Consider the following 100,442-nt stretch of genomic DNA (forward strand, 5'->3'; position numbering starts at 1 on the left):
GAAAATTCACTGCCATTAACTAAGGTTATACAAGTATACAAACCCAAAAATAAAAGAAAGGTGAATTTGAGAACTCTCAAATTCACCTTTCTCACTTTTTGAAGCTAGTTATGTCCCAGCCTCATTTTTTATGTAAATATTACTCATGACAAATAAACACCTAACTAAACATAATTTGTAATTTTCCTTTTCCTATTACAATCGAAATCTCATAAAACAAGTAAAAAATAAAAGAATGGTGTAGGGGAAGACAATTTTCTGACGTCTATAAATTAGAAGAGAGGAGAGAATGATGACATTGTGAATTAAATGGAGTGATTTAGTCTTTTTTAGCTATAACGTAATGAAACGATCTTTAGAAGCTACTTGTGAATGAATAGATAATGCGAATAATTCATAACAGAACCACACAATGCATGATTTTATTAAGGAGGAATTTAAGTTGATTAAGAAAGCCATAGCATCATCGTCGCCAGCTTTACGAGTGATGGTAGCTTTTTCAATCTCATTGTTACTCGTTGCTATGTTGATTGCAAAGTTTAAAGGGAAGGAAGTAAATACTTTTATGATAATGGATACTCGAACAGCACACAACTTTCCTTTTGTTGAAGAGACGATGGAGACGATCGATATTAATGAGACGATAACGTTAAACTTTATTACGGATGAAAGTGGGGGTATTTACTATTATTTGTTCGAGGATAAAGAAATATTAACCTATGGAAGTTATAAGGAAAACAATGAGGGAGAAGAAATTATTTTTGGGGGACTAATAAGTGGAACTTCACTTCAAGGGACAGATTATCATTTCTTTTCGGGTTTAATCGATGATAAAGAGATAAAGGAAGTTTCCTTAAATGATCAAACAAACAGTATTAAGCATTACCATTATAATGGTTATCCATTGTTTTATACTACTGAATTAGTAGAGGAATTTGTTATGATTAAAGGCTTTTCTAGTGAAAATGAGATAGTATACGAAAAAGTATACAATCGTTCTGAATAAGGAAAAATGACTTTCTCGAAAGGCGTTACCAATGGGGGAAAAGTACGATAAGAAGAATTTTTATAGGGAGTCGTGTTGAATGAGTATATTGAATGTGATAGGAGAAGTTGGGTACCATGGAGCTGTGGGAGCTTTTGTTGCCTTTCTAGTGTGTTATAAACAAGTCTCACGAAGAAAAGATATGTGGATTTTAATGTTTTTTGGCTTTCTAGCAGGTCTTATCCCAGATTTGTTAACTGTTCTATTAGGCGGGGATATTTATTTTTGGGCACATTCTCTTTTTGTCGTTCCAAGTTTAACTTTAGGTTTGGCAATGATGTCTCGTATTTTTATCACTGGAATTCGTTTTAGCCGACAATGGATGGCATTATTTTTATCTCTCATTATTGGGCACTTAGTAATGGATACACTCGATAATGGAGCGCCCTGGTTATATCCGATTTTTGAATCGAGGGGAACTGGATTTTATTTATTTTCAGGAAATGATTTATTTCTTGCCATCCCATTTTTGATATTCATTGCACTATTGATTTTTTTCCATCCAAAGCAAAGAAAGCTTCAACTTTCAGTATTGATTTTGGGGTTAACGTTAATGATTTTTACATTAGGCTTTAAAGGGTACTCTAAGATGGAAGTTTATCAAGCGTTAGTGGAGGAATACCCTGATTTCGAAATCGTTGTTGAGCCACTAAATGTTACTCCTTTTCAAACTAAACAGTGGACGTTTGTTGCAGAATCAAAGTTTCTTTCGATTGAAGGAGAGGCATCATTTTCTAAAGTAAAGGAGATAAAGCGAAGTGTCCAAACAAATGAAGGGCTTATGCTTTTGTTAAAAGAAGTAAAAATTGAAAATGAAATTTATTATATCTGTAAACCATATATTTTTGATGAAAATTATTTACCCAATAAAAACATTCCTGAGAGCGAGCTAGTCGTCTTTTTAGTCGATGAATCGTCAAGGCAGTCAGAACTTTTAGATAAAGGGAAAAAAGATGAAATATTGAGTCAATTACCTCAAGTGGAACAAGAATTAATTTTATATGAAGCTTTTTGAGTGGTTTTCTGTCAATATAAGTTTAATAGACTGTGAACATCGTTTTATTGGAATAGCTTGTGTAGGTATAAATGGGAATACAGGTACTAGTGAGTTTTTTTGTTTTGAAAAGGTTACAAACGCCGAATAAGACCTAGATGACTTGCATAGGTTATTGATTTAATGTGAAATAGTTTATATAGATGATAGTAAGGTTTAAAAAGCAATGGTACCATATTTTATTAAAAGTCAAGATATTTATTATAATGTATAATAACACTACATTTCTATTTAATGTCAGACATTATGTATATTTGAAAGAATTCACTATATAAGAGGTTTGTATAGGGAAGTTGTCCAATCACTATTATGAAACTTTCATATACTAATAATGGGACTACTGGAAAGGTCCCACAACTCCTTTCGAAAGCTACGTGGAACGGAATACACGTAGCTTTTTTATATTAAGCTAGTTATTTACACAAGCACACTTTGTCTTTCTACATAAAATAATACGAGGAAAAAATAAAAAAGAAAGGAGTTGATTCTGATGGGACAACCTAACTTTCCAGATATGTTTAATAACTTACCAGATTTAGATAAAAATCAAACCCTCTTATTTCTTCTCGCAACCGTTGGGCAAGAAGAGCTCGCTCTCGCCCACATTATGAACGCTGAAGGCGAAAAAATTCAAGCAGCTGTTGTCGCTTTCGAAGATGATTGTTTAACAATCGAAGATTTGCTCGCGGTGAACGATAACGTGAATGAAACGCTTAAGCATGTAATCAAAAAGGAAATGTTACTTCAATTTAAAGTAGAAAATGTCATTGAGCTTTTTGAAACCGTAGAAGATTGCTAGGAATGAACAGTCAAGACAATATCTAATTAGAAAGGAGGGAGAAAAATGACAATTTTTATTGTACCAGATGACTTTCCTACCGTTCAGGCTGTGATTGATAACGGTGTTCCTCCAATTCTTGTATCGGGAGATTCAATTGTAGTAAGAGCTGGGAATTTTCCTTCATTCGAGCTACCGAATCAAGATCAAAATGGAGACCCACTTGAACGTGTTCGAATCGCTGGTTGTGGAATCGGGAAAACCACCTTTTTTGGCGGATTGGCAATTGGTGTTGAAATTCAGGCATTACAGACCTATTTAAAAGACTTTAGTGTACAAGGATATAGTGATGTGGGTTTAAATATAATAAGTGATAACAACGTCGTCCAAAGGATAGAGGCTATGTTTAATGGTGAAGGTTTTAGAATTGTGGGAAGTGATAACACCTTTAGTGAAAATATCGCTAAATCCAATGTTAGTGAAGGATTTCTTATTTCGGGAAATAACAACTGTCTAGTCGAAAATACAAGCAATGAAAATACCGATGGTTATCGTGTGGTCGATGAGAATAATATCCTTGTCGATAATGTAGCAAAACTTAACACAGGATCTGGATTTTTATTGAATACACAGGATGCACAAATCGGAAATTTAACCACACTCGTTGGCAATACAGCGATTAAAAACAATATAGGGATTAACTGCCAAACAGACGATAATATAATTCAAGAAAACAGATGTTGTAATAATACGTCAATCGGGATTGCTATAGTAGGTCCAGAAGGTAATGAGCCAAATGGAAATCGTGTTGACTGGAATATTGTACGTGGAAATGGGATGATGATGCAACCAGATAATGCGGGAATCTTTGTGATTATTGGTGCTGGTACTGTGGAGCCGAATGCGATTACCTTCAATAAATTAAAGCTAAACGAAAACTTCAGCATATTGGATGAAGCAGGTCCTGCAACGCCGAATATTTACAACGGAAATGTGTGTACAGACAACCCAAGTAGTCCACCTGATGCGTGTGATCCAGGGATTAATTAATGTGGGACAAAAGTAGGGCTGTAATCAGCCTACCGAACTTGTGAACTAGTTAACGCACAAATTTTATGAAGAGAGGAGGGGGAAAGATATGCTACGAATTGTACCAACAGTAGCTTTTCCGACGGTACAGGATGCTATTAATGCATCAAGTCCTGGCGACAGTATTAAAATTTTAGCAGGAAAGTTTGATGGATTTGAAGTAACAGTGGAGAATTTAAAAATCTTTGGTTGTGGGATTGGTCGAACAATCATCGATGGTGAGCCAGCGGATATTTTGGGACGGGGAGTTATAGTGAGTGAGAATCAAACAATATTGCAAAAATTCACGGTTCAAGGATTTCCTCTAGATGGTGTTTTTGTGAATTCTAATAATAATATTCTAAAAGATATTGAGTCAAAACTGAATAATGGTCCAACAGCATCTGACGGTATTCAGGTTGGTGGAGACAATAATTTGCTTATTCAGTGTACGACATTGTTTAATGGCGATGATGGATTTGAAGTAAACGCTGCAGAACACAATTGTTTAATAAATTGCTTAGGTGTTACAAATGCAGACAACGGAGTTAATATTACGGGTGGAAGTGAAAATAATAAATTCTTAAAGGTTACATCTGAGAAAAATTTAGGTGAAGGATTTTTTGTGAATTCAGATTTTAATACGCTTTTGAATAATATAATCAGTCAAAACATTACTAGGGGAATACTGGTTGGAGGCGATAGTAATAATAGTATTATAGATAACCTGGTATGTAATAATACTGGGAGTGGTATGGATATTGAAAATAACTCTAATGATAATATCATTGATTCAAACACTGTTAATAATAATGGTACCCAAGCTATAAATGATGGGATTACTGTTCAAGACGGAGCAATTGGCAATACCATTCGCTTTAACAAAGCGAGAAATAACTTTGAGTTTGACATTCAAGCGCTAGGTAATGCTTTTGCCGACAACACCTATGATGGGAACCAATGTGGGGATAGCGATCCTGCTACGATATGTGGTTCTTAAGAAGTAAACCTCTCCAGATAAAGAGAAGTTTGTATTGGTTGGAGCAGACTTACAACTCCGAATATTTACAATGGAAATGTGTGTACAGACAACCCAAGTAGTCCACCAGAAGCGTGTAATCCAGGAATTAATTATTGTAGGACAAAGGTAGGGCTGTAATTAGCCTACCTACTTTGTGAACTAGTACCAAGGGCTAACCCTCCGCCTAAGCAACAGATACGTTCACCTTTCTTGAAGGGTAAAATAAGCGTTATATCAGCTATGATTACACAATCACTATAACAATAAGCCCTATTATGAATGTCAATTATTCAATAAACAAAATTTATCTCACTCCTATTGATAAATCTTTATTAAGAAGTGAGTGAAATAGTGAATTACTGATGAATCAAACTATCTATAGCACCTGGAACTAGATAAAAGACATTACTCCATTCTTACTAATTTGATTCTTTTCACTTGTATTTTTATCTGAAATTGAATTCATTAACAATATTTTATTTAACCATGTTTCTAGCTGAATCGTTATCAATACCATTATGATCATTGTGGGAAGTAGTTCGAACGCTAGTTATTCCTACTATATAGTAGACTTGTTTTTTTACGTATTATTGTTTGTGCCCTTGAAGATTTGCTAGAAAAAGGGTTTTAAAGACACTTATCGTATTAAATGAAACTTTATGCCTTTTGTAATAAGTGCTGATAAAATGCCGACGCAGCAACAGATAGTGGTAGTTCCTTCATCTTTACTAATCCAATCTTTCTATTCACTATTTTTTCTTCTAGCTTTACTTCAAATAGAGTTTGTTTGTCTAGTTCTTGTGTAACGTACTCCTTTGCGACAAAGGCGATTCCCATGCCAATTTTTGCACATTCAATGATTAAATCAACGCTTCCTACTTCAATATCAGGCTTTACTATGAATCCCTGCTTTTGAAATAAATCGTTAAGAAATCTTCTTGAACTACTTGTTTCAGAAAAAGAAATAATAGGGTATTGAAGTAAATCTTTTAAAATAGCTACTTCTTCACTCAATGCTTTGTATTTTTCCCCTACTACAAAAATATTTCTACTTGAAAGAATTTCTGTTACTTCAATTTGTTGATCATGAATCGGTAAATGAATAAAACCGAAATCAATAATCCCACTAGTTAGTTTCTCAATAATGGTAGGGGTAGATCCATGTTGAAGTTTTATGCGGATATCGGGATACAGGTGTTGAAAAGATTGAATGGAAGGGAGTAAAACGTGTTTGCATATAGAGTCACTGCCTCCAATTGTAACAGATCCAGCTTGTAGTTCTCTCATTTCAGTCACTTTTCTTTCTCCGCTATCAATTAAAGAAAAAGCTTGTTCTATGAAGTGAAATAAAGCTTTGCCCTCGTTTGTCATGCTCACTCCTTTTGGTGTTCTAATAAATAGTTGTAGCTGTAATGCTTCCTCTAACTGTTTAATGGAATGACTCACGCTAGGCTGAGTAACATATAGTTTCATTGCGGCTTTGGAGAAGCTTTTTTCTTGGGCCGTTACATAAAAAACTCGATACAATTCTACACTTATCATATAAATACCACCTATACCTATTATTAAATATATTTATTTTATTTATAACATGACCAAAATTATAATGAAAGAATCATATGTGTAGAAGGAGATTAATCATGAAGAAAAATGAAGGTTCCAACACTCGTTCAATAGGTGAGGCGAATACAGTTATCATTTCTCCGCCTAAAAAACGGATGAATGGAACGATAACTATTCCAGGAAGTAAAAGCTTAACCAACCGTGCATTAATTATAAGTGCTTTGGCTCATGGTCCATCAAGACTCTCAGGAATACTAAACAGTGATGATTCGTATTGGTGCATAGATTCATTAAGAAGATTAGGGATTGTCATTCATCAAGAAGAAGATACCGTTTTAATTGAAGGGAAAGGAGGAGAATGGACCTCAGGGAATTTGTATATAGGGTCTGCTGGAACGATTGCAAGGTTTTTACCTGGTGCTTTAGCTATTTCTACAAAAGGAAAATGGGCTATTGAGGCAAGTGAACAGATGAGTAATAGACCCGTAGCTCCTGTTATAGAGGCTTTAAACCAATTAGGGGCAGAAATAGAATACGTGAAAAAACAAGGACATTACCCATTAGCCCTTAAAGGTAAGGGTTTAAAGGGAGGAGAAGTGTCTCTTTCAGGTAAGGTATCAAGCCAATTTATTAGTGGATTACTTATTGCGGCTCCATATGCAAAAAGTCCGATAACGATAAGAATACCGGACTATATTGTCCAACATTCCTATGTAACCTTAACTCTTCAAATGATGGAACAGTTTGGGGCAGACGTCGACTATGATCACACACTTCAAGAAATCAAAGTAAACCCATCAAGTTATTCACCTCAGCAGGTTACATTAGAAGCGGATGCGTCTACCGCATGTTATTTTCTTGCGCTGGCGGCATTGACCAACGGGAGGATACGTATTGATCGCCTTTCATATGGAACAAAACAGCCAGACATACAGATGGTCGACATTTTAGAAAAGATGGGCTGTAAAATTAGAAAAGGTTCATCATTTATTGAGTTACAAGGAGCTCCTCAGTTGAAGGGAGGGTTTGAACTATCAATGAGAGAGCTGTCTGATCAAACGCTGACTCTTGCCGCCATTGCTCCATTTGCCGATGCGCCAATTACGATAAGAGAGGTTGCTCATATACGTCATCATGAATCAAATCGGATAACAGCCATATGTCAATCGCTAACTAAGCTTGGAATTAAAGTAGAAGAATTTGAGGATGGATTAAAAATTTATCCAGGAAAGCCTACTCCATCTCTTTTAGATTCCTACGATGATCATCGTGTCGCAATGTCTCTTGCGCTAATAGGTTGTAGGGTAGAGGGGATTGAAATCAAAAACCCCGGTTGTGTTTCAAAAACATGTCCGAATTATTTTGAAATGCTGGCAAACTTGGGCGTAAGGGTTAAAAAGTCATAACGACCAGAACTAGAGTGACCCGTCTTGTCAAAGGATAGAATCTTACTTCACATAATACGTATTTGATGGTTCCCAAGCTGTTTCCTTAAATATTTTGCAAAGGAAGCAGCTTGAGGCTGGTCACTATGTAAACAAAAGGTATCTCCACTTAATGCTAACTCTGTGTTATCTTCACACATTACTTTCTCTTCTGTAATGACTAACAATAGTTGCTTTAGTGCTTCTTCTTTTCTTGTAATCATTGCATGTTCCTTCTCTCTAGGAACGAGTGACCCGTCTTTCCTGTAAGTTCGATCAGCAAAAACTTCTTTTTTTATTGTAAGTCCAAATGAATTTCCTATCGTGTGCAACTGTCCATAAGGTGGGCAATAAATGGTTAAATGAGGGTCAAAATTGATAATGCTATGACAAAAGGCTTTGGCTAAGTCAACTTCTTCATTTATCATATGGTACAACGCTCCGTGTGCTTTTATATGATGTAGGTGACCTCCTTCGGCTTTGGTGATAGCGAATAATGCCCCGAATTGAAAGAGCAAAAGGCTATATAAATCTTCAGGAGAGATATTTCTTTTTTTTCTTCCGAAATTTTTACGATCGTCCAGCCCAGGATGCCCACCAATCTTAACAGAGTTTTCAAGCGCTAATTTAACTGTTCTTCTCATTGTTTGGTGATCTCCTGCATGAAACCCACAGGCTATATTGGCTGAGGAGATGTATTTCATTAGTTCTTGATCATAAGGAAACCCCTCGGCTATATCGCAATTAATATCGATGAATGTCAAGATAATCCCCCCTTATTAATGTTCATTACGGCCTCAATTTGCCGCTTTATTCGTTCAAGTTGTTGGTAGATACGTAACGCTTCCTCCAATGTTACTTCCTGAAAAGAAATCGTATCACGACGTTTTTTTTGTGCTAAAATGCGGAGGTCACCCGTAATAACGTGAGCGATTTTCGGGTAGCCACCGGTTGTTTGGGCATCACTCAGCAATATAATGGGATTTCCATTAGGAGGCACTTGAATCGTACCTATGGTGACCCCTTCGGTAGGGTAGTGTTTCTTCATTTGCGTTAGAACAGGTTCTCCGTTTAGACGATAGCCCATACGATTAGCTTTAGCAGAAAGCTGATATGGGGTAGATAAAAAAGCATTTTGAGAACACTTAGTAAAATCGTCAAAATGTCTTCCACGGAGAATTCGAATTGAATCTGCCTCAAGGTATTTGAATAAAGCAGGTGAGATTTTTCGTTTAAACAGTTCCTCATCAATCGGAGTGAAAGGTAGAGTATCCCCATTTTGAATCGGCTTTCCATGAAGACCCCCGAAAGCAGAAGGAACGTATGTACTATAACTGTTTAAAATTGGTGAAAGGGTAAATCCCCCTTTTACAGCAAGGTATGCTCGACAGCCTGATATCACTCTTCCAAATGAAATTGAATCGCCTTTTTTAACTAAGTACGGTTTGCCGTTTTCAATGGGAGTAAGGTTAATTTTTGGAGAAAGGTTCCCTCCGCATACACATATTTGTGTTGGAGCGAGAACGTCTATTACGGGACCCATTAAAGTAATTTCTAAGCACGGACAATCGGTGGAGTTATGTAACATAATATTAGCGAGTCCACATGCCCATTCATCCATGGCTCCGCTTTTTGGGACGCCATATTTTCGATAACCAATTCGGCCTAAATCTTGAATGGTGGTAAATAAGCCTGATTTATTTATATAAAAACTCATGGATGCTACCTGCTATTTATCACAATCGATAAGTTCCCATGCCACACTTTTTCATTGTGCGAATGCGAAGAATCTTTAGTGACTCATAAGATGTTATCCTTCGTTTGAGTCTGTATTCTTCTTCCATAATGAAAATTTGGCTTTTGCTACCTGCTATATTCGTAGATTCAAAACATGAGAAGAAATGAATAAAGGAATGGTGGAATTAAATGATAAGTGTTTCTTGGCCTAAATTTGCTTGAATCATTATGAGCAGTGCAAAAGAATAGGTGAATTTGTTTTAATAGCAGACATTTCCTCCTTTCTATCGTACTTCATATTTATGTGTCGTTTCTTGTTGTTAGGTGGTTCAATTTTAGTTTGTACTCGGTTGAAGAAATGGAAGTGAAAACAACGGTATCTCCAGGGCATAAGTAGGATGGAGGGGATTTGCTAGTAATAAATAATGGGACGGGTGTTCGACCGATAATTTGCCACCCACCTGGACTGTCTTCAGGATAAATCCCTGTTTGCGAGCCAGCAATCCCTACAGATCCTGCTTTGACTTTTAACCTAGGATTTGGTTTACGTGAAGCAGATAGTTGAGGTGGTAAACCTATTAAAAAAGGAAACCCAGGCGTAAATCCAATAAAATGAACCGAATAGACTGGCCTTGTGTGTAGTGAGATAAATTCTTCTTTGGATAAAGCTAGCTGGTGACAAAGCTGTTGTAAATCTGGCGCATATTCCTCGTCGTAACACACAGGAATTATTACCTTTCTAGAGTGAGATAAAGTAGAATGGTTGTTAAGTCGTGGCATTGTTTTTAGAATTTCCTCTAGTTCAGCCATTCTATCATGAGATAAGATAGAAGGGGTATAATGGATAGTAATGGATTGATAGGCGGGGACAACTTCCAAAATGATGCTCCCCAACTGTCGCTCAATGTCTTTGGCGATTAACTGCAATAGGGGAAAGGATTCATCCGCTTTGATTTCGAAATGAATGATAATTGCGCTATCCCCCATAAAATGAATTGAATAGTTCACGTTTAAATCCCTCTATTTTTTAGAATATTCGTTTATAAAAGAATACCATAATGAGTGGGAAAAATCATTCCTTACGTTAAGTATAAAATGATGGTTAAGTAGACACTACAGATGAAGCGAGTGAAAGATGATGAAAAGAATACTAATAGTGGAAGATGAAAAGAATTTGGCTAGATTCCTTGAATTAGAGCTCTCATATGAGGGATATCATGTTCAGATTATAAATGATGGTCGTGAAGGAGTAAACATGGCAGTAGCAGAAGACTGGGATGTTATACTATTGGATTTAATGCTCCCGAATATAAATGGGATTGAAGTATGTAGGAGAATTCGGCAAGTCAAATCAACGCCAATCATTATGATTACGGCGCGAGACGGGGTTATGGATCGGGTTTCTGGTCTTGATAGTGGGGCAGATGACTATATTGTCAAACCATTTGCGATAGAAGAACTTTTAGCAAGAATTCGTGCTCTCTTTCGAAGGTTTGAGGGGAATAAAGAAAAACCCCTCTCGCAATTGAGGAATAGAGATTTAGTTCTTGAAAAAGAGTCGAGAATCGTGAAAAAAGACGGTAAAGAGGTTGAACTGACGAAACGAGAGTATGATTTATTATTATCCTTTATGGAAAATGTCAATATTGTTTTAACAAGGGAGCAATTATTAGAAAAAGTGTGGGGGTATGACACCGAGGTGGAGACAAATGTAGTCGATGTCTATGTAAGGTATTTACGAAATAAATTGCATGGAGATAAAGAAGGGCCGTACATCGAAACCGTTCGTGGTACGGGTTATGTGATGAGAAAATGAAGAAGGTGCTTAAGTGGATTAAATCTTCTTCCTTAACGGTCAAATGGACCATTGCATCAGCTAGTGTCATTTTTATTACGTTTACGGTATTTAGCCTTATTCAATATTTATCAATAAAAGATTGGATGTTAACGGAAGAAAAGGTGAGTGTCACTCAAACGCTTAACGAGCTCTCAGTCTTTTATCAACAAAGAGGACCTGTTATTACAAAAGGAGAAATAGTGGAGAGTGAAACGCTTATTCAGCAAATTATTGATCGTAAACAAGCGGTAGTGATTTTTAATTCAAGAGGACAATTATTTCTAAATATTTCATCAACCTCTATTTCACCATCAGAATTACCGGAAATCCCTCTTTCAAAAGAAAAAAATGTTCAATTAATAGAAGTAAATTCAGACCCCTATTACATTGGAACAGGACCCATCATTTCTAATAATTTTAATGGATATATGGTTCTCATCTCTCCATTAGCAAGATATGAAAAAATGATGGCCAATCTTCTTTGGCTAACCGTTGGTCTAGGGATACTTGCGCTTTTAATTAGTGCCCTTGTTGGGTATTTTTTAGCAAAGAGGTTTAGTCGCCCAGTGAAAGACTTAAAGTATACGATTAAACGAATTGAAAGAAATGGATTGCAAGAACGAGTAGAAACGCTTCCTTCACAAGATGAATTAGGTGAACTGCTCATCCTCTTTAATAGGATGATGGAGAAGGTGGAAAGTAGCTTTGATCAGCAACAACAATTTGTTGAAGACGCATCTCATGAGTTGCGAACTCCTTTACAAATCATTGAAGGACATCTCAGGTTGCTACAAAGGTGGGGGAAAAATGACCCGAAAGTGTTAGAAGAATCCTTATTTTCTTCACTAGAAGAATTGCAGCGACTGAAGGAGCTTGTGGAGGATTTATTAGCCTTAACGAAACAAGACGATAAAAGAGAAGAATATTATGCAACAGATATAGTGGACATTATAAATAGGGTAATGGATGACTTTCATGTGCTTTACCCCTCATTTTCGTTTACGGTAGACAAAGAATCTAAACAATATCTAACAGATATATCACCGCGGCATTTTGAACAACTTTTGATTATTTTACTAGACAATGCTGTTAAATACTCGGAACAACGAAAAGATATTGTGATTACGATAAAACAAAACAGCGGGAAGGTCCTCATTTTGATAAAAGATTTTGGAATGGGTATACCGGCTAATGATATTCCGAAAGTGTTTCATCGGTTTTATCGAACAGATAAATCAAGGAGTCGAGAACGAGGTGGGAATGGTCTAGGGCTAGCTATCGCAAAGAGAATTATTAGTCGCTATAGTGGAGAAATTCACATCTCAAGTGAAGAGAACAAAGGAACAGAGGTTTTAATTAAACTAAATGAGGGAAAAAGCTGAGAAGGATGAGACAAACTTCTCAGTTTTTTGGTTTTATTAAACTAGACCTTATATTGTTTCTAAAAGAAATCCTATGGAAGGTTACTTTCTCCTTATAATATCGATTTCAGTGTACTCAATTTCCTTTAGTTTTAATAATCTAATTTCAAGCATTCCCTCTTTATATTGAGCGTAGGTTCCTTTTTTACGAACGGGTGAAGGGAGGGGAATGGTATGTCTTTCATCTGAGAAACCAGTTGATATGGAAATGGAATGTGACGTGTGAGAAATTTTTGTGTTTTTCACTTCCTCTTCGTCTATCTCCAAGCGAAGAAAGATAAAATCAAAGGTTTCGTATATATTGAGCGGAACACCTTCATTAGCTTGAGTGTCATCCGAGTTCGTATCTGATGTTGTATTTGATTGTCCATGGTTTTGTGCATGTAAAGCAGAATCTATAATATTTTGAACATATTGCTCAATATCGTCTGCTTTGAAGGAAGGAAAACCATTTTTTTGACCATTTTTTAAATTAGGGAATAACATGTTCCATGGAAACATCTTCTTCGTCACATCCTTCGAACATCTGAAAGAAGTTTCTCTTTAATAAAATGTACGGTTTAAAGATTCCCTAACGAAAAATCTATAAACCTTGTCGTAATTTTCTCCGCTATATACCCATGATATGCCCAATTGAAAATGGATGTTCATTTGTAGAGAAGAATAATGGGCAAAATGACCAAAAAAAATTGTAGAAAAATTGTTGAAAACAGAAAAAAATATTTGGTTTTTTTAGACAGTAGTAGTAAGATGGTTAATGAAAATGAATTGATACGTTGCTTACGTTTTTTTGGAAAAGGAAGCGCTTTATTATTTGTTATTTCAGAATAGTCTAGCGGATATTTTAAAACCTTCATTATATGATGGATTTATTGAGTATAATGAGCAAATGAAATAGCCTAATCATCAAAAATTTATGAAATTTACTTTAAAGTCTTTTCCTTCCTACAAACGAGTGATAAAATGGCAATGTAAGCGTTTCATTTCTTCTATTGCTATAATATTTTTATTATTTGAATTGTGAAAAAAAGAGAATAAATGGAACCCATAATGAATAGAGAAAAATGGGGCAATATCGTTGGAGGTTTTACACATGAAAAAGCATTCGAACCAAGTGGATCCATGGAAACAATTTTCTGGACCAAACCTTGGTTACGTCATGGATGTATATGAACAATTTCAACATGATCCTGAAAGTGTTGATGCAGAATTGCAAGAACTATTTAAACAATATGGTTCTCCAATGCAATCAAATGGAATCAGCTCTCTTGAAACAGAGAGAGAGGCAGCTATTTCACCTTCGTCTTTTTCAAAAGTAGTAGCAGCTGTTCAATTAGCGGATAATATTCGTACATATGGTCATTTAGCAGCAGATATTAATCCGTTAAAAACGAGAAAGCTTGATACGAGAAGAATTGAGCTTGATACGTTTAATTTAACCGAAGAAGACTTAAAACATGTACCTGTTCAATATATTTGTCCAGATGCACCATCACACGTCCAAAATGGACTTGATGCGATCAATCATTTAAAAGAAGTTTATACAAATAAAATGGCATTTGAATATAGTCATGTTCATGAACTTGAAGAGAAAAAATGGCTGCGTCAAAAAATTGAGTCTGGTTCAATCAATTTAAACCTTATGAAAGACGAAAAGCTTAACCTATTAAAACGTTTATCAGAGGTAGAAGGCTTTGAGAATTTTGTACATAAAACGTTTGTAGGTCAAAAGCGCTTTTCAATTGAAGGCTTAGATTCAATGATCCCATTATTAGACCAATTAGTTCAACATTCCGTAGAAAAAGGAGCCAAGACCGTAAATATTGGAATGGCTCACCGTGGACGTTTGAATGTGCTTGCTCATGTGATAGGCAAACCGTACGAAATGATTTTCGCAGAGTTTCAGCATTCTCCGAGTAAAGACTTAATCCCTTCAGAAGGTTCCATCGGAATAACGTATGGCTGGACGGGAGATGTGAAATATCATTTAGGTGCAGATAGACAAATCAAAGGTGCTAATACCGCTCGAGCGCGTATTACCCTTGCAAATAATCCGAGTCATTTAGAGGTAATCAGCCCGATTGTTGCAGGCTATACAAGAGCTGCACAAGAAGAGAGGGAAGGGGTTGGCTACCCAACTCAATCATCAGAATCATCTTATGCGATCATGATTCATGGAGATGCTGCTTTTCCTGGACAAGGAATTGTTGCAGAAACGTTTAACTTTAGTGGTTTACGTGGATATTCAACAGGAGGTTCTATCCATCTTATTGCAAACAATATGATTGGATTTACAACTGAGAGTTATGATTCACGTTCAACGAAATACTCATCCGATACTGCGAAAGGATTTGAAGTTCCAATTATCCATGTTAATGGAGATGATCCGGAAGCATGCTTGGCAGCTGCTGTATTAGCATATGAGTATCGAGAAACGTTTAAAAAGGACTTTGTCATTGATTTAATTGGCTATCGTCGTTTTGGTCATAACGAAACGGATGAGCCAATGGTAACAAACCCTTTAATGTATAGCATTATCTCGAATCACCCGACGGCAAAATCACTATATGCTAATAAATTGAAAAACGAAGGAATTGTTACAGACGAAGAAATCGCGAAATTAGAAAAAGAAATTCGAGAAACTCTTCAAAGCGCTTTTGATAAAGTGCCGAAAAAGGAAGATGATCCGGATATCGTAATGAATCCGCCTGAAATTGTATCGAATGGGTTATCGAATGTTGATACGAGTATAGATACAATAGAATTAAAACAAATAAATGAAAAGCTTTTAACATGGCCAGCCAATATCAAAGTCTTTAAGAAACTTGAACGAATACTAAATCGCAGAAAAGAGCCATTTGAAGGTAAAGGGAAAATCAATTGGGCTCATGCTGAAACATTAGCCTTTGCAGGTATTTTAAAGGACGGAACTCCGATTCGTTTATGTGGGCAAGACTCTGAAAGAGGAACATTTGCGCAACGTCACCTTGTTTTACATGATGTAGAAACAGGGGAAGAATATATTCCACTTCATCATATCGATGGTGGTAAGGCATCCTTTGTTGTTCACAACAGTCCATTAACAGAATCAGCCGTTGTTGGATATGAATATGGGTACAACGTATTTGCTCCAGAAACATTAGTATTGTGGGAAGCTCAGTTTGGTGATTTTGCTAACATGGCTCAAGTTATGTTTGATCAATTTATCTCATCTGGTAGAGCGAAATGGGGTCAAAAATCTGGACTCGTTATGCTATTACCACATGGTTATGAAGGGCAAGGGCCTGAGCATTCCTCAGGACGAGTTGAGCGTTTTCTACAATCTGCAGCGGAAAACAACTGGACTGTTGCAAATGTTTCAACGGCAAGCCAATACTTTCATATTTTACGAAGACAAGCGGCCATTCTCCAAAAAGAAGAGGTTAGGCCACTTATCATCATGACACCGAAAAGCTTACTTCGTAATACACTAGCTTCTGCAACACCCGAACAATTATCAACGGGTCGTTTCCAGCCAGTACTGGAGCAAGAAGGATTAGGTGACAATGTAGAGTCAGTGGAAAGAATTGTTTTATGTACAGGTAAAATTGGCATTGAGCTTGAAGAAAAACTAGCATCTGGAGAGGACCGTGATTGGCTACACATCGTAAGAGTTGAAGAAATTTATCCTTTCCCTCAAAAACAGGTATCGGATATTCTTAAGCGCTACCCGAATGTAAACGAGGTTGTTTGGGTACAAGAAGAGCCAAAAAATATGGGTGCATGGACGTTTGTTGAGCCATATTTGAATGAATTAGCTTCTGCTTCAATCGATGTTTCGTATATCGGGCGTCGAAGACGTTCAAGTCCGTCAGAAGGAGAGCCGACGGTACACAAAAAAGAACAAAATAGAATATTACAGGAAGCTTTAAACCGTTAAGTTAGAGGAGGATATGAAAGTGGCAGAAATTAGAGTTCCAGAACTGGCAGAATCAATTACGGAAGGTACGATCGCTCAATGGGTGAAAAAGCCAGGTGATATGGTTGAAAAAGGTGAATATATCGTAGAGCTAGAAACAGATAAAGTAAATATCGAAGTTATTTCTGATGAAGCAGGCGTATTAACAGAATTAAAAGCAGTAGAAGGTGATACTGTAGAGGTGGGCCAAGTCATTGCTTTAGTCGGTGAAGGGTCTCCTGAAGTGGAGAAAGCGGAACCAGTAGTTGTAGAAACTGAAAAACAGGATTCTCCAGCAGTTAGCAGTGAGCCAGAAGTAGAAGTAAACGAAAATGGAAAACGTCCAATTGCATCTCCTGCTGCAAGAAAACTTGCCCGTGAGAAGGGAATTGATTTATCAGAAGTACCAACGGTTGATCCATTAGGGCGCGTTCGTAAACAGGACGTAGATTCATTTGATAAGCAACCAAAAGCGGTTCAAGAGCCACAAAAGCAGGAATCAAGCCCTGCACCTGCTCCAAAACAAGTAGATACAAAACCGGTTGTTCGTGAAAAAATGTCTCGTCGTCGTCAAACGATTGCGAAAAGACTTGTTGAGGTTCAACAAACTGCCGCTATGTTAACGACCTTTAATGAGATTGATATGACGAATGTAATGGAGCTAAGGAAGCGAAAAAAAGATAAATTCTTTGAGGATCATGATGTACGATTAGGATTTATGTCCTTCTTTACAAAAGCAGTTGTAGCAGCGTTAAAACAATACCCTTACGTAAACGCAGAAATTCAAGGCGATGAAATTGTTTTAAAGAAATTTTATGACGTCGGCGTTGCGGTTTCGACAGAAGATGGGCTTGTCGTACCGGTTGTCCGTGATTGTGACCGGAAAAATTTTGCTGAAATTGAAGGTGAGATTGTCGGTCTTGCTACAAAAGCAAGAGATAATAAACTGGCATTAAGTGATCTTCAAGGAGGAAGCTTTACCATTACAAATGGTGGCGTATTCGGTTCATTATTGTCTACACCAATTTTAAATGGACCACAGGTAGGAATACTTGGTATGCATACGATTCAGCTTCGCCCTGTTGCGATTGACAAAGAGCGCATGGAGAACCGTCCAATGATGTATGTGGCCCTATCCTATGACCATCGTATTATCGATGGAAAAGAAGCGGTTGGCTTTTTAGCAAAAGTGAAGTCACTTCTAGAAAACCCTGAAGACCTACTGCTTGAAGGATAATAGGTTATTCGAATTCCTGATGCAATATTCACGTGCAAAGGAAGAAAACACTAGAATTTTTTAATTCTAGTGTTTTTATTTTACTTAAAATAAACGTTTCATATTAGATTGTTGATTAAACTTGAAATATGGAGGGCATTTAAACCTTATGCACGTAAATATTTTTTTATGAGAAGAATCAAGTAAGGATCTGTGCGAGTAGTTATTTAAATTGCGTTAGGGAAACTTTTTTTAGTATCTGCATAAATTATAAGTAACAGTATGTATTAGGAGGGACTCATTTTGTCACCAAAAAATGCTAAAAAAATGTTAATGTACAGTCACATTTTCCATGCGCTAGGCATTTTATCAAATAAAGATATGGAAAAACTAAAAAATAAGAAAGAGCACGTGTAAAGACGCTTGGCATAGCCAAACGTCTCAGTTTTTATTCTTTATCGACTGATTTATACGCTTTTAAATGGTTTTAATCCCCTTTGGCGTAGTTCCTTTTTTAACAATTGTATCCAATCTTTCTCTTGACCATGAGTTTTCGCGTCCCGGTAGGCTGCAACCAGCTGTTCATTACTTAAAATCTTCATCATCAACCTCCTCGGTAATAAAAATATTGAAAAATTCAATATTTTCTATTTATTTTACACTGTATTGTTTACGGTGAAAAGTCCTTATTTATAATTTCTTTTAAACGATTCATTAATTGAAGGGAGAAATAGGAATTTAGCAATAAGGACTGCCTTTATGAATGATAAGAAACATGGTCAGCTATTGTGACTTTTTACTTAATGAATTTCCATATTCTAATGAAACGTACAAGTGCATTTGTTTTCTTTCATTTATTTTTCAATGGTTTTTCAAAAAATGGGTGCTGTTCGTTTTCTGTTGTTATATATACAGCAAATCCAACATAAGATAGTCTTCTGACACATTGAAAAGAATCCTCTCGGTGAACGAATAGTGTATTGCTTTTCTTCAAAGTAAGGTATAACTTTGGACAAATAAACTATTACTGAGATTTTGAGATTACTTGACCGGAACTAGAGTTAGGCACTTAAACATGACTCTCTTATAGTGTAGAAATGAAGCATACTGTAAATAAAAATGAAGTATTTCAGAGGATTTGTGACTTAAAATGACAAAAAAACAAAATATTTTAATAATCGGGTAATTTGATAGTTGATATTATATTAAAAAAATGGGAAAATATGCATTGTACGGATTTAAATTCATGTAGAAGAAAATATTTCTTAACACCATTGAATGAGCGCTTGATCAAAGTGAACAGTAAACTCATTCACTTATAAAAAATTCCTCATTAGATTATACATAAAATATACGAAGGATTATTAGTTCAACAAAATATAAATCTGAAAAAAGATAATAGAAGGGTAGCGGAGGATGACATGGAGATACCAGTTAGCGTAAGACTCGATTATTGGAATGGAAAGGCTGTTACATCTGGATGGGAAAGACTAGATGTTGTTGTTAAGTTCAAGGAAAAGGGAAATTTATTTAGAACAAAACTTTGTAAAACCATTGCAACAAAATTTAATTATGTTCATGCAGGTTTGCTTCAAAATGAAAATAATCGTTATGAAACAGAAGATGAATATTATGAAGAAGTAGAGTACTATTTAAACAGTCAAGAGTCAGTGATAAAGGTAGCGGAGGAAATGATCAATAAGTACTTTGAAGATCACCAAGAGAAAGATGGTCATGGCTACGAAATAAAAGAAATTACGAGAAAGATAAATAAGTTTCCAAAACTGAAAGTCAATGTTAAAGTACAATAAGCCTATTACCGATAGGTAGATGAAAAAGCAAGCTTGATACTTTTCCGTATGTCATAATTAGTCTTCTATCAACAAGCTTTGAAGCAAGGCTAACTATTAAACTAGAAATTATTGGAGATGAATAGATTTCTTTTGTTAAGATTCACCCCTTAGATAATGTAGAAATAAATATTTTTTCATCGATAAAGGGACGGTTTGCTTTATTTATAAGGTATTCGTACAAGCAATCTCTCTTTTCTTACATATAATACAGTGAGAATGTAAGAGAAGAGGGAATTTAAATTGAAGGTTATGACTTTTAACATATTAGCTGATGGCAGTACTTGGAGATATCGTAGAAGTGGGATAATTAGAAAAATCCTTGAAATTAATCCTGATATTATGGGTTTGCAGGAAGCCATGCCGATGCAAAGAAATAACTTGGAAGAAGGTCTTTCGGCCGACTATGAATTAATTGAGTTTTCTATACCTGTCAATTACGGAAACGTAATGTTCATTAAGCGAAACGAATTTACCGTGTTAGACTCAGGGTTCGTTGAGGCTGCGGAATGTGGTAATATGCGTTATATTACATGGCTACTGTTAAGAGAAGAGAGTTCTGGTGGAGAATTTTACATTTATAATAACCATTATTGTGTGAGTCCAATGGTAAGTAAAGAGACTCACTCCATCGAACTAGTTGGCTTAATTGAGCAGCACCAAGATCAAGCTGGGATGAATGAACGTGCTACAATAGTGGTAGGGGATTTTAATTCGACTCGTAATAATCGAATTATGGAATATTTGATTGACCAAGTCCCAATCGGAGGAGCATCAAATCCGTTAAACCTTGTTGACACTTGGGAGGTCATATACCCAACTACGCCAAAACCAGCTACAACAGAACGCGGAGTAGCTATTGATTGGATCCTTACAATGTCTGGTATGACCATAGTAGACGCTTCAATCGGTGATTCGGATGGATATTCAGATCATTATCCTGTAACGGCGGACGTAACGTTATCCTAAACCATTTATGTACAAGACTACTATTGGTTGCCTATCTCGTACAAAGTGTGGGAAAAATGTGTATGTATGGTTCGTAAGAAGCGGTAAAATTGCTTTAAATTTTCCAGTGTAAACAAAATTTAACATTCTAATAAAAAACGTGTGAAGAAGAATAATATCCTTCTTCACACGTTTTTTATTGTGTATAGAGAGGACTATTCGCTTATATAAAGAGTGAGATGATACCATTTGTCGAGTCATAAGTTGTTAATGGTTCTTATTGACGATTATTACTCTAGTTAACAGTATGAACCTATCTCCTGTTACGTTATGTACTAATATTTTCAGTTAGACTCCTGAAAAATAAAAAGCTTCCATTATGAAACGTACCACTAAAGGCTTATAAGAAAAGTATCGTTTACGTATCCTTCTTTAGTCTTGTAGAAACCTAAATGTAAAAAATGGATCAAAGTCCATAATGAGGGAAACAATCAATATTACATATTTTGACATAATTCTCTCTAACCGTATGATAGGATGGCTAGGAAGAGTCTATGCAGGAAGTTGCCCGGACTGCTTTACTATCTTTTACATAGGAGGGATTATACTTGAAAGATTTGTTAAGAACGACAGTAGGTCAACTATTAGAAGAAAAAGCGATAGCTTCTAAAGATGATTTGGCCGTTGTATATTCTGAAGAAAAAATAAAGTGGCGTTACGGAGAGTTTAATGAAATTTGTCGGCAAGTAGCAAAAGGTTTTCAACAGATGAATATTACTCATGGCGATCACCTAGCCGTTTGGGCTACGAATCGACCAGAATGGTTAATCACGCAATTTGCTAGTAGTAAGATAGGGGCCGTACTTGTGACGGCTAATACAAATTATCAAAGGGCTGAAATAGAGTATTTATTGAAGCAGTCTAATTCATCCTCTCTAATCTTAATCGAATCTTTTAAGTCCACCTCGTATATTGATATATTGTATGATATTTGTCCAGAATTAAAAGACTGTCAACCTGGTGAATTAAAAAGTAAGCGTTTACCTAAACTGAAAAATGTCATAATTCTTAGTGAAAAAAGTTATCCAGGGGTATTTAATTGGAATGACATAATGGAAAAAGGAAAAAAAGGCTCAGATGAAGAGCTTGATCAAATTATGTCTAATTGTCATCCAGACGACGTGATTAATATGCAATACACTTCTGGAACGACTGGATTTCCTAAAGGGGTTATGCTCACACACAGCAATATTATTAATAATGCTTATAATATTTCAAAATGTATGAGACTGACAAAGGATGATCGTCTTTGTATTCCCGTTCCATTCTTTCATTGTTTTGGCTGTGTGTTAGGAACCTTAGCCTGTGTGACGGTAGGGGCAACAATGGTTCCTTTGGAGACATTTTCTCCTGAAAAAGTATTAGAAATTGTAGAAAAAGAAAAGTGTACAGCCCTTCATGGTGTCCCGACGATGTTTATCGCTGAACTGAATTCTCCACAATTTGATCAGTTTGATATTAGCTCGCTAAGAACTGGGATTATGGCAGGTGCTAATTGCCCGATTGAAATAATGAAGGGTGTCATAGACAAGATGGGCGCCGAGGAGATTACGATTGCCTATGGACAGACAGAGGCATCTCCCGTCATTACCCAAACAAGGCCGAATGATCCAATCGAACTTCGTGTTGAGTCAGTTGGAAGAGCTTTGCCAAATGTAGAAGTGAAAATTGTCATCCCAGGAACAAGCCAAGAAGTAAAGCAAGGTGAACAAGGAGAGTTGTGTACTAGAGGGTATCATGTCATGAAAGGCTATTATCAAAATGCGGATGCAACGGCAGAAGCGATTGATGAAGAGGGTTGGCTGCATACGGGAGATTTAGCTGTAATGGACCAAAATGGGTATTGTCGAATTACGGGAAGATTAAAGGATATGATTATTCGCGGTGGTGAAAATATTTATCCGCGCGAAATTGAGGAATTTTTATACCAGCATCCAAAGGTATTAGATGTGCAGATCATTGGAGTTCCATCCAACGTATATGGAGAAGAAGTGATGGCATGGGTCGTGTTAAAAGAGGGTGAAACAGCGACGGTAGAAGAAATTCAGACATATTGTAAAGGGAAAATTTCAAAGCATAAAATTCCAAAATTTATTGAATTTGTCGATTCGTACCCGATGACGGCTTCTGGAAAAATCCAAAAGTTTAAACTTAGGGAAATGGCTGAAAAAAAGACACTTACAACGAAATAAAAGAGGGAAAGGAAAAAATGAGAATGCAAATACGTATTCTCATTTTTTCCATGAAAATTACATTCAAGCAATCTACAAAACAAGTTAACTAAATGTTGTCTAGAATAGATTGTTGAATAAAAACAATGTTTAGTAAGAAGTTACTAATACCTTTATATTAGAAAAAATATCGTATAGAAGCCATGCAGATTATTCCCACCAGTACTGTAACAGACAAACTCTTAGTCCACAAAGCGATAATAAGCGTTGGTATTATCGCGAATAAGATACTCCAGTTAATGGATAGGAAGGGTCCGTCTTCGATAATAAAACTACTTATGATAAGGCCAGTAAAAATACAGATAGGGATAAATGAAAGCCACTTAGATACAACGTCAGGAAGGTCTATATTCCTTACAAAAATAAATGGGATCACTCTTGGAATAAAAGTGACAATTGCACAACCTAATATAATGAGAAAAATAGAAAGATTTATACTCATTTGTCTTTTAACACTCCAATCGTTGCAACGGTAACGGTTGAAATTATAATCGCAATATAGGAAGGAACAAACATACATAAAACGAACATTGTTATGGCTACGTATAAAATTAATGATAAATAAAGAGATAATTTACCTCTTTTACTATTCTCTAATTGCAGTACAAGTAATGCCAAAAACATTGCGGTTAAAGCGAAATCTAATCCATATATTTCTGGATTAGCGATCCATTTTCCAAATACTGCCCCCACCAAACAGGATAAAACCCAACATATATAGGCCATTACATTCAATCCATTCATCCAGTCGGCATTGATTTTATCGCCTTTAGCAATTTTATTTGCCGCAACACCAAAGGATTCATCCGTAACAAGAGCCCCAATTCCGATATTTTGCATTAATGAATACTTTTTAAAGTGTGGTGCTAATGTCATACTTAATAAAAAATTTCGTAAGTTCACGATAAATGTTGTGAATAGAATGACAGAAAAAGGACTTCCCGCCACTAACAATGCACAAATAATAAACTGAGAGGCTCCTGCAAATACTAACCCTGATAATAGACCAACTTCAATTATACTTAAGCTTGAAGAAGTTCCAACAATACCTGCGGCAATTCCAATACTAATGTAGCCCATTAAAGTGGGAATACAATCTTTTACACCGTGAATAAATGTATAAGGTTTTTCTTCCACTTTAAAATCACTTAATAATTCATTCATTATGTCCCTTCTTTCTGTTTGTTATACTGTACATTTGTTTAATATATTAGATAATTGTATGGTATAATAAACATAAAAAGGAGTCAAGATATTTATTTATGGATTCAATTCAAAAAGTAATCTCTGACAATCTTGTAAATATAAGAAAAAAACGAGGGTTAAGTTTGGACAAAATGGCTGAATTAACCGGTGTCAGCAAAGCCATGCTTGCTCAAATAGAGAAAGGTAAGACGAACCCAACTGTTTCAACTCTTTGGAAAATTGCAAATGGATTGCAAATATCTTTTTCTGTGTTTATGAAAGAACCGGAAAAGCAAAAAGTGGAAAAGATATCGTTAGATCAAATTGTTCCAATCAATGATGACAATGATAATTATCTTGTTTATCCTATCTATCCTTATCATCCTGAAAAGAAATTCGAAATCTACACAGTGAAGTTAAAACCGGGATATAGCCATTTATCTGAAAAGCATTTAGGTGAAGAGTATGTACTTGTACAAAATGGGGAATTGACACTAGAAGTACAAGGTGAAACATTTGTATTAACTAATCATGACTCTCTAAAATTTATAGCCAATAGTGAACATAGCTATATCAATGATTCAGATGAACTAGTGAGCTTTTATTTAGTAATGTATTATCCTAATCAAGATTAGCCGAATACATACTTTACTCACCCTGAAATTTAAGATACAATTTATGTAAAATGAGGGAACTTAGCGTATTCCACTTAATAAGGTATTCTTTTACAAAAATGATTTATGCTCTCTAGGCATATTACAATAAAAAATGATTAAAACCATTGTGATTTTCAAGTATCGGAATTTACTAGCTATAATTTATTTTAATCACTATATTCCAGTATAATTAACAGGGGGAGTTATGAAAGAACTATATATATTGCTAACGGATACCGGTACTACACTTAATAGAACAATTAAACTAGTCACAAATGCTCCATATAATCATGCATCCATTTCCTTAGACGAAAAATTAAATCATGTATTTAGTTTTGGCCGTAAACAACCAATTAACCCTCTATATGGTGGATTTATACAAGAGGACTTTGTTGATGGGACATTCAGTTGGTACCCAGATACAACCTGTGCCATTTATAAATTATCTGTAAGTGAACGAGAATATGAAAAAGTTTTTCAACTGATTTCTGAGTTTGAAAAGCATAAACACTCGTACCGTTACAATTTCTTTGGGTTATTTGGAGTTCCACTAAATTATCCAATAGAAATACCTTTTTCCTATTTTTGTTCACAGTTTGTAGCAGATTTATTAAAGCAAAGTGGTATCAAGCTCTTTAATAAACGGAGTTCCCTAGTTTCACCAGATGATTTTAGAAAGATTAATAGACTAGAACTTATATATGAAGGTAGAATATATGATTATCCTGCTTTGCAAATAGAGTATAAGCCAAGAGAATACGATCGTTTTCCATTTCGGAAATATATTGTACAACAATTGAAATCTGTCATAGTAGACGAGAATAAAAATGACGAAAGGGAGTACTTTTTTCGAGATGGATTTATTAAGCCGAAAAAAATAATGTTCGACAGAAAAATGAAAACGATTACTACCTTGCTAAGAAAAGTGGATCAATAATAAAGGTTATTCATACAAAAAAGGGGATTCTCAGAGCTGAAATTTTAATTTATGAGTTATCCCCTTTTAGAAGATGGACTGTGAAAAATTAGTACAAGTAGTATGTATATTAAATAAACTAAACCCTCCTAATCTCATCTCGCTCTTTTTCCCTTATTTATCCAAAACCATTTTAATTATATTGTCTTACTCTTCAAGCCTCTCTACAAATTTCATTTCTGAAGGCATTGTCATACTCATCCTCAGTTAAACAGGGCATTCGTATTGCCATCCCTTGTTGATGATGAGAAGGTATGTTAATGTGGTAATACATAATGAAAATTCTGAAAAATCATAAAAGTTTTACAAATTAATAAAAGGAAATTAACGTTTATTTGAGACTATTAAGTAGAGTAACAGCCATATCAATATTTAATGAAGGGAACTGATCATGTGAAGAAACTCTTGTTTATTTTAATTCTACCCGTTTTTATTGTTCTATCATCAAATGAGGCAGTGAATGCTAATGAAAGTTCAAGTGATTTATATCATAATTTAGTGACAGATACCTTCCCTGCAGTAGAAAAAGAGGGATTTACTAATTTTTTTAATGAATATTTTTTATCTACCCATACACCCCATCATAATGGTTATGATCAAATATATAACGCAGAGGATTCTCAAATAATTGAAGGGAAGTTCCAGTATGGGGATATACGAAAAGATTTAGAAGAGGAATGGGTTTCTATCTATTTATGGTCATTTTCGGAAGACACTCCCTCTTGGGAAAAAATTGGCAGACAAAAAACAGACACGGATGGTCGAATATCTTTTCCTATGAATGAAGAGAAGAAATTAGGGAAGGGATTACATTTAATTAGATTGCATGTCGAAGGGGATTCAACGTTTACTAATATGTATATTCAAGTAATCAATCGAAATGAGAGATTTGTTGTGTTTGACATTGATGGAACGTTAACGACGAATGACTTCGAATCTTTTAAAGAATATGCCGATGAGTATTTTTTTGAGGCATACCGAGCAGATATGTATGAAGCTGCAAATAGAGTAGTAGAACATTATGACTCCGAAGGGTACAATATTATCTACTTAACCGCTCGACCTTATTGGCTATCCTCTACATCTCAAAAATGGTTAATTGATCACGATTTTCCATTTGGAAGCTTACATACATATTCAGGGTCTTTTCCAGCAGAAGATGCGGCTACATATAAAGCAGAATACTTATCAAAGGTGATCAATGCAGGAGGAATAATCGACTTTGCTTACGGGAACGCATTGACGGATATTGAAGCATATAAGCGAATTGGCTTGTCTCAAAATCAAGTGTTTATCATTGGTGAAAATGCAGGTGTCAACGGTACGACAACGGTAGATAACTATGTAGACCATGTGGAAGCCCTTAACAACGTTCCTATTAGCTTCTAGAAATTATTTGTATAGAGCTTGTTATAGATGTCTACAAATATTTTTTATCTTTCTATTAAGTCTTAGGACTTCAGCTTAAAGAAAAATAAAGAAAGTACTATAGTTAAGATAAGAAGGGAACTCTTTGACATATGTCTCTGAAGGTTATTACATTATTTCATCTTTAGAAAGACCAGATTATATGGATGAAGAAGTTATTCCAAATTCCATATTTTCAGCTAGTGAATGCATTAGCAATATTCACCCTTCATTTTGGCACGTTTCGCTCCTATCTATGTATTGGGCTGGTACTCAATAAAAATGGTTTTATCCCAACACTTGAAGATGAGAAATTTTAGCGTTTATATAGTAGGGCAATATTTATATATTCCAGTAAAAAAAGCATTGGACTTAGCCAATGCTTTTTTCTTTAATTTATATTGTGATTAGCTATAAGAAATCGTACGTCTATTCCCATCATAGTAATGTTGTTTGTATTCAATATGGAACGGGTTAGATTCTATGTTATAGGAGGATATATTAACTAAACTAATCTGCTTTGTTATGTAATGAAACGCCAACAAACTACAAAGAGTTCGCTAAAACAATTTCACAATAGAATATGAGGTGTTTTATAATGTATGCTAAAATATAATTATACAAAATACTTTTATTCAACAAACGGGCAGCATTAATGGAATAAAAGTATTTTGATGTAACAAGACATACAAATAAATTTGGATATTTTGTAATAGTCCGACAAGGTGGGATTTGCTTTGCAAAAATGCGAGAACTGTAACAGACAATTTAGTTGGGGTAAAATTTATAATTCGGTTTGGTCATCGTATAAACCTATTGAATGTGATAACTGTAATAAAGAGCATAGTATAACAACTTCCGGTAAAGTCATAGCATTATCTTTAACGATTTTACCTTTGTTAATATTTGCCTTTGTCCTTTCACCCTTCAGTAATTCTTTTTTAAATATTAGTGCAGGACTCATTGTATTGTTTATTGGGTCTTTGTTTACACCATATTTAGTAAAATACGAATGGAAGAAGTAAATAAAAACCACCAAAGGTTGTTAACTTCAACAATCGCACAACCCGGTGTATTCGAAACAGAATAGATGTTTGGTTAAAACAAGTATCATCAATACATATTATGTTTGAAAAGGCCATTTCTAGTCGTCTAGTAATAGTTATAAGGAAAGAGGAAAAGGGCGAGAATATATGAGCCTATTGTCCTATCCAGTTCACTCTGACCAATTGGCCAAATCGACATCATCAGTAGAGTGATGGAGAGGCAATCGGTCAATAAAACATAGTTGAAGAATGATATAACGAATGGTGTTCATGTATCTAAAGCAAGGAAGTATTTCAATGTAAAATACATGCCCATTATGAAGCATCAGCCCTTTCACTTATTTACTTTTGACTTCAAGTGGAATACTTCTGTTGGGAAAAAGCGAGCGACAGTTAGATGACAAAAGAGGGAGCTGTCAATTATGATGCTACAAGAAATCAACAATCGTATTGAAGGGGTTCAATGGGATTATGAACCAGAGTATGTGCCGTCATATATTGAGACAATCGAAGAAGAAGAGTTAAACGCTACTAAAAACCCATTGAATCAGCATGAAAATAGCAATAAAGTAGTCAAAATGGTTATTCGTTCTAAACAGGATTGGGAGGAAAAATTCGCTAAAGTAGAAGCCTTTTATGGGTCTATTCCCTTTTCATTATGGCTATATCAGGAATCAAACAACTATTTTGCGCCCTTTTTAAGTGAAAGGGGCTTTAAAAAAACAGATGAGTATGAGGGATTAAGTTACACACTCTGTCCTCAGTCCTATCATTCAAACTTTCAATTAAAAGAGGTGGAGACAGAAGAAGATATTCAGCACCTTGTCGAAGTCACTTCAGTTATTTGGGGTTATAAGAATGATATTAAAGAGAAGGTGTTACAAGAAAGGAAGAATTATCTTTCGCTCCCGTTCAGGAAAGGGGGCTACGTGCTGGCCTATAACAACGAAGGAATTCCTGTTGGTTATGGAGCTTATCGTGTCAGCTCCGATTTACAATCCATCTACTTTACAGGAAGTGGTGTTCACCCTTCTTATCGAAAGCAGGGAGTATACAATAGTTTAGTCTATTACCGACTGAACAAGGCTTTTCATGCTGGAGTTAAATATGCTACTTGCCAAGCAAGAATAGGGCATTCATCGCCAATCTTACAAAAACTAGGATTTAAAAAATATTCACATTATGAAAGATGGATAAAAGGGTAAGAGATTGAAAAGGGAATTTCGGTAATTCGAACGAGTAAGAAAATAACTGAAGAGGGAAATAAGCAATCGTCGTTAGTGGACTGTTCACCATGATATTTCCTCGAAAAAGATAAAATACGCTAATTGCTCAAGGCTAAGAATGCAATTAGCGTATTTCGTCGATAAGGGGGATGTATGCTCCAAATATTCCAAGCACTTTCACAGTAAAGGAAGTACCATCATCTTTTTCATACGTCTTATCAATTGTATGGAAGATTAAGTATCCTTTTTCAATATAGGAGCCTGTTTCAATATATGTTACACTTCGGCTACTCTCACTAGTCTGAGAGCAAGTAAATGATTCGCAGTGAATATCGTGTTGGTCCTCAAGCCACGAATAAAAGTCTGCTTCATTGGGTTGTGTCATAATCATGAAAATAGTGATACTTACTAACAAAACGAATAGAAGGATTCGTTTAATCTGACTCATTCCTCCCGTAGTTAAAATTCTTTTCAATAATACCATAAAGCTTATTATAGTTGTTAAATAATTGTAATGGAATACGAAAATATTCCCTATTTATCGAATTCCGTAACAGTAAGGTTAAAGTTCAACCTCTTTGTAGGTAATGCAGTAGGATTATAAAGTGGAATGGATGGATCACAATCTTCTATTGATTCATGATTTTGAGAGGATTATACTAGACATATCGAATGATAATGGAAAAGGAGTTAATCAAAATGTTACATCTTAATTGGCAAGAAAAATCAACAGTAAAAACAGTTAAATGTGTACATACCAATGCAAAAAAATATATGGTCAACAATATGTTAACGGTTGGGAAAACATATGATGTTAAAAACGAGACCGAGGAGTATTTCTTTGTAATAGATAACGCTGGAAAAGTTTCTGGTTTTTATAAAGATTATTTCCAAGAAGTATAAGAATACAAAAAGAGAAAGGTCAGGCAAAGGATGATTTGCCTGATCTTTTTTATGTAATGGACAATTTTCTCTAAAGGCCGATTAATCTATTAAAACGGATACGAGCCTATGCCACATTTTCACCCTTAATCAGTCAATTATGAAGAAGGAATATAAGCATATGTCTGCGAATAGGTTAAATAGTTGATAAATATATTTCTGTTAAGTCCCAGCTTTTTATGAGTTTGATAATGATAAAGGAGGAAACTTATGAAAGCGGTTATTTGCACAAAATATGGGCCACCAGAAGTCCTTCAGCTTAACGAAGTGGAAAAGCCCGTTCCAAAAGACAATGAAGTTCTAGTAAAAATACACGCAACAGCTGTTACTGCAAGTGATTGTGTAATCAGAGGCTTTAAAATGCCAGGAAATCCTAGTTTCCCTAAAAAACAAATAATGCAACTAATGATGAGATTATTTATAGGTATCTCAAAACCGAGAAATCCTATAATCGGGCTTGTATTTTCTGGAGCTGTTGAAGCAGTAGGCAAGGATATAAAGCAATATAAAAAAGGTGATGAAGTATATGGTTTTACGGGTAATAGCCGTGGAGCCTATGCAGAATACAAATGCGTTTCGGCGAAAGAAATAGCTCAAGGGGAACTGGTCCATAAACCGAGCAATATAAGTTATGAAGAAGCGACTGCGGTTGTTTATGGTGGAGTTCTGGCAATTCACTTTATGAAAGGCAGTAAGATTCAAAGTGGACAAAAAGTACTGATATATGGAGCTTCAGGTGCAATAGGAACAATTGCTATACAACTGGCAAAACATAAAGGGGCTAAGGTCACTGCGATATGTAGTTCCTCCAATGAGGAGTTGGTCCAATCTCTAGGGGCTGATAAAGTGATAGATTACACTAAAGCGGACTCCGTAAACCATTTAGAAATCTATGATTTTATCCTTGATGCTGTTGGAGAAAATAAAAGCTCAGAACTAAAAAAACAATCTAAAAAAGCTCTAAGTCAGACAGGGAAATACGTGTCAGTCGATGATAGCCTTCTAAAGATACATCCTGAATATCTTATTAAACTCAACGATTTAATTGGAGCAGGTCATGTTAAGGCGATCATAGATAGGAATTACCCCTTAGAAGAGATTGTTGAAGCTCATGAATATGTAGACAAGGGACATAAGAAGGGAAATGTTGTTATATCTATATAATTCTAGCCTCCGGATAAAAACGATTTATCTTATTTGGTTGAAATCTGTGCTTCTTAGAGAGAATGATATAGTACAGTGTTATTGAGATAGGAAGGACAAAATGATGGGGGCAGGATGTGGCAATACTTTAGCTTCTGTGATTCCCATGTGTACGGAGTCTTCAAAATTATGGATACTAATCGTCTGTCTCAAAAATGTAGATTGACTGCAATGATATTGTTAAGAGAAACATGGCTATTATATAGGGGTGCTCATTAGTTAGGTGTCTGTGTTAAGGACGCTTGAACATCTACTTAAACGAATCATCTATAATTCAGATGAATCCGCTTGGAGCAAATTAGGTACCAAGTCATTTGAAGTTATATCTGCAATTAACAACTGAAAAACGGAGAAGGAATCAAAGAGTAGTGCAAAAATCAACAACGATTGTTGTTGATTTTTGCACTACTAAACTTTTAATCGTTTATTCCTATTCTGAACAATTTCAAACGGACAAATATCGTATTCTATAAAGGCTAATTTTTAACAAATCTCCTATTTGAAGGATTAAGGAAAAGCTGCAATGAAAAAATAAATAATATTTTAGAAAAACATATACATAAACTTACAATTGAAGTATAATTTGGACATATAAAAGATGGATTTAGCTACAGTTATTGTATACTCCTTCCTCTACAAGCAGTGGTAGAAGGTGTCCGTAGCTCTATTGCTTATGAAAGGGCATCGATTCATCGATGCCCTTTATCCTTTGAGGTGTTATGGATGAAATCTAACAAACATTTTTTACGAATATGGTTATATTCTTTTGTATCTAATTTCTCATTATTATATACACCTATCATTTTTCTTTTCTTTGAAGCAAAAGGTGTTAATATAGCTCAAATAGGTATTTTGTTTGGAATTGGTTCATTGGTTACCATTTTAACAGAAGTTCCTATAGGCGTATTTTCTGATAATTATTCAAGAAAATTAAGTGTCCTATTAGGAGGAATATCAACCATTATAGGGCTAGTAATCTATATAACAGGTTATGGTTTCTTTTCTATGGCGATCGCGATGAGTATGATTTCATTAGGAATAGCTTTTAAATCAGGCGCAACAGAATCTATACTGCTCACTTCAATAGATAATCAAGATAATTTCTTCCAAATTAACAATTATGCTAGATATATTGCTACAGCCTTGAGCGCTACGGTTATAGGCTTACTATATACTATTGATAGTGAGCTTCCATTCTTAATAGCAATCGCATGTGAAGCAATCATTCTTATGTTAGTTTTGACGGTTCCTAATAAGAGAAAGAATCAATCTAGTAGTCACAATACATCGAATGGACAAACTAAAATAACCTTAAATACTGTTACACAATTTATGAAAGTAAACCTATTCATATGCATTGTCCTTTTTACTTCATGTTTTTTTATTCCTCAGTTTATCGTTTTTTTTCCAGAGTATTTAAATGTACAACGGATTCCGATAGAACTTTTTGGAGTAATTTATTTTGTTATGAATATAATCCCTCTTGTTGGCTCCGTCATTTATCAAAAAAAATTGAAGACAATGGACCCAGAGGTTTTGATTATATGGAGTTTATTATTTTTTGCCTGTGGGATGCTGCTTATGGGTATTATTAAAAATGTAATAATTGGATTAGTAATCTATGGATTATTAAGAGTAATAATCGGGTGGTTTTGGTTAATATTTTCCATATACTTCAATGATTTATCTAACGATCATAATAAAGCTACAATTCTTTCAATTAAGGGAATGATTATGAACGTTGCATTTATTTTGAGCGATCCATTGATTGGTATTTTAATATTCCAATTAGACATATTCTATTCTTACCTTTTCACAAGTATTTTTATCTTTATCATTGTTATATCATTATCAGTCAAATTATTACATGAGAAGAGAAGGAGTAAACATAATGTTTACTTTGAAAGATGAATCAGAAAATGGGCAGGTAGGAGATCATCATCATTATGGTGATGATGAATGCCCCAATGACTAAGTAATGTACTAATTCTGCACTGGAATAGTAGCCTTTTCGTTATAATATTCAGATTAACCTTGTGTAAGGTGGAATATCGTTAATGGCTGATGCAGCCTTCAGTGGAAGACAAAAAATACTGTTAAAGTAGCCCGTATGCTTGCCCCATCGTTAGATGAAAAAAGAAAGACACTGCCCTCTATCGTACTTATGTAATCTTTCTATTTATAAGACAGATAAATTGTTAAAGCCGCACCGTTAGAAAATTCTAGTAAAATCATTATCCTTTTCTTTCTTTTTTAGTAAGCTATTTGATACTATATCCCATACTGAAACAGTATAGCAATAACATGTACTGTCATGAACATATTAAAAAAAGGATAGGAATAGGGGGTAATCCACTCCGTGAATAGTGCAGACTCCAGAATCCAGAATCCATCTCCCGATTTTGGCAATTACGTCACTATCATTTATATTCGGTTTTAGGATATTGCCATCAACGACAATAAAAATCAATTGGACAATTAAAAATAACCCTATGGTGATCATCCAACGTTTTGCTAGATTAGTATTAGGTGCTTTTCCTGTGTTTGCCATTTTATCCCTTTCTTTATTAAATTTCATCAATTTCCAGTTGTTTCAATCGCCGTAGGACATTCTCCTAGTATTATTAAATGAGTCTCTCCCCAATGAATTCTAACAAATCAAAATTATTCCGCCCTACTGATACATCACAAAATATTAAAATACCAATTACTTTTGTAATAATGTGATTCAGATATTATTACAAAAGTAATTGGATAATTATAACAATAATAATTACTCTTGATAATTATATAATCTAATTCTTAACAATTCCCACCCCTTTTTATAAAAAATAATCAATATCAACAAAATGCGCTTATCTTAATTAGTCATAATCAATGATATTACTATATTTAATGGAAAGTGATATATTATTGTTTCTTTAAAAACTAACATTAAAGAAATGATCTCGTTTAATAGTATACAATCTTTGCGAAATCAGCCTTTTTCATTGTAAAATGAGGGGACATGTTAAGAGAAAGAAAGGAATGGCATAATGGACCAACTTCGACATCAACTTCCATCTGAAGTTCAACATATGATTAATGAAAGAAAAGAACGTTTCATTGATAGTCAGCAAGAATTAATTGGAAAGGGTGGGTATACTGCAGCAGATTCAGCCATTATTGAAGATTGCTTGATTGCACTTAGCTTAGGGAAAAATGTTCTATTAAAAGGACCAACAGGTGCTGGAAAAACCAAACTTGCTGAGACAATTTCAGCTATATTTCAGCAGCCGATGCATAGTGTCAATTGTTCTGTAGACCTTGATGCAGAAGCACTTCTCGGCTTTAAAACACTGCAACAACAAAATGGGGAAACCGTGATTGGATTTACACCGGGACCAGTCATTCAAGCCATGAAATCTGGTCACCTCCTATATATTGATGAAATAAATATGGCAAAACCGGAAACTTTGCCAATATTAAATGGCGTGCTTGATTACCGAAGAATGATTACCAACCCCTTTACGAGTGAAGTCATTTCTGCTCAACCTAGCTTTGGAGTAGTGGCAGCTATTAACGAAGGGTATGTCGGAACAGTACCACTGAATGAAGCCTTAAAAAATCGATTTGTCGTGATTGAAGTTCCTTATATTCAAGGTGACGTCCTTTTTTCTGTCTTACAGGAACAATCAAAACTTAAAAATGAAGACTTACTTGGTCAATTTGTTCAGCTTTCCTTTGATTTGAATACACAAGTGAAAAATGGACAGGTATCAGAGGAAGCAGCATCAATTCGCGCTTTATTGGATGCAAGCGATTTGGCCGTCTATCTACCTCCTCTTCGTGCCATCCAACGTGGAATCATTGACAAACTTGAAGATGAACGCGAAAGGGCAGCTATTTTTAATATCGCACAAACGATATTTGGATAAGGATGATTTTATGCATCGGTTTATACAATTTAATGATGAAACAATCAATTCTTTTTTAGTAATGGAATTAATCGATTTAGCTAAAACACTTACAAGAAATAAAGAGATGGATGTTCAATATGGGCCACATTCTTATTTAGATGAGAAAAATGATGTTATTTTTGTTAGTCACTTTTGGGATCACCGTCCGTATGAGGAAGAGGTGAATGGATTAAAAAGCGATATCTACCTTCGTAGCCTTGGAAGCTACCAACATAGTGATACATTGGAAGTGGTCAATTATATTAAAAAAATAAGGAAAACGACGATTCCGAGTTTCGCGAAACAACTGTTCATATTAGGAGAAGATATTCGACTTGAACAGCTATGTGTGAAAGAGCGGAAAGGAACAAGGAAGGCATTCAACATTCGTCGAGAGATTTATCGAAAATATTTTGAAACTCAGCTAAACGTTAACCTAGTAAAAAGCGTTCATACGGATGCTCTTTTTAATGCTCTTTTTTTACAGATGAGCGCAGAAACGGTCGTGGACACGCCACCTATCACCGAGGCGATTGACCTTGCGATGCCATTTATTCGCCGGGAGCTTCAAGCATTATACGAAACAGATTCGACAAAATCCGTCATTAAGCATTGCTTAACGATTGTTGATGTATTGGATGAAATAGTTGAAAAGGATATGCTAAATGAGTATTTTCATTTACCAGAGAATGTTTATGCTGCGGAAGATACAAGTTTAACCTTTGATGATTTAAAACGGAAAGATAAACTAAAAAACGATGATCAAATTGACTCAAAGGAAAACAGTAACCTCTTTGAAGAAAAAATGGAAATGTGGCATCGGGAAACGGACGAGGCAGGACAGACTTTTTTACAGTTTGATATTGAGCAAGGTTCTCAAACAAATTTACTAGGCGAAGGAGTTCGCGAGGGCGATGAAGGGGATCAAGCGTTAGGTGCGGTTCAAGGTTCTTCTCAACAAACAAACCAGAACCAATATGATCAGCTAGAGGCTAGGCAGAGTGAGCGGGAAGAAAAGGAAGGAGCCAACTCTTCTGATTATGGGAAAGAAAATAAACATGCTTACCCGATTTTTCTTACAGGAAAATCTGTGTTATACGAACAAATAAAAACGTATCAAGAACAAAAGGCACAGATTACAAGTTATCAAAAAAAATTGCAAAAAATGATTGAAAAAACATTGGAACATAAGATGATTCAGCCAAGATCAGACTTGCATGTCGGTCGCTTAAGCAAACAGCTTCTACCTTATTTTACAGATGAAAACCCTCGTCTTTTTTATAAAAAAAATAACCCTTCAACAGAAATCGATGCTGTGTTTTCGTTACTTGTTGATTGTTCTGCAAGTATGTATGACAAAATGGAGGAAACGAAGCGTGGTATTACTCTATTTCATGAAGCGTTAAAATCCGTCAAGGTTCCTCATGAGATTGTTGGTTTTTGGGAAGATACAAATGCAGCGACAGAAGTAAATCAGCCTAACTACTTTCAAGATGTGATTACGTTTGCTACATCGCTTAAACGTAGTAGTGGTCCAGAAATAATGCAATTAGAGCCTCAGGAAGATAACCGTGATGGCCTGGCGATTCGTGTGATGACAGAAAGACTATTGTCTCGATTTGAAAAACAAAAATTTCTACTTGTTTTTTCGGATGGTGAGCCTGCTGCAATGGGTTATGAGCAAAATGGGATTATCGATACCCATAAAGCGGTGTTAGAAGCACGTAAGCAAGGTATCGAAGTCCTAAATGTGTTTCTAGCAAACGGTGAGATTGATGAAGGACAAAAAATTACAATTCAAAATATCTATGGTCGTTATAGCATTCTTGTGTCAAATGTAGAGGAACTGCCAGATGTATTGTTCCCGCTATTACGAAAACTACTTTATAAAAGCATTTAATACTCAAAATCCAGCTATTTTACAATAGCTGGATTTTTGTTTGGAAAATTTTGATGTTATTACAAAAAAACGGTATTCTAAAGTGGAAGGGAAATTTCCGATTGAAGGGGTGGAAACCATGCATGAACTGGACTTGCATCATATTTTTGAATTAGGACTTATTTTAGTTATGCTTGCCGCAGGAATTACCGCTATTGCAAAAAAAGTTAACCAACCGTACCCGATTGCTCTCGTAATCGTCGGTGCATTAATTGGGTTATTGAATATTCCTGTTTTAGAACCACTGAAGCTGTTTATAACGGAAGGGGAAGTGTTCAATTTTGTCATTATCACTCTATTTCTACCCGCTTTGTTAGGAGAAGCAGCTTTAAAATTACCATTTGCTCATTTGAGAGAAAATAAAGGTCCTATTATTTCGTTAGCATTTGGTGGGACGTTATTATCGTTTTTAATTATTGGATTTTCGAGCTATTATTTATTTGATTTCTCGATTCCTGCAGCTTTTGTTTTTGCTGCGTTAATGAGTGCAACCGACCCTGTTAGTGTGCTGTCCATCTTTAAAAGTGTTGGAGTTCAAAAGCGTTTAGCGGTTGTCATTGAAGGGGAGTCATTGTTTAATGATGGGCTTGCTGTCGTATTGTTTAATATTTCTGCTTTTTACTTGTTATCGTATATGGATGCAGGGTGGATCGGCTTTGGAAGTGGCATGTTCGAATTTCTACGTGTTGTTTCACTTGGACTGATTATCGGTGGTTCGTTAGGGTATGGGTTTTCTATTTTAATAAAGCATTTTGATGATTACCCTCTAGAGATTATCTTTTCAATTCTATTATTTTACGGCTCTTTTTTAATAGCAGAGAGTGTTCATGGTTCAGGTGTCATTGCGGTTGTAGTTGCTGCTTTAATTTTTGGGAATTATGGTGGTAAGGTTGGCATGAGCCCAACAACAAAGCTGAATATTAATAATTTCTGGGATGTAGCGGCCCTATTAGCCAATTCGCTTGTCTTTTTAATGGTAGGTTTGGAAATCACGAGAATTGATGTAACGAGTAAATGGGGGCTGATCTTTGCATCCATTATTTTAGTGCTTATCGCCCGGAGTATTGCTGTATATACGAGTCTTTCATTCATTAAAAATTTTCCGATTAAATGGAAGCATGTTTTAAACTGGGGTGGACTTAAAGGCTCCTTATCGATTGCTTTAGTGTTAAGTTTGCCTAGGGACTTTGAAGGAAGAGAAGATATTTTAATTTTAGCCTTCTCTGTTGTATTATTTTCATTAGTTTTTCAAGGTTTAACAATCAAACCGTTAATTGGGCTATTAAGGATTAAGCATTCAGAGGAAGGAGAAGAGGAGTTTCAATCTCATATTGCTAAATTGCATCGCTATGAAGCAGCAATTCGTGAAATTAAAAAAACGAAAGAAAGATTATACATTGCGGAGCCTGTTGCCCAAGAATTAATCCATCGCTACGAAGCAGAGTTAGATAAGGTGAAGCTTGACCTAGAGGCATTGTATAAGAGGGAGCCTCATTTAAAGGGTTCTCAGTTAGCTGCCTTAAAGAAGGTATCATTATACGCGGAACACGATGTGGTTGACCAGCTATTAAAAGAAGAAATCATCTCCAATACAACAGCAGAAAGGGAGCATAGTTCAATTACAAATGATATCGTCAAGGTAGAAGATCATACGTAAAAGAGGAGCAAAATCGCTCCTCTTTTACAATTAATCAACAGCTTTCTCTGGGTGTTCTTGATAATATTTTTTACTAATAAGTGTTTGAATAATTAAAAACAAACCACCAACCGTCCAATAAAGAGGTAATGCAGAAGGTGCAGTTAAGGAAAAAACAAAAATCAATATAGGTGATAAGTAACTAATGAATTTCATTTGCTTTAATTGCTCTGATGAAATACCAATTAAAGATACTTTTGCCTGTGCGAAGTAAATGATCCCTGCAATAATGGCTATAGGAATATCGGTTTGCCCTAAGTTGAACCAAAGAAACGTATGCGAAGCAATTTCCTCTGATCCAATAATGGCATAATATAGTCCAAGTAATATAGGCATTTGAATAAGAATGGGTAAACAGCCCATATTTAAGGGGTTTACACCATGCTTTTGATACAGTTGCATCATTTCTTGCTGTAATTTCCTTTGCTCTTCCGTATCCTTTGTTGCTTTCAGCTTCTCCTGAATGGCTTTCATTTCAGGTTTTAGTTTTTCCATTTTCACTTTCATCGCTTGTTGATTTTTATACGTTTTGAGCATAAAAGGCATTAATATTAACCGAATCAACAATGTAATAATAATAATTGCTAGACCGAAATTGCCGCCTAAAAACGTACCAATCTCATGAAGCGCCGTGGCGAAAGGTGATACAAAGATTTTGTAAAAGAACCCATCTTGGTTTTGAGCAGCTTGACAACCTGAAAGCAAAAATAAAGATGAAAATGCTATAATGAAATAAGTTAATTGTTTTTTCAATGTAATCCTCCTAGGTTTCTTAATAATGTTAAATGGTTTATATTAAGAAACAAAGAGGACCATCGTCTTTTGACATGGCTTTAAGGCGAATACTTCTCCGAATCCAGCTTGTAGGTGAGTTTGCAACATTTTTATTTGTTGTAGCTTGCAAGATTTTACTATGGTCAAGCTTTGATTCATCGGAAAGTTTAGGAACATCATAATGGCATGGACGAACTTGAAGCAATCCATATGTGATCGAGAGAAATGTTGTAAGCACAATACTCGCATAAAAAGAATAGAGAAGTAAATCAGGTGTTGCTTCTAATAAGTATTGCATAACAAAAGCATTACTCCTTTGAAATGGTTAATAATTCAAGTATAACCATTAACCATATTCAAATCAATAATAAATGAATAAATCATTATAATAATATATTATTAATTAAGAGATTTAGGAGTAGTAAGATGGTCTATATATATCTGTTTTTCGGTGGCGCAATTGGGAGTATAGTAAGATATTATGTAAGTGTTGTAGGGAATGGAGGGGAGTATCCACTTGGCACACTCGCTGTAAATTTACTTGGTTCATTCCTTCTTGGTTATCTTCTTACTATTTTTCCAAAATATAAAAAGATTGACCCGGCGATTATAAAGGGGATATCGACAGGAGCGATTGGCTCGTTTACAACCTTTTCAGCGCTAAGCGTTGAGCTGGCAAATTTGATGCTGGAAAGAGACTATTTAATGCTGTTTTCCTATTTATTCGGATCCATGATAGGTGGAATTGTATTTGCTTATCTTGGCTATAGATTGGCTAGCATAGTAGGGGGAAGGTAAAAATGGACATTTTCTGGATTGGACTTGGTGGTGGGGTAGGTGCTCTTGCTAGGTATATTATTGGAAAAGCCTTTAACTCTTCCTCTATTCCGTGGGGAACATTCATTGTGAATGTTCTTGGATCTTTTCTATTAGGTTTGATGGTGGGAGTGAACATAGATAATCGAAGCTATGCCTTCTTAGGAATTGGTATTCTCGGTGGATTTACCACCTTTTCAACCTTTCATGTCGAGCTTTTAACGATATGGAAGGATCAAAAAAAAAGTGCCATATTCTATTTGTTCTTAACCTATATAACAGGAATTTGTTCGGCAATAGTAGGTCTTTGGATTACGGCTTCGTAATATGATGAAAGAAAGGTGATAGGCTGATGTCAGTGTGGCACGTGTATGAAACTCGAGGAGAATATGAACCGTGGTGGTTTTTTGAAGGATGGGAATCATCAATATCGAAAGAAAGTACGTTTATTAGTAAAGAGAATGCAATGGATTATTTCATTCAGAGGATAGAAGCACTAAAACGTCACAATCCAAACGTTAAAGCGAAATCCTATAGCACTATTGCTTTTTGGAAAAAGGAAGAGAAAATTTTTTGTGAGGCTTGTGATGAAGACTTGCAATTGTATACAGGCCTCATTTTAATGTATGGAGATAAGGTATATAAATGGAATGATGAAGAAGTAAAGCCTGTTCTTTAAGTTTCCTTATATCATGGATTATCTCTCTAACGCTTAAATCAGAGAATTGACAAGAAAAAAGGGACGTACCGTCCCTTTTTTCATACAGATTAATCAATGACACCTGTTCGAATAATTTCGGCTGTAACTTTAACATTAAATTTTGAGTTTCCATACATGTTTCTCCATTCTTCCTTCGTTAAATCACTTTTCGCAAAAGCGCGATAATACCTTCCGAAACCGACAGGATCCGTTTTTAATTCTTGTAAATCCTTTAATGTCCGCTCAACTTCCTTTTTGATTTTTTTCTCAATCGTTTTGGAAAGTGCTTTGATTACTTCAGGCTTCCCAAGGTCCATTGCTTTGGACATCTCAATAATTCGCACGTTCAGATCGATTTCTAAATCAAATTTCGGTTGGGAAGGATTAGTATCTGTTAGCTTTACATCCTTACTTGTTGAGATATTATTGACGGTAATGTAAAAGTTCATCTCGTCTTCTTCGATTGTCGTATCCTCGCGTTGTTCATAAGTGAAATACTTTTCTAGTTTTTCTTTCTCGATTTGTATTTCTAACGATCCTTTTCGGTAATCGGTGTCTAATAAGTTAAAATAAAACAAATCATGCAAAGGTAATTTCCCGACAAGATGATCATCATGAAACACGGCAACAGATCGAATCCCGATATTTCCATCTATTATTTCAAATATAGGGAGAATGGGATCAATTCCTACATCTAACAGCTTCGTCGTAAAGGTGTGAAGGGTAGGGTCGCTTACTAATTCGAGATCGATATTTTGCTGTATTAAATTATATAAATAGGTCCCCATATTACCTTGAATTTCCTCACTTTGAAATTTCAATATTTCAGATGCAGGAGGATCCGTAATCGCTATATATAACATATTTCCGATTGAGGCATCACGAGCCAAGCTATCAACTAAGTGGCTGATGCCACCTTCTGCTAACTCGCTCCCATAAAGAGCAACACGGAGCTGTCCAGACACAAGGCTATTGCTTACTTCTAAGTTTAGTTTCTGTCTCATCCCTTTACTTGTATAAGCTTTTGCTGATATGACTTTTGAAGGGTCTGTCTTTTGAGGGTCAAATTGATTCACGACAAGCGTTCCCTCCATGAAATCATCCTCTGCTACATCATAACCAACAGCCGTAAGTAAACCGATTTTTTCTAAGTAGTTTTTTTGAGTACAACCGTTAAGTATCAGGAGGATGAGAAGGGAAGATAGCCACTTTATCCATTTCTTCTTCATTTTAACTATCACCTCTTCAATAGTTTCTTTTTAACTAGGACAAGCGCAAATAATATGAAAGGGTAGACGGTAATAAGTGCTAGACCAATTTTTCCGGTAATGTCTGAGACGGTATTCAATTCAATTCGACTTGTGATGAGAAAAGTACAACTCCATAAGATAATGCCGAAAATGTAAGAGCCAAGCCTTTGATTAATCTTATAAACACGCTTTAACCCTCTAGTAGCTGCCCAAAAATAGAAGCAAAGATTAGGCAAAATAATGAACATCCAAAAGGAGACAGCGATAAATTCAAAGCGTTCCAAATTTGGGATTCGCACAATTTTAAACATTGATAAGACAGGCCATATCGCTTCACGTAACCCGTTATAAGAGAAAAAGCCAATTGATACAAAGGTGACAATGGTGTAGAGGAATGTCGTAAAGATGACAGCGATAAGTGAATACTTTAAGGTTTTCTTCTTGTCTATTACAAATGGGTACACAAAAAACAGCATCTCAAATCCAATAACAGATAAGCTTGTTTTGATAATTCCTGTTGAAAATTCTTTCATCGAGTGATCCCATATAGGAAAGTAATGTGTCCAAATAATTTCTCTAATAGGAGCATATATGAATGACGTAATCCAGACGGATAAAACAAATGACAAAAAGGCAATCCCTGTTATAACTCTTAAGCCACCCATTACAGCATAGATAGTCAACGTAATTAATAGTCCCATTAACAGCCATGTCGGCATTAACGGAAAGATCCACGCTTGCACCATTTCTGTATAATCCATCGCAATGGTGAAAAAACCTAATAATAGATAACCAATGTAAATGCTATTGAATATGGCCCCAATCCACTTCCCGTAAATATCTCTTTGAATGCCATAAAGGTCAGCTGACTCATATTTTGCTAACGTTAAGTAGATGACTAAAACGGATAGACAGGTGACGAAACCTGAAAGCAAGACAGATATCCAGGCATCTTGCTCCACTTCTAAAAAAATGATTCTAGGTAATCCAACCGCGCCTACACCTGCCTGAACTGTATGAACTATAAACATTACGAGAAATGCGCTAATCATCAGATTCTTTTTTGGATAGACATTAACTTCCATTTAGCAGCACCCTTTATTCATCAATGTCTTTCTTCATTTTTTGTTTCTTTAACGGGATTCGTTGAGAATCACTTGGGTGATTCGTTTCTGGTCTCATAGAGTAGTACTGAGGAGGAGACCGAAATAAACTATATTTCCAATCACGGAGCCTTAGTGGATACACAGGTGACATGTATGGTCTGCCGAGAGTGGTTAAACGGAGTAGGTGAATGAGAATAAAGCAGAAGCAAAACATAATACCAACCCCTCCCCATAGCCCAGCAAGAACAATGATTGGAAAACGTATCAGACGAATGGTTGTCCCCATAATATAACTTGGAGCAGTAAACGACCCAATCGCACTTAAGCCGATAATGATAATTAATATATTACTTGTAAACCCTGCTTGCACAGCTGCTGTTCCAATAACGATACCTCCAACGACTCCGATAGACTGACCGACTTTAATAGGAAGTCTCGCAGCGGCTTCACGTAACATTTCAATGACAAACTCCATAATTAAAGCTTCATACACAGGTGGAAAGGGAACATTGGCTCGTGATTCACCTAATGAATTTAATAAAGCGGAAGGAATTACCTCATAATGGAAGGTAAGAACCGCAACGTAAGCGGGAGTCAGCAATACAGATAAAAAAATGGAAGTAAACCTTAGAAACCTTAAAAATGTTCCCATGTTCCAGCGAACATATATATCTTCAGATGATTCAAAAAAAGAAAGGAATGTAGCAGGCCCAATTATAGCGGTGGGGCTTCGATCGACAAGTAAACCTACTTTCCCATGAATTAAGCTTGTCGTTAAAAGGTCAGGAAGTTCGGTTACTGTAAATTGAGGAAAGATTGATAACGAGTTATCCTCGATTTGTTGGGACAATATTGAGCTATCAATAATCGTATCAACATCCAGTTCTTCAAGACGCTGTTTAAATGTTTTCACATTTTCAATGTCAGCAATATCCGATATATAAACAATATAAACACTTGTTTTCGCTCGTTTTCCGACAATGATCTTCTCCACTTTTAGATTAGGGTCATCGATTCGACCTCTAACCAAATTTAAATTAGCGGATACTTCTTCCGTAAATGAAACCTTCGGTCCGAAAATCGTGGATTCATTTAATGAAATATCGATGGCCCTTGTTGCCCTTTCACCAATTTCAGCTAATATACCAGCCGAATCTCCGTCAACAAAAATATAAACATGACCCCTTACAATATTTTCTGAAATGATCGGGAGTTGGTTAGTAACTGATAATTTAGCAACAGGCAAAGTCTCTCGTAAACATTGGTAAGTTAATTCATCTTGAGAAACACGGTTTAGGTGACGAATAATATGATTATTGAGTGATGAATCTTTGATAAACTCAGAGAGATAGGCCAATAAAACCCTCTTGTTATTTATTTTCATTGTTTTAATAACGAAATCTGAACTATCATGCAAACAGGTCTTTAATTGCTCTATACATTTGTCCATATTAGTAGAATGGGGTTGGGTCTTTTGAGCTGTTTTCTTCTTATTCTTAAAGAACATCATTCCACGCCCTATTTGTATTGGTCTCTTCCTATGTTGTCCTGATTTTTCTTTTTCTACTCAGGATTTATGTTCTGAGAGAAACAAAGAGAGAAGAAAACAGTGTTGTTATTTTGAGCATTGACATTGACTTTCCATCTATATGGTGTATAATGTAATAAAAGCCTATAATTTAGTAGAAATTACCGAAGCAAACCATTCACACATTATAAAGAGTGATCGTTTCTTGAGCGGTACTTTTTATAATATGTGAATTTTTTCATAGATAAAAGGTCGCATATTAATAAATTTCTTTTATTTTTTGGAGGTACACTAATGAAAACAGGTACAGTTAAATGGTTTAACGCAGAAAAAGGTTTCGGTTTCATTGAAGTTGAAGGTGGAAACGACGTATTCGTACATTTCTCTGCTATTACTGGAGACGGTTTCAAAACTTTAGAAGAAGGTCAACAAGTGGAATTCGAAGTTGTTGAAGGAAACCGCGGACCTCAAGCTTCTAACGTTGTGAAGTTATAATTAGCAAACTTTTGAAAGAGGCTACCCATCTATCATATTTGGGTAGCTTTTTGCATAAACACGAATGAAGGGGGCAGTGATCATGGCATTTGGAAAACGTAAAGAAGAAGAAATTATTGAAGAAGAAACAAAAGTTTGGGAGTGTAGTTCAGCGGATTGTAACTGCTGGGTACGTGACAACTTCAAAAGCTCTGACTCACCATCTTGTCCAATTTGTGGAAGTGACATGAAACCTTCCAGCAAAGTGATTCAAGTCGTAGATAATCCTCATCGTAGTTATTAATAAAAAAACGAGAAATCATTTAGATTTCTCGTTTTTTTATGGTTTATATTCTATTGCTCAGATAACAGTGGTGAATGAATCTGAGTTTCATAAAATGCTCTTAATATTTATTTGAGGCTGTTGTTATTTCATACCAATCCAAACACTTTTTACTTCTGTGTAATTGTTGAGTGCGTAGGATCCCATTTCTCGACCGAGCCCGGATTGCTTATACCCTCCGAACGGAGAAGCGGCGTCAAATGCGTTATAGCAATTGACCCAAACGGTACCTGCACGTAATTTCTCAGCAATATAGTGAGCTTTTCGTACATCCTCTGTCCACACTCCAGCAGCTAAACCATACTCTGTCGCATTTGCACGTGTAATGAGCTCATCTAAATCTTCATACGGCATAGCAGAAATAACAGGACCGAATATTTCTTCTTTGGCAATTGTCATGGAATCATTTACATCAGCGAAAATAGTTGGTGATACAAAATAGCCATTTTCAAATGGGTTTTCGCCTCCGGTTAGTAATTCTGCTCCTTCATTTACCCCTTTTTCAATATAGCCAAGCACTCGGTTGTGCTGTTCGGTTGAAACGAGAGGGCCGATTTCGGTATCTCCGTGTAACCCAGCTCCTTGTTTCATCTTTTTCGCATAGGACACCATGTCTGATACAACATTATCGAATTGCTTTTTTTGGATGAAAACACGGGAACCAGCACTACAAACTTGTCCTTGATTAAACATCACACCATTTAATGCCCCTGGGATAGCCCTTTTCAGATCAGCATCAGGTAATACGATATTTGGTGACTTTCCACCCAGTTCTAACGTGATTCGTTTTAATGATTTAGCAGCTCTTTCCATAATCTGTTTTCCGACCTCAGTAGAACCCGTAAAGGCAATTTTATCAACATTTGGATGATCAACTAAAGCTCGTCCAGCTGTTTCACCAAAGCCTGGTACAATATTAATTACACCTGGCGGGAATCCTGCTTCATCAATAAGCTCTGCTAAGTAAAGGGCGGAAAGTGGTGTTTGCTCTGCAGGCTTTAACACGATTGTACATCCCGTGGCTAACGCCGCTCCCATTTTCCACATGGCCATTAGTAGTGGAAAGTTCCAAGGAATGATTTGCCCAACTACACCCACAGCCTCGTGACGAGTATAATTTAAAAACGGTCCATTAACCGGTATCGTTTGACCTGTAATTTTCGTGCACCATCCTGCATAATATCTCATATGCTCAATAGATAGTGGAATATCTGCGTGTGTTGTTTCTCGTATTGGCTTCCCGTTATCAATCGTTTCCAATTGAGCGAGGGCTTCTTTGTTTTCCTCCATCAAATCAGCCAACTTATACATAAGACGACTACGTTTGGCGGCTGACATTTTAGACCAGGCACCTTGATCAAATGCGGCTCTTGCAGCTTTGACGGCAAGATCAATATCTTGTGCATCTGCTTCGAAAACAGTCGCTACGGTTTCGCCAGTAGCGGGATTTGGGGTATCAAATGTTTTTCCACTTTTACTTTCAACAAATTCCCCATTAATGTAAAGCATTTTGCGCCCTTGTAAAAACTTTTCTACTTTTTCATTTACTGAAGTAACAAGATTTGTCATCAAACATCCTCCTTTTATTTAACTGCAAAATAAAAGTATGTACGTTCTCGTTGTAGAATCATTTTCACATGGTTGATAAAAACATGGATGGCACTTACACCATAAAGGCTAACATCCTAAAAGTGTGTATGCAATAAAAACAGCTAGTCAAATACTGATAATATATGACAAAAACCTCCTCCTGGTCTTCTACATTAAAGAAGAAAAATTTGCTTAGTAGAGCAGATAACTACGTATTCTCCTGCTGCGGAAAGTAAAGGGACCAACAGTGGGAGAATTATTTAATCGTTTATAAATATTAGCATTCATTTTTATTGTCCAATAAGCCCAAACGGTTCTCTTGACCTTGAATACAATGTAGTGGGAATAAGTTATGAGGAGAGGGTAGAATGAGTCAGAAAGAAACGGAAGAAGAAGTTGTTGAAACAGAAGAAACAAGGGCTGATTTTTGGGACTTCTTTTGGAGAGGGAGACCAGTTGAACAAGAAGATGTGGTAAAGAATGAACAAGAAGAGGTTGGAGAAGGAGAAGAAGAGGCTCCTAAGCAAGAAAGAAGAGGATTTCGTTGGTTTTAAAGCTTAAGAAAAGGATTCATAAACTATGAATCCTTTTTTATTGTTAGAACGAAAGGTAAATGTAGGCGTTATATAGGGAGTAGGGTTTTTTAAAAGTTAATATGTCTTGTAAAAAATGAAGGGACTTTTATCCGCAAGTGCTGTTCTGGCCATTGTGGCTCGTTTTGTTGGACAAATAATTCGTTATTTTTCACATTTCTACGGTAGAATAATGGGATTTATGATAAGCTTCAAATAAAAGTAGTTTTACAACGACGATACCATAAAACGTTTGCTAGCGTCCGTTTTGCTATGTAGTCGTATAAAAGGACGGGGAAAAATAGCCTCTTTGATTAAATGAAGCTTTCTCCTCTTTAATGAAGTATAAGTACTTGGGAAGGTGTATTCGTTAAAGGGTTTTATGTCTTCTGGATATAGTGGGTGGACTATGGAAGTTTCTATAGCATTCACCTGTTTCGATTTTATCGACTCATTTAAACAAATGGAAAAGCAGCACCAATTTAGCTTAAAATTCTAAGGAAAAGAACGATGGGAACGAAAAAAGGAAATTTACATTATTCGTATTGAGATAACATTGAAAGGAAAAAATATGAATCTTATTAAGGCGAAGGAACAATTAAAACATTATTACGGATATAATACGTTTCGCAATGGTCAAGAGGAGGCAATTGAAAGAGTATTAAAAGGAGAAAAAACGGTCGTTATTATGCCGACAGGCGGAGGGAAATCGATTTGTTATCAGATTCCAGCATTATTGCTTGAGGGGACCACCGTCGTTATTTCACCTTTAATCTCTCTTATGAAGGATCAGGTAGATGCTCTCAATGAAATGGGTATTCGTGCTACATATATTAACAGTACACTTTCTTCAAATGAGGTGACGACAAGAGTTCAGCACTTAATTAATGGAGAATACAAATTAATCTACATTGCTCCTGAACGATTAGAATCCGTTACCTTTTTACAACAATTGAAGCAAGCTAAAATTCCCCTAATAGCAATTGACGAGGCACACTGTATTTCCCAATGGGGACATGATTTTAGACCTAGTTATTTGAAAATCACGTCATTTATAAATGAATTTCAACCGAAACCAAGAGTTATCGCTTTGACGGCGACAGCAACTAGTCAAGTAAGAAATGATATATGTGAACAGTTGCAGATTCCTTCTGACCAAAGTGTGATAACAGGCTTTGAACGACCGAACCTTTCATTTTCTGTTTTGAAGGGAGAAGACAGAGATCGTTTTTTACAAGACTTTATTAAAAAGAATGAAAATGAATCAGGAATCATTTATTGTGCGACAAGAAAGGAAACAGAGAGGATTTACAAAAAGCTAAAGGCGCAAAAAAGGAATTGTGGGATGTATCATGGAGGCATGTCTCATATGGAAAGAAAGGACATGCAGGATCAGTTTTTGAATGATGAAATTCTTGTTATGGTAGCAACGAATGCGTTTGGAATGGGAATTAATAAATCTAATGTTCGTTACGTCATCCATTATCAAATGCCACGAAATATGGAGAGTTATTATCAAGAAGCGGGTAGAGCAGGTCGTGACGGTGAAAATAGTCAATGCTTTTTATTATTTTCAGCACAAGATATTCAAATACAGCGGTTTTTAATTGATTCCTCTGTTAATGAAATGATGAAAGAAGCTGAAACGATAAAGCTTCAACAAATGATTGACTATTGTCATACTGAAGCTTGTTTACATACTTATATTATTAACTATTTTGGAGAAGAAAGTGTTGCCCCCTGTGGCGTTTGTGGCAATTGTCGAGATGAACGAGAGACAATTGATGTTACGAAAGAGGCACAAATGGTCTTATCTTGCATGATTAGAATGGGGGAGAGATTTGGGAATACGATGATTGCTCAAGTACTGACAGGGTCAAAAAACAAAAAAATAACAACCTTTGGCTTTCAAAAGCTGTCAACATACGGCTTGATGAAAGGAGTTGCGCAAAAGGAAGTGAGTGCACTAATCGATACCTTCATTGCGCAAAAGCTTATTGATGTTGAACCAGGCAAACTCCCCATCCTTAAAGTATCAAGTACAGGTAAAGATGTCTTATTAGGAAAAAAGAGGGTCTACCGAAAAGAAGCTCATCAAGCAAGTGAAATTAGCGTTCATGATGAATTATTTGAAACGTTACGTCAACTTCGAAAACAGCTAGCGGATGATGAGGGTGTCCCACCCTTTGTTATCTTTTCTGATAAAACATTGCGTGAGTTAAGTGCCCACCATCCAACGACATTTGAAGCTTTTCTTGAAATTAAAGGAGTTGGAAAGCAGAAACAAGAGAAGTACGGAAAGGTATTTATCGAGAAGATAAAAGGGTATGTGTAGTATTGTAAAGAACATAAATAAAACCTGTTGCATTCGTTGCAGCAGGTTTTTTTATTATTATAACCTCTTGTACAACTTAGGAAGAGTTTGAAATAATAGTCATTGGACTATGATCAAAATTATGGGAAGTGACAGAATGACGACTATATTTCTAGTAAGGCATGGGGAAACAAATTGGAACGCAATCGGTAAACTTCAAGGAAGAACAGATATACCATTAAACAGTGTAGGGGTTCAACAAGCTGAAGAATGTAGTATGTACTTAAAAGCTTTTGAGTGGGACGTAATGATAACAAGCCCGTTGAAAAGAGCTAGGACAACGGCAGAGATCATTAATAAAAAATTAATGGTTCCTCTAATTGAACGAGATGAATTTTTAGAAAGATGCTATGGAGATGCTGAAGGCATGACAATAGAAGAAAGAACAGCTACATTTCCGGATAAAATATATAGAAATCAAGAGGAATGGACTTCTTTAAATCAACGTGTAATGACAGGGATTCAAGAATTACATCAAAGATATAAGGGGCAAAAGATTTTACTTGTCGCACATGGAGCAGTAATAAATGCTATTCTAGCTACTATTTCCAATGGTGAGATTGGCACTGGTAAAACAAAATTAATGAACGCTTGTATAAGTAATATTCATTATCACGAGGAGCAATGGAGAGTATATGATTATAATCAAGTTGCTCATCTTTCTAATTATTGTGGGGTGTGACTAGTAAGACGAATTCTAGGACATTTTGTGGGTGAAAGGTGTTTTAGTATACCATCTTGGGTCCTTATGAGTTAGAACATTCTTCATTATGGGGTGAGTAAAATGAGCGAAAAAATAAATTATAAATTCTGGACGGTTTGTTTAGTACGAGATAATGATAAAGTGCTGTTACTAGATAGACAACATGATCATTTCAAAGGATTTATTCCGCCAGGCGGAAAAGTAGAGTTCCCTGAAAGTTTTGTTGAAGGAGCTATAAGAGAAGTAAAAGAAGAAACAGGACTTGAAGTAAGTAATCTTATTTTCAAAGGAATTTATGAATATGTTAATCCTGAAAAAAACGATAGATATATTATTTTCAATTACATAACCAATGATTTTAAAGGGGAGTTAATCCAAAACTCACCTGAAGGCAAGCCTGTATGGATTAAGATTAATGAAGTCAATCATTTACCAATGCAGAAATCAATAAAAAGGAGGCTTCCTTTGTTTTTTGAGGAGGGGACATTTGAATTCCAAGTGTATTGGGACAATGAAAATGAAACCGAGGGCGAAGTGACTCTTAGAAGAACGTAATAGGCCAAAAAGGACTATAGTAAAGTAATGTTACAAGTTTTCTTGAGATTCAAGCCTTTCCCAGATATAATCAAGTGGCCTCTAATAGGTTAGACAGTTCAAAAAGGTGAATTTGACAGTAAGAATAGGATACATTCATGCAAGAGTGATCGTCAGGATCTTATACATGTGATTCAGCTGCATTATAGTTGAATAAAAGAGGTTTCATTAGTATCACTTATTTCTGTTTACGTGAGTTTGATTATTATTTCATTAATCTTATTGCTATCTACAAGTGACTATCTTTCCCTAGATAGGGTTAAGATCACCTACAAAAAGGTTAAGGGCCATCAGCGAGAGAACAGAAAATGGAGAAATATCTAAGCGGAAAAAGAATCAATTGTCTCAATCGAGCGATGTGTATTTTAATTTAGGAATGTATTATCCAGATAATGAAGACAGCTAATACTTGGGGTGTAGTTTTAAAATAGAGTTTGTTCAAAAATCCTGTTGATAGATTGGCAGGATTTTTTTCTTATTATAGAAAAGGATCATTATCTTGAAGACTAGAATTAAAGGTAATACACAGTTTAATAGTCATAAAAATTTAAATTTTTAAAAAATTAGGAGGAATTACATGATTTTTGTCGAAATGGGATTATATACATAAAGATAGTGATAATATGAAAAAATTCAAAAAAATAGCATTGTTATCTGTAGTTTCTTTTGGGTTAATTGCAGGATTTGGAGGTTCTACTGCATCAGCAGGAACACCAGTTGATCATCCAGATTGCATTAAAGTAACTCATAATCATTGGCTATGCTATTAAATTTAAAGTAAAGGGACTGTATTTCTGAACAGTCCCTTTTTTATAGGTTTTCGGCATGCTCACAATGAACTGCTCACAAATTTTTTGCAAATCACTATACTTAACCAAACTATTAAAACACTGATTTATCAACAGTAAAATAGGTGAAAATCGTAGTAGTTGTCGAATACACATCGTAAACGAGTCTTATTTCACTAGTAGATGACAGTTTTTTATCTCCCTTAATTCCAGCTATTTCTATCTACACCATATGGAGAATAGTTCCCCCATGTAGCTCTACCATCAGGGATTCATTTTAGGCATACAAGCTAAGAACAAAATACAATCTCCCATGAAAGAAACAGGGAGGTAAAGGAAGGTTTTATTAATAATGGGCTACCGGTTATGATTATGTATAAAAGCATGTATTGGTGAGCGAACAAAGTTACATCTATTTTCTATACTGTAATACTTATTGCCCCTAAACCCTCCAAACAAAGAGAAAAATTTGTTATTCCCTGTCGTCGCCTATCCTTACTTGTTGACTAGTAACTGCACCTCTTCTTTAACTGTTTGCCAAGCGGAAGAGGTAGTATTAGATAACATAATGTGCTCTGCATTAGGAAGGTTAACATATTTTACACTATCTCCTGCCCTTTCTGCTTCACGGTGATAGTGATCACTAATCCCAATCGGTACGTGGATATCAAGAGCACCATGAACTAATGTCTGGTTGACACCGATTGGAAGAAGTTCAACAGGAGAAGCCTGTTTGTAGCGATTTGGATACTCCTCAGGTGAACCTCCTATTAATTCAGCTGTTGGATTGTCTGGTTCACGAGTTAGTACATGATCACGATAATGGTGAACACTATACATCATTTCAAGGTCGTTCACACCAGCAAGACTAACCGTACCAAGAATAGAAAGAGGGTCTTCCATGAAAAGCTCGCTATCCTTAGGAATTCGATGACGTGCAGCAATCCAAGTCGCGAGATGACCACCAGCGGAATGACCAATTGTGACAACCTTATTCAGGTCGAGCGGATAAGATTTTGCGAGGGTACGTATGTAGTCACTCGCATTCGCAGCATCAAGTAATGTACCTGGCCAACCTCCACCATCTTGGCCAGTACGACGGTATTCAATGTTCCATGTGGCGACCCCGCTTGCTGTTAAGTCTTTCGCTGCCGCTCTCATCCTCTCAAGCGTGACTCGTTTTCGCCAAAATCCACCGTGAATGACGATAGCGACAGGATGAGGTCCTTCCCCTTCAGGTATAAGTAGTTCCCCAAATTGATTTTCGTTTGTTCCATAAAATATTTTTTCCATTTTTCTTTCACCTCAATGGTTGATGATTGATTCAAATTTATTAAACCATAGATTTGAATTTAAACAAAGTTACTTTTGATTACGCCATTTATCATTAGGAGATATTGGATGGCCATAAATACACCGAGAGAATCTATTAGAATTTACGAATCCACGTACCTTTGTGAGTTAAGATAAAAGTTGTTTAAAACCCGTCTAGAAGAATTTGGAAGGGTTTTAATCGTGATAAAATATACCTTCCTAAAATATGTGCAACTAAGTTCCCGCAAGCATCGTCAACTGCATCATACGAAATACCCGTTTTTAATACTGTTTGCTTTGTTAGCCCTCGTAGGTTTTGTATTATTCGGCGGTGGTAGTGGGATTAATATGCACTTAACGTCGTAAAAATTAATAAGTCCGTTTTATAAAATTGTTTTTCTTCTATATTTAACGAGTAAATTATGGTAATTTAATTGTGAGTTTATTATTTTAGGAGATGGATAATTTGAAAGGGTTTATTTTGGGAATAATTAGTGTTTTTTTAACAGTTATTATCCACGAAGGGGTATTGTCACTTATAGGCTTTAATTATGCTTTGTTTAGTGACGAATTTAATTTTTTATCATTACTGGTTGATTTGGGTCTTTTCGTGGCAATTTTTATGCCAATTTACCTTGTTGCAAAGAAATTTATATTTAGGAAAGCTCATTAGACCTTAACGTTTTTAAGGTCTTTTCTTATCCGATTTTATGCATTCTAACTATTATTTCGTTAGATCTTAGCATACTGAAATCAGTATTTGTTCTACTCTTTTCTCTCTAATTCAAGCCAACGGAACCAATAAAGGAAGTTATTCCTATATTTTGTTGCAACTCCTTGAAATCGAGTTTTCTAACGATTATAAAAGTGATGGGCGTAATGAATGTAAAAGTTCTTTTTTTTACACGATGTTTCTGTCCCTCATTGACTGTTTCGTCCTGTAATCCCATTATATTGGCAAACTTTTTTTAATTTGTTGCTATATTTCTACATAACAAAGCAGACGGGTGAATATACTCACCTATCACAGTATCAATTTCCTCTCTATAACATGACTTGTATCTGATTTTGGAGCAATCTACCATTTCGGACTTGTTCTACAACACCGGCAATTTTAAGTTTAGAAATCCTTCTTTTTTCTTTTTCTCCACGTTTCTTGAGTTTTCTATAGGTGATTTCATTACCTTCCGAAAGAAGGCTTCGTTACTCTCAACGATTAGGAATCATCTGTATTATTTCAATAATCTCTTTGTAGGTGGTCTGAATCTCCATGCAAAAGCAAGAAAAGGTTCCTTTCTATTTATGTGGCTTGTTCATACTATGAGAATAAAATTAAAAGGAGGCGACACAATGCCGTTTCTAAATGTGGAAGACCAAGTCGGTTTGTATTATGAAGACGTGGGTGACGGGACGCCGGTCATTTTCATCCATGGCGTATGGATGAGCAGCAAATTCTTTCAGAAGCAGACCGAATTTTTTAGTAAAAATCACCGGGCTATCCTAGTTGATTTACGAGGTCACGGCCAGTCCTCGAAAGTCCATCATGGACATACTGTTGCAAATTATGCGCGTGACTTGCACTGTTTTATCGAAAAGCTTAACCTGAAAGATGTCGTCCTCGTCGGATGGTCGATGGGTGCTTTCGTTGCATGGGATTATCTCCAGCAGTTTGGTGAGGAAAATGTTAAGGGCACGGTGATAGTCGATGAGCTTCCGTCCGATTTCAAATGGGATGACTTCTCCATGGGTGCTTTCGATTTCCCAACTCTCATCCATCTCATGCGTGAAGTTCAGAACAACCGAACAGGATTTCTCACTGAGTTTATTCCACTCATGTTTAAAAAGGAGCTTTCTCAAGACGCCTTCGATTGGATGCTTAAAGAAACATTGAAACTACCAGAATCCGTCGCAAGCGCAATCCTATTCGATCAAACTGTCGTCGATTATCGTAAGCAATTTCAAAATATCAACGTTCCGACTCTCCTATGCTTTGGAAGAGACGAAAAGCTAATACCAGTCGCAGCAGGAGAATACATCCATAAACGTCTGAATCACTCACAGTTCACCATTTTTGAAAACAGCTGCCATTGTCCATTTTTAGAAGAGCCAGATATGTTTAATAAAACTGTAAGCGGGTATATTTTATCGTTATAGAAAAAGGTGAGAAAATGACTCATATAACGAATTTCTTATATGAGTCATTTTCGTTTCGAGGCAATATAACCCTATTATTTAAATAATAAAAACCGTACTTTGCATTCTATTAACTAGTATAAAGAACATAGATTTATAGCACATTACATACCTAAATTGGAAAAATAGTGAGGTATTAACAATAAGCATACATAATATAGTTAAATAGTAAAGACTTTACAATAATAAATATTATATGTATAATTTATAATGTATTCAGAAAATTGAGTAATTTAAGTAAGAATGGTGGTGATACATATGTCTAACGAGAAAATGAAAACTCAAGTAAACAACCCTAAAGCTGAACGCTCTAAATTCGGACAAGGTGTAACGGGTACACCTGTCAGATTTTCTATTCCAAAACCATCTGTTTGCGCAAGTGGTTGCGGTGCAGCATCTAAAGTGAAGAAATAGTGATTCCAGAAGAGTAATGGTTTTGTACCATTACTCTTCTTTTTTATACTATTAATTAAAATGATAAAAAATGAAATTAGAGTCATCTTCTCTTTGGGTGGTAAATACTCGCTGTCTAATTCTAGGGATTTTCTATTATACTGATCTTGAGCATATAGAATACTAAAACGATAAATTGAGGATTAAAATAAATTTCTAATACAAAAATAAAGAATTTATAGTTTTATACTCTCTGAAAGAGTATAAAGAACCTATATATATTGCACACTAGTAAAGGTTTTATAGTTAAATTACATAATTTACTTATAAAGTAAAGACTTTACAAAAATAGATAATTTTCGTATAATTTACATAGTATTCAGAATATTGAGTACATTAAACAAGAATGGTGGTGATACATATGACTCAAGCAAAAAATAAAACTCAAGTGAACAAGCCTAAAGATGAACGTTCTAAATTCGGGCAAGGTGTAACGGGTACACCTATTAGATTTCGTGATGCAAGACCACCTCTATGTTCAAGTGGTTGTGGTGCAGCAACTAAAGTGAAGAAATAATATTTTAGAAGAGTGATGGTCTTGTACCATTACTCTTTTTTTATATAGTCTCTATTAATAAAATGATGAAAAGAGAAATTAGAGTTATCTTCTGTGGATAGTAAATTCCTGCTGCATAAATTTATTTAATACAAGAAATAAAAAGAATTTTATCTTTCACTCTATTAACTAGTAAAAAGAACCTAAACACATACCACATTACAGAAAAATAGTAAAGTCTTTACATTAGTGGATATTATTTGTATACTCAATATAGTATTCAGAATATTGAATAAGATAAATGAGAATGGTGGTGATACATATGCCTAACGAGAAAGCTAAAACTCAAGTGAAAACTCCTAAAGGTCTACGTTCAAAATTCGGACAAGGTGTAACCGGTACACCTGTAAGATTTTCTGATTCAAGACCACCAGGAATGTGTGGAAGTGGTTGTGGTGCAGCAACTAAAGTGAAGAAATAATATTTTAGAAGAGTGATGGTCTTGTACCATTACTCTTCTTCTTTTTATAATCTCTATTAATCAAAATGATGAAATAAGAAATTAGAACCGTCTTCTCAGAGGGTGGTAAATGCTTGCTATAATAATTTTCTAACATAAAAAAATGTATACTTTTCACTCTATTAACAAGTAGAAAAAACTAGATTTATACCACATTACAGAATTAAGTTAGCAAAATAGGAAAGACTTCATAAAAAATATACATAATATAGTTATATAGTAAAGACTTTACAATAAAAGATATTATAGGTATAATTTACACTGTATTCAGAACATTGAATAAGTTGAGTGAGAATGGTGGTGATACATATGGCTGAAGAGAAAGCTAAAACTCAAGTGAAAAAGCCTACAGGTGAACGTTCAAAATTCGGACAAGGTGTAACAGGTACGCCTGTAAGATTTTCTATTTCAAGACCACCAGGTATGTGTGGAAGTGGTTGTGGTGCAGCAACTAAAGTGAAGAAATAGTGATTCTAGTAGAGTGATGGTCTTGTACCATTACTCTACTTATTTTTAAAGGAGCTATTAAATAAAAATGGTGAATACATATACAATTAACAAGTTCATTTATCATGTATTGTCAAATGGTGAAGGCGTCATCCAAACACAAGCTGGGATTGTTCGTACAGACAATAGAGATATCATGCGCCTTATACAAAATTGGGATGAAACAAATCAAACAATGGCTAATGAGGAAGAATTCAAGTCAATGTTTGCCGAAGATTATATTGAAGCGATAGAATTTTTGGAGTCATACAACATTATAGAAGAAGTTAAGGAAAAGAACTTAGATATTGACCGAGTAACCATCATTTCTAATCATAAAGAAATTGGGACATTATTACGTTCTACAATACAAAACGATTACGGAAAACATGTAGATGTGAACTTATACGATACAGCTTACTATAAGCCTAGTAAAGATAAGGAACTGACTGTTGTGTTCTTGAATCCATACAATAAGGAACTTGGATTGGAATTAAGAAATCGTCAAATGAACGCTCCTACCTCCATTATGTTGATGAGTTACGTTTATGAGAGCAATTTCTACTTGGATAGTTTATATAGTCCTGATTGGAAAACCCCATGTCATCAATGTCACATGGGACATATTGAAACCCAATCATTAGTTGCAGATTCCGATAATTTGACCTATCAGCAATTGGTTTCCTCTCTTTATGCTGTAGATCAGAACTTTAAGATTGAAGTTCCACTAACGGCTACACAACACATGAACATTGTTACACTAATTAGTAACCAATTGAATCGATTTATGAACGATTTCCAAACCTCTAACCTTCATCCTGAAGAGATGACGAATTGCACCTTATTGGATTTGAAAACGCTGAAGTATTATAAAGATACTGCACTTCATTGGGAAATGTGTGACTGCTATGAATAAGACTCAAACAACTTTAGATATTTTCCAGCAGAAACAAGATACCTTTTATGCAGATGCGATGCAAGACAAGATTTTGGATGAAAGAACTATTCATGATATTTCTAAGTTTCATCAATCTACAACGTGGCATTTCCCTTTTCATTTCGGATTAGACGATCGTACACTTGAATGGATGGACCTTGTAGAGAATACGGACGTGTTACCAGAAAATGTCGAGGATGAAATAATATTCGATGATGACGCTAATCATGAACATGACTATAAAAGCACAAGACATTTCAATCTTGATGAAGGGCTGTCTATTCAACAACTAGGTGAGGTACTAAAATGTGCTTTCAGCCGGAACTCATTTAGGGGCTCTAAACCATATCCATCTGCTGGTGCGCTTTACCCTGTCATTCCGCTCCTGTACATATTGAATGATAAAGCAGTTGAAAATGGAGGAGTAGCAGGTTGTTATGTCTTTGATTCTACTAACCATAAACTGATGCTGATTAAGTCATTTAATGAAGAAGATCAAGAAAAAGTGAGACGGAACTTATGTCAAAACGAAGATTTATATTCAAATTTAGCAGTTGGCTATGCCCTTGATATAAAAAGAGCGATCACAAAATATAAAAAGCGGGGCTATAGACACGGCTTAATTGAAGTAGGTTTGATGGCTCAAAGCTTTAGAAATAGTATTAATCGGTTTCAAGACATGGGAGAATGCTGTTGGTCTGGTTTTAATGACAATGCACTGTCTCATCTTTCAGGACTCAATCCTAAATTGGCCCCTCTTATTATGATGCAGTGGTTTGGAAAAACACGATGATTTTTCAAAGGAAAAAAGGAACCATTTTCGGTTATAAGACGAGAAAATTTCAGGCAACCGATCAACTCGTACAAGCCTACTCTAGAATACCGAATTTCATGGATGATGAGGGGTATACCGGGCCAATTGAATGTGGAGGAATAGACAGGATCACTTCTGTTGCCATTAAGAAGGCTTTTTCTGAATCAATAGAACGAAGAGCTGTTACGTTAGGTGCGAAGGGTGTGTCGGAAAGAGATTCTAAATATGAGAATTGGCCAAAACTTCACCTAGGAACGAATGAGAATGGCGGCTATAGCCCATCATTTGATTTAATTAGGCAACAACCAGTTCTAATTCCTAGAGAAGTCACTAGTCTTCGGAATAAGAAGCCTTTTATCGTAGATACAACGGGTACAGCTACCCACCCGATTCCTCAAATGGCAAAATTGAATGCAGTCAAAGAATTATTTGAAAAGAACGCCCTATTTTCATTTTGGTATGGATCGAAAGGAAAAAGGGTTAATCAATTCTCATTCGATATATCCAAGAAATTAGAGAAAATGGGATATGAACTCAACATGTATGTGGTAGACATCTTTGCTCCGCTTCAAGTGGTTATTTTAATCGGTCATAACCCAAATCACTACACCGATTTGAAATATATATTCGGAGTTGGTTCAAGTGTAAATCTAGAGGATGCAATCAAAAAGGCGACTACTGAAGCGTACATGCTCCGCCTCTATTATAATGTGCTCTATTTCCGCGGGGAACATCAGTCGGGCTTATCGTCCTATGACAACGAGATAGTTCAACAACCGATGCGTAAAGATGTTGAATCTCATATAGAAGGTTTTCAAAACCTCCCTACGTATCAAGGGTTTATGACTAGTGATACCAATGAAAATCTCGATGTGATTATCGAAGGCTTACCAAAATGGTTATCACAGTTATACATAACCGTATTGCCACAGTCATTAAATAAGGAAATGATTGTCGTCAAAGCTTTTTCGCCTAACCTTATTAACCACATTCCAAAAAAAGAATTTGTTGAAATCGACATCCCGTTCATTTCGAATTTTTTACAAATAAGTGAGACAGAATTCGATGCATTACCAGACTGTCCAATCATTTAACAGGAGAATAAATATGGATATTGAATTTCAAAACCAATCAAATAGTTCTTCCTCCCTTCTTAGTCATGTTGTACTCAAGAGACCGCTATTTCTAAATGGAATAAAAACGTGTAAAGTTTCCTCAAATTTACACGTTGGTACATCTGGTCAATCAGTAGGATATAGTATTAATAAAGTCGTTAAAGCCTCTTTAGGAGAACATCTTGAAAGGTTAAGTCTTTTTAAATCCAAGTTGAAGCCTGATGATGAAAGAGCGATGTACTTCGATGCCTTCAACATACTTAGTGGAGAGACGATACAAGTTCCGACATCAGACATATTGCTAGAGTATAATTTGCCGTTTTTTAAACACTATAAAAATATGGATTCTCTTTATAGCGATACATGTGGGGTGGCTGCACATATTAATAGTCGAGATGCGATGCTCAGTGGTTTTTTGGAATTCGTCGAACGCCAGTCGCTGATTCACACATGGCTAACGGAACGAATTGGAACCAGCGTCAGACTAGACACAATTAAGGATGAGCATCTCCATAAGACGATCCATCACTTGAAGAGATTTGTTAATGAAATTAGATTGTTTAATATCTCTATTTCTAAGCATGTCTATGTCATTTTAACGTTAGGCTTCCATGATAAATATTTTTCAGTCGGAGTTAGTGCCGATCCGAATCTTGACAAAGCGATTAATGGCTCACTCAATGAATTTGCCATGATTTTAGAAGGAAGTATACTTGCTGAAAAAGAGTCAATGGAGGAACAGCCTTTTCATGATAGCCAGCTTTATTCTGAGATTTTCTACAATCTTTCCGTAGAAGATTTTCGCAATAAATTCAAGTTTTTGCTTCAATCTCCACCGATGGATAGGGAAGTAGAAAGTAAAGAATATACATTTAATCAGCTTATACATAATGTAAGTGAAGAATTAAAAATACCGATCTATTGCACATTTATTCCGAGTTTCATAGAATCAGGACCTGAGAAAATCGTGAAAGTTTTTTCACCTGATGGATATCCGCATATGAATACGGAGCTATTTGATCCGGAAGATTTTAAGATATCCAATTCATTACCTTATAATGGTTTTCCGAATAAAGGAGTACACATTCCTTTTCCGTAATTTTAAAAAACAACATGAGAGGGGTACGAACGTGGTAAAGACTTATGAATTCTTTGTCTTCTTCAATCGAGTCGTTTGGAAAGAGAGTAAATTAGCGATTATCTGGCCGATGATGCTACCCTTGATTACTTTTTTCCTAATCAACTATCGGTGGTTCTATGATAAGCCAGAATTCGACACAATGCTGTCCTATTTTGCTGGATTTTGGGCATTTATCATTGTGACCGTATTTCTGAACGGAGTCGGTTTACGGTTGTCTATTTTCAGAGAAACGGGTTTTTTGAAAAGTTTTACGTATATGACAGGATCTAAGAATCCTATTGTGTTTGGACTACTTATGAATCAAATGGCGCTTGGGTTTGTTTCGTTGATTATTTTCACTGTTATTAACGGAGCTATTTTCAATCTACCCGTCCTTACATTACTGTTTTTGGTAACCTGTATTTATGTGTTAGTCGCATTGCCGATTTTCTTATTAATGATGTGGTTGCCTTCGGTTGCGGTGCGAGCGACGACAATCTATTCCATCAGCAATATGTTAATCTTTCCTGCAACCTTCATTGCTGTTTATCGAGATGTCATCCAATTTCCGTTATTAAACTTTCTTTTTAGTCTGAATCCAGTCGAATATGTGTATCGAATGTCTATTTTATTAAGTAACGCATTTGACTTAACTAACATTGCGACGTATAACAATTGGATTATACTGGCCATTTCTGTCCTTTATTCCATCATTGGCATCGTTTGTTGGAAAAGACTGAAGCTCGTATCAACAATGGTCAGAACATAATGGGAGGGAAGAATGAATGATATCAGTAAAAGATGTAAATTATCGTTATCCAAAAGCGAAAAGTAATGTTTTAAACGATATAACCATGTCGTTTGACCAAGGTAAAGTAAACGTGATAGCTGGATTGAATGGGGCAGGAAAAACGACACTCTTTGATCTAATTACAGGGGTCTATCCGATACAAAATGGTGAATTTCAAAACGTACCAAAAATGGATGATATTCTTTATCAAATCCAAGGAACATTTCTTTCACAGATGATTCTTGGGCGAGATTATGCGAGGCTTGTATATAAAATTTCTGGTAAGAAGTTTCAAAAAGGATCTCCTTCAGCTTTCATTGATTTAGGGGATCAAAGGGAGAATACACTGCTTGAAAGGTTATGGAACCGTGAGCTCGGGCAAATGTCTGTCGGTGAGCGACGATGGCTCTATGTTACTCTGTTGTCTCAATTAGATAGAAAGATGTATTTGTTCGATGAGCCGACGAGTGCGATTGACCCGTCTTCAAGGCTGAAGATTTGCAAGCGGTTGGAAAGACTCGCCAAAGAACCCGGCAAAACCGTCATTATGTCGAGCCATCATCTACATGAATTAGAATTCATTGCCTGCAAACTATTTGTCATGAATAATGGTAGCGTTACATTCCAAGGATCCTATCATGAATTCCTATCAACCTTTGAAACAACGAATCCAGATATCGCTTTTGATCACTGTATTAATCTATAGAAGGAGCGCAATTCATCCTTGAATTGCGTTTTTTTTGAGAAGGAAATATGGTACTCATTGTCCTGTAATTGAAAGGCATTTTTCGTTCTTCGTTCAATGGTTGCAAATGTTAGAAGGGGTTGTCAAAAGTGAAGCTACCTTATTAAAAAGTCCCTAAAAGGAAGGAAAAGTTTAGGCTGGAAGCCAAAGAAACGAGGAGGAAGAGATAAAGAGGGGGGGAGCAATCTTCATATAGCAGTTGTGGTCGCCCAAGACCATAGTGGTTAAGTTAACGCTCAAGAAGCTGGAACTGTCGAGTAAGAGCGGAAGGAATTAATGCGGTAATCGGTAGCTAAATTGACCCGTCTTCTTTGTTATGCCAGGATACTGCCACGAACAACAAGAAATTTGCTCTGAAACAAGAACCCATTGACGTGAGCAAAGTAAGAAGGTGGCGGACAAAGAGAGTAAAACCAGATGCTACTCAGTGCCTGCCAAGACTTAAATTGTCTTACCGTAAAAATTTTGTGTGGGGTATATGTAATTCTCTTTTTTTCATAATCGAATATAAATTTCCTTAAATAAGCTGCCCTCTTACTTGAGGAGGTCATAGGTTATATAATACCATGAAAGTAAATAATTCTTTGTCTGTTCCATAAGCCACATTGTCGACGAAAAAAGAGCCAATTGAAAAGAACATCTGTCGGTTTAAAAACCAACAACATCATGTCGAACCAACTCGTTATTGCGGGGACTCAGTCAGGGCCCGAATCGAAGTGTGTTCTTAGGCGAAAGTGTATCAGGTAAAGAGATAGAGAAGAGCTAAGCGAATTCACCGCGTCAGCTCTTTTATCTTCTTACTTAATTCAAATCGGATTGATCGATGACGATACTTTTGACTTGGTTGAAGGCAGCAAACCGTTCTAGTGCTTCATGCATTTCTCGTTTCAAATGATTCGTCTTCTTTACACAAGGTTCGAGCTGCAGTAAGCGAACGTGCAATGTTCCGCTCTTGCGATCAAGGCTTGGGTCCATTCGTCCAATCAATTGATCTCCATATAAAATCGGCATGGCATAGGGACCATATTTCCGTTTTGCCTTAGGAGTGTAAATCTCCCACTTATAATCGAAATCAAACAAATCGCTTATTCGCTCACGTCGCCAAAGTAAATTATCAAGCGGTGCTAAAAATGAAACAGGACCTTTAATCGGTGCAGTGTCTTTAAAGGACTTCAATTCATCTAAATCTTCCGCCAACATATAATATGCCCGTTTGATGCCCACCACATCTAAAGGAATGACGGTATCGCTCTGAATGCGTCGATCCACCTCAGCCCTCCGTTCAGTTGCGTTCATCTTTTGCCAGCCAAAACGAGGGTCTCTTTGATCAAAAACCCGATAAGCCCGTAAGTATTTATTAATTAATGCTTCACGAGCATCCGCTTCATCAATCTCTTTCGCTTCCTTCACAAAGTCATCAGGAATACTTCCTTCTGTCATAGCAAAGAAACGTTCTGTTCTTTCTCTATGAACGACCCGAATCACACCCGCATCCACGAGAAGGTTCAGTGCGAGAGAACTGTCTTTCGTTTTTGGCATTTGATTATCCCAATAGCCACGCACGCGGTTTTCAGACTTGAATGCACGAGAAGGGAGCGGACCTTCAGACGCCAATCGATTAAGCACCGCACCCACTACAGGACCGAGGTTTTTTAAAGGTTTTTCAACTTGTGCTAGAATCCGGTCGCGAATCGGTTCAAAGATTGGAAAGTCCTCAACTGGAATAACACAGGCAGCATTTGCAAAATACTCAAAGACCTTTCCATCAGAAAGGAGCTGATCCAATAGATTCGGATCATAGCCAGGAATACGCACTGCGAGGGCTAAATGCTGGTTTCGCTCCACGACAGAAACGGGATCTAGTTGAACACACTCTAACCTGCGCAGCATTTGTAATACTGATGACACATCAGTTGTTCCATTCAGTTTTGGTTTTAATAAATGTTGCTTGTGTAAAAGAAATCGTCTAAGGGTAATTCGGTCAACTGGATAAGGGATGGTCATCTCCACAACTACCTCCGAAATATTTTTCCTAATCATATCATTAATCACGTGAATAATTGACCCTCTATCGATAACTAATTAAGATAAAAAAGAATAGTCTGATAATCTTAGAGGGGAGAAAATTGACATAAGCTATGTTCCTACTCGCACATCTAATGAAAAGAATATTATTATGGGGACTGTTCCTTACTATGATAGATGTACTGTTTGTGTTAATCAACAAAAGGGAGCATTTGTAGAAAGTCTTAATGAGTTGAATAAAAAAACATGCTTTATCCTATTTTCAACACAAGCTTTTCTATTTTATCAGGTGTTATTTGCATCATTTTGATGAAACTTTTTATCTCTAACAGTTTGTTGAAGTACAGAAATTTATTCTAGCAAGCCTTTCCTAAAAAACGTAAAGAGGGAGTTGTGAGGGGCTGTCTGTTATTTTTCTTCCATGGCCGAGTTAGAACTTGATGATAAGATAAGCAAAGAGCTATCCAAAAGGATAGCTCTTACTGTTTACTTATTTTCTTTCTTATAGTCTAAATATTCGTCGTAGGTCATTAATTTATCGGTAATCGTACCTGCTTCGTGAATGTCAATGACACGATTAGCAATTGTTTGGATAAACTGGTGATCGTGTGAAGCAAAGATGATGGAACCTTTAAAGTTGATTAACCCGTTATTGACGGCTGTAATGGATTCTAGATCTAAGTGGTTCGTAGGTTCATCTAATAGCAAGACATTTGCACCACTTAGCATCATTTTAGATAGCATACAGCGCACTTTTTCTCCACCGGAAAGCACACTTGCTTTTTTATGAACCTCTTCTCCGCTAAAGAGCATTCTGCCGAGGAACCCGCGTAAAAACGTTTCACTTTGATCATTTGGTGAGAATTGGCGTAACCAGTCAATTAAATCCAAATCAGATCCTTCAAAGAAGCTAGAGTTATCTGCTGGGAAATAGGACTGAGAGGTTGTAATCCCCCATTTATACGTTCCGCTGTCAGGTTCCATTTCCCCTGCAAGAATTTTAAATAACGTGGTTTTAGCGATTTCGTTCACGCCGACTAGTGCAATTTTTTCATCCTTATTCATTGTAAAGGAAATATTATCAAGTACTTTGACTCCGTCGATTGTTTTTGATAATCCTTCAACTCGTAGAAGGTCATTCCCGATTTCGCGTTCAGGTGTGAACCCGACGTATGGGTAACGACGAGACGAAGGTTTAATATCGTCAAGAGAAATCTTATCAAGTAGTTTTTTACGAGATGTTGCCTGTTTAGACTTAGATGCATTGGCACTAAAGCGAGCAATGAAGTTCTGAAGATCTTTAATTTTTTCTTCTTTCTTTCGATTCGCGTCTTGTGCCAATTTCAGTGCAAGCTGGCTAGACTCATACCAAAAATCGTAGTTTCCAACGTATATTTGAATTTTTCCGAAGTCTAGATCCGCAATATGTGTACATACTTTGTTTAAAAAGTGACGATCGTGCGAAACGACAACAACAGTATTTTCAAAATTAATTAAAAACTCTTCTAGCCACTGAATGGCAGCGATATCTAAATGGTTGGTCGGCTCATCAAGTAAAAGAACATCAGGTTGACCGAAAAGAGCTTGAGCTAAAAGTACTTTTACTTTTTCAGAACCTGTTAAATCCGCCATTTTCTTCGTGTGAAGCTCTTCTTGAATGCCAAGTCCCTTTAAGAGGATGGCAGCCTCTGATTCTGCTTCCCAACCATTAAGCTCAGCAAATTCACCTTCTAGCTCGGCCGCTTTCATACCGTCTTCATCTGAAAAATCTGCCTTCATGTAAATCGCATCTTTTTCTTGCATGACCGCATACAGGCGTGTATGTCCCATAATGACGACTTTCAACACTTCTTCTTGGTCGTATTGGAAGTGATCCTGCTTTAAAACGGCTAAACGCTCATCAGGGCCAAGAGCAACAGAGCCTGTTTGAGCCTCAATCTCACCTGATAAAATTTTTAGAAATGTCGACTTGCCCGCTCCATTTGCCCCAATTAGTCCGTAGCAATTCCCTGGGCTAAATTTAATATTCACATCTTCAAACAGTTTACGATCAGCAAATCGCAAACTAACATTTGATACTGTAATCATATTTATATTCATCCTCCAAACCTTATATCTAACGTATTATACCATATATAAGTAAAAAGAATAGAAGAAAATCACTACAAGCTGAAGGGAAAATAGTGGACTGTTTTAGAAAAATTACATATAATGAAATCAAAGTTGCTTTAAACCAAAATTATAGGGGTTATTCAACAAAAAAAGAAGGTGAAGGAATTGAAACGACCAGATAACGACTATGCATTGCATGGAAAGAAGAATGTAAAGCCATATATTTTTCAGCTCATCCCAATTTCAGCTGCTGCAGGAGTCTATACAGTTGTTCAGTTCTTTTTATAAGTAATCTTCCTTTTTTCTGTTAACAAGTGGCAAATAAGGCGAATGTGAATATACTATATAGGGTGAAAAGCTATTTAACTTGTTTCGTTTTCTATTTGACTAGAGGAGCTTCAAACAGGACGCTCATTGACAAGGTACTTCCAAGGAGTTATGATGGAATAGAATTTAATGATAAGGAGTTTTGTTCTATGTTAGGTGTCGTTCTTAACTAATCCGTAATTTCATACGGTCATTCTTGCAAGCAAATAAAAAACTATTTGCTTTAAATTACCAATTAAGATTGGGTTATTTAGTATGTGCAAGAAATGATAGTTAAGAACAATGGTCATCACATAGCTCACAACGGGATATCTGTAAAGCTGTGTCTATTGACGCAGCTTTTTTTTCGCGTACACAGAATCGTCGTACTCCCGTCATGTCTACACGAAAAGACCGCAGTGAACATTGTTCACCTGCGGTCTTTTTTATTAAAAAGGAGGAAAAAGAAATGAATCAAGAGATGATGAATATTTTACAGTTTCAACAGATTAAAGAGGAGATAGCAAGGTATGCCATAACAACAGAAGGGAAAACGAAAATAGTAGCATTAAACCCGAGCGTGAATAAGAAGAAAATAATCGCTTGGAAAACAGAAGTTGTTGAAGCCTTAAGCGTTATTCAGAAAAGTCGTAGTGTTCCAATTCACGGATTAGAGGGAATGGAGCAGTTATTTAAACAGCTTAATAAAGGGGTTGCGCTTCGTGCCGACGTTTTAGTAAAGTTGGCGGGCTTTCTTGATCACTGTAGTAAATTGAAAAGATTTATGCAGGATAAGCAGTATGTAGCACCTGTTATTTCGAGCTACGTGTATTCAATTGAAGAATTACCTTTTTTAGAAGAAGAGATTCAACGATGTATTCGTCATGCACAAGTAGATGATTATGCAAGTAAGGCATTGCTAAAAATCAGAAAAGAATTAGCGATTGAAGAAGAAAGGTTAAAGTCGAAATTACAAAATGTTGTTCAATCAAAGAAATTCGCATTGTATTTACAAGAAGCGATTGTCAGTCAACGCAATGGAAAGTATGTCGTTCCAGTCAAAAAAGAGTATAAGCGAAAGGTTGATGGAAGTGTTGTAGATATGTCTGCTTCCGGTTCAACTTTATATATAGAACCAGTCGAAATAGCCAACCAACAAGAAAAAATAGAAATGCTACGCTACCGGGAAGAAACAGAAATGGAGAACATTTTACACTATTTAACTGGGTTAGTAGAGGCTAATCAACAAATTCTATCTGTTGCGACCGAAACAATGGTGACATATGATGTGATTTTTGCGAAAGCAAAATATAGTGAAATAATTGGTGGAAATACAGTTTTACTAAATGAATCTCACCGAATTCATTTAAAGAATGCAAAGCATCCATTGTTAGGAGAACAAGCGATACCATTAAATGTTTCGCTAGGAGATGGAACACATGCACTTGTTATTACGGGACCAAACACCGGTGGGAAAACGGTGACGATAAAGACAGTCGGTTTATTGACATTGATGATGCAATCAGGTTTATTGCTTCCAGTCGACGAGGGGAGTGAAATGAGTATATTTCAAAATATATTTGTTGATATAGGAGATGGGCAAAGCATTGAACAAAATTTAAGTACCTTTTCTTCACGAATAAAGAGTATTATTGGGATTCTTTCTGAAACAAATGATCTTTCTTTAGTGTTGATTGATGAATTAGGCTCTGGGACTGATCCGAGTGAAGGCATGGGCTTAGCAATAGCCATTTTAGATGAATTATATGAAAAAGGCGCAACCATATTTGCGACGACTCATTTTAATGAAATGAAGGAATTTGCCAATAATCGAGAAGGTTTTATCAATGGCTCCATGGAATTTGATTTAAATACGTTAAAGCCTACGTATCGATTGTTGATCGGTAAAGGAGGAGACAGTCAAGCGTTTCAAATCGCTTTAAAGTTAGGGATGCACCATGAAATTATCGAAAAGGCTCATATGCTTACGTATAAAAAGGAAGCATCATTTGATCCGAATGACGACTTAGCTTTACGACAGCAAAAAGAGAGACAGCTTGCGAATAACCGATACACAAAGAGAGAAAAAAAGGAGAATTTAAAAAAGGGAGATGTAACGGTATTCAAAATGGGGGACAATGTGAAAATTCCATCTGAAAATGAACATGGGATTATCTACAAAGGGCCAAATGACAAGGGCAACTATATTGTTCAAGTGAAAGGAGAGAAAAAGGAATATAATCATAAGCGCTTGTCCCTCTATATTCGTGCAGAAGAATTGTACCCAGACGATTACGATTTCAACATTATTTTTTCATCCGTAGAGGACCGAAAAGTGGATCATCTCATGAACCGAAAGCATGTGGATGGATTGAAAATCGTGAAAGAAGAATAATCAATTGTATAATAAAAAGACGAGTAATAACTATGTCGAGTACTCGTCTTTTTTATTGGTTGTTTTTTTAGTCATTCTGTATAACGGGAAGTATAATGCGTTTTTAGGAACAAGTTAATAACTTCTACAATCGATTGAAAGAATGGATGGAATGATTTCAAGGTGTAAGTTTGAAATTTATCTCATTGGTCGTGTTAGCTTGAATTAGGAAAAGGTTTAACAATTTGATAAACGAGTAGAGAAAATGTTTAGAAGTAAATAAGAAAAAACCTCTTTATTGTGGAGTCATTTGCATAATGAGATATCAGTATAATTATCATATTTTTTTCAATAGTTCGTTCGTATACTACTTTTTATCTGCAAATCTTTCCATTTCTTTTAGTTCTTTTTAGATAGTCCAGTAGAAATGTTTCAACTTTAGTGCTCTTTCCCTACAGTTAAATGAGATACAAAGTCTTTGAGTTCAAACTACTGTTTTACAATGTCTTCTGACGGTGAAATATCTTGCACTATTTTTTGTTGCAAGATTTGTAAATTATTTGAGTCGACACTCAAATAGAAAATGTTATTGCAAAAATAACTATAGCTTATTTTTATATTACCAAGAGATGTAATTATTGTATGAAAGGCTTTATAATATGAGTAACTACGGTTCTAAATTTCTAACAATAAGTGGTGTAAATCGTATTATTATTTGCCTTTATGATATATAAAAGATTGGATGATATTAAATGTTGGAAACTCCGCTAAGTCATATAAAATTATTTGTTAATGAAAAAGAAATGGATTTCACACCAATAAAATTAGAAAAATTAGACATCTTGTGTCCTAATGTGAATGGAAGGTACTTGATTCAATATGAATATAAAGCTGAATATATAAATCAAACAATCAAATGTTGTATACCCAAGATAAACATAGAAGGAGATGTTGAGAGTGGTGAAAGACTAGAAGCGATTTCTTTCTATAAAAACAATAGTAAGCTCACCATAGGAGCAGAGGGTGAGTTTGTTGATGCGGATCCTTCTTATCGTGACCATTATTTTAGTTATAATGGGGATTATTTACCAAATGGAATTGAATATCAAACTAATAAGAAAACAAAGGATAGGATCTTTCAATTTGGTGTTAGTTGGATCCATCCATGTACTGGTGACAATGATATTCAAACTTGGTTTGGTGCTGATCCTACTCTAATGCCATAGATGTATAACACTCTGTAGAGTGATAAAGGGATATGGAATACCAAATGAACAGATTAGGAAGATGCAATTCCATGTTGAAATAGGCTACTAAATATCATTAAGCTTGGTGTTTAGTAGAGTTGGTTAAATGTTAGCTCAATCTGTGATGGACGTGGAGAGATGAATATGAGTTTTTCAAAAATACTACTTACGCTTAGTACCTTGTCTATCTTTTTAGCTGGTTGTTACGGAGAAATACTTTCACCAAACCCAACTCCAAAAGATTTTCTTAAGTATGAAAATGCTGATATATTTCTTTTGAATGAGTATGTATATTCAAATGCGCAGGATTTGGAATGGGTATCGAAATTAGAATATAAATTAGGGGAACAGGTGGGGGAAATCACAAACAAAGCAGATAGGTCTTTCAATTTTAAGAATGGTACAGCAAATAAATTGCCAATTGGAACAAAGATATACGGAACAAATACACCAGCATACATTGCAATCGTTAATGGAAGAGAAATCCCCTATTTGAAAATGGTAGAAGGATAAACCGTATTAAAATTCTTTCAAAGAAAACGAAGAGGCTGGGACAAAACTAAATGTACCATTCTCTAAGCCAAATAATTTCTTATCTAACAAGAGTTATAATTAAAAAAACCGAACTATAATGGAACTCTATTTTAGAGTTTTTCATTATAGTTCGGTTTTTCCTTTGGCTGGAATACTTCTGTCCCAGCCTCATTTTGATTGATAAAAACAACTAAACGCTTATATTTCCTCCATTACTTCTTTAATCGTCTTGATGACGATTTCTGGGTTTTCCAAATGAATGGAATGGCCATTATCTGTTTTAATTTGGGTTGTATTATTTGACAAATTACAAAGAAGCTCTTGGTGTTCCATCCAAATGGGATCACGATTGTTAGAGCTTACTATTCTGATAGGTAAATCCTGATTTAGGGCTTTAGAGTGAGCAACTTGGAGGGCAGATTTTTCACTATGTAAAAATTCTTTATAAACGGCGTCAAACGTTTTAGGATGATAACCGATGTATTCAACGGCTGCCTGAAACGGCTCTGGTAAATATTTGCGGCCAACAGGTTGCTTTAATAACCTAGGTAAGCCTAAACTCGCTGTTAAGTAGCCTAGTCGAAATAATCGTAGATTCTTTTGATGGTCTTTTTTACGATATTCATCCCATTCACGGCTCATATATCTATTCTCATGAACGGGGTCAATAAGAATTAACGCTGCTACTTTTTCTGGATACTGACTTGCAAAAAGCCTCATATTTAATCCACCAAATGAATGCCCCACTAGAATATAAGGTGGCTGAATGGATAATTTCTCTAAAACTTGTGATAAGTCATTGACAACCTCTTCACTAGTGCTCATTCCTTTTGTAGGGGAGCTCCAGCCATAACCTGCTCGGTCAAACGTGATAACTTTTGTCATTTTCGCAATTTCCGGCTGAATAACGTGCCAATCAACGGAGCAACAACTTAACCCTGCATCAAATATGACTGTAGGGTTTGACTCGTCAGTTCCGGAAACAATCGTATGTATTTTCCGATTATTTACTTCAACTAGTTGTCCTATTTCATTTACCTTTTTTCTACGATTCACATACATATTCATTAAAGTGAAGGGAAATCCAAGGGTGGATAAACCTGTTTTTAATATACCATCTGTATTCATGATAGACCCCCATTTCTTAGGGTAATTTTACTATAAACATCATATACTGGAAATGTTTTTTATTATTGTTAATGACCTGAAATAGTGTAAGGAACTCTTATGACGGCTTTTTTTATCAATTTTTTGCTAGAGTAACCGTTTATGAGAGAGGGTTGATTTTTCTTAGATTCACAAGTGGTCAAATGCATCTGTTCCATTTTACTGGAATATTTTTTTAAGAAAATAGAAACAAATGTCAAAATTTTATGAATACGGTTAATTATTGGAAGGATTCATTTTTATTTTCACGAACTTATAGTATAGAAGGAGTAGTAGTCAAAATGATAGACGACGATTCTTCACGTAAGATACCGCCTATTCTGGTTCGCTACAAAGGACGATACACTTTGGCAATTAAGGAATGTTACCATTCAGGTTGTTCTTGTTGTAAAGAAAGCCTCCATTGTCATGAGTAGTTCGTTTTCTGATATACATATTTCCGTCATGCTCGGATCGAAGTGTTGGTTCGAAGAAAATAACGACGATTCACACTGGAAATTGGGGAAGCCAACAGCAATGAAAAACTCCATCGCTTATAAACCAGAAAGAATCATAAACGAAGAAATGTGTGTGATTTAGGGAATTTGATAGAGCGAGCTGCCATGCAATTGGTCGAAGATGATACTTAAGATTTTCCCGACTTCATTCGCTAAGAGTTGTAAGCGCTTCCGTGATGAAAATGAAGAACAGGTGAGCTTTCGAACATGGATGAAGAAAAAATGACGGTGATAGTAAGGATTCAGTCGAAGAAGGGTAGTTACTTTTCAACGGGTGAAAAAAAGATAAGAAGAAATGGTTGTTATTGTAAAGAGTTATTATTGGGTAATAACAACACGCATAAACTCTTTCTGGTGTAACCACTTCAACGTCATGCATCTAGGAAAATTTAAAGTGAATTGTGAGAAAAATTTGAAATTATGTAGCAGATATAGAAAGGAGAAAATGATGAAAGGGTTACTTGGATATGAAGTATATATTCCCCATTATCGAATCGCAAAAAAAGAAATCGGCACCTTCCATAAAGGATATGGGGGAAAAGGAACAAAAGCGGTAGCGCATTATGATGAAGATAGTTTAACGATGGCAGTAAATGCCGCTATGTCCTTATCTAATCTACTTAGCAAACATGTACCGTCAAGTCTTTATTTTGCTTCGACCACAGCTCCGTATGCCGAAAAATTAGCGAGTGTCACAATGGCGAAGACCTTACATTTGCCTACTGACACAAAGACAATGGATTTTGGTAATAGCTTGCGAGCGGCATCAAATGCCTTCATGGCAGGGATGAATAGTGTCGAAGCGGAGAAAAAGCCTGTCCTGCTCTCAATGGCAGATCGCAGGAATGCTAAACCTAATAATCCAGTAGAAGCTGAAATGGGTGCAGGAGCCGTGTCGTTTTTACTCGGTGAAGGAGAAGAGGTCATCGCTGAGCTCGTTGCATCGTCTACTGTAGCTAGTGAAGAAGTAAGTCAATGGAGAAACACAGATGACGAATTTGTGCGTCAATGGGAGGATCGTTTTATTGCTCATGTCTCAACAAAATCGGTTTTCCAATGTGCTAAACAAGTATTAGAAAAGACAAAGACTACGCTTGAGGAAATTGATTATGTCATTGTTTCAGGTGCTAGTCAGAAGCTTTCACTGTCGATTGCTAAAGCACTGCAAGTAAAACAAGAAAAATGGGCGGCCATGATGGATGAGGACATTGGTCATATAGGAACAGCAAACGGTCCATTTATGGTCGCGAAAACTCTCTCTAACAGCCAACCAAATGAAACGATTCTTTGGCTTCAAGTAGGGGATGGTTGTGATGGAGTATTGCTAAAAACGACCGAAAACATTGTTCATCATCAAAATGAGCGAAGGCAACCGGTTGGAAAGGGCAATGAATTAATATCTTACAGTGAGTATTTACGGTGGTATGACTTGTTAACAGTAGATGAAGGGAGAAGGCCGAGTGCTCCAACTCCATCAGCACCTGCTTTGAATAGAAATGTAGAACAAAATTTAGGGCTCTTTGGGTCAAAATGTACTCAATGTGGTCAAAGCTACTATCCGAAGCAAAGAGTTTGTGTGAAATGCCATCAAAAGGATGAAATGGAGTCTTTTTCACTACAAGGAAAAAAAGCGAAAATTGCTACTTATACGGTAGATTACTTAGCTTCTTCCGTTTCACCGCCAAGTATCTTTGCTGTGATTGATATGGAAGGCGGTAGTCGAATGCTCGCCCAAGTGACAGATTGTGGACCGACAGACATTTCGATTGGGACAGAAGTAGCGTTTAGCTTCCGCAAGCTTTATGACGCAGGTGGCATTCATAATTATTATTGGAAAGTGGTTCCAAAGAGAGGGGTTCAGCATGAGTCGTAAAGGGATTCACGATCAAGTTTCAGTTGTTGGTATGGGTTGTACAAAATTTACAGAACATTGGGATAAAAGTGTGGATGATCTTATCATAGAAGCTGCTTACGAGGCTTTACATGATGCAGGAATTGAAATGAAGGATATCGAAGCAGCATGGATCGGAACAATGGACTCTGGCTATGCTGGTATGACACTGTCTGGACCATTAAAAAGTGACTATATACCCGTAACAAGAGTGGAAAATATGTGTGCAACAGGCTCTGAAGCCTTTCGAAATGCTAGTTATGCGGTTGCGTGTGGAGCCTATGATGTGGCACTTGTTGTCGGTGTAGAGAAGCTAAAGGATTCCGGATATAGCGGGCTCGTCATGAACCCTGCACCAGGAGATGGAACATTTCCTAATATTACGGCACCTGCTGCTTTTTCCTTGTTAGCCCCCGCGTATTTTCATCGGTACGGCTTGGAAGCACAGCAAGGGAAAGAGGTACTAGCACGGATTGCCTGGAAAAATCATTTGAATGGTTCGTTGAACAAAAAAGCACAATACCAGAAGGAAATTCCAATGGAGAAAATTATGAAATCCCCTCTTGTCGCTGCGCCACTCGGTGTGCTTGATTGCTCCGGTGTAGCAGATGGCGCAGCCGCTGCTGTTATCGTCAGAACGGAAGAAGCAAAAAAATATCGAGAAGATCCGATGTACGTAAAGGCGTTAAGTATTGCGGCAGGACCGGGTGAAGGCTTGTTAACGCAGCAGTTTGATTTTACTAGTATAAAAGAAAATGTGAAGGCAGCTGAATCAGCTTATAAGCAAGCGGGAATCACCAACCCGCGAAAAGAAATAGATATGGCAGAAGTGCATGATTGCTTTACCCCAACCGAATTGGTCATATACGAGGACTTAGGATTTAGTGAACGAGGGGAAGGTTGGAAGGATGTTCTAGGTGGACGTTTTGATTTACAAGGAGACCTCCCAGTAAATCCAGATGGAGGATTAAAGTCATTTGGCCATCCTATTGGGGCTAGTGGACTAAGAATGCTATATGAAATGTATTTACAATTCCAAGGAAAGGCTGAGAAACGACAACTAAAGGAGCCAAAGCTTGGGTTAACACATAATTTAGGCGGTTTTCCGTGGCAATGTGTTTCATTTATTTCAATCGTTGGAAAAGAACTCTCATAAAAAGGAGCGAAAAGACGAATGAACCATCCATATTTAACCGAAGATCATGAAGAATTTCGGAAATCATTGCGAAAATTTTTAGCGAAAGAAGCGGAGCCATTTTTTGAGCAGTGGGAAGAAGACAGAATGGTGCCACGGGAATTTTGGCATAAGCTAGCTGCTCAAGGATATCTTTGTCCAACAATCCCAGAAGAATATGGGGGACTGAATGCTGATTGGGGTTACTCGGTTATCATCAACGAAGAGTTAGAGCGGGTTGGTACTGGACTTATAGGGGTTGGGCTTCATAATGACATTGTTATCCCATATTTGGTGTCGTATGGTAACGAGGAGCAAAAGGAGAAGTGGCTACCAAAATGTGCTTCAGGAGAAATGATAACAGCGATTGCGATGACGGAGCCTGGTACAGGATCCGATTTAGCCAATATTAAAACAACGGCAATGTTAGACGGGGATCATTATATCGTAAATGGGAGCAAAACATTTATCACTAACGGTATTCAATCCGATCTCGTCATTGTTGCTTGTAAAACGAATCCTCAGGCGAATCCTCCTCATCAAGGAATGAGTCTTCTCGTAGTAGAACGAGGGACACCTGGTTTTACAAGAGGAAAAAAGATGAAGAAAGTAGGTCTCCATTGCCAAGATACAGCGGAATTATTTTTCGAAGATTGCCGTGTACCGAAGGAAAATCTATTAGGGGATGAAGGAAAAGGTTTCTTGTATTTAATGAATCAATTACAGCAAGAGCGTCTCCTTGTTGGCATATCCGCACAGGTTGCAGCGGAGGAGATGTTTAATATGACGATGAACTATATTAAGGAAAGGGAAGCGTTCGGTCAAAGGATAGCTAAATTTCAGCATATCCAATTTGAAATGGTGGAAATGAAAACTCAAATTGAAATCGGCCGTACGTTTTTAGATTCACTAATAAGAGACCATATGAACGGAGAGGATGTCGTTACGAAGGTTTCGATGGCGAAATATTGGCTATCCGATATGGCAAAATCGATTTCCCAGCGCTGTCTTCAGCTTCATGGTGGATACGGATATATGGAAGAATACAAGATTGCGAGAAGATTTCGTGATATTCCTGTTTCAACGATCTATGCCGGAACCAATGAAATTATGAAAACAATCATCGCGAAAAATATCGGGTTATAGAAAGGGGAAGAACGCGTGAGTACAGTTCCAAATAAAGTCGGCATTGAAACAAAGCCCTATACTTTTACCGTTGAGCGTGGAAAAATCGCGGAGTTCGTCAAAGCGATTGGTGATACGAATCCTATCTATACGAATGTAGAAGTTGCGAAGGAAAAGGGCTATCGCGATATTCCAGCTCCCTTAACATTTGCAACAGTCATTGACTTATGGGGAGGGTTAAGCTTTAACGAGCTTGTGGAATTTCTTGAGGTGAATCCGTTGAAAGTGCTTCACGGTGAGCAAAGCTACGAATATGGGAAGACGATATGTGCAGGCGATACGATTACCGTCATCATGAAGGTTGTGAAGCAAAGAGAAAAGGTCGGCATGAAAATGTTTACTCTTGAAACGCACTATCAAAATGAAGAAAATGAGACGGTTCTAAAAGCAATATCCGTCGTCATTGAACGATAGGAGGCTCAATACTGTGTCAACATTCACCCCTATAACAAAGGAACCAATTACACATACCCAAATTGTCCGTTATGCAGGCGCATCAGGCGATTTCAACCCTATCCATACGGTGGTACCAGTGGCAAAAAAAGCAGGTTTACCCGATGTGATTGCCCACGGGATGTTAGTAATGGCGGTAGCCGGTGAAGCGTTAACGACTTGGTTCCCACAAGAGAAAATCGAAGCGTTTTCCGTTCGGTTTCAAAAGATGACCTTTCCAGGTGAAGTCTTAACAGTAAAGGCATTTGTGAAAGAGGAAGTAGGGAATCGTTTAACTGGAGAAATCATCGTTGTAAATACAGAAGATGAGAAGAAATTATCAGGACAATTTCATGTCCTTCTAGAGGAGGAAGATAAATGCTAAACGATCAAGTAGCCATTATCACGGGTTCAGGTAGAGGAGTTGGGCGGGCTGTTGCTTTGAAAATGGCCGAATCAGGTGCTAACATCATTGTTTCAGATATAGATGAGGCAGAGGCGGAAACAGTTGTCAAAGAGATTCACGAACTGGGGGGCAAAGCGGTGGTTTTTCCTGGTGACGTAACGGAAGAAGGCTTTGCTACCGCTATTATGGAAAAAGCGGCTTCTACATTCGGAGGTATTGATATTCTTGTGAATAATGCAGGGTATACGTGGGATAGCTTGATCCACAAAATGAGCGATGAACAATTTCAAGCGATGCTCGATATTCATCTTATCGCTCCTTTCCGTCTTACCCGTGCAGCAGCCCCATACATGAGAGAGGCTGCCAAGAAAGAAATCGCTAACGGTGATGTGAAGTATCGTAAAATCGTGAACGTCTCGTCGGTTGCAGGGGTGATGGGCAATGTAGGGCAAGCTAATTATGCCTCCGCTAAAGCTGGATTAATTGGTTTAACCAAAACTGTAGCGAAAGAGTGGGGTGCCTTTAATATTAACTGTAATGCCGTAGCATTCGGCCTCATCGATACCCGCCTAACACAAGCAAAAGAAAAGGGAGAAACCGTCAACGGTGTATCAATAGGAATTCCTGAAAAAGTAAAGAAAATGTTCCAACAAACAATTCCACAACAAAGAGGGGGAACACCAGAAGAGGCGGCTGCTGGAATATTCTATCTTGCCTCACCACTATCAAATTATACAAACGGTCACGTGCTTCATATTAATGGCGGCTGGTATACATGATGTTATCAGGAGTCCGGGTGTTAGATTTCACAAACTATCTGCCTGGCCCTTATGCCACACTTCGCTTAGCTGATCTGGGCGCAGAAGTTATCAAAGTAGAGCCAATTCAAGGTGACCCAGCTCGCCACTTGGCAAACGGATTTGTCTATGAGGCGAATAATCGTAATAAACAAAGCATTGCGATGGACCTAAAAAATCCTGCTAACGTGAACTCTTTATATCAATTGCTTCCGACAGTAGATGTCGTTATCGAAAGCTTTCGTCCTGGTGTCATGAAACGATTCGAATTAGATTATGAAACCGTCAAGAAAATAAAAGAGGACATCGTATACTGTTCGTTAACAGGTTTTGGGCAAGCTGGTGAAAATGCTCACCTTGGCAGTCATGACTTGAATTATCAAGGACTTTCTGGGTTTCTATCTCAGCATAAAGACGGACATGGTGATCCCATTCACCCCTCCATTACAACAGCTGACCTCACGGGAGGACTAGTCGCGACGGAAAGAATTATGGCCGCTCTATTCCATCGTGAACGAACTGGAATGGGGAGCTACTTAGACCTTGCCCTGAATGATACGTTAATCTCGATGCTAACCTCCCATGCGGCCTACCAAAGTCAGCTAAAAAAACCCGATGGTCCTCCTGCATTAGAAGGTAGCGTAGTTTGTTATCATCTATATAAGACAAAGGATCACCGTTTTGTCTCATTGGCTGCTTTGGAACCTCACTTTTGGACAAACTTTTGCACGGCTGCAGGGAAGGAAGAGTGGGTCCCACAGGCTTTCACCAAAGCAACAGAAAGCAATGAAGTTTTTCAGGCCATAACGGCACTATTTTCAGAACGAACGATGGAAGAGTGGGCACAATTTGGCTTAGATTACGATTGCTGTTTATTTCCGGTATTAAAAGTAGACGAAGTCCTTCAACATTCTTATTTAGAAGAAAGAGATTTAATCTCGAGAGAAGGGGGGAAAGTCAACATTATAACGAATACAAACATACGAACGACACCCCCACCTAAACTTGGTGAACATCATAACGCAGTGTTTAAGGATTTGGATAGAAAATCTTTTCCATAAGGAAGTATCGTCTATCCAATTGCATGATTACTCGTTCTAATGTTCAAAGAAAAAGGTACAAGGCCATCGGCCTTGTACCTTTTAATCTATTTAAACGTATGAGTCAGGATCAATTCGTATGAATTTTCGCATGTAAAAGGTATGGAATTGCAAGTATTCCACAAGTTTCTAAGTAAATGTTGGATTGGAATAAAGTTTGATCAAAAACATCTTATAAACATTAATATTATCCCTATAACAAAGAATCCATTAATAAAATGATTTAAATGGTTTCTTCACTGAAGATTCAATGTGAATTTTCTATCTCTGTTATTCCACAATCGCTCCCATTTGTAGAAGACTCGAATTAGATATATCTTATAACAGGATTGTCCATTAAAACCCTAATTACTTGAATAGAAAAATGAATATTTTCGGTTTATCATTTGGTTTAAATCAATATTTCAGACCTTCCAAAGCCCTTTCAATATCGTCCATACCATCTTATCCAAGTGTATCATCTAATTTGTCTGATAATATCGTTCTTATTTTTGCAAGCCTGTTGGTTACCATCAAGGTATTGACAAATTAATTTATTTACATTTTATTGCACCATATTTTGCAGGAGTAAACCCATTTGGCCAGATTGGAAAATTATTATAAATAGCTCCTTCCAAATAAGCTTCCTATCACCTAACAAAGTTCATATTAGTACCTAAATAACTTTGTATCTCTAAAACCTGCCTTCCAAACGTCCGCTCCTAATAAATTGGCATTTGATAAGTCTAATTCACATAAATTTGCGCCATTTAAAGGTAATCAAAGTTTTTCAAACTTTATTATACATAGGGAAATCCAAGGACATAGAATTTATGTTCCTTTAGATCTAAATAGAATTTGGATTAGGACAAATTAAGAGAAAAAAGATTGATTCAGATGGTAGCGTCAGGGTGCGGACGTCAAAAAATCGCTTCATTAGAGGATCTAAAGGACAATTCATTTTAATTATATAATATTCTTTAAATGGACAATCTTTTAAAAAAATTTCTAAAGCCATATCAAACATTGCCAGCATGTTCAAACACTTAAATGCAAATATTAAATTTGGAAGGTGATTTATTTTTCTTTCCAATACTCGACTCGAGGAAGTGTTTAACATTGAATAACTGGGTAAATACTTTTTTTAATATGTGGAAACGTCAAAACCTTTTCAATATGATTGGCAGAAGAAGAAACAATAAAGGGATTCTATGGGCGTCATTGTTCGGTATAGGGATTAGTGCAGTTGCATTAGGTTTAAGAAGAAATGGGAATAGGAATAGGATTACTCCTCTTCAAACCTTAATGAATAATTTTCAATTCCGAAATAATGGTCAAATGCCAAAAATGGCTAATTCACTAATGGAGTTTTCAAAAGAAGTAGTACCTAACAAAATCCCATTTAACAAATAAAAAAACTTTTTTAATAAAAGGCTTTCTTATAGGCACTGAAGTTCTTATGAGAAAGCCTTTTATTTTGTATACATAAATAGTTTATAACGATGAATGAAGAAAACTGTTTCATAAGAATAAAGTCATTTGAAAACGTATTCATGAACCCACATCCTATGGTTTTTAACCACTTTATTTCTGTGTTACTAACTAATTGAAGTTTGTAGCACATACAAAGTGAAACAAGTTTATTATTTCTAGAAGTGCAAAGCTTCTTGTAAAAAAGCACGATAACGCATCATTTTAAACAACTTTTTTGTCACAACACAGAAATACTAAACATTCATCGTTATGAAATCTGTGAAATATTATTATTTCCACTATGATTTGCAATGGATCTTTTGAGTGGAAATGGGATTGAAACATTGCTACTTGATTTTGACATTATTTAATCCACTTTTATCTCGAAGAATAGAAAGTAATTGTTCATAAAGGTTACCCTTGTTTAAAAGAAATTGCCCTGGCAAAGCATCATAAATCATCATAGGCTATCACTTAAAAAGACTCTCACTTATGGGGAATCCCCCAGGGTTTGATAAAATAGCATCAATTGAATCATAAAGATTGTTCATTTTCTCTCTGAAGCTAATATATGTTTTCCATTTAATCATTCGTATAACCTTTTGTTTTTTTACATAGAAAAATATTACAAATTAATTTATGCATATTTGTAACTAATTTGTTCAGTTTATACTTATAAATGAAATCAGGAGTGATAATATGAAAACGGTTAAATATTTTGCAATGGCTTTTTTATCAATTCCATTACTGGTTGGTTGTACAGCAAACCAAGAAAACGAAGCGATGGACAATCGTGACAATAATGAAGTTAGAAATGTTCAATACAGACATAATGATGTCGATATTCGTAATGATCGAAACGGGAATAATGACATCGATCGTAATAACGATAGTGAAACCCGAATGGAAGTAGCTGATGAAGCTGCTGATCGGATAGCTGAAATAGACGAAGTAAGATCAGCAAATGTTATTGTTACAAACCGTAATGCTTATGTTGCAGTTGTTTCACGCGACGGAACAAAAGGAGAAGTAACAGGTCGTCTAGAAAATAAGATAGCTGATCAAGTTAGGGCAACAGACCCAGATATTCGAAATGTATTTGTATCATCAAATCCGAATTTTGTAGATCGAATGACAGATTATGGAGAAAGAATCAATGAAGGTGATCCGATAGAAGGATTATTTGATGAATTTACAGAAACGGTTCGAAGAGTATTCCCTAACGCTCGTTAAAAGAGTATGATTAAGTGCTCAAGTCAATCCCATATGTTAATTACCATGATATCTGTTGCTATTCAAAAGGCCGAACTCACACATTAAGTTCGGCCTTCTTGCCTTTTAAAAATTTTTTTAAAAAAGACTCCTTCAAATTAATATAAGGTACAGATACGATTTTAGGAATGAGGGTCACATGTGAGAAAATTTCCAATTACTTTAGATTCTCTTTTCCTATTTCTTTTAGTTTCAAATTAAACGATGCCTGACTGACTCCTGTAATTACACAAATCTCCATTACTGTCTTATCTGTTGATTTTCGTAATTGCACGGCAGGATTGATTTGAGCGGTTGTAGCGTTCACTTTTCTGTTGGGGCGCTTAGTAGACTTGAGTTTTGTTGAAACTCTCTATCCTACGTCATTCTCATTTATCAAGTCTAATAAATATTATTGGGACAACTTTATACCTTAATTTCCGCAATCCACATTTGCACCTGACGATGATCCACACTTGTTTCCTTAGAAAATGATATTCTCATCATTTCAAATATCAAAAAGGAAGTTAAAAAAGGGAAGAGTACATGGTTACTCGCTATTCTTAAAAGAAAACGTGCCCCCGAGTATGTTTTTTTCTATTGCACTAAAAAACAGTTCAATAATATAAAACTTTAACGAGCACTATCAGTGATGCGTCCTTCTCCCCTGTTTTCTACTTATGTAGGTATCAACATCTATTTGCCTAATTCCAACTAAATAGCCTCTTCCAGAATAGATATAAGCATCGTGTTCTTTTTTTATCTAAAACTCCACCTTTAATAATAAGTAGACAGTAGAATTGGAAAAAACATAAGAACCTATTGGAAATAATCCTCATTCATTAGGAGAGGACTTTTTAACTGAATTATTTAAATATATCGAAATTTACAAAAATATGTTGATTATTGAAGAATTATGAATTAAGATCATTATAGTTAGTGAGTGTAAGCGCTTACTAACAATTATAGTATTGGGGTATATTCCAAAGATGATTTAAAAAAGTAATGGAAGAGTGATTGAAGGTGAAAAAGATGAAAAAAGGATTAGCAATAACAGCTTTCGCAGCAGCAGTAACTACTAGCGCTATTATCCCAGTAAATGTTTTTGCAGCAGAATCAAGTTCAATCAAGACTGTAAGTACCGTAGCATCGACATTACTTCCACCTTTTGAAGAAGTGATACCAGCAAATGCTTTTGATACAGGATTACCCAGCTCCACCAAACCAACTAGAACTATTGCAGATGCTCATTTACTCACAGTTTTTTGTTTTCTATAGTATATATTCGGAGTAGCGTCAGAAAAATAGCATACAAAACGGTTTTACTTTTATATAATCTTGAATTCAAGCCTTCAAGAAATGGCCTTTTCTTGAATAACTATATTGTCGTTCAGATTTTCTATCTCTAATGATAAAAATCCCTTTGGATATATATACAAAGGGTAAAATGTCGTATCTTTTTTATAATCATCGCGCTTTTTTTCAAATCTACAGTAAAAGGTGTGAGAACACAGGTATTTTTCAGAATGAAGATGGGCTGCACGATAGTTTAGGAAAATCAAACAGACCTTATTAGTAGCTATAAGAAATATTATTATAATCACATTGACAATGATAATCATTTTCATTTATAATTACAATGTAATAACGATCCAGTCATGTGGGACCGAATACCCCCTCTTTTAACAATAATAAAATTGTTTAATCCTTTTTCGGTCCCGCATTCTTTCATACTATTTAAACGAAAGGGAGTAAGGTTATGCTTAACCGTTATGTGTTACTGTTACCGTATTTACATAAAATCGATTGTTTTCGTTCAATGGACCCTATTCCTTTGACGCTTCAGCTAAAAATGGGAGATGAAGTAAGGATCTGTGATGAAAGAAAGTTTGTAGAGAATGCTGGATGGTATGTTTTGATAGAGATAAATGAAGTTCATTCCTACTTTATTAATATCGAGGATCTTGAGAGTATGTATTTACAAGGATTCATGTGTTCCTTTGACGACCTTGAGTTGAAAATAAATTATGTGCAATACAAAATAAATGAATCACTTGAAAAAAATGATAAGGTGGATTTTTTTACATATAGTGATCAATTAAAGAAGCTGCAACAAATCCTACCGAAAGCATACAACGTTTAACGTCCATTCAAAGGAATGGGCGTTTTGTCATACGTAAGGCTTGATAGCTGCATTAGAAATACCGTATGAAAGATAGAGAGGGCATATATTATAAACAATCGTAATAAATAATGAGTATTATGGAACGATTTCTGCTATCCGTTCTTTCTCCCTCTGTTCTCATTTAAATATTACTCATTCACTGTATCGACATATAATCCGCTAAAATATTCTAGTTTTATTTTCTATCAAAAAATGAATGTACAAGTGGTGGTGAATATGGGAAAATGTGTATTAATGGCCAAATGATTATAATTAAGGAGAGAGATAGATGAACGAAGAATCACAAAAATATTGGGATGAATTTTGGGAGGCTCGTGGTGAAGAGAAACCAACATTAGTAAGTGCGTGGCAATTCGGCGCTAATCCAGACGAGTTGGCGCAATTAGTCATAGATGGTGTAAAAACAGCTACTTGTTCTGGACACATTTTCTATGAAATGGATAACGAGCCACTTCCATCTGTTGAAGAGTATAGTATTATCTTAAACAGCAAAGATGAACCTGTAGCCATTATTAAAATAGTAGATGTTAGCATTATGCCTATGAATGAGGTTCCAGAGGAATTTGCTATTGCAGAAGGTGAAGGAGATCGAACGTATCAATATTGGAAAGAAGTTCACGAACAATTCTTTACTGAAGAGTTACGTAGTGTTGGACGTTCATTTTCTGAAGATATGATGTTAGTATGTGAGCGGTTTGCGTTAGTTGATGTAAAAAATAAGTAAAGACGCGCTTGGGATATTCCAAGCGTTTTATTGTGCCAAAAAAGGTAACCCCATCTTCCTGTAAAGATTGATAGGACGAGAAAAAATAGTGGAAACCCTACTAATACAATTAATGAAGCAACTAACGGAAAATTACTATTTTTTTCATTCGGGAACCTCCAGTTACGTGTAAATTTAAAAGAGATTTTAAGAGAAGGTCCATCCTATTCGATATTTTTTTGGTATAATGAGGAAGATATTGAAATTAGAAGGGAGTTTTTATGTGAAAAATTATAAAATTCTATTATTTGATTTAGACGGTACACTTTCTGACCCGAAGATAGGGATTACGAAATCGGTTCAGTATGCGTTAAAGAAAATGAATATTGATGAGCCTTCAATCGACAAACTAGAAGCGTTCATCGGCCCCCCACTTCAAGACTCCTTCGCTCAATTTTATGATATGAATGAAGAAACGACAAAAACCGCCCTTGATTTTTATCGTGAAAGATTTAAAGAAAAAGGCATGTTCGAAAATACGCTTTACCCGATGATTCCCGAATTATTAACCTCATTAAAAGAACAGCACTATAAACTAGTAGTCGCTACTTCTAAGCCTACCGTTTTCGCTGAGGAGATTTTAAAATATTTTCAAATAAATTCCTATTTTGATCTTATTGTAGGGAGCCATCTTAACGGAACGAGAAGAGCTAAAACGGACATCATTCAATACATACTGAATCAGTATCAAGACAATAGCATAGATGATTTTATCATGATTGGAGATCGGAAGCATGATATTATTGGTGCGCAAAATACGGAGATTGATTCGATTGGCGTAACGTATGGATACGGTTCAATAGAGGAAATACAGCAAGCTGAACCAACCTATATTGTGCCGAGTGTCGAAGGCTTATTCCAGTTACTTTTACCTAGTAAAATAAATAGTTAATAGATGGGAATGGGAATATAGCAAGTTTAGTAGATTGAGATAAAGCTGAACATATAATAGGAATGTGCGCTCTGTTAATAACGTGTTAAATACTATAAAGATATCATGGAGGGATTAATTTGGCTTTAGAAATGAGAGAAAAATGCGAAAAATGTGAAGAGGGTCTTCAACATAATTCTGTTGCTTATATCTGTACACACGAATGTACTTTTTGTCCAGATTGCACAGAAAGTATGGAATTTATTTGTCCTAACTGTGGAGGAGAGCTTGTTAAAAGACCAAGAAAAAATGCAGGTTTGAAAAGTTGTCCAATTAATACATAATCCTAATCAGCAATTTAAAATACCATGGTAGGGATGAAGTTGAAAAAGGCTAATAATTTGATAGAGATCATTTAAATGCAACCAATAGACTACTATACAGTCAATACAAACATAGAAAAGTGTGACATATGTAGGTTGAACCCATAAATAAGTAGAAACGTATGGTATCATGACATTGATACTCCAAACATAGCGATTAGATGGAGTGATACATTGTTGAATGAGAAACTAAAGTGCAAAAGTGCTTAAAAGGGGACGAATGCCTAAGTCAGTGATCTAAGTAGAACACCTACTAATGGAAGGTGGAGATGTCCGTCTTACAGTGGTTGATACAATGAAACAAAGTCAATCGTGGTCCGGATATTTAGATGGAATATGCTAAATTGAAGTTGGAACTAGAAGTAATCGCTAAATAGAGTTTGGCGGTGAATGGGTCAATTCGCTTAGAAAGCCTGAAGCTACTGTTGTAGAAAAACAAAACGGAACCCTGCCTCTAAAGATTAAAAATTAATCTTGGAGGTAGGGCACTTGAGCAGAAAAGCTGAAAATACAGCATTTCAATGTGAAAATTGTGGGGAAACCATTTCTCCATTAACAAATGGTAGCTTTAGAAACCACTGTCCTTACTGTTTGTAATCTAAACATATGGACATGATGCCTGGTGATCGGGCAAGTGATTGTCATGGACTAATGGAGCCAATTAGCCTTGATTACTCGAATAAGAAAGGCTATCAAATTGTCCATGAATGTACCAAATGTGGGAAGATTGGAAAAAACAAAATGGCTTTTAATACCGAGCAAGAAGACCAAATCATTGATTACATGAAGTCAATCGTTTAATTATACTTGTAGCTATGTTTGGAGTGTAATATGCCATCTATTTAAATATATACGTGAACGTCAATGAAATTAATTGAAAAGCATATTTTGGTAAATTGGCGAATTATTGAAAGAAAAGTAGATCCATTCGAGGTAAAGCCCAAATTAGGGTAATTGGAACAGTCTGTTAAACTTCAATGTTGATACTTCTCTATTAATTTGGAAACCCTATCTATAAAGGTTTCCAATCGTTTATTCAACTTCCTCTATTTCTTTCTAAAAATACTTATGTTGTCAATACGAATTGAAGTTTCCACCACTCATAGACATTTTACTCGGCTTGATAGGATAGTAATCTGTACCTTCAGTGAATTCAGAACCACCACATTTAAGACATTTTTTATTCTCCATATTTATACTATCTCCTTCTCAAATTTCTTTTTTATTTGCTTTGCTTCTCGTTTTCTTAAATACGATTTAACTTCACATAAGTTTCAAACATTAGGTTTATTGAGACTAAGGCTATAGTTATCAAGCACAATAACTAATAAATCGCTATGAAGTTCAGCCTACCAATAGGTCTTCGATCGCAACGCTGTAAATTTCGTTAACGCATTATTCCAAGCAATGGATTGATTTTGGCTAACCGAATACAAAAGCTCGTGAAAAACAGGTTGTAATCCGTAAAATTCTTTTACTCTTTTATACAATGTTTCTTCGTCTTCATCGTTTTGATAATTAGAAAGCACCCTCTTAGTAAAATGAGGACCGAATGACCAATAAATGCCAGCAAAATCAAAGGCTGGATCGCCAAACTGAGCATCTGTAAAATCGATCACACCGGCTATTTGTTGCTTCCTATAATCATATATTAGATTTGAAATGGTTAAATCGCCATGGATGAGAGTAGTACGATTATTCATCCTTCCGTAATCTTCTAAGAAACTCGTAAACACTTCTTTCGTACTGTCTTTTTGCGAATTAGTAAAATACGGGAATAGTTGTTCTTGCACGGCTTGATAGAGCTCATTCCAATAAGAGAATGAGTGGATGGGTGTGAGTGTGGCATCATGATGGAGATCAGCATGACGAATACTATGTAATTTACTTAGAAAGTCACCGAGTCGCTGAGCATTCTCTTCTGTTGTACATTCTTCAATCATCGTCTCATTTACCGCCTGACCTTTAATGAAAGGGTAATAGACACATTCTATCTGGTGTGAAGCGTCCCTTACGGGTGTGTACATCGGAACAGTAATTGCTGTCGTTGTTTTGACTAACGCTTCTTGTATATAACATTCATTTTCTACTTTTTCCTTAATCCGTTTTGTTTTCGGAAACCGAAAGACGGTATCCTCATTGATGATTAAAATATCATTATCCCATCCCGTTGTGTTGGACTTTACTTGCCTGATCACTACGTTAGGTAGTTTTGTTTTAATCAATGAAACCATTTCATGTTGATTCATTTTATTCTCCTTTTCAATCTACTTGATTCTTTTCTATATTTTACCTACCGTATTGCTTTATCTCAATGGTAGAATCTATTAATATTAAACAAAAGCTCATAATATACTTAAAGAAAATCTACATAAACTATTTGAAATGAACACAAGGGGTCGCTGTGACGAAATGAAACTGTAAGGAGTGAAAAATGCTATGGAATCTGTCTTGTTTAACGACATGTCATTATCGAATGGAACGATCATTAAAAATCGCTTTTTTAAAGGAGCCATGAGTGAAGGGTTAGCCAATGTGAACAATGAACCTACAGAAGCTCACTATCATTTGTATGAAAATTGGGCAAAGGGGGGAGCAGGAATTGTTGTGACAGGTCATGTGATGATTGATCAACGGGCATTAGGAGAACCGAGGAATGTGGTGGTCGAAAGTGATGCCGTGTTACCCCATTTGGAAAAGTGGGCAGAGAACGGAACGCTTCATGGCACACAGCTTTGGATGCAGTTGAATCATCCAGGTAAACAAGCCATGAAGGGAGTAGTGAAAGAAGCCATTGCTCCTTCCGCCATTCCTTTTCCGGGTCGGACAGGACGGCTATTCCTTGAGCCAAGAGAGATTACGCCAACGGAAATTAAGGAGGTCATTCAACGCTTCGGGAATAGCGCTAAGCTCGCAAAACAAGCGGGCTTTACAGGGGTGCAAATCCACGGTGCGCACGGATATTTAATTAGTCAGTTTTTATCACCGCGTCATAATCAAAGAAAGGATGAATGGGGAGGCGAAATTGACGCGCGAATGAAGTTTTTGATTGAAGTGTACCGAGAAATCCGGCGCCAAACGGGCAATTTCCAGGTCGGTGTGAAATTAAATTCTGCTGATTTTATGAAAGCAGGCTTTACTGAGGAAGAAGCCATCTATGTCGCGGAGCAACTAGAGAAAGAGGGAGTAGATTTAATCGAAATTTCAGGTGGGTCATTTGAAAATCCAACCATGACTGGTCAAAATGTAAAGGAATCGACGAAGAAAAGAGAGGCCTATTTTCTTGATTTCGCTGAAAAACTGCGAGAAACGGTTCATGTCCCTTTATGTGTAACAGGAGGGTTTCGGTCGAAAGCAGGAATGGAAAATGCGATCACTTCAAAGGCAACGGACTTTGTCGGCTTAGCAAGACCGTTTGCCATCTATCCGGATTTCCCCAATTTAATGGAAGCAAATCAACTAGAAGAAGTGATTCTTCATCCGAAAAAGCTCGGCATTAAAAGCATTGATAACCAAATCCCACTAGACTCTCTATGGTATATGCTACAGTTAGAAAGAATCGGGAGAGGAAAGACAGTACGAGCGAATCATCCCGTTTGGCTTGCGTTTTTTGAAGGGCTTTTCAAACACGGGAAAGAGATGTTTCAGCAGCAAAGAGCCTAACGAGGTCAAACAAAATAGTATATAACCATACTTCTCCATTAAAAGCCAGTTTTGAAAGGTTGTACAAACTGGCTTTTTTAACATCCTCTTATTCACAGAGGAAATCACAGAGAAACCTTAATCATCGACCTGACCCATGGATCGCCATGTTTGCTTCAAACCTTCGGCAGATTTACGGGCATTTCAGAAGTTTTTTAAGGGTCTACTTAAATATGTTGACTTAGAGCAATATATAGTGATAAATAACTGGAAATGATAAAATAAAGGAAATTTTACATCTTTTTTTATTATTTTAAGCTTGAAGGTTAGGGAATAATGTAAAATCCAATAACAGCGAGAAAGAGCTACACATATTTACATAAAGTCGAAACAAGAAAAGGGATGCGGTACAATCGATTAACCCTTCTTTTTCCTTAATACTAAAATTGAGAATGTAACGGGCGGGCGGAATCACTCCTTCCCCCGACTAAAACCGTCTTTCCATAAAACACTCCGACCCAATACCACAGCATTTCTAGCAAATAAAAAGCGATTGAGCATCAGTCGTTGTACATTTCTCCACATAGTACAATATGTTTTAGCACTCCTTTCATACAATCTAGGCACGGAATTTATGAAGGGGTGTTACGTAAGGTATTACTAGTTATACCCTCGATTATGCATCCAACCGTGCAGTCTGCAATTGATGATTCAGACTCAGGTGAGATAGTATTAAGATCCTCCATATGAAGCACCAAACCACCAAGAATCCCGCTCTCATAGCACTAGGTCGTATATCACGGTAAAAAAGAAAAAAAACGCTCTAACCCATTCTACTCCTTGAGAAATATTTACAATTGCGAGTGTTTTTTCTTCCATTCCTTGAAAACATAGACGTCTACTCTGATTGTTAAAGAAGGAAAATTAATCGTAAAAATGTAGTGCGAGAAAAAATTAGAATAATTTTACAAAAAATAAACGAAATATTCTGATTTTATGTTACTGTTAACTAGTATTAATTTTTTTGTGAAAAATTAATGAATTTTACTAATATTTAATAGTATACAAATATGTATTGAAAGGGGGAATGTGTACGGAAAAGAATCCAATGATTCCATTCTATAGTCGATTGAACTTTACTTGCTTGTTTTAAATTTGAAAAAGAAAAAGAAAAAGATTAAGAGGAGGAAACTAAGTTGGATATACCAAATAAAAAATTAATAGGGAAACTGTGTAGTTCATTGCTGGTGGTTACGTTACTTTTTCCTGGATATGGTACAAGTTATGCCCAGGAAAAGGAGGAAAGTTCCCCCAATAGAGTGAAAAAATTAAATGATGTCTCCTTAATTGTGAACGATCGAACTCCTTTAAAAAGAAAAAGAGCCTTCATAGATACTACGGAAATGGAAGAAACGAAACATATTAAGCAACATGAAAAACTCCCTTCAATAACACCTTCTGCACCACCTTCACAAGCTCAAACAGAATCCCTTCAATCTATGACATTAGCAGATAACCACACATTCTCAGAACTTTTAACCTATACAGATGATGAACTTGTAGAATTACTTGCTACAATTTCAACGAATAATATAACCGATTTTTGGAGTTATAGTGATGATGCCGTGGCATTTTACCGCGATCGAAACCGGTTATTAACGTTACGAGATGCGATCATTGAAAGAGGATCTTCTTATACAAATCGTGATGATTTAGGACTTGCAACCCTAATAGAAGTATTAAATAGGGGTTTCTACATAGGTTTTGACTATGGAGATACTGAGTTAGCGTATTTAGAAGACTTATCTTTTAGAAATGAAATGAATAGTGCTATTAAAGCAGTGGTAAATAATCAGCATTTTGAACTTGGCACCGATAGTCAGGAGAGAGTATTAGAGCAAATTGGATTTTTAATGAACCATGGAACACCTGATGTCGACATGTTTAATGCGCTTCTACCAGTTGTTCAGGATTTTAATTCTCATGTTAATACGTATATTACAGATTTTTCAAAAACAGATGCTATATATGCGCTACTAAATGGATTTGAATATAATCTTTATTATAATTTTTTGAATGAATCGTATAGAGATGTTCAAGATGCTCCATGGCACGGGCGTGTAGACAACCTTTTAAATGAGATTGCTACTATTATAGAGTTCACTCAATTTTCGGGAACCGATCATGAATGGTTGATTGATAATGGAATTTGGATCATAGGAGAAGAAGGTAGATTCCATAGTGATCCAAACTTTTCAATAGATGTTTTTAGTGGTGCGATTAATGTATTCCCTAAATATACAGGTTTATATTTAGCCATTGCCGACCGACTTGAAGGTCTTGGTGGGAATATAAATTATGACCAAATTATAAAAGATTACGAAGATTATTATTATGGGGAGCACTATGTATTTGATGATGGAGAAATTATTATTAAAGCAGGAGACCGCGTAACGACCGAAGAAATTCAAAAAATATATTGGGCAGCGAAAGAAGAGAAAGCACAGTTTCATAGATATTACGGAACCGACACGCCTGTCGAGCAAGGAAATGCTGACGATGTACTTACTACGATTATTTACAATGACAAGGAAGAATATAAATTAAATCGATATATCAATGGGGTAGGTACCGATAATGGAGGAATCTATATAGAAAGCTGGGGAACATTCTTTACTTGGGATCGTGAAGTACCAGCTGATAGTATTTTTGAATTAGAAGAGTTATTTCGTCATGAGTATTTTCACTATTTGCAAAGTAGATATGTTGTTCCAGGTTTATGGGGAAGTACCCCTTTGTATACTGGTGATCGAATCGCATGGTTTGAAGAGGGTGGTGGGGAATTTTTTGCTGGATCAACCAGAACTGGTATAGAGCCAAGATCCACAATGGTAGAAGGGATCGCAGCAAATCCAGCAGACCGCTACACATTGGATCAGGTCTTACATGCATCATATAGCCTAGGGTGGGAGTTTTATGACTATTCCTATGCGTTTTATGATTTCATCATCAATAATCATATGGATATTTTTTACACTATAAATGAGCTGGTAAAGAACGAAGATGGAGCTGGATTCGATCGTTATATGGATGAATTATCAAGGAATTCAAGCTTAGAAAAAGAGTTTCAAGCTCATTTAAGTTACTTGTACAATAATCTCGATCAATATGGAGTACCGTCTGTCTCAAATGACTACCTTCTAAACCACTCTGTAAAATCATTAATAGAAATAGAAAACGAAATCATTACCGAAATAAATCTAAATAATGTTTCACAAGATACCTTTGCTTCCGAGTTCTTCGATACTTATACTCTAACAGGAGAGTATGTGGGAGGTACTTCAGGTGGTGAGGTAGCCGATTTTGAAGATATCAATCAAGCAGTTAATCAAGTAATCAGTGAGTTAAGCCGTACAGGGAAGTGGAGTGGTTATAAAACGTTAACAGCCTATTTTGTCAATCACCGAGTGAACTCAAGAGGGCAGTATGTGTATGATGTAGTGTTCCATGGAATGTATACCGGTAACACTACGGCGACGAACCTTGATCCAGTAGCTATCATTGGTGCAAATAGTCAAGGGACAGTGAACAATCCAATTCAGTTCTCTAGTACAGATGCTTATGATCCAGATGGTTCGATTGTAGAATTTGAATGGGATTTTGGAGATGGAAACAGTAGCATTGAATCCAACCCTTCACATATCTATACAGAAGCTGGGACATATACCGTCAGACTAACTGTTACAGATAATAAAGGAGCTTTTAGCAGCAGCAGTATGAGAATATCAATCAATGATGGAAATGTAACGACTGAAACTGAGTCAAACAATCGACAATCAGAAGCAAACGTTATGGGCTTCGGAGATCAGTTAGAGGGCTCTCTTGATTATGCTACCGGTAATGACCATACGGATTGGTACTACTTTGATGTAGATGAAAGAGGTGAAGTCACTATTGATGTAACGAAACTGAGCGGTACCGACTTCAATGTGCTTGTTGAAGATGCCAATGGAAATCGTTTAGCAGAACCATTAAACAATCCTATTTTTAATGCTTCACCTGGGCGATATTACATCGTTGTTTATACATGGTCTGGAGAATGGGTCGACTATTCCATAGCATTAAATGGGAATCAACCAGATACTGGTGGATCTTTCGATACGGAAACAGAACCAAATAATCGGAAATCAGCTGCAAACCTCATCAATACCCAAATAGGAGGTGCACTTGATTATGCAACAAATGACCATACGGATTGGTTCTATTTCGATGTAGAGACCAGCAGTGAAGTCATGATTCAACTAACGAAACTTAGTGGAACGGATTACAATGTTTTAGTAGAGGATGATAATGGAAATGTGATAGCCAACCCACTAGTTGATCATTCCTTTCATGTCTCACCAGGCAGATATTATGTCAGTGTTTATACATGGGAGGGAAATGCTGTCGAATATAAAATGGAGTTGACGAAGTAACGTTGAATCAATCATTAGGACATGAATAGAGAGAAGAAATCCCCTTTTAACAACTATCTCGAATCAGCTCATTTATAGGAAAGTGAGGGTAAACTTTACGATCCTCTAAATAAAATTGGACATAACTAATAAGCTTTAATCCCTTAATTTTAAGTTTTGTAAGTTATGCAATTAATTGTATTGAATTATGCGGTGTACATTTGTTTCTCCTTTAATATCGCATAAATTCAATCCAATAGCTTGTTAGCACAAGCTATGATGGCTACTTTGTGAGGCTTGCCCTCACTTTTTTTGTCAAAATACACTCGCATCTTTTCATTTCTATTATTGGTTAATCCTTGAACAGCTGTATAGATTGTCTAACGGAGCTTAATAGCTCCTCTTTTGGATTGTAGCTGTAAACTTACCAGATTGGTAAACTCTTGGATCAATTCTGGTAAGTGTGTCCCGTTCTGAAGACACTTTTAATTTCAAAGCCTTCTCATAAAACAACCCATACGTTTTTTTTCCTCCTATACTCTGCATTTCCTCAACTAATTATTCCGTTGGTACCTTTAATACATCATGTGGAGTAGGATAGAGGATTAGCGTTTTTAAGAATAAAGCACATATAAATTACAAAAAAACCCTTTATATTCAAGGAATACTAGGTCTAGTATCGTTTTGAACTGAAGTTTTAGTTGTACATAGTACCGTGTTAAAGAATCGTGTTGTCTATTCAGATTACTCAGGTTCATCGTTTTAACAATTTTCCGTTGATAGGCAACTAAGTCCTCATTGAAATACAACTCACACAAATGTTTCGCAACAGCTGTGTCTGATTTCACTTTTTGAAGACTACTTTCTTTCGATTCGTAAGAAATAACGGGATTCACTAAAAAGTACGTTCTTTTTTTTCTCGAGAGTCTGTAATATAGGTTTATGTTAGTGGACTGTAGATTCAAAAAGGAGATGCAATATATGAAGAATTGACAGGAAACTGTACCTCTATAGAAATAAAAAAAGACTATACTACAGTTATAGGCAATTTTTTCTTAGATAATATGGTTTCAAAATGTGTAATAGAAACAAAAGAACTAAAAAATATAGACTCCCTGATGGTAGAGAAAAGAATAGCAAAATAGAAAATTAATAAATTTTGAGGAGTGTTTATGAATGAAGGAGATTAAAAGTATTACACCAACGGGTATCACTTACATAAATGAGCTGGGTGCAGAAAAGTTTGTTGATTTTAACCTGTGTAATCAAAATTGGATAGCGTACAGAATAAGAACTGAGAAATTAGATGGTAAATAAGTGATTGAAATTAAACGGAAAGATAAGTGTATCGGTCAAAGAGATGTTAGCGCAGATCCAATGTTTATTGAATTCTTTACAAGACCTTTTACAAGATTTGAGTTTAAAGGGTCAGATTCAAGACAAGCATTTTCCTCACTTAAAGATGAACTCAATGCTGCTGGATGGACTACTCTAGACCAAAGTTAGGATTAAATGATTATTAGAATTGCTTGATTAATCAGGGTGAACGGCTTTATGTAAAGTCAATGAATACAATACATAATAATTAATTAAATGGATCAGACTGGTATTAAGTTTAATGACCATTAACAAGGGATGGATGGTGTTGGAAAACTTAGAGGTACTATTTATGGACTTTAATAAGAGGGATATAGATAGATTAGTATATGAAGAACTTAAATTCTCTACATTAAAAGTTAACTCATCACATTTTTATGATTATAATATAAAAAAAGATATCGGTTTTTCTCAAGTGAAAAACATAGAGCGAACCTTATCACCAAAAGGAACAGGTAATATTTTCTTAGAAGAATTACACCTAGGTATTTTATTGAAAGACATAGTAGTTGTGTTTTCGTTTGATAAACAATTAGGTGATATTGTATTTAACTTTCCAGAAAATCAATTACTAACAAATGAAAGGCACAAAAATAAGATAAGGTTGAAGAAGCTAGTCCATTATCTAGTTAATTTGAAGAAAAATTTCGATATTCCAAAAGTTATCATTGGTTACGAACCTGCAACTGATGAGGATACTTTATTAATTGAAATCAATGATACAACAACTAATTATGAGAATGAAATAGATAAAATACTATGAGCCATAAGGTTTTTATGTGTAGAATATCTATTAAATATGATATTTTTTAGCTAAAAAAAAGTAGTTTCCAAACTGACAACCAAATGACTTCTATTATCTTTAAAGGTGGATTGGATGCTTCTTTCCAATCTTCAAATTCTCCTAAAAACTCTTGATCCATTACTTCCAATACTTTACTGCCTAAAAGTAGTTATTCGGGCTTGTTTTTTAGATGGGGTACTTGGTGTAAGTTGGGTTGAAGGAGTTGAAATGACATCGGTTATTTTTATCAGGGATTATATTCAATTAGTTTTTGAAGGAATAAACGATACAGCTATTCTATCCACATTTACACTACCAACAGTCTATAATAATGATAATGCTTATAATATTGATACGAAGGGATATAGAGATGAACTATGTTCCTTAATAAACCAAAATGTAGAAAAAGTTTTATTACTTGAAGAAGCAATTCAGTTGATTTTTGAATTGGGCAGAACTATAGAAATTTCTTTACGTGAACAAGATTATGATAGTCCCGAGGCAGCCATGTTTAGGCGGGGGGATGAAAGGGTAGTTTGGTAGTATTCTCACTGGATAAGTTGAATTATTTATTGCCCTAAATAAATGTTGGAGCTGATGTCCATGCGAATCAAAATAATAAAGAATGAAGGAATGTATAATGACCAGAATATAATCCAATTTACATCTGAGTTTGGAAGCGAAGCAGCTATTTGGGTGGGTGAAACTGCCATAGAAGGACGAGAATACAATGTGGAGCTAGACATATCAACTAAAATAAAATGGAGAAAAGATGTAAAAAAGTCTGACAAGGAACGATATGCCATAAATAGCGATGGACTTTTCACGACTATAGTTTGTAAAGTTGAAGCCTTTTTTGAGGAAGCCTGTTGTTGTTTTAGGATCGGGTCAAGCATAGTTATAATTGAAATGGAGGGGGACCCTTACCCCAAAGGAACATTTGTTCAGGTAAAGGTATGTTCTCAAAGCTTTTATTTATATGATATAAATTTGTAGTTAGAAAAATCCTATTGAAAAAATAATATAAAGTTTAGTCAATTATAATAAATTTAGCCAATATAAAGCACTGTGATTAGTAAAACTGATATAAACCATCTATACTTTTAATCAGACTGACAAAGCAGAAGGGCGTTTTGTTATAGGCTGGAGGAGAAAAAATGGAAAATAAGTTACGAGAAGTATTGTCAATACTAGAAAAACTTAATTCTAAAACCAATATTGTAACGACGGACGATATTGATGATCAGTATGATAATTTGGAGGATTTGAAAGTTTTATCAAGTGAGTTAGACAAAGTACTAAGTGGCTTTAAAACTGTTAATCTAAATGATAGTACTAAAGTAAAGGAACTGTTATTTGAATTTCATAGAATTCTAAATACCTTCGAGTGGCATTTTTCAGAGATAAGTGACTTAAATATGAAAATAATACAAAAGTATAAAGACAAAGTGTAATAATCATTAGTATGAAAAGCCTATTAAAGTAATTTTCTTTTAAGGTTCTGTTAAATAAGGGTGAATGCCGAATCAAACGCTGATACATAACATTTTAGTCTCTTCACCATTTTCTGTGATTTGCACCCAATCCTAGAAATTAGTTAACGAGAGTGCGCAGCCGATCAGGCGATGTTCTTCTTCAGCTTGGAGACCACTTAGTTGGTAGAATAGGAGCTGTCAAGTGCTTTCCTTGACGGCTCCTATTCTACCAACTACCATCGGAAAAGCTGAAAAAGAAGAAATTAGAAAGTGTTTTCTTTATAGGTTTTTCCTGTACATTCAAGAAATACACGTAGCCTAAAACGTTCTAACCTTCGGTAACCATATGCTCGTCTTTTTATGTTCTTAATCTTGTGGTTGGTCCCTTCTGTTCGTCCGTTGGTAAAAGGGGAAAGAAAATATTGAAGAATTTCAGCCTTCCAATTTTCAAGCGTTTTCGCTACTTCCTGAAAAGAGGGAAAAGGGCTACTCCAAGCTAGTTGAATCCATTCTTCCAAAGAGTGTAGAGCCTCATCATAGTCGTCTAATTGATAAAAAT

General features: G+C 36.0%; 96 protein-coding genes and 4 pseudogenes. 75 read left to right on the forward strand and 25 right to left on the reverse strand.

Translation table 11 applies throughout. From position 1 onward, the window contains the following. Positions 1-442: 442 nt before the first annotated feature. From WAK64_RS17530 to WAK64_RS17550, 5 genes are all read left to right on the forward strand, one after another. Entirely contained in the window at positions 443-1,006 is a 564-nt protein-coding gene (locus tag WAK64_RS17530; RefSeq protein WP_336588300.1) for a hypothetical protein, read from the forward strand. 79 nt (positions 1,007-1,085) lie between these two features. After that, positions 1,086-2,060 carry a metal-dependent hydrolase gene (locus tag WAK64_RS17535; protein ID WP_336588301.1) on the forward strand — a complete coding sequence of 325 codons (975 nt, stop codon included), beginning with the start codon at positions 1,086-1,088 and terminating at the stop codon, positions 2,058-2,060. A 529-nt stretch (positions 2,061-2,589) separates the two neighbouring features. After that, positions 2,590-2,898, forward strand: a complete 309-nt coding sequence (locus WAK64_RS17540) for an alpha-helical endospore appendage domain-containing protein (protein WP_336588302.1) — start codon at positions 2,590-2,592, stop codon at positions 2,896-2,898. Between the two features lie 45 nt (positions 2,899-2,943). After that, positions 2,944-3,927, forward strand: a complete 984-nt coding sequence (locus WAK64_RS17545; RefSeq protein ID WP_336588303.1) for a right-handed parallel beta-helix repeat-containing protein — start codon at positions 2,944-2,946, stop codon at positions 3,925-3,927. 88 nt (positions 3,928-4,015) lie between these two features. Next, positions 4,016-4,945, forward strand: a complete 930-nt coding sequence (locus WAK64_RS17550; RefSeq protein ID WP_336588304.1) for a right-handed parallel beta-helix repeat-containing protein — start codon at positions 4,016-4,018, stop codon at positions 4,943-4,945. A 678-nt stretch (positions 4,946-5,623) separates the two neighbouring features. Here WAK64_RS17550 and WAK64_RS17555 read toward each other — a convergent pair. Continuing rightward, a complete protein-coding gene (locus tag WAK64_RS17555) occupies positions 5,624-6,508 on the reverse strand; it encodes a LysR family transcriptional regulator (protein WP_336588305.1) in 885 nt (294 codons plus the stop codon). Between the two features lie 98 nt (positions 6,509-6,606). On the opposite strand from WAK64_RS17555, the gene aroA reads away from it, so the two are divergent. After that, the gene (gene aroA, locus WAK64_RS17560) at positions 6,607-7,935 is read left to right on the forward strand and encodes a 3-phosphoshikimate 1-carboxyvinyltransferase (protein WP_336588306.1); all 1,329 of its coding nucleotides are present in this window, start codon (positions 6,607-6,609) and stop codon (positions 7,933-7,935) included. Between the two features lie 47 nt (positions 7,936-7,982). Here the strand turns inward: aroA and WAK64_RS17565 are convergent, their stop codons facing one another. From WAK64_RS17565 to pxpB, 3 genes are all read right to left on the reverse strand, one after another. Next, entirely contained in the window at positions 7,983-8,717 is a 735-nt protein-coding gene (locus tag WAK64_RS17565; protein ID WP_336588307.1) for a 5-oxoprolinase subunit PxpA, read from the reverse strand. After that, positions 8,714-9,670, reverse strand: coding sequence for a 5-oxoprolinase subunit C family protein (locus WAK64_RS17570; protein WP_336588308.1), 957 nt, complete (start codon positions 9,668-9,670; stop codon positions 8,714-8,716). Before WAK64_RS17570 ends, WAK64_RS17565 begins: the two co-directional genes overlap by 4 nt. A 320-nt stretch (positions 9,671-9,990) precedes the next feature. Continuing rightward, the gene (pxpB, locus tag WAK64_RS17575) at positions 9,991-10,698 is read right to left on the reverse strand and encodes a 5-oxoprolinase subunit PxpB (protein WP_336588309.1); all 708 of its coding nucleotides are present in this window, start codon (positions 10,696-10,698) and stop codon (positions 9,991-9,993) included. Between the two features lie 130 nt (positions 10,699-10,828). Here pxpB and WAK64_RS17580 point away from each other — a divergent pair, with 130 nt between their 5' ends. Together WAK64_RS17580 and WAK64_RS17585 are read left to right on the forward strand one after the other, a co-directional pair. Continuing rightward, positions 10,829-11,506 (forward strand): response regulator transcription factor, encoded by a 678-nt coding sequence (locus tag WAK64_RS17580; protein ID WP_336588388.1) that lies wholly within the window; start codon positions 10,829-10,831, stop codon positions 11,504-11,506. Further along, positions 11,503-12,909 carry a sensor histidine kinase gene (locus tag WAK64_RS17585; protein WP_336588310.1) on the forward strand — a complete coding sequence of 469 codons (1,407 nt, stop codon included), beginning with the start codon at positions 11,503-11,505 and terminating at the stop codon, positions 12,907-12,909. Before WAK64_RS17580 ends, WAK64_RS17585 begins: the two co-directional genes overlap by 4 nt. Positions 12,910-12,990: 81 nt before the next feature. On the opposite strand, the gene WAK64_RS17590 is transcribed toward WAK64_RS17585, so the two are convergent. Next, complete coding sequence (locus WAK64_RS17590) at positions 12,991-13,449, reverse strand: Hsp20/alpha crystallin family protein (RefSeq protein ID WP_336588311.1); 459 nt, start codon at positions 13,447-13,449, stop codon at positions 12,991-12,993. Positions 13,450-14,041: 592 nt separating this feature from the next. Here WAK64_RS17590 and WAK64_RS17595 point away from each other — a divergent pair. Together WAK64_RS17595 and odhB are read left to right on the forward strand one after the other, a co-directional pair. Next, the gene (locus tag WAK64_RS17595) at positions 14,042-16,867 is read left to right on the forward strand and encodes a 2-oxoglutarate dehydrogenase E1 component (RefSeq protein ID WP_336588312.1); all 2,826 of its coding nucleotides are present in this window, start codon (positions 14,042-14,044) and stop codon (positions 16,865-16,867) included. Between the two features lie 19 nt (positions 16,868-16,886). Beyond that, positions 16,887-18,122 carry a 2-oxoglutarate dehydrogenase complex dihydrolipoyllysine-residue succinyltransferase gene (gene odhB, locus WAK64_RS17600; protein ID WP_336588313.1) on the forward strand — a complete coding sequence of 412 codons (1,236 nt, stop codon included), beginning with the start codon at positions 16,887-16,889 and terminating at the stop codon, positions 18,120-18,122. Positions 18,123-18,568: 446 nt separating this feature from the next. Here odhB and sda read toward each other — a convergent pair whose 3' ends face one another. Further along, entirely contained in the window at positions 18,569-18,706 is a 138-nt protein-coding gene (gene sda, locus WAK64_RS17605) for a sporulation histidine kinase inhibitor Sda (RefSeq protein ID WP_336588314.1), read from the reverse strand. A gap of 816 nt (positions 18,707-19,522) precedes the next feature. Here sda and WAK64_RS17610 point away from each other — a divergent pair. From WAK64_RS17610 to WAK64_RS17620, 3 genes are all read left to right on the forward strand, one after another. Beyond that, positions 19,523-19,912, forward strand: coding sequence for a hypothetical protein (locus tag WAK64_RS17610; protein WP_336588315.1), 390 nt, complete (start codon positions 19,523-19,525; stop codon positions 19,910-19,912). Positions 19,913-20,203: 291 nt separating this feature from the next. Then, on the forward strand, positions 20,204-20,920 hold the full coding sequence (locus tag WAK64_RS17615) for an endonuclease/exonuclease/phosphatase family protein (RefSeq protein WP_336588389.1): 717 nt from the start codon (positions 20,204-20,206) through the stop codon (positions 20,918-20,920). A 596-nt stretch (positions 20,921-21,516) separates the two neighbouring features. Continuing rightward, positions 21,517-23,151: an AMP-binding protein gene (locus tag WAK64_RS17620; protein ID WP_336588390.1), complete on the forward strand. Its 1,635-nt coding sequence runs from the start codon at positions 21,517-21,519 to the stop codon at positions 23,149-23,151. Between the two features lie 157 nt (positions 23,152-23,308). On the opposite strand, the gene WAK64_RS17625 is transcribed toward WAK64_RS17620, so the two are convergent. Together WAK64_RS17625 and WAK64_RS17630 are read right to left on the reverse strand one after the other, a co-directional pair. Beyond that, on the reverse strand, positions 23,309-23,632 hold the full coding sequence (locus tag WAK64_RS17625; RefSeq protein ID WP_336588316.1) for an AzlD domain-containing protein: 324 nt from the start codon (positions 23,630-23,632) through the stop codon (positions 23,309-23,311). Beyond that, positions 23,629-24,354 carry an AzlC family ABC transporter permease gene (locus WAK64_RS17630; protein ID WP_336588317.1) on the reverse strand — a complete coding sequence of 242 codons (726 nt, stop codon included), beginning with the start codon at positions 24,352-24,354 and terminating at the stop codon, positions 23,629-23,631. Before WAK64_RS17630 ends, WAK64_RS17625 begins: the two co-directional genes overlap by 4 nt. 98 nt (positions 24,355-24,452) lie before the next feature. Between WAK64_RS17630 and WAK64_RS17635 the strand changes: the two genes are divergently transcribed. From WAK64_RS17635 to WAK64_RS17655, 6 genes are all read left to right on the forward strand, one after another. Further along, on the forward strand, positions 24,453-25,010 hold the full coding sequence (locus WAK64_RS17635; protein ID WP_336588318.1) for a helix-turn-helix domain-containing protein: 558 nt from the start codon (positions 24,453-24,455) through the stop codon (positions 25,008-25,010). Positions 25,011-25,236: 226 nt separating this feature from the next. Further along, entirely contained in the window at positions 25,237-25,968 is a 732-nt protein-coding gene (locus WAK64_RS17640) for a hypothetical protein (protein ID WP_336588319.1), read from the forward strand. 432 nt (positions 25,969-26,400) lie between these two features. Beyond that, positions 26,401-27,396, forward strand: coding sequence for an LNS2 domain-containing protein (locus WAK64_RS17645; RefSeq protein WP_336588320.1), 996 nt, complete (start codon positions 26,401-26,403; stop codon positions 27,394-27,396). A 124-nt stretch (positions 27,397-27,520) separates the two neighbouring features. Continuing rightward, positions 27,521-27,694 (forward strand): hypothetical protein, encoded by a 174-nt coding sequence (locus tag WAK64_RS17650; protein WP_336588321.1) that lies wholly within the window; start codon positions 27,521-27,523, stop codon positions 27,692-27,694. Between the two features lie 445 nt (positions 27,695-28,139). Then, positions 28,140-28,439 carry a TIGR04104 family putative zinc finger protein gene (locus WAK64_RS22490; RefSeq protein ID WP_419465967.1) on the forward strand — a complete coding sequence of 100 codons (300 nt, stop codon included), beginning with the start codon at positions 28,140-28,142 and terminating at the stop codon, positions 28,437-28,439. A 443-nt stretch (positions 28,440-28,882) separates the two neighbouring features. Beyond that, positions 28,883-29,665 carry a GNAT family N-acetyltransferase gene (locus tag WAK64_RS17655; RefSeq protein WP_336588322.1) on the forward strand — a complete coding sequence of 261 codons (783 nt, stop codon included), beginning with the start codon at positions 28,883-28,885 and terminating at the stop codon, positions 29,663-29,665. Between the two features lie 145 nt (positions 29,666-29,810). Here the strand turns inward: WAK64_RS17655 and WAK64_RS17660 are convergent, their stop codons facing one another. Beyond that, on the reverse strand, positions 29,811-30,134 hold the full coding sequence (locus WAK64_RS17660) for a hypothetical protein (protein ID WP_336588323.1): 324 nt from the start codon (positions 30,132-30,134) through the stop codon (positions 29,811-29,813). Between the two features lie 251 nt (positions 30,135-30,385). Between WAK64_RS17660 and WAK64_RS17665 the strand changes: the two genes are divergently transcribed. From WAK64_RS17665 to WAK64_RS17675, 3 genes are all read left to right on the forward strand, one after another. After that, the gene (locus WAK64_RS17665; RefSeq protein ID WP_336588324.1) at positions 30,386-30,589 is read left to right on the forward strand and encodes a DUF6501 family protein; all 204 of its coding nucleotides are present in this window, start codon (positions 30,386-30,388) and stop codon (positions 30,587-30,589) included. A gap of 249 nt (positions 30,590-30,838) precedes the next feature. Then, a complete protein-coding gene (locus WAK64_RS17670; protein ID WP_336588325.1) occupies positions 30,839-31,792 on the forward strand; it encodes an NAD(P)-dependent alcohol dehydrogenase in 954 nt (317 codons plus the stop codon). Positions 31,793-32,554: 762 nt separating this feature from the next. Beyond that, entirely contained in the window at positions 32,555-33,742 is a 1,188-nt protein-coding gene (locus tag WAK64_RS17675) for an MFS transporter (protein WP_336588326.1), read from the forward strand. Between the two features lie 412 nt (positions 33,743-34,154). Here the strand turns inward: WAK64_RS17675 and WAK64_RS17680 are convergent, their stop codons facing one another. Beyond that, positions 34,155-34,382: a YfzA family protein gene (locus WAK64_RS17680; RefSeq protein WP_336588327.1), complete on the reverse strand. Its 228-nt coding sequence runs from the start codon at positions 34,380-34,382 to the stop codon at positions 34,155-34,157. A gap of 484 nt (positions 34,383-34,866) precedes the next feature. Here WAK64_RS17680 and WAK64_RS17685 point away from each other — a divergent pair, with 484 nt between their 5' ends. From WAK64_RS17685 to WAK64_RS17695, 3 genes are all read left to right on the forward strand, one after another. After that, positions 34,867-35,748 (forward strand): ATP-binding protein, encoded by an 882-nt coding sequence (locus WAK64_RS17685; RefSeq protein ID WP_336588328.1) that lies wholly within the window; start codon positions 34,867-34,869, stop codon positions 35,746-35,748. A gap of 10 nt (positions 35,749-35,758) precedes the next feature. Further along, positions 35,759-37,669: a vWA domain-containing protein gene (locus tag WAK64_RS17690; protein WP_336588329.1), complete on the forward strand. Its 1,911-nt coding sequence runs from the start codon at positions 35,759-35,761 to the stop codon at positions 37,667-37,669. A 118-nt stretch (positions 37,670-37,787) separates the two neighbouring features. Next, a complete protein-coding gene (locus WAK64_RS17695; protein WP_336588391.1) occupies positions 37,788-39,365 on the forward strand; it encodes a cation:proton antiporter in 1,578 nt (525 codons plus the stop codon). 30 nt (positions 39,366-39,395) lie between these two features. On the opposite strand, the gene yidC is transcribed toward WAK64_RS17695, so the two are convergent. Beyond that, positions 39,396-40,157 (reverse strand): membrane protein insertase YidC, encoded by a 762-nt coding sequence (yidC, locus tag WAK64_RS17700; RefSeq protein ID WP_336588330.1) that lies wholly within the window; start codon positions 40,155-40,157, stop codon positions 39,396-39,398. Between the two features lie 37 nt (positions 40,158-40,194). Then, on the reverse strand, positions 40,195-40,476 hold the full coding sequence (locus tag WAK64_RS17705; protein WP_336588331.1) for a hypothetical protein: 282 nt from the start codon (positions 40,474-40,476) through the stop codon (positions 40,195-40,197). 128 nt (positions 40,477-40,604) lie between these two features. Between WAK64_RS17705 and WAK64_RS17710 the strand changes: the two genes are divergently transcribed. From WAK64_RS17710 to WAK64_RS17720, 3 genes are read left to right on the forward strand one after another with little or no spacing between them, the layout of a single operon-like run. Continuing rightward, entirely contained in the window at positions 40,605-40,976 is a 372-nt protein-coding gene (locus WAK64_RS17710) for a fluoride efflux transporter FluC (RefSeq protein WP_336588332.1), read from the forward strand. Positions 40,977-40,978: 2 nt separating this feature from the next. Then, on the forward strand, positions 40,979-41,320 hold the full coding sequence (locus tag WAK64_RS17715; protein ID WP_336588333.1) for a fluoride efflux transporter FluC: 342 nt from the start codon (positions 40,979-40,981) through the stop codon (positions 41,318-41,320). Between the two features lie 26 nt (positions 41,321-41,346). Further along, complete coding sequence (locus WAK64_RS17720) at positions 41,347-41,673, forward strand: DUF1033 family protein (protein ID WP_336588334.1); 327 nt, start codon at positions 41,347-41,349, stop codon at positions 41,671-41,673. A gap of 89 nt (positions 41,674-41,762) precedes the next feature. Here the strand turns inward: WAK64_RS17720 and WAK64_RS17725 are convergent, their stop codons facing one another. From WAK64_RS17725 to WAK64_RS17735, 3 genes are read right to left on the reverse strand one after another with little or no spacing between them, the layout of a single operon-like run. After that, positions 41,763-42,923, reverse strand: a complete 1,161-nt coding sequence (locus tag WAK64_RS17725) for a Ger(x)C family spore germination protein (RefSeq protein ID WP_336588335.1) — start codon at positions 42,921-42,923, stop codon at positions 41,763-41,765. 8 nt (positions 42,924-42,931) lie between these two features. After that, entirely contained in the window at positions 42,932-44,029 is a 1,098-nt protein-coding gene (locus tag WAK64_RS17730) for a GerAB/ArcD/ProY family transporter (protein ID WP_336588336.1), read from the reverse strand. Positions 44,030-44,042: 13 nt separating this feature from the next. Then, positions 44,043-45,560 carry a spore germination protein gene (locus tag WAK64_RS17735; RefSeq protein WP_336588337.1) on the reverse strand — a complete coding sequence of 506 codons (1,518 nt, stop codon included), beginning with the start codon at positions 45,558-45,560 and terminating at the stop codon, positions 44,043-44,045. A 312-nt stretch (positions 45,561-45,872) separates the two neighbouring features. Here WAK64_RS17735 and cspD point away from each other — a divergent pair, with 312 nt between their 5' ends. Both cspD and WAK64_RS17745 read left to right on the forward strand, forming a co-directional pair. Continuing rightward, entirely contained in the window at positions 45,873-46,073 is a 201-nt protein-coding gene (gene cspD / locus WAK64_RS17740) for a cold-shock protein CspD (protein ID WP_336588338.1), read from the forward strand. An 82-nt stretch (positions 46,074-46,155) separates the two neighbouring features. Continuing rightward, on the forward strand, positions 46,156-46,356 hold the full coding sequence (locus tag WAK64_RS17745) for a cold-inducible protein YdjO-related protein (protein ID WP_336588339.1): 201 nt from the start codon (positions 46,156-46,158) through the stop codon (positions 46,354-46,356). Between the two features lie 123 nt (positions 46,357-46,479). Here WAK64_RS17745 and WAK64_RS17750 read toward each other — a convergent pair whose 3' ends face one another. Beyond that, the gene (locus WAK64_RS17750; RefSeq protein ID WP_336588340.1) at positions 46,480-47,964 is read right to left on the reverse strand and encodes an aldehyde dehydrogenase family protein; all 1,485 of its coding nucleotides are present in this window, start codon (positions 47,962-47,964) and stop codon (positions 46,480-46,482) included. A gap of 389 nt (positions 47,965-48,353) precedes the next feature. On the opposite strand from WAK64_RS17750, the gene WAK64_RS17755 reads away from it, so the two are divergent. From WAK64_RS17755 to WAK64_RS17775, 5 genes are all read left to right on the forward strand, one after another. Then, on the forward strand, positions 48,354-48,539 hold the full coding sequence (locus WAK64_RS17755) for a hypothetical protein (protein ID WP_336588341.1): 186 nt from the start codon (positions 48,354-48,356) through the stop codon (positions 48,537-48,539). A 589-nt stretch (positions 48,540-49,128) separates the two neighbouring features. Beyond that, entirely contained in the window at positions 49,129-50,892 is a 1,764-nt protein-coding gene (gene recQ / locus WAK64_RS17760) for a DNA helicase RecQ (protein ID WP_336588342.1), read from the forward strand. 136 nt (positions 50,893-51,028) lie between these two features. After that, on the forward strand, positions 51,029-51,613 hold the full coding sequence (locus tag WAK64_RS17765; protein WP_336588343.1) for a histidine phosphatase family protein: 585 nt from the start codon (positions 51,029-51,031) through the stop codon (positions 51,611-51,613). 102 nt (positions 51,614-51,715) lie between these two features. Next, positions 51,716-52,189, forward strand: coding sequence for an 8-oxo-dGTP diphosphatase (locus WAK64_RS17770; protein ID WP_336588344.1), 474 nt, complete (start codon positions 51,716-51,718; stop codon positions 52,187-52,189). Positions 52,190-52,812: 623 nt separating this feature from the next. Further along, positions 52,813-52,998, forward strand: a complete 186-nt coding sequence (locus WAK64_RS17775; RefSeq protein ID WP_336588345.1) for a hypothetical protein — start codon at positions 52,813-52,815, stop codon at positions 52,996-52,998. Between the two features lie 513 nt (positions 52,999-53,511). On the opposite strand, the gene WAK64_RS17780 is transcribed toward WAK64_RS17775, so the two are convergent. After that, positions 53,512-54,309 carry an alpha/beta hydrolase family protein gene (locus WAK64_RS17780; protein ID WP_336588346.1) on the reverse strand — a complete coding sequence of 266 codons (798 nt, stop codon included), beginning with the start codon at positions 54,307-54,309 and terminating at the stop codon, positions 53,512-53,514. 487 nt (positions 54,310-54,796) lie between these two features. Here WAK64_RS17780 and WAK64_RS17785 point away from each other — a divergent pair, with 487 nt between their 5' ends. Beyond that, entirely contained in the window at positions 54,797-55,003 is a 207-nt protein-coding gene (locus WAK64_RS17785) for a hypothetical protein (RefSeq protein WP_336588347.1), read from the forward strand. Positions 55,004-55,028: 25 nt separating this feature from the next. Here the strand turns inward: WAK64_RS17785 and WAK64_RS17790 are convergent. Continuing rightward, positions 55,029-55,547 (reverse strand): annotated as a pseudogene (locus tag WAK64_RS17790) (IS1595 family transposase); the annotation flags it as partial. A gap of 133 nt (positions 55,548-55,680) precedes the next feature. On the opposite strand from WAK64_RS17790, the gene WAK64_RS17795 reads away from it, so the two are divergent. The 12 genes and pseudogenes from WAK64_RS17795 to WAK64_RS17850 all read left to right on the forward strand — a co-directional run. Further along, positions 55,681-56,484, forward strand: a complete 804-nt coding sequence (locus WAK64_RS17795; RefSeq protein WP_336588348.1) for an alpha/beta fold hydrolase — start codon at positions 55,681-55,683, stop codon at positions 56,482-56,484. 297 nt (positions 56,485-56,781) lie between these two features. Next, positions 56,782-56,937, forward strand: coding sequence for a hypothetical protein (locus tag WAK64_RS17800; protein WP_336588349.1), 156 nt, complete (start codon positions 56,782-56,784; stop codon positions 56,935-56,937). A 400-nt stretch (positions 56,938-57,337) separates the two neighbouring features. Continuing rightward, positions 57,338-57,493, forward strand: coding sequence for a hypothetical protein (locus WAK64_RS17805; RefSeq protein WP_336588350.1), 156 nt, complete (start codon positions 57,338-57,340; stop codon positions 57,491-57,493). Between the two features lie 301 nt (positions 57,494-57,794). Further along, the gene (locus tag WAK64_RS17810; protein WP_336588351.1) at positions 57,795-57,953 is read left to right on the forward strand and encodes a hypothetical protein; all 159 of its coding nucleotides are present in this window, start codon (positions 57,795-57,797) and stop codon (positions 57,951-57,953) included. A gap of 348 nt (positions 57,954-58,301) precedes the next feature. Then, positions 58,302-58,460, forward strand: coding sequence for a hypothetical protein (locus WAK64_RS17815; protein ID WP_336588352.1), 159 nt, complete (start codon positions 58,302-58,304; stop codon positions 58,458-58,460). A 67-nt stretch (positions 58,461-58,527) separates the two neighbouring features. Further along, on the forward strand, positions 58,528-59,394 hold the full coding sequence (locus WAK64_RS17820) for an McbB family protein (protein WP_336588353.1): 867 nt from the start codon (positions 58,528-58,530) through the stop codon (positions 59,392-59,394). Then, positions 59,387-60,208, forward strand: a complete 822-nt coding sequence (locus tag WAK64_RS17825; RefSeq protein WP_336588354.1) for a nitroreductase family protein — start codon at positions 59,387-59,389, stop codon at positions 60,206-60,208. The genes WAK64_RS17820 and WAK64_RS17825 overlap by 8 nt, the downstream gene beginning before the upstream one ends. Beyond that, positions 60,205-61,323: a YcaO-like family protein gene (locus WAK64_RS17830; protein ID WP_336588355.1), complete on the forward strand. Its 1,119-nt coding sequence runs from the start codon at positions 60,205-60,207 to the stop codon at positions 61,321-61,323. The genes WAK64_RS17825 and WAK64_RS17830 overlap by 4 nt, the downstream gene beginning before the upstream one ends. Before the next feature lie 13 nt (positions 61,324-61,336). Continuing rightward, the gene (locus WAK64_RS17835) at positions 61,337-62,443 is read left to right on the forward strand and encodes a YcaO-like family protein (RefSeq protein WP_336588356.1); all 1,107 of its coding nucleotides are present in this window, start codon (positions 61,337-61,339) and stop codon (positions 62,441-62,443) included. Positions 62,444-62,474: 31 nt separating this feature from the next. Further along, positions 62,475-63,233, forward strand: a complete 759-nt coding sequence (locus WAK64_RS17840; protein WP_336588357.1) for an ABC transporter — start codon at positions 62,475-62,477, stop codon at positions 63,231-63,233. Between the two features lie 16 nt (positions 63,234-63,249). Continuing rightward, positions 63,250-63,960 carry an ATP-binding cassette domain-containing protein gene (locus WAK64_RS17845; RefSeq protein ID WP_336588358.1) on the forward strand — a complete coding sequence of 237 codons (711 nt, stop codon included), beginning with the start codon at positions 63,250-63,252 and terminating at the stop codon, positions 63,958-63,960. A gap of 72 nt (positions 63,961-64,032) precedes the next feature. Next, positions 64,033-64,382, forward strand: a pseudogene (locus WAK64_RS17850) (IS1595 family transposase); the annotation flags it as partial. Between the two features lie 418 nt (positions 64,383-64,800). On the opposite strand, the gene WAK64_RS17855 reads toward WAK64_RS17850, so the two are convergent. Then, complete coding sequence (locus WAK64_RS17855) at positions 64,801-66,003, reverse strand: winged helix-turn-helix domain-containing protein (protein ID WP_336588392.1); 1,203 nt, start codon at positions 66,001-66,003, stop codon at positions 64,801-64,803. A 507-nt stretch (positions 66,004-66,510) separates the two neighbouring features. Further along, complete coding sequence (locus tag WAK64_RS17860; protein ID WP_336588359.1) at positions 66,511-68,112, reverse strand: ABC-F family ATP-binding cassette domain-containing protein; 1,602 nt, start codon at positions 68,110-68,112, stop codon at positions 66,511-66,513. A 189-nt stretch (positions 68,113-68,301) separates the two neighbouring features. Here WAK64_RS17860 and WAK64_RS17865 point away from each other — a divergent pair, with 189 nt between their 5' ends. The 4 genes from WAK64_RS17865 (at position 68,302) to WAK64_RS17880 (ending at position 72,576) form a co-directional block, all read left to right on the forward strand. Beyond that, positions 68,302-68,424, forward strand: a complete 123-nt coding sequence (locus WAK64_RS17865; protein WP_336588360.1) for a hypothetical protein — start codon at positions 68,302-68,304, stop codon at positions 68,422-68,424. A 487-nt stretch (positions 68,425-68,911) separates the two neighbouring features. Further along, positions 68,912-70,837, forward strand: a complete 1,926-nt coding sequence (locus WAK64_RS17870) for an endonuclease MutS2 (protein WP_336588361.1) — start codon at positions 68,912-68,914, stop codon at positions 70,835-70,837. 731 nt (positions 70,838-71,568) lie between these two features. Then, positions 71,569-72,042 carry a hypothetical protein gene (locus WAK64_RS17875; protein WP_336588362.1) on the forward strand — a complete coding sequence of 158 codons (474 nt, stop codon included), beginning with the start codon at positions 71,569-71,571 and terminating at the stop codon, positions 72,040-72,042. 165 nt (positions 72,043-72,207) lie between these two features. Continuing rightward, complete coding sequence (locus tag WAK64_RS17880) at positions 72,208-72,576, forward strand: hypothetical protein (protein ID WP_336588363.1); 369 nt, start codon at positions 72,208-72,210, stop codon at positions 72,574-72,576. A gap of 219 nt (positions 72,577-72,795) precedes the next feature. On the opposite strand, the gene WAK64_RS17885 is transcribed toward WAK64_RS17880, so the two are convergent. Further along, a complete protein-coding gene (locus WAK64_RS17885) occupies positions 72,796-73,725 on the reverse strand; it encodes an alpha/beta fold hydrolase (RefSeq protein WP_336588364.1) in 930 nt (309 codons plus the stop codon). A 981-nt stretch (positions 73,726-74,706) separates the two neighbouring features. Between WAK64_RS17885 and WAK64_RS17890 the strand changes: the two genes are divergently transcribed. The 7 genes from WAK64_RS17890 to WAK64_RS17920 are packed head-to-tail and all read left to right on the forward strand — an operon-like array spanning position 74,707 to position 81,207. Further along, positions 74,707-76,134 carry an OB-fold domain-containing protein gene (locus tag WAK64_RS17890; RefSeq protein ID WP_336588365.1) on the forward strand — a complete coding sequence of 476 codons (1,428 nt, stop codon included), beginning with the start codon at positions 74,707-74,709 and terminating at the stop codon, positions 76,132-76,134. After that, positions 76,124-77,308, forward strand: a complete 1,185-nt coding sequence (locus WAK64_RS17895) for an acetyl-CoA acetyltransferase (RefSeq protein WP_336588366.1) — start codon at positions 76,124-76,126, stop codon at positions 77,306-77,308. Before WAK64_RS17890 ends, WAK64_RS17895 begins: the two co-directional genes overlap by 11 nt. A gap of 18 nt (positions 77,309-77,326) precedes the next feature. Then, entirely contained in the window at positions 77,327-78,472 is a 1,146-nt protein-coding gene (locus WAK64_RS17900) for an acyl-CoA dehydrogenase family protein (RefSeq protein WP_336588367.1), read from the forward strand. A 15-nt stretch (positions 78,473-78,487) separates the two neighbouring features. Then, positions 78,488-78,925 (forward strand): FAS1-like dehydratase domain-containing protein, encoded by a 438-nt coding sequence (locus WAK64_RS17905; protein ID WP_336588368.1) that lies wholly within the window; start codon positions 78,488-78,490, stop codon positions 78,923-78,925. A gap of 13 nt (positions 78,926-78,938) precedes the next feature. Beyond that, the gene (locus WAK64_RS17910; RefSeq protein ID WP_336588369.1) at positions 78,939-79,328 is read left to right on the forward strand and encodes a MaoC/PaaZ C-terminal domain-containing protein; all 390 of its coding nucleotides are present in this window, start codon (positions 78,939-78,941) and stop codon (positions 79,326-79,328) included. After that, on the forward strand, positions 79,322-80,128 hold the full coding sequence (locus tag WAK64_RS17915) for an SDR family NAD(P)-dependent oxidoreductase (protein ID WP_336588370.1): 807 nt from the start codon (positions 79,322-79,324) through the stop codon (positions 80,126-80,128). Before WAK64_RS17910 ends, WAK64_RS17915 begins: the two co-directional genes overlap by 7 nt. After that, positions 80,128-81,207, forward strand: a complete 1,080-nt coding sequence (locus WAK64_RS17920; RefSeq protein ID WP_336588393.1) for a CaiB/BaiF CoA transferase family protein — start codon at positions 80,128-80,130, stop codon at positions 81,205-81,207. The genes WAK64_RS17915 and WAK64_RS17920 overlap by 1 nt, the downstream gene beginning before the upstream one ends. A gap of 687 nt (positions 81,208-81,894) precedes the next feature. Here the strand turns inward: WAK64_RS17920 and WAK64_RS22495 are convergent. Continuing rightward, a pseudogene (locus WAK64_RS22495) lies at positions 81,895-81,957 on the reverse strand (hypothetical protein); the annotation flags it as partial. Between the two features lie 387 nt (positions 81,958-82,344). On the opposite strand from WAK64_RS22495, the gene WAK64_RS17925 reads away from it, so the two are divergent. From WAK64_RS17925 to WAK64_RS17960, 8 genes and pseudogenes are all read left to right on the forward strand, one after another. Beyond that, positions 82,345-82,638, forward strand: a complete 294-nt coding sequence (locus WAK64_RS17925) for a hypothetical protein (protein WP_336588371.1) — start codon at positions 82,345-82,347, stop codon at positions 82,636-82,638. A gap of 759 nt (positions 82,639-83,397) precedes the next feature. After that, positions 83,398-83,931, forward strand: coding sequence for a YhcN/YlaJ family sporulation lipoprotein (locus tag WAK64_RS17930; RefSeq protein ID WP_336588372.1), 534 nt, complete (start codon positions 83,398-83,400; stop codon positions 83,929-83,931). 1,050 nt (positions 83,932-84,981) lie between these two features. After that, entirely contained in the window at positions 84,982-85,227 is a 246-nt protein-coding gene (locus WAK64_RS17935) for a hypothetical protein (protein ID WP_336588373.1), read from the forward strand. Between the two features lie 481 nt (positions 85,228-85,708). Beyond that, on the forward strand, positions 85,709-86,092 hold the full coding sequence (locus WAK64_RS17940) for a hypothetical protein (protein WP_336588374.1): 384 nt from the start codon (positions 85,709-85,711) through the stop codon (positions 86,090-86,092). Positions 86,093-86,402: 310 nt separating this feature from the next. Then, a complete protein-coding gene (locus WAK64_RS17945) occupies positions 86,403-86,858 on the forward strand; it encodes an ASCH domain-containing protein (protein ID WP_336588375.1) in 456 nt (151 codons plus the stop codon). Between the two features lie 262 nt (positions 86,859-87,120). Next, entirely contained in the window at positions 87,121-87,789 is a 669-nt protein-coding gene (locus tag WAK64_RS17950; RefSeq protein WP_336588376.1) for an HAD family hydrolase, read from the forward strand. A gap of 119 nt (positions 87,790-87,908) precedes the next feature. Further along, positions 87,909-88,112: a DUF1272 domain-containing protein gene (locus WAK64_RS17955; protein ID WP_336588377.1), complete on the forward strand. Its 204-nt coding sequence runs from the start codon at positions 87,909-87,911 to the stop codon at positions 88,110-88,112. Positions 88,113-88,640: 528 nt separating this feature from the next. Further along, positions 88,641-88,952 (forward strand): annotated as a pseudogene (locus tag WAK64_RS17960) (RNHCP domain-containing protein). A 548-nt stretch (positions 88,953-89,500) separates the two neighbouring features. Here WAK64_RS17960 and WAK64_RS17965 read toward each other — a convergent pair. Continuing rightward, entirely contained in the window at positions 89,501-90,400 is a 900-nt protein-coding gene (locus WAK64_RS17965; RefSeq protein WP_336588378.1) for a phosphotransferase family protein, read from the reverse strand. Positions 90,401-90,590: 190 nt separating this feature from the next. Between WAK64_RS17965 and WAK64_RS17970 the strand changes: the two genes are divergently transcribed. Further along, positions 90,591-91,814: an NADH:flavin oxidoreductase/NADH oxidase family protein gene (locus WAK64_RS17970; protein WP_336588379.1), complete on the forward strand. Its 1,224-nt coding sequence runs from the start codon at positions 90,591-90,593 to the stop codon at positions 91,812-91,814. A 1,175-nt stretch (positions 91,815-92,989) separates the two neighbouring features. Then, positions 92,990-96,268: a collagenase gene (locus tag WAK64_RS17975; RefSeq protein WP_336588380.1), complete on the forward strand. Its 3,279-nt coding sequence runs from the start codon at positions 92,990-92,992 to the stop codon at positions 96,266-96,268. Positions 96,269-96,861: 593 nt separating this feature from the next. Here the strand turns inward: WAK64_RS17975 and WAK64_RS22500 are convergent. Beyond that, positions 96,862-97,212: an IS110 family transposase gene (locus tag WAK64_RS22500; protein ID WP_419465968.1), complete on the reverse strand. Its 351-nt coding sequence runs from the start codon at positions 97,210-97,212 to the stop codon at positions 96,862-96,864. Positions 97,213-97,423: 211 nt separating this feature from the next. Here WAK64_RS22500 and WAK64_RS17980 point away from each other — a divergent pair, with 211 nt between their 5' ends. The 6 genes from WAK64_RS17980 to WAK64_RS18005 all read left to right on the forward strand — a co-directional run bounded on the left by WAK64_RS17980 (position 97,424) and on the right by WAK64_RS18005 (position 99,862). Then, the gene (locus tag WAK64_RS17980; RefSeq protein WP_336588381.1) at positions 97,424-97,564 is read left to right on the forward strand and encodes a hypothetical protein; all 141 of its coding nucleotides are present in this window, start codon (positions 97,424-97,426) and stop codon (positions 97,562-97,564) included. Beyond that, a complete protein-coding gene (locus tag WAK64_RS17985) occupies positions 97,565-97,753 on the forward strand; it encodes a hypothetical protein (protein WP_336588382.1) in 189 nt (62 codons plus the stop codon). Positions 97,754-97,886: 133 nt separating this feature from the next. Then, a complete protein-coding gene (locus WAK64_RS17990) occupies positions 97,887-98,387 on the forward strand; it encodes a hypothetical protein (protein WP_419465969.1) in 501 nt (166 codons plus the stop codon). 114 nt (positions 98,388-98,501) lie between these two features. After that, positions 98,502-98,951 (forward strand): hypothetical protein, encoded by a 450-nt coding sequence (locus tag WAK64_RS17995; RefSeq protein ID WP_336588384.1) that lies wholly within the window; start codon positions 98,502-98,504, stop codon positions 98,949-98,951. 60 nt (positions 98,952-99,011) lie between these two features. Then, complete coding sequence (locus WAK64_RS18000; protein WP_336588385.1) at positions 99,012-99,404, forward strand: hypothetical protein; 393 nt, start codon at positions 99,012-99,014, stop codon at positions 99,402-99,404. A 161-nt stretch (positions 99,405-99,565) separates the two neighbouring features. Beyond that, on the forward strand, positions 99,566-99,862 hold the full coding sequence (locus WAK64_RS18005) for a hypothetical protein (RefSeq protein WP_336588386.1): 297 nt from the start codon (positions 99,566-99,568) through the stop codon (positions 99,860-99,862). Positions 99,863-100,146: 284 nt separating this feature from the next. Here the strand turns inward: WAK64_RS18005 and WAK64_RS18010 are convergent. Further along, positions 100,147-100,442 (reverse strand): transposase (locus tag WAK64_RS18010; protein WP_336588387.1); only part of this gene is annotated, 296 nt, incomplete at its 5' end.

The sequence above is a fragment of the Bacillus spongiae genome, from assembly GCF_037120725.1.
Taxonomy (GTDB): Bacteria; Bacillota; Bacilli; order Bacillales; family Bacillaceae_K; genus Bacillus_CI; species Bacillus_CI spongiae.

Excerpts from the sequence above, each read along its gene's own strand:
- WAK64_RS17900 (WP_336588367.1), top strand. The coding sequence starts at position 77,327 with ATGAACCATCCATATTTAACCGAAGATCATGAAGAATTTCGGAAATCA.
- WAK64_RS17730 (WP_336588336.1), bottom strand. The coding sequence starts at position 44,029 with ATGGAAGTTAATGTCTATCCAAAAAAGAATCTGATGATTAGCGCATTT.
- WAK64_RS17630 (WP_336588317.1), bottom strand. The coding sequence starts at position 24,354 with ATGAATGAATTATTAAGTGATTTTAAAGTGGAAGAAAAACCTTATACA.
- WAK64_RS17735 (WP_336588337.1), bottom strand. The coding sequence starts at position 45,560 with ATGATGTTCTTTAAGAATAAGAAGAAAACAGCTCAAAAGACCCAACCC.
- WAK64_RS17915 (WP_336588370.1), top strand. The coding sequence starts at position 79,322 with ATGCTAAACGATCAAGTAGCCATTATCACGGGTTCAGGTAGAGGAGTT.
- WAK64_RS17595 (WP_336588312.1), top strand. The coding sequence starts at position 14,042 with ATGAAAAAGCATTCGAACCAAGTGGATCCATGGAAACAATTTTCTGGA.
- WAK64_RS18005 (WP_336588386.1), top strand. The coding sequence starts at position 99,566 with ATGGAAAATAAGTTACGAGAAGTATTGTCAATACTAGAAAAACTTAAT.
- WAK64_RS17615 (WP_336588389.1), top strand. The coding sequence starts at position 20,204 with ATGACTTTTAACATATTAGCTGATGGCAGTACTTGGAGATATCGTAGA.
- WAK64_RS17660 (WP_336588323.1), bottom strand. The coding sequence starts at position 30,134 with ATGAGTCAGATTAAACGAATCCTTCTATTCGTTTTGTTAGTAAGTATC.
- aroA (WP_336588306.1), top strand. The coding sequence starts at position 6,607 with ATGAAGAAAAATGAAGGTTCCAACACTCGTTCAATAGGTGAGGCGAAT.
- WAK64_RS17795 (WP_336588348.1), top strand. The coding sequence starts at position 55,681 with ATGCCGTTTCTAAATGTGGAAGACCAAGTCGGTTTGTATTATGAAGAC.
- WAK64_RS17680 (WP_336588327.1), bottom strand. The coding sequence starts at position 34,382 with ATGGCAAACACAGGAAAAGCACCTAATACTAATCTAGCAAAACGTTGG.
- WAK64_RS17755 (WP_336588341.1), top strand. The coding sequence starts at position 48,354 with ATGAGTCAGAAAGAAACGGAAGAAGAAGTTGTTGAAACAGAAGAAACA.
- WAK64_RS17895 (WP_336588366.1), top strand. The coding sequence starts at position 76,124 with ATGAGTCGTAAAGGGATTCACGATCAAGTTTCAGTTGTTGGTATGGGT.
- WAK64_RS17825 (WP_336588354.1), top strand. The coding sequence starts at position 59,387 with ATGAATAAGACTCAAACAACTTTAGATATTTTCCAGCAGAAACAAGAT.
- WAK64_RS17970 (WP_336588379.1), top strand. The coding sequence starts at position 90,591 with ATGGAATCTGTCTTGTTTAACGACATGTCATTATCGAATGGAACGATC.
- WAK64_RS17990 (WP_419465969.1), top strand. The coding sequence starts at position 97,887 with ATGGTGTTGGAAAACTTAGAGGTACTATTTATGGACTTTAATAAGAGG.
- WAK64_RS17610 (WP_336588315.1), top strand. The coding sequence starts at position 19,523 with ATGGAGATACCAGTTAGCGTAAGACTCGATTATTGGAATGGAAAGGCT.
- WAK64_RS17545 (WP_336588303.1), top strand. The coding sequence starts at position 2,944 with ATGACAATTTTTATTGTACCAGATGACTTTCCTACCGTTCAGGCTGTG.
- WAK64_RS17810 (WP_336588351.1), top strand. The coding sequence starts at position 57,795 with ATGCCTAACGAGAAAGCTAAAACTCAAGTGAAAACTCCTAAAGGTCTA.
- WAK64_RS17640 (WP_336588319.1), top strand. The coding sequence starts at position 25,237 with ATGAAAGAACTATATATATTGCTAACGGATACCGGTACTACACTTAAT.
- WAK64_RS17875 (WP_336588362.1), top strand. The coding sequence starts at position 71,569 with ATGTTGGAAACTCCGCTAAGTCATATAAAATTATTTGTTAATGAAAAA.
- WAK64_RS17995 (WP_336588384.1), top strand. The coding sequence starts at position 98,502 with ATGCTTCTTTCCAATCTTCAAATTCTCCTAAAAACTCTTGATCCATTA.
- WAK64_RS17665 (WP_336588324.1), top strand. The coding sequence starts at position 30,386 with ATGTTACATCTTAATTGGCAAGAAAAATCAACAGTAAAAACAGTTAAA.
- WAK64_RS17770 (WP_336588344.1), top strand. The coding sequence starts at position 51,716 with ATGAGCGAAAAAATAAATTATAAATTCTGGACGGTTTGTTTAGTACGA.
- WAK64_RS17935 (WP_336588373.1), top strand. The coding sequence starts at position 84,982 with ATGAAAAAAGGATTAGCAATAACAGCTTTCGCAGCAGCAGTAACTACT.
- WAK64_RS17860 (WP_336588359.1), bottom strand. The coding sequence starts at position 68,112 with ATGATTACAGTATCAAATGTTAGTTTGCGATTTGCTGATCGTAAACTG.
- WAK64_RS17930 (WP_336588372.1), top strand. The coding sequence starts at position 83,398 with ATGAAAACGGTTAAATATTTTGCAATGGCTTTTTTATCAATTCCATTA.
- WAK64_RS17845 (WP_336588358.1), top strand. The coding sequence starts at position 63,250 with ATGATATCAGTAAAAGATGTAAATTATCGTTATCCAAAAGCGAAAAGT.
- WAK64_RS17675 (WP_336588326.1), top strand. The coding sequence starts at position 32,555 with ATGAAATCTAACAAACATTTTTTACGAATATGGTTATATTCTTTTGTA.
- WAK64_RS17725 (WP_336588335.1), bottom strand. The coding sequence starts at position 42,923 with ATGAAGAAGAAATGGATAAAGTGGCTATCTTCCCTTCTCATCCTCCTG.
- WAK64_RS17945 (WP_336588375.1), top strand. The coding sequence starts at position 86,403 with ATGAACGAAGAATCACAAAAATATTGGGATGAATTTTGGGAGGCTCGT.
- recQ (WP_336588342.1), top strand. The coding sequence starts at position 49,129 with ATGAATCTTATTAAGGCGAAGGAACAATTAAAACATTATTACGGATAT.
- WAK64_RS17870 (WP_336588361.1), top strand. The coding sequence starts at position 68,912 with ATGAATCAAGAGATGATGAATATTTTACAGTTTCAACAGATTAAAGAG.
- WAK64_RS17635 (WP_336588318.1), top strand. The coding sequence starts at position 24,453 with ATGGATTCAATTCAAAAAGTAATCTCTGACAATCTTGTAAATATAAGA.
- WAK64_RS17745 (WP_336588339.1), top strand. The coding sequence starts at position 46,156 with ATGGCATTTGGAAAACGTAAAGAAGAAGAAATTATTGAAGAAGAAACA.
- WAK64_RS17835 (WP_336588356.1), top strand. The coding sequence starts at position 61,337 with ATGGATATTGAATTTCAAAACCAATCAAATAGTTCTTCCTCCCTTCTT.
- WAK64_RS17780 (WP_336588346.1), bottom strand. The coding sequence starts at position 54,309 with ATGGAAAAAATATTTTATGGAACAAACGAAAATCAATTTGGGGAACTA.
- WAK64_RS17890 (WP_336588365.1), top strand. The coding sequence starts at position 74,707 with ATGATGAAAGGGTTACTTGGATATGAAGTATATATTCCCCATTATCGA.
- WAK64_RS17805 (WP_336588350.1), top strand. The coding sequence starts at position 57,338 with ATGACTCAAGCAAAAAATAAAACTCAAGTGAACAAGCCTAAAGATGAA.
- WAK64_RS17765 (WP_336588343.1), top strand. The coding sequence starts at position 51,029 with ATGACGACTATATTTCTAGTAAGGCATGGGGAAACAAATTGGAACGCA.
- WAK64_RS17655 (WP_336588322.1), top strand. The coding sequence starts at position 28,883 with ATGATGCTACAAGAAATCAACAATCGTATTGAAGGGGTTCAATGGGAT.
- WAK64_RS17625 (WP_336588316.1), bottom strand. The coding sequence starts at position 23,632 with ATGAGTATAAATCTTTCTATTTTTCTCATTATATTAGGTTGTGCAATT.
- WAK64_RS17750 (WP_336588340.1), bottom strand. The coding sequence starts at position 47,964 with ATGACAAATCTTGTTACTTCAGTAAATGAAAAAGTAGAAAAGTTTTTA.
- WAK64_RS17590 (WP_336588311.1), bottom strand. The coding sequence starts at position 13,449 with ATGTTTCCATGGAACATGTTATTCCCTAATTTAAAAAATGGTCAAAAA.
- WAK64_RS17880 (WP_336588363.1), top strand. The coding sequence starts at position 72,208 with ATGAGTTTTTCAAAAATACTACTTACGCTTAGTACCTTGTCTATCTTT.
- WAK64_RS17550 (WP_336588304.1), top strand. The coding sequence starts at position 4,016 with ATGCTACGAATTGTACCAACAGTAGCTTTTCCGACGGTACAGGATGCT.
- cspD (WP_336588338.1), top strand. The coding sequence starts at position 45,873 with ATGAAAACAGGTACAGTTAAATGGTTTAACGCAGAAAAAGGTTTCGGT.
- sda (WP_336588314.1), bottom strand. The coding sequence starts at position 18,706 with ATGATGAAGATTTTAAGTAATGAACAGCTGGTTGCAGCCTACCGGGAC.
- WAK64_RS17705 (WP_336588331.1), bottom strand. The coding sequence starts at position 40,476 with ATGCAATACTTATTAGAAGCAACACCTGATTTACTTCTCTATTCTTTT.
- WAK64_RS17670 (WP_336588325.1), top strand. The coding sequence starts at position 30,839 with ATGAAAGCGGTTATTTGCACAAAATATGGGCCACCAGAAGTCCTTCAG.
- WAK64_RS17695 (WP_336588391.1), top strand. The coding sequence starts at position 37,788 with ATGCATGAACTGGACTTGCATCATATTTTTGAATTAGGACTTATTTTA.
- WAK64_RS18000 (WP_336588385.1), top strand. The coding sequence starts at position 99,012 with ATGCGAATCAAAATAATAAAGAATGAAGGAATGTATAATGACCAGAAT.
- WAK64_RS17580 (WP_336588388.1), top strand. The coding sequence starts at position 10,829 with ATGAAAAGAATACTAATAGTGGAAGATGAAAAGAATTTGGCTAGATTC.
- WAK64_RS17820 (WP_336588353.1), top strand. The coding sequence starts at position 58,528 with ATGGTGAATACATATACAATTAACAAGTTCATTTATCATGTATTGTCA.
- WAK64_RS17980 (WP_336588381.1), top strand. The coding sequence starts at position 97,424 with ATGAAGGAGATTAAAAGTATTACACCAACGGGTATCACTTACATAAAT.
- WAK64_RS17885 (WP_336588364.1), bottom strand. The coding sequence starts at position 73,725 with ATGAATACAGATGGTATATTAAAAACAGGTTTATCCACCCTTGGATTT.
- WAK64_RS17965 (WP_336588378.1), bottom strand. The coding sequence starts at position 90,400 with ATGAATCAACATGAAATGGTTTCATTGATTAAAACAAAACTACCTAAC.
- WAK64_RS17570 (WP_336588308.1), bottom strand. The coding sequence starts at position 9,670 with ATGAGTTTTTATATAAATAAATCAGGCTTATTTACCACCATTCAAGAT.
- WAK64_RS17690 (WP_336588329.1), top strand. The coding sequence starts at position 35,759 with ATGCATCGGTTTATACAATTTAATGATGAAACAATCAATTCTTTTTTA.
- WAK64_RS17585 (WP_336588310.1), top strand. The coding sequence starts at position 11,503 with ATGAAGAAGGTGCTTAAGTGGATTAAATCTTCTTCCTTAACGGTCAAA.
- WAK64_RS17555 (WP_336588305.1), bottom strand. The coding sequence starts at position 6,508 with ATGATAAGTGTAGAATTGTATCGAGTTTTTTATGTAACGGCCCAAGAA.
- WAK64_RS17710 (WP_336588332.1), top strand. The coding sequence starts at position 40,605 with ATGGTCTATATATATCTGTTTTTCGGTGGCGCAATTGGGAGTATAGTA.
- WAK64_RS17540 (WP_336588302.1), top strand. The coding sequence starts at position 2,590 with ATGGGACAACCTAACTTTCCAGATATGTTTAATAACTTACCAGATTTA.
- WAK64_RS17920 (WP_336588393.1), top strand. The coding sequence starts at position 80,128 with ATGTTATCAGGAGTCCGGGTGTTAGATTTCACAAACTATCTGCCTGGC.
- WAK64_RS17685 (WP_336588328.1), top strand. The coding sequence starts at position 34,867 with ATGGACCAACTTCGACATCAACTTCCATCTGAAGTTCAACATATGATT.
- WAK64_RS17940 (WP_336588374.1), top strand. The coding sequence starts at position 85,709 with ATGCTTAACCGTTATGTGTTACTGTTACCGTATTTACATAAAATCGAT.
- WAK64_RS17815 (WP_336588352.1), top strand. The coding sequence starts at position 58,302 with ATGGCTGAAGAGAAAGCTAAAACTCAAGTGAAAAAGCCTACAGGTGAA.
- WAK64_RS17720 (WP_336588334.1), top strand. The coding sequence starts at position 41,347 with ATGTCAGTGTGGCACGTGTATGAAACTCGAGGAGAATATGAACCGTGG.
- WAK64_RS17535 (WP_336588301.1), top strand. The coding sequence starts at position 1,086 with ATGAGTATATTGAATGTGATAGGAGAAGTTGGGTACCATGGAGCTGTG.
- WAK64_RS17800 (WP_336588349.1), top strand. The coding sequence starts at position 56,782 with ATGTCTAACGAGAAAATGAAAACTCAAGTAAACAACCCTAAAGCTGAA.
- WAK64_RS17855 (WP_336588392.1), bottom strand. The coding sequence starts at position 66,003 with ATGACCATCCCTTATCCAGTTGACCGAATTACCCTTAGACGATTTCTT.
- WAK64_RS17830 (WP_336588355.1), top strand. The coding sequence starts at position 60,205 with ATGATTTTTCAAAGGAAAAAAGGAACCATTTTCGGTTATAAGACGAGA.
- WAK64_RS17715 (WP_336588333.1), top strand. The coding sequence starts at position 40,979 with ATGGACATTTTCTGGATTGGACTTGGTGGTGGGGTAGGTGCTCTTGCT.